The organism is Rhodococcus sp. 66b (genome assembly GCF_002076325.1).
GTDB classification, from domain to species: domain Bacteria; phylum Actinomycetota; class Actinomycetes; order Mycobacteriales; family Mycobacteriaceae; genus Rhodococcus_F; species Rhodococcus_F erythropolis.
Window position 1 is genome coordinate 112,702 of sequence record NZ_MUZB01000009.1, and the last position, 115,343, is coordinate 228,044.

General features: G+C 62.6%; 101 protein-coding genes (2 of these 101 only partly in view). 66 read left to right on the top strand and 35 right to left on the bottom strand.

Features of this window, described 5'->3' with window-relative positions; translation table 11 throughout:
* From B0E55_RS18250 to B0E55_RS18345, 20 genes are all read left to right on the top strand, one after another.
* On the top strand, window positions 1–695 hold the 3' portion of the coding sequence (locus tag B0E55_RS18250) for a glycosyltransferase (protein WP_020968745.1). The gene continues 586 nt to the left of window position 1, outside the view; the window shows 695 of its 1,281 coding nt (coding positions 587–1,281); its start codon lies beyond the left edge, outside the window; it ends in the stop codon at window positions 693–695.
* The gene (locus B0E55_RS18255) at window positions 692–1,231 is read left to right on the top strand and encodes a DapH/DapD/GlmU-related protein (RefSeq protein WP_080910161.1); all 540 of its coding nucleotides are present in this window, start codon (window positions 692–694) and stop codon (window positions 1,229–1,231) included. The genes B0E55_RS18250 and B0E55_RS18255 overlap by 4 nt, the downstream gene beginning before the upstream one ends.
* 70 nt (window positions 1,232–1,301) lie before the next feature.
* Window positions 1,302–2,513 carry a lipopolysaccharide biosynthesis protein gene (locus B0E55_RS18260; RefSeq protein WP_198538429.1) on the top strand — a complete coding sequence of 404 codons (1,212 nt, stop codon included), beginning with the start codon at window positions 1,302–1,304 and terminating at the stop codon, window positions 2,511–2,513.
* Window positions 2,506–3,570 carry a polysaccharide pyruvyl transferase family protein gene (locus B0E55_RS18265; RefSeq protein ID WP_080910163.1) on the top strand — a complete coding sequence of 355 codons (1,065 nt, stop codon included), beginning with the start codon at window positions 2,506–2,508 and terminating at the stop codon, window positions 3,568–3,570. Before B0E55_RS18260 ends, B0E55_RS18265 begins: the two co-directional genes overlap by 8 nt.
* A 100-nt stretch (window positions 3,571–3,670) precedes the next feature.
* Entirely contained in the window at window positions 3,671–4,702 is a 1,032-nt protein-coding gene (gmd, locus tag B0E55_RS18270) for a GDP-mannose 4,6-dehydratase (RefSeq protein ID WP_020968749.1), read from the top strand.
* Entirely contained in the window at window positions 4,699–5,667 is a 969-nt protein-coding gene (locus tag B0E55_RS18275; RefSeq protein WP_019747431.1) for a GDP-L-fucose synthase family protein, read from the top strand. The genes gmd (B0E55_RS18270) and B0E55_RS18275 overlap by 4 nt, the downstream gene beginning before the upstream one ends.
* Before the next feature lie 52 nt (window positions 5,668–5,719).
* Window positions 5,720–7,045 carry a UDP-glucose dehydrogenase family protein gene (locus B0E55_RS18280; RefSeq protein ID WP_019747430.1) on the top strand — a complete coding sequence of 442 codons (1,326 nt, stop codon included), beginning with the start codon at window positions 5,720–5,722 and terminating at the stop codon, window positions 7,043–7,045.
* Between the two features lie 682 nt (window positions 7,046–7,727).
* Window positions 7,728–9,173 carry a polysaccharide biosynthesis tyrosine autokinase gene (locus B0E55_RS18285; RefSeq protein ID WP_019747429.1) on the top strand — a complete coding sequence of 482 codons (1,446 nt, stop codon included), beginning with the start codon at window positions 7,728–7,730 and terminating at the stop codon, window positions 9,171–9,173.
* Window positions 9,174–9,496: 323 nt separating this feature from the next.
* Window positions 9,497–9,901, top strand: a complete 405-nt coding sequence (locus B0E55_RS32220; RefSeq protein WP_241896088.1) for a GNAT family N-acetyltransferase — start codon at window positions 9,497–9,499, stop codon at window positions 9,899–9,901.
* A 909-nt stretch (window positions 9,902–10,810) separates the two neighbouring features.
* Window positions 10,811–12,334: a sugar transferase gene (locus B0E55_RS18295; protein ID WP_029254705.1), complete on the top strand. Its 1,524-nt coding sequence runs from the start codon at window positions 10,811–10,813 to the stop codon at window positions 12,332–12,334.
* Window positions 12,321–13,631 (top strand): O-antigen ligase family protein, encoded by a 1,311-nt coding sequence (locus tag B0E55_RS18300; protein ID WP_080910165.1) that lies wholly within the window; start codon window positions 12,321–12,323, stop codon window positions 13,629–13,631. The genes B0E55_RS18295 and B0E55_RS18300 overlap by 14 nt, the downstream gene beginning before the upstream one ends.
* 1 nt (window position 13,632) lies before the next feature.
* Window positions 13,633–14,844, top strand: coding sequence for a glycosyltransferase family 4 protein (locus B0E55_RS18305; RefSeq protein WP_080910221.1), 1,212 nt, complete (start codon window positions 13,633–13,635; stop codon window positions 14,842–14,844).
* The gene (locus B0E55_RS18310; protein WP_080910166.1) at window positions 14,841–16,052 is read left to right on the top strand and encodes a hypothetical protein; all 1,212 of its coding nucleotides are present in this window, start codon (window positions 14,841–14,843) and stop codon (window positions 16,050–16,052) included. The genes B0E55_RS18305 and B0E55_RS18310 overlap by 4 nt, the downstream gene beginning before the upstream one ends.
* Window positions 16,049–16,945 carry a glycosyltransferase family 2 protein gene (locus B0E55_RS18315; RefSeq protein ID WP_080910167.1) on the top strand — a complete coding sequence of 299 codons (897 nt, stop codon included), beginning with the start codon at window positions 16,049–16,051 and terminating at the stop codon, window positions 16,943–16,945. Before B0E55_RS18310 ends, B0E55_RS18315 begins: the two co-directional genes overlap by 4 nt.
* Window positions 16,942–18,108: a glycosyltransferase family 4 protein gene (locus B0E55_RS18320; protein WP_080910168.1), complete on the top strand. Its 1,167-nt coding sequence runs from the start codon at window positions 16,942–16,944 to the stop codon at window positions 18,106–18,108. The genes B0E55_RS18315 and B0E55_RS18320 overlap by 4 nt, the downstream gene beginning before the upstream one ends.
* A 5-nt stretch (window positions 18,109–18,113) precedes the next feature.
* Window positions 18,114–18,911 carry a WecB/TagA/CpsF family glycosyltransferase gene (locus tag B0E55_RS18325; RefSeq protein ID WP_080910169.1) on the top strand — a complete coding sequence of 266 codons (798 nt, stop codon included), beginning with the start codon at window positions 18,114–18,116 and terminating at the stop codon, window positions 18,909–18,911.
* A 97-nt stretch (window positions 18,912–19,008) separates the two neighbouring features.
* Window positions 19,009–20,040: a GDP-mannose 4,6-dehydratase gene (gmd, locus tag B0E55_RS18330; protein ID WP_080910170.1), complete on the top strand. Its 1,032-nt coding sequence runs from the start codon at window positions 19,009–19,011 to the stop codon at window positions 20,038–20,040.
* Entirely contained in the window at window positions 20,037–21,005 is a 969-nt protein-coding gene (locus tag B0E55_RS18335; protein WP_020968757.1) for a GDP-L-fucose synthase family protein, read from the top strand. Before gmd (B0E55_RS18330) ends, B0E55_RS18335 begins: the two co-directional genes overlap by 4 nt.
* 53 nt (window positions 21,006–21,058) lie before the next feature.
* Window positions 21,059–22,384 (top strand): UDP-glucose dehydrogenase family protein, encoded by a 1,326-nt coding sequence (locus B0E55_RS18340; protein ID WP_020968758.1) that lies wholly within the window; start codon window positions 21,059–21,061, stop codon window positions 22,382–22,384.
* A gap of 130 nt (window positions 22,385–22,514) precedes the next feature.
* On the top strand, window positions 22,515–23,939 hold the full coding sequence (locus tag B0E55_RS18345) for a polysaccharide biosynthesis tyrosine autokinase (RefSeq protein ID WP_080910171.1): 1,425 nt from the start codon (window positions 22,515–22,517) through the stop codon (window positions 23,937–23,939).
* Here B0E55_RS18345 and B0E55_RS18350 read toward each other — a convergent pair.
* Window positions 23,911–24,435: an arsenate reductase/protein-tyrosine-phosphatase family protein gene (locus B0E55_RS18350; protein WP_029254712.1), complete on the bottom strand. Its 525-nt coding sequence runs from the start codon at window positions 24,433–24,435 to the stop codon at window positions 23,911–23,913. The genes B0E55_RS18345 and B0E55_RS18350 overlap by 29 nt on opposite strands.
* A 108-nt stretch (window positions 24,436–24,543) precedes the next feature.
* On the opposite strand from B0E55_RS18350, the gene B0E55_RS18355 reads away from it, so the two are divergent.
* Together B0E55_RS18355 and B0E55_RS18360 are read left to right on the top strand one after the other, a co-directional pair.
* The gene (locus B0E55_RS18355) at window positions 24,544–25,863 is read left to right on the top strand and encodes a UDP-glucose dehydrogenase family protein (protein ID WP_080910172.1); all 1,320 of its coding nucleotides are present in this window, start codon (window positions 24,544–24,546) and stop codon (window positions 25,861–25,863) included.
* 149 nt (window positions 25,864–26,012) lie between these two features.
* A complete protein-coding gene (locus B0E55_RS18360; protein WP_241896089.1) occupies window positions 26,013–27,689 on the top strand; it encodes an Hsp70 family protein in 1,677 nt (558 codons plus the stop codon).
* Window positions 27,690–27,698: 9 nt separating this feature from the next.
* Here B0E55_RS18360 and B0E55_RS18365 read toward each other — a convergent pair whose 3' ends face one another.
* On the bottom strand, window positions 27,699–28,961 hold the full coding sequence (locus B0E55_RS18365) for a YibE/F family protein (RefSeq protein WP_030535944.1): 1,263 nt from the start codon (window positions 28,959–28,961) through the stop codon (window positions 27,699–27,701).
* Window positions 28,962–29,449: 488 nt separating this feature from the next.
* The gene (locus B0E55_RS18370) at window positions 29,450–30,703 is read right to left on the bottom strand and encodes a pyridoxal phosphate-dependent aminotransferase (protein ID WP_019747413.1); all 1,254 of its coding nucleotides are present in this window, start codon (window positions 30,701–30,703) and stop codon (window positions 29,450–29,452) included.
* Between the two features lie 76 nt (window positions 30,704–30,779).
* Here B0E55_RS18370 and B0E55_RS18375 point away from each other — a divergent pair, with 76 nt between their 5' ends.
* Window positions 30,780–32,720, top strand: coding sequence for a S9 family peptidase (locus B0E55_RS18375; RefSeq protein ID WP_080910174.1), 1,941 nt, complete (start codon window positions 30,780–30,782; stop codon window positions 32,718–32,720).
* On the opposite strand, the gene B0E55_RS18380 is transcribed toward B0E55_RS18375, so the two are convergent.
* Window positions 32,710–33,639 (bottom strand): hypothetical protein, encoded by a 930-nt coding sequence (locus B0E55_RS18380; RefSeq protein ID WP_080910175.1) that lies wholly within the window; start codon window positions 33,637–33,639, stop codon window positions 32,710–32,712. The two genes, B0E55_RS18375 and B0E55_RS18380, sit on opposite strands and share 11 nt — an antisense overlap.
* A gap of 245 nt (window positions 33,640–33,884) precedes the next feature.
* Here B0E55_RS18380 and B0E55_RS18385 point away from each other — a divergent pair, with 245 nt between their 5' ends.
* Together B0E55_RS18385 and B0E55_RS18390 are read left to right on the top strand one after the other, a co-directional pair.
* On the top strand, window positions 33,885–35,162 hold the full coding sequence (locus B0E55_RS18385; protein WP_080910176.1) for a DUF6745 domain-containing protein: 1,278 nt from the start codon (window positions 33,885–33,887) through the stop codon (window positions 35,160–35,162).
* A 60-nt stretch (window positions 35,163–35,222) separates the two neighbouring features.
* Window positions 35,223–35,678 carry a hypothetical protein gene (locus B0E55_RS18390; protein WP_080910177.1) on the top strand — a complete coding sequence of 152 codons (456 nt, stop codon included), beginning with the start codon at window positions 35,223–35,225 and terminating at the stop codon, window positions 35,676–35,678.
* A gap of 177 nt (window positions 35,679–35,855) precedes the next feature.
* On the opposite strand, the gene B0E55_RS18395 is transcribed toward B0E55_RS18390, so the two are convergent.
* Window positions 35,856–39,026: a (Fe-S)-binding protein gene (locus B0E55_RS18395; RefSeq protein WP_080910178.1), complete on the bottom strand. Its 3,171-nt coding sequence runs from the start codon at window positions 39,024–39,026 to the stop codon at window positions 35,856–35,858.
* 359 nt (window positions 39,027–39,385) lie between these two features.
* On the opposite strand from B0E55_RS18395, the gene B0E55_RS18400 reads away from it, so the two are divergent.
* The gene (locus B0E55_RS18400) at window positions 39,386–40,036 is read left to right on the top strand and encodes a hypothetical protein (RefSeq protein ID WP_080910179.1); all 651 of its coding nucleotides are present in this window, start codon (window positions 39,386–39,388) and stop codon (window positions 40,034–40,036) included.
* Window positions 40,037–40,131: 95 nt separating this feature from the next.
* Here the strand turns inward: B0E55_RS18400 and B0E55_RS18405 are convergent, their stop codons facing one another.
* From B0E55_RS18405 to B0E55_RS18425, 5 genes are all read right to left on the bottom strand, one after another.
* Window positions 40,132–41,442 carry a S1 family peptidase gene (locus tag B0E55_RS18405; protein ID WP_054187117.1) on the bottom strand — a complete coding sequence of 437 codons (1,311 nt, stop codon included), beginning with the start codon at window positions 41,440–41,442 and terminating at the stop codon, window positions 40,132–40,134.
* A 224-nt stretch (window positions 41,443–41,666) separates the two neighbouring features.
* Window positions 41,667–43,007 carry a S1 family peptidase gene (locus B0E55_RS18410; protein WP_020906592.1) on the bottom strand — a complete coding sequence of 447 codons (1,341 nt, stop codon included), beginning with the start codon at window positions 43,005–43,007 and terminating at the stop codon, window positions 41,667–41,669.
* Between the two features lie 109 nt (window positions 43,008–43,116).
* Window positions 43,117–44,364, bottom strand: a complete 1,248-nt coding sequence (locus B0E55_RS18415; protein WP_080910180.1) for a hypothetical protein — start codon at window positions 44,362–44,364, stop codon at window positions 43,117–43,119.
* Window positions 44,365–44,475: 111 nt separating this feature from the next.
* A complete protein-coding gene (locus B0E55_RS18420) occupies window positions 44,476–46,911 on the bottom strand; it encodes a LuxR C-terminal-related transcriptional regulator (RefSeq protein WP_080910181.1) in 2,436 nt (811 codons plus the stop codon).
* Window positions 46,912–46,925: 14 nt separating this feature from the next.
* Complete coding sequence (locus tag B0E55_RS18425) at window positions 46,926–48,653, bottom strand: Hsp70 family protein (protein WP_080910182.1); 1,728 nt, start codon at window positions 48,651–48,653, stop codon at window positions 46,926–46,928.
* Between the two features lie 335 nt (window positions 48,654–48,988).
* On the opposite strand from B0E55_RS18425, the gene B0E55_RS32470 reads away from it, so the two are divergent.
* From B0E55_RS32470 to B0E55_RS18450, 5 genes are all read left to right on the top strand, one after another.
* Window positions 48,989–51,274: an IniB N-terminal domain-containing protein gene (locus B0E55_RS32470; RefSeq protein ID WP_080910183.1), complete on the top strand. Its 2,286-nt coding sequence runs from the start codon at window positions 48,989–48,991 to the stop codon at window positions 51,272–51,274.
* A 123-nt stretch (window positions 51,275–51,397) separates the two neighbouring features.
* On the top strand, window positions 51,398–53,266 hold the full coding sequence (locus B0E55_RS18435) for a dynamin family protein (protein WP_080910184.1): 1,869 nt from the start codon (window positions 51,398–51,400) through the stop codon (window positions 53,264–53,266).
* The gene (locus B0E55_RS18440) at window positions 53,263–54,747 is read left to right on the top strand and encodes a dynamin family protein (RefSeq protein ID WP_080910185.1); all 1,485 of its coding nucleotides are present in this window, start codon (window positions 53,263–53,265) and stop codon (window positions 54,745–54,747) included. Before B0E55_RS18435 ends, B0E55_RS18440 begins: the two co-directional genes overlap by 4 nt.
* A 104-nt stretch (window positions 54,748–54,851) precedes the next feature.
* Entirely contained in the window at window positions 54,852–56,435 is a 1,584-nt protein-coding gene (locus tag B0E55_RS18445) for an MFS transporter (RefSeq protein WP_020968776.1), read from the top strand.
* Between the two features lie 23 nt (window positions 56,436–56,458).
* Window positions 56,459–57,103, top strand: a complete 645-nt coding sequence (locus B0E55_RS18450) for an FMN-dependent NADH-azoreductase (protein WP_080910186.1) — start codon at window positions 56,459–56,461, stop codon at window positions 57,101–57,103.
* Window positions 57,104–57,122: 19 nt separating this feature from the next.
* Here B0E55_RS18450 and B0E55_RS18455 read toward each other — a convergent pair whose 3' ends face one another.
* Window positions 57,123–58,127, bottom strand: a complete 1,005-nt coding sequence (locus B0E55_RS18455) for a TIGR03617 family F420-dependent LLM class oxidoreductase (RefSeq protein WP_060939117.1) — start codon at window positions 58,125–58,127, stop codon at window positions 57,123–57,125.
* On the bottom strand, window positions 58,124–58,699 hold the full coding sequence (locus tag B0E55_RS18460; protein ID WP_241896090.1) for a hypothetical protein: 576 nt from the start codon (window positions 58,697–58,699) through the stop codon (window positions 58,124–58,126). The genes B0E55_RS18455 and B0E55_RS18460 overlap by 4 nt, the downstream gene beginning before the upstream one ends.
* A 262-nt stretch (window positions 58,700–58,961) precedes the next feature.
* Here B0E55_RS18460 and dnaK point away from each other — a divergent pair, with 262 nt between their 5' ends.
* The 9 genes from dnaK (at window position 58,962) to B0E55_RS18505 (ending at window position 69,292) form a co-directional block, all read left to right on the top strand.
* Entirely contained in the window at window positions 58,962–60,815 is a 1,854-nt protein-coding gene (dnaK, locus tag B0E55_RS18465) for a molecular chaperone DnaK (protein ID WP_019749384.1), read from the top strand.
* Window positions 60,812–61,408 carry a nucleotide exchange factor GrpE gene (gene grpE, locus B0E55_RS18470; protein WP_019749385.1) on the top strand — a complete coding sequence of 199 codons (597 nt, stop codon included), beginning with the start codon at window positions 60,812–60,814 and terminating at the stop codon, window positions 61,406–61,408. Before dnaK ends, grpE begins: the two co-directional genes overlap by 4 nt.
* Before the next feature lie 22 nt (window positions 61,409–61,430).
* Entirely contained in the window at window positions 61,431–62,603 is a 1,173-nt protein-coding gene (gene dnaJ / locus B0E55_RS18475; protein ID WP_019749386.1) for a molecular chaperone DnaJ, read from the top strand.
* Window positions 62,600–63,010, top strand: a complete 411-nt coding sequence (locus B0E55_RS18480) for a heat shock protein transcriptional repressor HspR (RefSeq protein ID WP_003944355.1) — start codon at window positions 62,600–62,602, stop codon at window positions 63,008–63,010. Before dnaJ ends, B0E55_RS18480 begins: the two co-directional genes overlap by 4 nt.
* Before the next feature lie 334 nt (window positions 63,011–63,344).
* Window positions 63,345–64,559 carry an ABC transporter substrate-binding protein gene (locus B0E55_RS18485; protein WP_047890168.1) on the top strand — a complete coding sequence of 405 codons (1,215 nt, stop codon included), beginning with the start codon at window positions 63,345–63,347 and terminating at the stop codon, window positions 64,557–64,559.
* Complete coding sequence (locus tag B0E55_RS18490; RefSeq protein WP_020906602.1) at window positions 64,556–65,413, top strand: branched-chain amino acid ABC transporter permease; 858 nt, start codon at window positions 64,556–64,558, stop codon at window positions 65,411–65,413. Before B0E55_RS18485 ends, B0E55_RS18490 begins: the two co-directional genes overlap by 4 nt.
* A gap of 1 nt (window position 65,414) precedes the next feature.
* Entirely contained in the window at window positions 65,415–67,265 is a 1,851-nt protein-coding gene (locus B0E55_RS18495) for a branched-chain amino acid ABC transporter ATP-binding protein/permease (protein ID WP_019749389.1), read from the top strand.
* Window positions 67,265–67,984 carry an ABC transporter ATP-binding protein gene (locus B0E55_RS18500; RefSeq protein ID WP_041814743.1) on the top strand — a complete coding sequence of 240 codons (720 nt, stop codon included), beginning with the start codon at window positions 67,265–67,267 and terminating at the stop codon, window positions 67,982–67,984. The genes B0E55_RS18495 and B0E55_RS18500 overlap by 1 nt, the downstream gene beginning before the upstream one ends.
* A gap of 132 nt (window positions 67,985–68,116) precedes the next feature.
* Window positions 68,117–69,292, top strand: a complete 1,176-nt coding sequence (locus tag B0E55_RS18505; protein ID WP_024487410.1) for an NADH:flavin oxidoreductase — start codon at window positions 68,117–68,119, stop codon at window positions 69,290–69,292.
* 91 nt (window positions 69,293–69,383) lie between these two features.
* Here the strand turns inward: B0E55_RS18505 and B0E55_RS18510 are convergent, their stop codons facing one another.
* Window positions 69,384–69,845 (bottom strand): hypothetical protein, encoded by a 462-nt coding sequence (locus B0E55_RS18510; protein WP_019749392.1) that lies wholly within the window; start codon window positions 69,843–69,845, stop codon window positions 69,384–69,386.
* A 176-nt stretch (window positions 69,846–70,021) separates the two neighbouring features.
* On the opposite strand from B0E55_RS18510, the gene B0E55_RS18515 reads away from it, so the two are divergent.
* Window positions 70,022–70,681 (top strand): response regulator, encoded by a 660-nt coding sequence (locus B0E55_RS18515; protein ID WP_019749393.1) that lies wholly within the window; start codon window positions 70,022–70,024, stop codon window positions 70,679–70,681.
* A 7-nt stretch (window positions 70,682–70,688) separates the two neighbouring features.
* Here B0E55_RS18515 and B0E55_RS18520 read toward each other — a convergent pair whose 3' ends face one another.
* Window positions 70,689–71,129 (bottom strand): hypothetical protein, encoded by a 441-nt coding sequence (locus tag B0E55_RS18520; RefSeq protein ID WP_019749394.1) that lies wholly within the window; start codon window positions 71,127–71,129, stop codon window positions 70,689–70,691.
* 218 nt (window positions 71,130–71,347) lie between these two features.
* Here B0E55_RS18520 and B0E55_RS18525 point away from each other — a divergent pair, with 218 nt between their 5' ends.
* From B0E55_RS18525 to B0E55_RS18540, 4 genes are all read left to right on the top strand, one after another.
* Entirely contained in the window at window positions 71,348–72,973 is a 1,626-nt protein-coding gene (locus tag B0E55_RS18525) for a flavin-containing monooxygenase (RefSeq protein WP_041815680.1), read from the top strand.
* Window positions 72,970–73,767 carry a mycofactocin-coupled SDR family oxidoreductase gene (locus B0E55_RS18530; protein WP_020906606.1) on the top strand — a complete coding sequence of 266 codons (798 nt, stop codon included), beginning with the start codon at window positions 72,970–72,972 and terminating at the stop codon, window positions 73,765–73,767. Before B0E55_RS18525 ends, B0E55_RS18530 begins: the two co-directional genes overlap by 4 nt.
* Window positions 73,768–73,771: 4 nt before the next feature.
* A complete protein-coding gene (locus B0E55_RS18535; protein ID WP_020906607.1) occupies window positions 73,772–74,602 on the top strand; it encodes a mycofactocin-coupled SDR family oxidoreductase in 831 nt (276 codons plus the stop codon).
* Between the two features lie 82 nt (window positions 74,603–74,684).
* The gene (locus B0E55_RS18540) at window positions 74,685–74,987 is read left to right on the top strand and encodes a hypothetical protein (RefSeq protein ID WP_020906608.1); all 303 of its coding nucleotides are present in this window, start codon (window positions 74,685–74,687) and stop codon (window positions 74,985–74,987) included.
* Between the two features lies 1 nt (window position 74,988).
* On the opposite strand, the gene B0E55_RS18545 is transcribed toward B0E55_RS18540, so the two are convergent.
* The 3 genes from B0E55_RS18545 to B0E55_RS18560 all read right to left on the bottom strand — a co-directional run bounded on the left by B0E55_RS18545 (window position 74,989) and on the right by B0E55_RS18560 (window position 77,878).
* Entirely contained in the window at window positions 74,989–76,431 is a 1,443-nt protein-coding gene (locus B0E55_RS18545; RefSeq protein ID WP_020906609.1) for an FAD-dependent oxidoreductase, read from the bottom strand.
* Window positions 76,432–76,835: 404 nt separating this feature from the next.
* Complete coding sequence (locus tag B0E55_RS18555; protein WP_020906611.1) at window positions 76,836–77,447, bottom strand: AAA family ATPase; 612 nt, start codon at window positions 77,445–77,447, stop codon at window positions 76,836–76,838.
* Window positions 77,444–77,878: a nucleotidyltransferase domain-containing protein gene (locus B0E55_RS18560; RefSeq protein ID WP_041814745.1), complete on the bottom strand. Its 435-nt coding sequence runs from the start codon at window positions 77,876–77,878 to the stop codon at window positions 77,444–77,446. Before B0E55_RS18560 ends, B0E55_RS18555 begins: the two co-directional genes overlap by 4 nt.
* A gap of 92 nt (window positions 77,879–77,970) precedes the next feature.
* Here B0E55_RS18560 and B0E55_RS18565 point away from each other — a divergent pair, with 92 nt between their 5' ends.
* Both B0E55_RS18565 and B0E55_RS18570 read left to right on the top strand, forming a co-directional pair.
* The gene (locus B0E55_RS18565) at window positions 77,971–78,171 is read left to right on the top strand and encodes a hypothetical protein (RefSeq protein WP_041815683.1); all 201 of its coding nucleotides are present in this window, start codon (window positions 77,971–77,973) and stop codon (window positions 78,169–78,171) included.
* Window positions 78,168–78,653, top strand: coding sequence for a flavodoxin family protein (locus tag B0E55_RS18570; protein ID WP_020906614.1), 486 nt, complete (start codon window positions 78,168–78,170; stop codon window positions 78,651–78,653). Before B0E55_RS18565 ends, B0E55_RS18570 begins: the two co-directional genes overlap by 4 nt.
* Here the strand turns inward: B0E55_RS18570 and B0E55_RS18575 are convergent.
* From B0E55_RS18575 to B0E55_RS18585, 3 genes are all read right to left on the bottom strand, one after another.
* Window positions 78,626–78,871 (bottom strand): hypothetical protein, encoded by a 246-nt coding sequence (locus B0E55_RS18575; RefSeq protein WP_020906615.1) that lies wholly within the window; start codon window positions 78,869–78,871, stop codon window positions 78,626–78,628. The two genes, B0E55_RS18570 and B0E55_RS18575, sit on opposite strands and share 28 nt — an antisense overlap.
* Complete coding sequence (locus tag B0E55_RS18580; protein WP_020906616.1) at window positions 78,871–79,257, bottom strand: nuclear transport factor 2 family protein; 387 nt, start codon at window positions 79,255–79,257, stop codon at window positions 78,871–78,873. The genes B0E55_RS18575 and B0E55_RS18580 overlap by 1 nt, the downstream gene beginning before the upstream one ends.
* Window positions 79,258–79,372: 115 nt before the next feature.
* Window positions 79,373–79,873, bottom strand: coding sequence for a flavin reductase family protein (locus B0E55_RS18585; RefSeq protein WP_020906617.1), 501 nt, complete (start codon window positions 79,871–79,873; stop codon window positions 79,373–79,375).
* Between the two features lie 239 nt (window positions 79,874–80,112).
* Here B0E55_RS18585 and B0E55_RS18590 point away from each other — a divergent pair, with 239 nt between their 5' ends.
* A complete protein-coding gene (locus B0E55_RS18590; protein WP_019749414.1) occupies window positions 80,113–80,814 on the top strand; it encodes a PadR family transcriptional regulator in 702 nt (233 codons plus the stop codon).
* 1 nt (window position 80,815) lies between these two features.
* Here B0E55_RS18590 and B0E55_RS18595 read toward each other — a convergent pair whose 3' ends face one another.
* The 5 genes from B0E55_RS18595 to B0E55_RS18615 form a co-directional block, all read right to left on the bottom strand.
* Window positions 80,816–81,598 carry an IclR family transcriptional regulator gene (locus tag B0E55_RS18595; RefSeq protein ID WP_020968790.1) on the bottom strand — a complete coding sequence of 261 codons (783 nt, stop codon included), beginning with the start codon at window positions 81,596–81,598 and terminating at the stop codon, window positions 80,816–80,818.
* A 231-nt stretch (window positions 81,599–81,829) separates the two neighbouring features.
* Window positions 81,830–82,741 carry a biphenyl-2,3-diol 1,2-dioxygenase gene (bphC, locus tag B0E55_RS18600; RefSeq protein WP_029254739.1) on the bottom strand — a complete coding sequence of 304 codons (912 nt, stop codon included), beginning with the start codon at window positions 82,739–82,741 and terminating at the stop codon, window positions 81,830–81,832.
* 39 nt (window positions 82,742–82,780) lie between these two features.
* Window positions 82,781–83,962, bottom strand: coding sequence for an acyl-CoA dehydrogenase family protein (locus B0E55_RS18605; RefSeq protein ID WP_020906620.1), 1,182 nt, complete (start codon window positions 83,960–83,962; stop codon window positions 82,781–82,783).
* 51 nt (window positions 83,963–84,013) lie between these two features.
* Window positions 84,014–85,210: a Rieske 2Fe-2S domain-containing protein gene (locus tag B0E55_RS18610; protein ID WP_020906621.1), complete on the bottom strand. Its 1,197-nt coding sequence runs from the start codon at window positions 85,208–85,210 to the stop codon at window positions 84,014–84,016.
* A gap of 126 nt (window positions 85,211–85,336) precedes the next feature.
* Window positions 85,337–85,882: a hypothetical protein gene (locus B0E55_RS18615; RefSeq protein WP_041814747.1), complete on the bottom strand. Its 546-nt coding sequence runs from the start codon at window positions 85,880–85,882 to the stop codon at window positions 85,337–85,339.
* Between the two features lie 222 nt (window positions 85,883–86,104).
* Between B0E55_RS18615 and B0E55_RS18620 the strand changes: the two genes are divergently transcribed.
* Entirely contained in the window at window positions 86,105–87,679 is a 1,575-nt protein-coding gene (locus B0E55_RS18620; RefSeq protein WP_080910223.1) for an AMP-binding protein, read from the top strand.
* A 24-nt stretch (window positions 87,680–87,703) separates the two neighbouring features.
* Here the strand turns inward: B0E55_RS18620 and B0E55_RS18625 are convergent, their stop codons facing one another.
* Complete coding sequence (locus B0E55_RS18625; RefSeq protein ID WP_020906624.1) at window positions 87,704–88,387, bottom strand: response regulator; 684 nt, start codon at window positions 88,385–88,387, stop codon at window positions 87,704–87,706.
* Entirely contained in the window at window positions 88,384–90,036 is a 1,653-nt protein-coding gene (locus tag B0E55_RS18630) for a sensor histidine kinase (protein WP_230091105.1), read from the bottom strand. Before B0E55_RS18630 ends, B0E55_RS18625 begins: the two co-directional genes overlap by 4 nt.
* A 179-nt stretch (window positions 90,037–90,215) precedes the next feature.
* Here B0E55_RS18630 and B0E55_RS18635 point away from each other — a divergent pair, with 179 nt between their 5' ends.
* Both B0E55_RS18635 and B0E55_RS18640 read left to right on the top strand, forming a co-directional pair.
* Window positions 90,216–91,223: a Bug family tripartite tricarboxylate transporter substrate binding protein gene (locus B0E55_RS18635; protein WP_232816782.1), complete on the top strand. Its 1,008-nt coding sequence runs from the start codon at window positions 90,216–90,218 to the stop codon at window positions 91,221–91,223.
* A 93-nt stretch (window positions 91,224–91,316) separates the two neighbouring features.
* Entirely contained in the window at window positions 91,317–92,702 is a 1,386-nt protein-coding gene (locus tag B0E55_RS18640) for a CitMHS family transporter (protein WP_003944372.1), read from the top strand.
* Between the two features lie 6 nt (window positions 92,703–92,708).
* Here the strand turns inward: B0E55_RS18640 and B0E55_RS18645 are convergent, their stop codons facing one another.
* Window positions 92,709–93,896: a nitric oxide synthase oxygenase gene (locus tag B0E55_RS18645; protein ID WP_020906627.1), complete on the bottom strand. Its 1,188-nt coding sequence runs from the start codon at window positions 93,894–93,896 to the stop codon at window positions 92,709–92,711.
* Between the two features lie 235 nt (window positions 93,897–94,131).
* Here B0E55_RS18645 and B0E55_RS18650 point away from each other — a divergent pair, with 235 nt between their 5' ends.
* Window positions 94,132–95,292, top strand: a complete 1,161-nt coding sequence (locus tag B0E55_RS18650) for a globin domain-containing protein (protein ID WP_029254742.1) — start codon at window positions 94,132–94,134, stop codon at window positions 95,290–95,292.
* Window positions 95,293–95,295: 3 nt separating this feature from the next.
* On the opposite strand, the gene B0E55_RS18655 is transcribed toward B0E55_RS18650, so the two are convergent.
* Together B0E55_RS18655 and B0E55_RS18660 are read right to left on the bottom strand one after the other, a co-directional pair.
* On the bottom strand, window positions 95,296–96,042 hold the full coding sequence (locus tag B0E55_RS18655; protein WP_003944435.1) for an FAD-binding oxidoreductase: 747 nt from the start codon (window positions 96,040–96,042) through the stop codon (window positions 95,296–95,298).
* 16 nt (window positions 96,043–96,058) lie between these two features.
* A complete protein-coding gene (locus tag B0E55_RS18660) occupies window positions 96,059–97,255 on the bottom strand; it encodes an FAD-binding oxidoreductase (protein ID WP_046379818.1) in 1,197 nt (398 codons plus the stop codon).
* Window positions 97,256–97,437: 182 nt separating this feature from the next.
* On the opposite strand from B0E55_RS18660, the gene clpB reads away from it, so the two are divergent.
* From clpB to pyrE, 5 genes are all read left to right on the top strand, one after another.
* A complete protein-coding gene (gene clpB / locus B0E55_RS18665) occupies window positions 97,438–99,990 on the top strand; it encodes an ATP-dependent chaperone ClpB (RefSeq protein ID WP_020906630.1) in 2,553 nt (850 codons plus the stop codon).
* A 158-nt stretch (window positions 99,991–100,148) separates the two neighbouring features.
* The gene (locus tag B0E55_RS18670) at window positions 100,149–101,120 is read left to right on the top strand and encodes a hypothetical protein (RefSeq protein ID WP_080910188.1); all 972 of its coding nucleotides are present in this window, start codon (window positions 100,149–100,151) and stop codon (window positions 101,118–101,120) included.
* Between the two features lie 86 nt (window positions 101,121–101,206).
* Complete coding sequence (locus B0E55_RS18675; RefSeq protein WP_080910224.1) at window positions 101,207–102,079, top strand: hypothetical protein; 873 nt, start codon at window positions 101,207–101,209, stop codon at window positions 102,077–102,079.
* A 46-nt stretch (window positions 102,080–102,125) separates the two neighbouring features.
* Entirely contained in the window at window positions 102,126–102,926 is an 801-nt protein-coding gene (locus tag B0E55_RS18680) for an SDR family NAD(P)-dependent oxidoreductase (protein ID WP_029254745.1), read from the top strand.
* 50 nt (window positions 102,927–102,976) lie between these two features.
* Window positions 102,977–103,510 (top strand): orotate phosphoribosyltransferase, encoded by a 534-nt coding sequence (gene pyrE, locus B0E55_RS18685; protein WP_019749433.1) that lies wholly within the window; start codon window positions 102,977–102,979, stop codon window positions 103,508–103,510.
* A gap of 51 nt (window positions 103,511–103,561) precedes the next feature.
* On the opposite strand, the gene B0E55_RS18690 is transcribed toward pyrE, so the two are convergent.
* The 3 genes from B0E55_RS18690 to B0E55_RS18700 are packed head-to-tail and all read right to left on the bottom strand — an operon-like array spanning window position 103,562 to window position 105,882.
* Window positions 103,562–104,818, bottom strand: coding sequence for an MFS transporter (locus tag B0E55_RS18690; RefSeq protein ID WP_020906634.1), 1,257 nt, complete (start codon window positions 104,816–104,818; stop codon window positions 103,562–103,564).
* Window positions 104,819–104,841: 23 nt separating this feature from the next.
* Window positions 104,842–105,285, bottom strand: a complete 444-nt coding sequence (locus B0E55_RS18695) for a MarR family winged helix-turn-helix transcriptional regulator (RefSeq protein ID WP_020906635.1) — start codon at window positions 105,283–105,285, stop codon at window positions 104,842–104,844.
* Between the two features lie 33 nt (window positions 105,286–105,318).
* A complete protein-coding gene (locus B0E55_RS18700) occupies window positions 105,319–105,882 on the bottom strand; it encodes a TetR/AcrR family transcriptional regulator (RefSeq protein ID WP_019749436.1) in 564 nt (187 codons plus the stop codon).
* Window positions 105,883–105,945: 63 nt separating this feature from the next.
* Here B0E55_RS18700 and B0E55_RS18705 point away from each other — a divergent pair, with 63 nt between their 5' ends.
* Window positions 105,946–106,626, top strand: a complete 681-nt coding sequence (locus tag B0E55_RS18705; RefSeq protein ID WP_019749437.1) for a lysophospholipid acyltransferase family protein — start codon at window positions 105,946–105,948, stop codon at window positions 106,624–106,626.
* A 49-nt stretch (window positions 106,627–106,675) separates the two neighbouring features.
* Entirely contained in the window at window positions 106,676–107,389 is a 714-nt protein-coding gene (locus B0E55_RS18710) for a lysoplasmalogenase (protein ID WP_021343244.1), read from the top strand.
* A 4-nt stretch (window positions 107,390–107,393) separates the two neighbouring features.
* Here the strand turns inward: B0E55_RS18710 and B0E55_RS18715 are convergent, their stop codons facing one another.
* Window positions 107,394–107,837, bottom strand: a complete 444-nt coding sequence (locus tag B0E55_RS18715; RefSeq protein WP_020906637.1) for a hypothetical protein — start codon at window positions 107,835–107,837, stop codon at window positions 107,394–107,396.
* A gap of 34 nt (window positions 107,838–107,871) precedes the next feature.
* On the opposite strand from B0E55_RS18715, the gene B0E55_RS18720 reads away from it, so the two are divergent.
* The 5 genes from B0E55_RS18720 to B0E55_RS18740 all read left to right on the top strand — a co-directional run bounded on the left by B0E55_RS18720 (window position 107,872) and on the right by B0E55_RS18740 (window position 111,911).
* Window positions 107,872–108,654, top strand: coding sequence for an SDR family oxidoreductase (locus B0E55_RS18720; RefSeq protein ID WP_020906638.1), 783 nt, complete (start codon window positions 107,872–107,874; stop codon window positions 108,652–108,654).
* A 67-nt stretch (window positions 108,655–108,721) separates the two neighbouring features.
* Window positions 108,722–109,321, top strand: a complete 600-nt coding sequence (locus tag B0E55_RS18725; protein ID WP_020968805.1) for a DUF6636 domain-containing protein — start codon at window positions 108,722–108,724, stop codon at window positions 109,319–109,321.
* Window positions 109,321–110,013, top strand: coding sequence for a TrmH family RNA methyltransferase (locus B0E55_RS18730; RefSeq protein WP_020906640.1), 693 nt, complete (start codon window positions 109,321–109,323; stop codon window positions 110,011–110,013). The genes B0E55_RS18725 and B0E55_RS18730 overlap by 1 nt, the downstream gene beginning before the upstream one ends.
* 57 nt (window positions 110,014–110,070) lie before the next feature.
* Window positions 110,071–111,192, top strand: coding sequence for a glycoside hydrolase family 76 protein (locus B0E55_RS18735; protein ID WP_019749443.1), 1,122 nt, complete (start codon window positions 110,071–110,073; stop codon window positions 111,190–111,192).
* Window positions 111,193–111,203: 11 nt separating this feature from the next.
* On the top strand, window positions 111,204–111,911 hold the full coding sequence (locus B0E55_RS18740; RefSeq protein ID WP_080910189.1) for an alpha/beta fold hydrolase: 708 nt from the start codon (window positions 111,204–111,206) through the stop codon (window positions 111,909–111,911).
* Here the strand turns inward: B0E55_RS18740 and B0E55_RS18745 are convergent.
* The gene (locus tag B0E55_RS18745; protein ID WP_235867838.1) at window positions 111,874–112,872 is read right to left on the bottom strand and encodes a GNAT family N-acetyltransferase; all 999 of its coding nucleotides are present in this window, start codon (window positions 112,870–112,872) and stop codon (window positions 111,874–111,876) included. The genes B0E55_RS18740 and B0E55_RS18745 overlap by 38 nt on opposite strands.
* 91 nt (window positions 112,873–112,963) lie before the next feature.
* Here B0E55_RS18745 and B0E55_RS18750 point away from each other — a divergent pair, with 91 nt between their 5' ends.
* Window positions 112,964–114,316 (top strand): LLM class flavin-dependent oxidoreductase, encoded by a 1,353-nt coding sequence (locus tag B0E55_RS18750; protein WP_007726771.1) that lies wholly within the window; start codon window positions 112,964–112,966, stop codon window positions 114,314–114,316.
* A gap of 44 nt (window positions 114,317–114,360) precedes the next feature.
* Window positions 114,361–115,343: the 5' portion of a GTP-binding protein gene (locus tag B0E55_RS18755; RefSeq protein WP_080910191.1), read on the top strand. It continues 145 nt past the right edge of the window; the window shows 983 of its 1,128 coding nt (coding positions 1–983); its start codon is at window positions 114,361–114,363; its stop codon lies off the right edge, out of view.

Below are 115,343 nucleotides of genomic sequence, written 5' to 3' on the forward strand. Positions count from 1 at the left end.
CGAGCAGCGTCACAGTCATCAGGAACTGGACCCACCTGGATCTCTCCCAGTCTGCCTGCACCCGAGAAGATTCGCGAAAGCGATTGGGCTGGGGGCCGGAACAGAAGATAGTTCTGCATGCCGGCAATATGGGTGCCAAGCAAGGGCTCGAGAACGTGGTGGACGCCGCGCGTTTACTTGGGCCGCGGCAGTCCGACATCAAATTCGTGCTGATGGGGGATGGGAATCAGCGGGCCCATCTCGAAGAGCTGTCCGAGGGATGCACCGGGATCGAATTCATGGATCCTGTTGGCGGCGAGGACTTCACCGATGTGCTGCGAGCAGCGGACGCATTACTTCTCAACGAGTTGGCCGATCTTCGCAGTATGGCCGTTCCGAGCAAACTCACATCGTATTTCGCTTCAGGGGTACCCGTCGTCGCGGCTACGTCTTCGGACAGTGCCTCCGGCGAGGAGATCGCCCTGTCCGGGGCGGGAGTACGTGTTGACGCCGGAAATCCGGAAGCATTGGTACGTGAAATAGAGATGCTGGTATCCGACCCCGTCCGTGCCGCTCAACTCGCGCGAAGCGGGGGGGAGTACGTGCACGAAACCTTGTCTCCCGGCTCTGCCACCACGGCGTTCGGTGACCTCTTCGACGGACTCATCAATCGAGACAGTTTGCCGACTCGACCGACGCAAGCCCGAGCGCGATGACACACCCGCAGCTCTCCCTCGGTGAATTCACCGGGGCAGGATACGACAAGGGACGTCCGGCATCAGTGCAGGTCGCCTGGCTCGCGGTGGCACCACTGTTCCGGGCCTGGTTCGTGCCGGCACGCATACGAGTTGCCATTCTCAGACTGTTCGGCGCTCAGATCGGTGATGCAGTCCTGATTCGGCACGGCGTGAAGATCCATTGGCCGTGGAAACTGTCGATCGGTGATAACACTTGGGTGGGTGAGGGAGCATGGATCCTCAATCTCGAACCGGTGAGTATCGGGTCGAACAGTTGTGTCTCGCAGGACGTCTTTCTGTGCGCGGGCAGTCACAGCAGAAAGTCACGGACTTTCGAGTTCGACAACGGACCGATCGTCATCGGCGACGGAGTGTGGATTGCGGCCAGGTCCACAATTCTCCGTGGCACGTCGGTCGGTGACCACTCGGTTATCGGCGCAAATTGCCTTGTTACATCTGATGTTCCGGCGAGTTCGATCGTCCGCGCCCCGGCTTCGTCGATCGGACGACCATGAAGGACGCACGACCGCGCTGCGCCGGGGTTCCGCACTCGTTCGAGTGCCCGGGTGGTGGAACATGAAGGTGATGACGAACCCCCTGGTGGTTCAGTTCACGGGAATCGCCGGCGGACGTCTTGTCGGTGCGTTGATTCAGGCACTGAGTATGGTCCTACTCGCGCGTATCTCCGGTCCGTCCGGCTTTGGAATCTTCGCTGCGGCTTATGGTGTCGGACTGGTGCTTCAGACCATTCTGAACTTCGGGTTCACCCCATTTCTGGTTCGGATCCGTGCGTTGGGTGACCAGGACCCCCTCATCGCGTCGACCTTGGAGTTCTCGCGCCGCGCCAACCTGGCCGTTGGTGCATTGCTGGCATTTACCGCGGCGGTAGCCGCGGTCTTCGAGCCGAAGCTTTGGTTCGTAGTGCCGTTGACAGCTTGGGTTGTTCTGGACAATTACGTCGAGACGCTGCTCTCGCTACCACTCGCTGACGGGAATACCTGGCAGAACGCGGTGTCGTTGCTCCTCCGGCGAGCACTTGCTCTCGTTTTTGTTGCGGCGGCTTGGCTCGCAGGAGTCGACGCAGTGTTCTGGTATTCCGTGGGCCTCGCGTTCTCTTCGATGATCGCTGTCTTCGTGGCCATTCGGCTCGGACCGGCGATCACTCGTGTCAGATCGAGACGCTCGTACAAGTCGATCATCGGCAGGTCTTCGCACTTCTGGTTGAATTCCGTTGCTACTCAGACGCGCAACTTCGACGTACTGCTGGTTGGACTTGTCACGTCGCCGGCCGTCTCCGGAATCTACGGCGTGACGAGTCGTATCACCACGCCGTTGCGGCTGATTCCCACATCATTTGCGGCAGTTCTCATGCCGGCGGCGGCGCGCTCGACGACCGGGCGAATCACCCAGGGCATTCTGCGACCCGCGATGTACGTATGCATCGCAAGCGCGGTGATCTTCGGTGTGATCGCAGCTGCCATACCTGTGCTCGTTCCACCGATTTTGGGCGATGCGTACGTAGACGCGGTACCGGTAATGCAGGTCGTCTGCTTCAGTTTGATCTTCGCAGCGATCTCGTCCCAATTGAATGCGATTCTGCAAGGTACGGGCAGAGTTGAAATTGTCTCCTACATAACGGTTGTGAGCACCTTGATCTGCCTCGTCGGAATCGTGCTTGCTGCCCCCCGTTACGGGGCGCTCGGAGCGGGGTGGTCGCTCTCGCTCAGCTATGTACTTCAAACCGCATTGCTGACCTGTGTCGTTGTCGTTGCAATGAGGAGGGATCCCCATGCGTAGGTTCTTCATGAGTATTGCAGCAGCTCAGGGCAATCTGGGTGACATCGAGATACGGCGAACAGCAGTCGACTACATGCGTGAACTGGGGTTCAAACCCGTTGTCTTTTCCGGCAGTATGAGCGCGGAGTACGTCGATGCCTTCGATTGGGAACCAACCGACGAGGTCATGGATTCGGGTATCAGCTTCTGGCGAGCGATTTTGTCCGATACGGTGCGCCGAAAGCGGGCAGTGATCGTGATGGCACCTGGGCCGGCGGTTCTGGGGGCTTCAGCAGCAAGCGTCGTCAAGCACTCGTTGTTGGTGACAGTCTTTGCGGTGCTGCGCATTTTCGGTACACGAGTCCTCGTTTTGGGACGGTCGATCGAGGTGCGAAGCTCGATGGCGGCAGTACCCGAGAAGATCCTCGTCGGCGTAGCCGACGTCTACGCGGCACGTGACAAAAAGACGTGTGAGTACCTGCGAGGCAAGAGTCGGTTCTATCCCGATCTCGCGTTCCGGGCCGGCGTATCCGACGGAGCGAAGTCTGCAGGCCGAGAATCTGCGAGCCGAGAAATAGCCTTGCTTTCACTTCGGCATGACCGACCGGTGAACTACGCGGTTCTTCGGTCGATCCACAGTCAGGTCGAGGCAATCGGCTTGAATCTGGTGGCCTGCTGCCAAGTTGCCGAGGACGACAACCACAATCGTGAAGTTGCTGCAACGCTGGGTATTCAGTACGTGGGATGGGACGATGACGTGACCCATCGGCAACAGGAGTCCGCTGTCCGCGCCCTGTACGAGCGCGCTGCCGTAACCATCAGTGACCGCCTCCATGTTTTGATCCTGAGCGCTCGAGGCGGATCGATACCGGTGATGGCGGGCAGCAGTTCGGTACCGAAGCTGAGGGATTCGCTGGAACCGATCCTCGCGCCGCAGGCCTCCTGGATGGACGATGCGACGGGTGGCAGCTTGAATCTCGGGCACGACGAATCTACCCGTATCTCTCGCGGAATGGATTCCGCTGCCGCGGAACTGGAGGATTTGAGATCGCGGATCAAGGGGGCAGTAATGCCGTGAGGGTTTCTCAGTTCTGGTTGTGGGTTCGTTACTCCCACACAACACAATTCGGCCGATGACTACTCGCAGACAAGTATCTGCTTCGAGGACGGAGTTTCAAGTGAAACGTGCACTGATTACCGGAATTACAGGCCAAGACGGTTCATACCTGGCCGAGCTGTTGTTGAGCAAGGGATACGAGGTCCACGGACTTATTCGTAGGTCGTCCACGTTCAATACAGCTCGAATCGATCACATGTATGTGGATCCCCACACGCCGGATGCAAAACTGTTCCTTCACTACGGAGATCTCAGCGACGGGGCGCGTTTGGTCACTCTTCTCGCACAGATACGCCCGGACGAGGTCTACAACCTCGCAGCGCAGTCCCACGTGCGGGTGAGCTTCGACGAGCCAGAACATACCGGTGACACCACGGGAATCGGGTCGATCAGGTTGCTCGAAGCAGTCCGGATGGCTGGTCTCGAATGCAGGTTCTACCAGGCGTCCAGTTCCGAGATGTTCGGTGCGACACCGCCTCCGCAAGACGAGCAGACTCCCTTCTACCCGCGATCGCCGTACGGTGCGGCGAAGGTGTACTCGTACTGGATCACCAAGAACTACCGCGAGGCGTACGGGATCTTTGCCGTGAACGGAATTCTGTTCAACCACGAATCTCCCCGGCGAGGCGAAACATTCGTCACTCGCAAGATCACGCGAGCGGTGGCGCGGATCAAGGCCGGTCTGGAAAGCCATTTGTACATGGGCAATCTCGATGCAATCCGCGACTGGGGCTATGCGCCGGAGTACGTGGAGGGAATGTGGAGAATGCTTCAGGCCGACGAACCGGACGATTACGTGCTCGCGACAGGCGGTAACTACTCGGTCAAGGATTTCCTGACGGTGGCCTTCGAGCACGCCGGCCTGAACTGGGAAGATCACGTGCGCTTCGACGAGCGCTATCTGCGGCCGACGGAAGTAGATGCGTTGATCGGAGATGCCGGTAAGGCGGAGCAGAAGCTCGGTTGGAAGGCGACTGTGCATACCCCGGAGCTGGCTCGAATCATGGTCGATGCGGACATCGAGGCTCTGACGTGTGAGGGCAAGCCCTGGATCGACCGTCCGAATCTGGTGGATTGGGAGCACGCTCGATGACGGGGGAGTACACGCAGAAGTCCCTCGATCGGAGCGACGCGGTATACGTTGCGGGCCATCGTGGACTCGTTGGTTCAGCGATTTGGCGTCGGTTGGAAGCCGACGGCTTCAATCGCCTTGTCGGTCGCACGTCCGCCGAACTCGATCTTCGCGATCGCGGTGCCGTGTTCGAATTCTTCGCCGCTGAGAGGCCGAAGAACGTGGTCCTCGCGGCGGCCAGAGTGGGCGGGATACTGGCGAACAGCACACTGCCGGTGGACTTCATCTCCGACAACCTTCGCATCCAGGTGAACGTGATGGACGCGGCGGCCGAATTCGACGTAGATCGCCTTCTATTCCTCGGATCATCCTGCATCTACCCGAAATTCGCGCCTCAACCGATTCGCGAAGAGTATCTACTGACCGGTCATCTGGAACCGACGAACGATGCATATGCCATCGCAAAGATCGCGGGAATCCTGCAGGTACAGGCTGTTCGCAAGCAGTTCGGGCGACCGTGGATCTCCGCGATGCCGACGAACCTCTACGGCCCGGGTGACAACTTCTCTGCCAAGGGCTCTCATGTGCTGCCGGCCCTCATCAGGCGCTTCGACGACGCGCGCCGTGATGGAGCTGCGTCAGTCGTGAACTGGGGCAGCGGGACGCCGAGGCGCGAGTTTCTCCACGTCGACGACATGGCGGATGCCTGCCTTCATTTGCTCGACCACTATGACGGAGCAGAACACGTCAATGTTGGTACGGGCGAGGACCAGAGTATCGCGGAGATTTCCGCGATCGTGGCGGACGAGATCGGGTTCGACGGCGAGATCGAATGGGATCACTCGAAACCTGACGGGACGCCGCGGAAGTTGCTTGACATCGGGAAGCTTCGAGATTTGGGGTGGCAGCCCAGGATTGATCTTCGTGCGGGGATCGCATCGACCGTGGAGTGGTATCGACAGAATGTCGATTCGATCAGGACATGAAGTACTACAGCATTATTCGACGTAAACCCGACTTCGACAGGCAGACATCGTTATGACTTCTCGTATTGCGGTATTCGGCACCGGCTACCTCGGGGCGACACATGCAGCTTGCATGGCCGAGTTGGGTCACGAGGTTCTCGGGGTGGATGTTGATCCGAACAAGCTCGCTATGCTCGAAGCTGGGGAGGTTCCCTTCTACGAACCGGGCCTCGAGGAAGTGCTGCGCCGCAACATAGCCGCGGGACGTCTTCGATTCACGGCTTCCTACGAGGAGGCCGCAGAGTTCGCCGACATCCATTTCCTCGGCGTCGGTACGCCGCAGAAGAAGGGGGAGTTCGCGGCCGACATGCGTTTTGTCGATTCGGTGATCGAGACGCTTGCACCCCTCTTGACCAGGCCGACCGTCATTTTCGGGAAATCAACTGTGCCAGTGGGTACAGCAGAGCGATTGGGTTCGCGGGCACGGGAACTGGCCCCTGCCGGACAAGACGTCGAGGTGGCGTGGAACCCGGAATTTCTCCGGGAAGGCTACGCGGTGAAAGACACGCTTCACCCGGACCGGCTTGTGCTCGGGGTCGACCGTAATCGACCCGGACGTGCGGAATCGGTTGCGCGTGAAGTGTACGAGCAGCTCTTGAACGAAGGTATTCCCTTCGTTGTGACCGACCTTGCGACTTCGGAGTTGGTCAAAGCGTCAGCCAATGCATTTCTGGCGACGAAGATCTCGTTCATCAATGCGATCTCGGAGGTGTGCGAGGCGTCGGGCGCGGATGTGACCGTTCTTGCCGATGCCATCGGCCACGACGAGAGAATTGGTAGGCGATTCCTCAACGCCGGAATCGGTTTCGGTGGTGGCTGCCTACCTAAGGACATCCGTGCTTTCATGGCACGTGCGGGTGAGCTGGGAGCAGACCAAGCACTCACTTTCCTACGCGAAGTCGACAATATCAACATGCGTCGTCGTACTCGGATGGTCGAACTGGCTCGAGAAGCGTGTGGTTCTCTACTCGGAGCCAATGTGGCGGTTCTCGGTGCAGCCTTCAAGCCTGACTCCGACGACGTGCGCGACTCACCTGCGCTGAACGTTGCCGGCCAGATTCAGCTCCAAGGCGCTGCCGTCAATGTCTATGACCCGAAGGCCATGGGAAACTCGAAGGCGTTGTTCCCCACCCTCACTTACACTTCGAGTGCACTTGACGCGTGTGCAGGGGCTGATGTCGTCTTGGTTCTGACCGAGTGGACCGAGTTTCGAAAGTTGTTGCCGTCGGATCTCGAAGCGGTCGTCCGCAAGAAGGTCATCATCGACGGACGTAACTGCCTGGAACCGACCACCTGGCGCGACGCAGGGTGGACCTATCGAGGTCTTGGAAGGCCGTAGATCGGTGAAACCATCAGTGAGGGATGGTTATTGCACGGCGTCGAGGGGAGTGCCCGCGTGTCTGGGACGAAGGTCCGTCAGTAGATGAACTGTTCCGGTGTGGAAACTTCGCTCGCCGCCCGTCGATTTCGGGGCGAGTGGTGTTTGCCCTGTTCGATTGGTGTGCACCAGCTTCCGGTGGCGGCGGGCGTTGTTAAATGTTCGCGGACTTTGGTCCTACGGCCGGCTGAGGGTGTGTGATCTTCGCGTGGTCAGCACATTCGGCTGGCGAAATCGAGGGGTTTCGATGCTGCGTTGCGGTGGTGAAAAGAACCACGACACAGTAGAGTTCAGCCTGGCTGCACGTTACGTCCGCTCTCTTCGATGTGCAGTGAACTCCAGGTGGCGGTGTCGGCCGATGAGGCTGACGAAGAGAACTGGACCCGATGTCCGTGTCGCAGGTTCGCCGCTGCGTCAACATGTAGTCGTGCCGTCAAGTGTGGACCACGAACTGAGATGCGTGAGATGCCACGAAGGTTTCTTGTCCCTGCCTGTTTCGGGATCGACCTCTCTGTGACGCAGGGACGCGCGATAAAAAGATTGGCTGCCTCGTTCAGCCTGGATTGAGTGCAGCGGCTCGACAAGCGGCTGTCGATTACTACTCGAATACGTACTACGTGCTCGAGCCGAAGGAGATTCGACGATGGATGTACGGGACTACCTGAAGATCTTGCAGGCACGGTGGAAAATAGTCGTTGTCGTCACCGTGGTTGTGATCTTGGGCGCTTTGGGTGCCTCGTTGATTGCGACACCGGTCTACCAGGCTTCCACGCGCCTGTTCGTGTCGACTTCCACTGGAACGACCGTGAACGAGGCTTACCAAGGCAACCAGCTTTCACAGCAGTTGGTCACCTCCTATGCCAAGCTCCTCACTGGGGAGACGCTCGCGCAGCGAACAATCGATGCAGTGGGGTCAGATCGATTGGGTGGGCTGTCCGCGGCGGAGATCTCGTCGAAGGTGACCGCCACATCGGCGCCGGATACTGTACTTCTCGATTTGAGCGTGCAAGATGCGTCGCCTGAACTGGCACGCGAAATCGCAAATGCGCTGTCGGACGAGTTTGTCGTGATGGTCAAAGATCTGGGTACGCCCGCGAATGGTGGCACAGCGCCGGCGCGCGTCGTTGTCGAGCAGCGAGCACAAACTCCCGCGGAACCGGTGTCGCCGAAGACTTCGCGGAACGTGGCGCTCGGTGCCGCGATCGGGCTTCTGCTGGGGATCGGATTGGCTGTCGTGCGTGATCGCCTGGACAACACCGTCAAAGAGCGCAAGGTGGTCGAAGACATCGCCGGCGCGGCGATGGTGGGAACAATTCCGTTCGACAAGGAACGCGAAGTTCATCAAGCGATCAACTTCCACGAGGGCAACTCCGCAAGTGCCGAGGCGTACCGCGAACTGCGAACCAATCTGCAGTTCCTGGCCGTGGATCGTCCACCGAGTGTCATCGTCGTCACGAGTTCTCTTCCCTCCGAGGGAAAGACCACGACCGCGGTGAACATCGCACTCGTGCTGGCCGAGGCAGGCAAGAAGGTGTGTCTCGTCGAAGGTGACCTCCGTAAGCCTCGCGTTTCGAAGTACCTTGGACTTATCGGAAGCGTCGGTCTGAGTTCGGTCTTGGCTGGGCAAGCAGATCTCGACGACGTACTTCAAGTCACGAGCAACGCTGACCTGACGGTTCTTGCTTCAGGTCCGATTCCCCCGAACCCGAGCGAACTGCTGGGGACTGACACTGCCCATGCAGTCTTTACCGATCTCCGCAGAAGGTTCGACTACGTCATCATCGACGCCTCGCCGTTGCTTCCGGTTACGGATGCTGCAGTGCTTTCAGCGCTGGCGGACGGTGCGCTCGTGATTGCTCGTCACGGCTCGACGAAGAGGGATCAGCTGAGCAGGGCGGTCGGCAATCTCCACAGTGTGGGCGCGACAATTCTCGGCACTGTCATCACGATGACCCCGCTGAACGGTCGTGGTGTCTACGAGTACAAGTACTACTACGATTCCGATCCGGTTGTCGCAGACGTGGCCGTGGGAGGTTCCGTGGACAGCAATCCAGTCGGCGAACGAAGGGTAACGTCGACAGTCAACTGATCTGGTCGTACGTTAAATCCGACGCCTCACAGGGCCCTCGAGCAATGCTCGAGGGCCCTTCTCTATGTGGTGAATCGGACGCAATTCACTAGTCGGGTCCTCTGAGTCTGCGACGCTGCGGTCTGACCTGTCCTACTTGACCGGTGCCGCTGTGGCTTTCATCTGGTTGCGCCTGACGAGCCGTTGTGGGCTTCCTGTTGGAGTCGTGTGACGAGTATGGCGGACCGCAGGCGGACCAGCACGGTTCGGCGATTGGAGTTGCGCAACGTCTAGATCTCGGTTTGGCATCCCGTGCTGGATTCAGGCAGTGGGTGCAGTAGCTGTTGGCGCAGCCAGAGTCGTGGACGGGGCCCGACATTGTCCCGGCAACCAACTGGTGGATCGCTCGCGGCGGCCGGTATCTCGGTGCTATCCAGATGCGGCACAGCATGAACGAGATCTTGGCCGATTTCGGTGGTCATATCGGCTATGGAGTCCGGCCGCCGGAACGCCGGCAAGGTATCGCGTCGACGGCTCTGCAGGAGATGCTCACGTATGCCACACAACCGGTGGGCCTCGGTCGAGTCCTGATTGCCCGCAACGAGATGAACGTGGGTTCACGCAAGGCCATCGAGGTTTGCGGGGGTCTACTCGCGAGCGTGCGCCCAGCTGATCAGTCGACCGCAACCTCGGCTGTTCGAGAGACACGCTCCGCTACTGCGCCAACGAGCATGTCGAGCGTCAGTTGACCTATACGTGGCCGCGCACACTTGCCATGGCCGCGCACACTTGCCATGGCCGCGCACGCTTGCCATGGACATAGCCGTCGGTAGCGGTCGCCCCGCTTTGTAGTCGAACGGCTGCACAATTCCCCCTTCTCGAATTGGATTGTGCTGCAAATCTTTCTGCACCGCATAGACGGTCAGTGGCGGTCCAGGCTCCTCCTTTCGCATGTCTAAATTCTCGGTGTCGCCCGATCGTAGGTTCGCGCATTGCCGGCCAGTCGAAAGTCAAGCGCGCAGAGGCCAAGTGCCGGACAATCGTCCAGGTCTGAGGCGACGCCGAACGCATCAAAGTATGGTTTGCAGAGCGATTACCAACTGCGTGCTGGTTTCCGTCCAAACGTGGAGTCCAATTGATCAAGGCGATGAAAACTATAGGTACGCAATGGTAATGGTGAGGAATGTTCGCACCCTCCTGCTTAGAGGGTGAATAACTGACCTCAATGCTGGCGTTCGGAAGAAGTTCGGAAAGCGCTATTGCCACACTGTCCGGAATGTGGCAAACTCCTCACTGGTACTGACCAGCTAGCCGAAGAATTGCCAAGGCGTGAGTCCTGACAATATCGAGGCTGGCGACGTCAGCGGGCGAGGAGAAATCGCCGATCGTCCTGTGTTTGGGTCGTTAATGGACTCTGCTTCAATCATGGGGTGTGAGCTGCGGCAATGCCGCAATAATCGACAGTTGGGCCGAGGCCTGACAACAGTCGCCGGGTTAACTGCAAGGCGCACGTAATGCGACCATTCGCACTGAACGCAGCAATGCGGAGCAGTTGCTTCGCTGTCGAAGTTTCGGGATTCGGCAAGGCGGTCCGATGGACCTCGGCCGGCGAACAGCTTCAGGCCGAATTTTGTGCATGGGGAAAGGTTTCTGAACACATGACGGTTCTCGAGATGGCCGCGCCCACGAAAGAACGGCCACAACAACACCGACGAGTAGCGCCGGAGAGGGCTGGTGGAGTTTCCGCACGCAGGAAATGGCAATCTGCGTATCTTCGTCGTCTGGCGATCACCGACACGATCATTGTTGCGGCAGTTGTGTTTCTGGCTCAATGGTGGCGATTCGGTAGCGACGCGGACGTCGTCGACGGTGAAGCATTCGGCCATTTCAGCTACACCGCACTGTCTTTCGCCCTGATTATCGGCTGGTTCGCCGTATTGAGAGTATTTCGCACCAGATCTCCTCGCGTGATCGGAAGCGGCCCTGAAGAGTACCGATTGATCGCTGTCGGAACGCTCCGCCTGTTCGGACTGATTGCGATTGCCAGCCTTCTCCTTCACCTGGAGATCGCGCGCCTGTACCTCGCCGTGGCGTTTCCGATGGGATTGACCGCCTTGATCGCGAGTCGTTGGATCTGGCGACGGGTGATTGCTCGTGAGCGAGCCCGAGGTGAATTTCGAACTGCCGTACTTGTGGTCGGTGTGCGAGGGGCGGTTGTCGATCTTGCACGCAACCTCGAGCGCGACGATGCCCATGGATACCGAGTCGTCGGAGTCTGCGTACCTGGCTACGGAGGAGACGTGGGCGAAGTTGTCACAGTGAACGGTCGGGACATTCCGGTGCTCGGAGACGAGCACAGTGTCGCGGACGCAATCGATCAGGTCGGTGCCGACACGGTGGCAGTGACGGCGTCGGAGCGATTCGGACCGGAAAGGCTGCGCACGTTGGCCTGGGATCTCGAGCGCGATCATGTGGACCTTGTTGTTGCACCAGGGATTCTGGATGTGTCCGGACCGAGGTTGTCGATGCGCCCGGTCGCTGGATTTCCGCTGATCCATGTCGAGCGTCCGCGCTATCACGGCGCGCAGAAGTTCACGAAGACGACCTTCGACATCGTCTTCTCGACCGTGGTACTCGCCGTGATCAGTCCGGTGCTTCTGGCGGCTGCGATCGCAGTCAAGCTCACGAGCAAGGGGCCGGTTCTGTACAAGTCCGAGCGGATGGGGTTGGACGGGCAGCCGTTCCCCATGCTCAAGTTCCGCTCGATGGTCCAGAACGCGGATTCTCAAGTCACGGCGCTGATGAAGGAGAACGAAGGCGCCGGAGTGCTTTTCAAGATGCGAGATGATCCGCGTGTGACGACGGTCGGTCGCTTCATGCGTCGGTACTCGATCGACGAGTTGCCCCAGTTCGTCAATGTTCTTCGGCGCGAGATGAGCGTCGTCGGACCGCGGCCACCGCTTCGGCGCGAGGTCGAGATGTACGACGATGCGGTCAGTCGCCGGCTACTGGTCAAGCCCGGTGTCACCGGGCTGTGGCAAGTCAGCGGACGTTCTGATCTGTCGTGGGAAGACACTGTCCGCCTTGATCTTTCCTACGTCGACAACTGGTCGATGATGGGTGACGTCATGATCGTCGCGAAGACGCTCAAGGCGGTGGTGGGAAGTGATGGCGCCTACTGACAAGAATGCGACACCGGCGCCTTGCGAAAATGAGGCACCGAACAATCCGCTGATCTTGCGAACGGCATTGGTGATCGCGGTCATCGGCGCGAGCGGAGCCTTTCAGGCCTACACGCAGAAGACAGCGCTCGGATCGTTGCTCGTACACGGTTCGGCTGTTCTCTCGGCGACACTCGCGTTGGTCTACTTCCTCGACCGGCGATACTCACGCAACGCGTCCTGGCCTGTCTTCACGCTTCTGATCGCGGCCGGCGTTCCGGCAACCAGCTGGTACTGGTCGACGTTGCCCCGGAACTCCGTCGTCGCCGGCATCGTCATCGTGTGCCTGGCGATCACGGGAATCATGGTCGCCCGCGAGTTGACCTTCCCGGTGCGAGTGCGGACTGTGGCCGTCACCTTGCTGGTACTACTCGTGCTGTCGCTGATGGTCGTGGTCCTCGATCCTTCGACCGGCATCGATGTGGACACCCGCACTGTTGCCTATCGCGGAATCTTCACGCACAAGAATACTTTGGGCCGAATGGCTGCGATCGAAGTTGTCCTTGTTGCTGTCATGCTCATGCTTCCCGACGTCAAGCGTATTCCGTGGGTGGCGGCGTTGGCTGTTGCCGGCATCGTGTTGTTCGAAGCCCGGAGCCAGACCAGTCTCGTCGCTGCAGGGATTGCGCTGGCGACAGTGCTTGCTCTGAAGTGCCTTCGACGGACACCTAACGTTCGCCTCGCCTCGACGGTGATCATCGGGCTGTACATCGGGGTGTCCGGCGCGATGAAGGTGCTCGGACCCGATGTCGCAGCGCTACTCTCGCGAGATGTCACGTTGACCGGCCGGCTGCATCTCTGGACGGTGTCCGAGTACTACGCCGAACAGCGGCCCCTGCTCGGTTGGGGCTTCGGCTCGGTCTGGGCACCTGACAGCGTTGTCGGACAAATGATCCGGTCCAAGCTGTCCTTTCCGGCGACCAGCGCGCACAACGGAATGCTCGACATTCGTCTCCAGATCGGTTGGATCGGATTCCTGCTGCTGTTGGCCGGCTACTACCTGCTTCTGAACACGGCGCTCGGGCGAGCTCGCAGCAGAACGGAGTACATCGCCGTCGTCGCGATCATGGTTCTCGTCTTCTCGATGGACTTGACGGAGTCGACGCTCTTCTTCGGCGCCATGTGGCTGATCGCATGGGTCTTCCTGGCGCCGTACGGACCCTCGACGCACCGCTCTCACAGTGCAGGCAACGCCGAATTGTCGATCCGTAGGGGTCGTGCGTACGGGTTCGCTCCGGAGCGAAGAGGAGGTCAGTGAGATGTACAAGTCGTTCGATGTGGCGCGTTCGAAGCCTGAAGTGAACCCGACGTCCGCCGGTGGATCCACGCCGCCGAAAGCCTTGATGTTCCATGCGATCTATCGGAATCCGGGTGGTGAGGAGCAGAGCTTCGCGAACGAATCCAAGCTCCTCGAGTCGATCGGATACGAGACGGTTCAGTGCACCACCGAGAATTCCAAGATCTCCCGGGGACCGTGGGCGGCAGTCACCGCAGTGTTCAGTCCTCGAGTACTCGTCGATGCGTTGCGCATCATTCGTTCGGAGCGACCGGACATCGTCTACGTGAACAATCTCTGGCCGGCGTTCTCGGCTTCGTTGCTCGTGGCCGCACGAGCCGCCGCAATTCCTACGTTGCAGGCGGTTCGGAACTATCGCCTGGCCACACCGTCAGCCAAGTTGCGCGCAGATGGCACGTGCACCGAATGCGGTTCCACCAATTACTTCACGAGTTGTGTCCGCAACGGATGCTACGGAAACAGCCGACTGCAGAGCCTTGTCTGCTACCTGAGCGCTGCGGCGGTCAAGCTGAGCGTCTTGGGGTGGAAGCAGCACAGGTTCGTCGCAACGAGCGCAATGACAGCACGTCTGGTCGAGGGACGACTGATCGATTCTGGTCGCGTCGTGGTTCGTCCGAACTTCGGATTCGAAGAAAATGAACCCGAGTTCCGGAGCACTGATTCGGTTGTGTGCGTCAGCCGACTGACACCGGAGAAGGGCGTCCTGGACTTGGTGCGCAACTGGCCGCAGGGCGCTGGAAGTCCCTCGCTCACAGTTCTCGGTGACGGACCGCAGTACGGCGAGATCTCCAGCATAAGCGCAGCTCTCGACAACGTCACGCTGGCCGGATTCACTTCACACGAAGATGTGATCGAGATACTCCGCGACAGTGCGGCGTCCGTGGTGCCGTCTCAATGGGCAGAACCGTTCGGGCGGGTTGCGATCGAGTCGATGTCGGTTGGCACCCCGGTCATCTACGCAACCAGCGGTGCACTCGCGGACATCGTCGGACCGGGCGGAACGCCTCTCCATACCTTGGAAGAGTCGTCGATACGCGAGGCCCTCGACCGAATCTTCGGAGCGGACGACCGATCGGCGATACGCAGATCCGCTTATCGTCACTACTCGAATCGCTTCACATCGCGCAAAGCGGCGACGTCGATGCGTGAGCTCATCAACGAGGTGAGATCGTGAACGATCGCACTCGGCATGTGACATTCATGGCCGATCAAGGGCTTTCGAGCGTCCTCACTTTTGTCGTTCTCACCTCGGTGGCACGACTCGGTGGTCCGATCGAAGTCGGCCAGGTTGCCGTGATTCAATCGGCGGGTCTGTTGGCACTGGCACTGGGGAGAGCGATCGGCGTCGACGTCTGGCTGTCGCGAGGGGCGGGGTCCGACGAGCGTGGACCGGCGTTGGCACCTACGATCGTGCTGGCGGCGGTATCGGTGACATTGGTGTGGGCACTGTTCGTGATCGCCGGCTCGGACTCGATGAATCTCACGGTATACGCCTTGGCTGCAGCTGGTTTCGTGGTTTTGGACGTGATACGCACGATGCTGATGCACGACGGAGCGAGTTGGATCTCTGCGTCGATACAGATCGTGACACTCTCGTTCGTCCTTATTGCAGCTTTCCTGGTCGAGAATCTGACACTTGCACTCGTGACCTATACGGTCGGTGTCTTCGTCGCGCTCGCGCTCGGTCACGCATCCATGCGTCTGGTACCGCCGGTGCCGTCGGTCAGGTACTCGCGCACTCACCGATATAGATCCGTGCCGTTTGCGATCGAGATATTGATGGGATCAGCTGCGCAGCAGGCGATGTTCTTGATACTCACCGTGGTGGCGTCGATATCGATGATCGGTGAGATCAGAACTGCCCAGACACTGCTCGGTCCACTGTCCTTGATGTTCGCGGGCATCTCGCCGATTCTGATGCGTAAGTTCGGCAGTGGTGTCGAAGCGATGAGCCCGAGCGAGTGCATGGCACTCGGCCGCCGAGTGGGCTTGCAGATCTTCTGGGTTTCGATCATCTGCGTTTCGCTGATCTGTCTCATGCTCGAGATTCGACTCTCGGGAGTGCGATTGATGGATCATCTGGTCGGACCGCACTTTCCGAACTTGATACCGGTCATTCTGCTCTGCGGGTTGGCGGTGGCGTTCAACGGGATTCTGCTGGGAGTCGGCACGTCGATCCGCGTCGTGGACAAGACGGGAAACCTCAACAGATTTCGCGCCTTGCTGTTGCCTCTGCAGTTTCTGATCGTTCTCGGGGCAGGACTGACCGACAGCGCCGTCCACGTCGCAGGAGCATTGGCCGCGTCGGCGTGCGTCAGCGCGAGCGTCGCACTCCTGGTCTCGATGAACCGTGGCGCCCGACCGAAAGTTGACCTCTCATGAAGAATCCCAGCGGCGTCATAGTGGCGATTCTGACCTTCCGTCGCGAATCGGAACTGGCTGTATGCATCGACAGCGTCCGGGAATCGATCCAGGCTTCCGGTGTCTCCGCCCAGGTCGTAGTAGGCGACAATGATCCGGAATCCACCACACCGACGTATGTTGCCGACGGGATCGAACGACTGCATCTCGGATTCGGCGGGGTATCTCCGGCGCGACGTGCGCTGGTCGATCTCGCCCGTGCAGGAGATCGTCGTTACATCGTCTTCGTCGACGACGACGAGTACGTCGATGTCGACTGGCTGTCGAATCTCCTCACCTGCGCCGCAGATTTCGACGCAGGTGCTGTGGCCGGTCCTGTGATTCCGGTGGGTCTGCCTGCCTCAGAACTTCCATTGCACACTCGCGTTCGCCATTCGACCGGCACCCCGGTTGCGTCTGCAGGCGCTGGAAATCTGTTGTTGGACCTGAAGGCTTTGAACGGCTTGAACTTCAGTGACGACTGGGATCTACCTGGCGGCGAGGACACCGAGTTCACGCTCAGGATGAGCGCCGGCGGTGTCCGGTTGTTGTGGTGCGACGAGGCGCTTGCGTACGAACCCGTCGACGAGAATCGGCGTCGGGACTCCTGGCTCTTCGCCCGGTATGTCAACAACGGACGAATCCTCGCGGTCTGTCAGGGACAGCTCGACCTGCCACTGTTGACGGCTCAGAGTGCCAAACGCGCTCTGCTCGTACTCGCGTCGGCGACGTTGATCCCCGTTGCCCTGATCAGTCCACGGATCAAACGCGTGGTTCTCGACCACGGTGCACGCAACATCGGTTGGTTCTCAGAGCGATTCAGCCGCCGCGATTCTCGGAAGCCGCGCGCACAGAGGCTGGTGGTAGCGCGATGACACGGTTGTTGATGACGGCATACGCCTGCGATCCGAATCAGGGGAGTGAATCCGGTGCGGGTTGGGCGCTTCTCTCGGCGGCTTCCGAACTGTGTGAGTCGATCACGGTGGTGACTCGCTCCGGTGAGGCTCCTGCTTTGGAATCGGAGTGTGAAAAGCTCGGTTGCGAAGTTCGTGTCGTGCGAATAGCGACTTTGACCGCGGAAGAAGCCGGATCGTACGGTCGATACCTCCGATGGCTCTGGCACACTTCACTGTTCGTTCGGCGTGAAGCGGCAAACTTCGACGTCCTGCACCATGCAACTTTCGCCTCCGACTGGCTGCCACCACCGGTGCTGTTCGGTGGAGCCGGCGGCGCACGACTCGTATGGGGGCCTGCCGGGGGCAACACCTACCCGCCGATGCCGCTCGCCAAGCGCATCGGTATGCGGTATCTGGCAACCACGGCAGTTCGAACCTGCTCGACGAAAGCCGTTCGGTCACTGACACATGTCTTCATGGCCGGACGAGTCGACACTTTCATCGCGATGAACTCCGACAGCGGGCGTGGCGCACCGCGGGCACGCAACGTCGTCATCCAACCCAATTGTGTTCTGGACTACGACGGAATCGAGAAGCAAGCGGTACCCAGGCCGAAACGAAGGCTCTTGTTCGTAGGAAGACTGTTGCAGTACAAAGGAATCGACCTGATTCTGGACGCGCTCGAGCATTTGGGCGCCGAGTGGTCCATGACCTTTGTCGGGGAGGGACCCGCCCGCGGGCGGATCGAGAAGTCGCTTCCGTATCGGCGCGGTCAGGTCACGCTTCGCGGGTGGCTCGACAGATCGGAAGTGGTGGGCGAGATGGGGGCCTCCTCCGTTCTGCTCTTCCCGAGCATGCACGATTCGGGCGGCTGGGTGGCGGCCGAAGCGGCTGCGGTGGGCCTCCCGGTGGTCTGTTTGGATCTCGGCGGTGTGCCGACACTGGCCGGTAGTAACGCCGTGGCGATCCCGGTTGCTCCGGCCTCGACTCTCGCCTCTCGTATCGCTCGATCGGTTGTCGAGACAGAACTTTCTTTCTTTGAACCGCAGCGTGATTGGACTCGATCTCGGTTGAAATCGGTCTTGTCGCGCAGCTACGGCCAGTGCAATGAACGTCAACAAACGAACTCGAAGAAGTGGTGAGACAGATGAGCAGTCCGTTCGAGGTCATCGAGGTGGGTGGCATTCCGTTTGCCGCGACCAATCTCGAGGGAGCAACCGATTGGGTAGTCAACGACAGGCGAGAGGGAGCGGGAACCGGAGTCTCCGTGAGGTTGTCGAATTCCTACTGCGTGTCGGCGGCGCACAGCGATCGCGACTACTCCGCGGTTTTGAAGGGTCCCGGTGTGAACTTCGCAGACGGAACCCCGGTCAACTGGGTGATGCGCCTGATCGGCGGCACCGCTTCCGATCACGTCGGTGTTCGACCAGTCCGGGGTCCGTCGTTCTTCGAGGCCACCCTGGACAAGGGGCGCCGCTACGGCCTTCGTCACCATTTTGTCGGCACGACAGAAGAGACGTTGAGCCTCTTGACGGATCGAGTCGAGGAGTTATACCCGGGCATCGAGGTGGCTGGCACTTATGCCCCGCCGTTTGCCGCGTTCAGCATGGAGTTCGTCGATGACATCATCACGAAGGTCGGTCCGTCGGCCCCGGACATCATTTGGGTCGGCTTGGGAGCTCCGAAGCAGGATTTTGTCACGAAGGCGATAGCGGATCGAACCGACTACGTGGCCGTCGGTGTCGGCGCGGCCTTCGACTTCTTGGCCGGAACTGTCTCGGAGGCGCCATCTTTCGTCCAGAACTCGGGTTTCGAGTGGCTGTATCGACTTGCATCGGAACCCAAACGTCTGTGGCGGCGCTACCTGTTCGGTAACTCGACATTCGTTCGGTTGGCATCGCGCGACATTCGAAAGTTCCTCGGCCGTTCGGGGGGACGCACATGAGCGAGATCAAGTCTGCCGGGCGATTCGGAGGAATACGGACCACAACCGTGGTTTCGCAACTATCAGGCGGGCTGTCCCGCAACGGAAGGAACGCAGGATGAAACGCGCACTGATTACCGGAATCACGGGACAGGACGGCTCTTACCTCGCCGAGTTGCTGCTCTCCAAAGGCTACGAGGTGCACGGACTGATCCGTCGATCGTCGACGTTCAATACTTCGAGGATCAACCACATCTATGTGGACCCCCACCATGCGGATGCACGGCTTTTCCTTCACTACGGTGACCTCAGTGACGGAGCGCGCCTGGTGACGCTGCTCGCGCAGATCAAACCGGACGAGGTCTACAACCTCGCTGCGCAGTCTCACGTCAGAGTCAGCTTCGACGAACCCGAACACACGGGGAACACGACAGGTGTCGGGTCGATCCGACTACTGGAGGCGGTTCGGATGGCCGGACTCGACTGCCGGTTCTACCAGGCGTCGAGCTCTGAGATGTTCGGTGCCACACCACCGCCGCAGAACGAGGAGACGCCCTTCTATCCACGCTCGCCCTACGGTGCGGCGAAGGTGTACTCGTACTGGATCACCAAGAACTACCGTGAGGCGTACGGAATCTTCGCGGTGAACGGAATTCTGTTCAATCACGAGTCCCCCAGGCGCGGTGAGACGTTCGTGACGCGCAAGATCACGCGGGCGGTCGCACGTATCAAGGCAGGGATCGAGGATCATCTGTACATGGGTAATCTCGATGCGATACGCGATTGGGGGTACGCGCCGGAGTATGTCGAGGGAATGTGGCGCATGCTGCAGGTCGACGAGCCTGAGGATTTTGTGCTGGCCACCGGTGGCAACTACTCGGTGCGCGACTTCCTCACAGTCGCTTTCGAACACGCAGGTCTGAACTGGGAGAACCACGTTCGATTCGACGAACGGTATCTTCGGCCGACCGAGGTGGACGCACTGATCGGTGATCCGAGCTATGCCGAGCGCAAACTCGGTTGGAAGGCCGGCGTGCACACACCCGAACTGGCCCGGATCATGGTCGAGGCAGACATCGAAGCGCTCGAACATGAAGGGCGCCCGTGGATCGACACTCCGGCACTTCCCGACTGGTTGGCGACGCGATGAGTGATTCATTCGCAGCGCGGCCACTCGATCGAGGCGCACCGTTCTACGTGGCTGGACACCGAGGTCTGGTCGGCTCTTCGGTGTGGCGAAAACTGGAATCTGCCGGCTTCTCCCGGTTGCTCGGACAGACCTCCGCCGAACTCGATCTGCGTGACCGGGAAGCTGTTTTCGATTTTTTCGCCCGCGAAAAGCCGACCAACGTGATCCTTGCAGCAGCAAAAGTTGGTGGGATTGCGGCGAACAGCACGTTCCTCGTCGACTTCCTGTCGGAGAATCTCCGTATCCAGGTGAACGTGCTCGACGCTGCCCTTGCGCACGGCGTCGAGCGTCTCCTGTTCCTCGGATCATCGTGCATCTACCCGAAATTGGCGCCGCAGCCGATCAAGGAGGAATACCTGCTCACCGGGCATCTCGAGCCGACCAACGACGCCTATGCAATAGCAAAGATTGCGGGAATACTCCATGTTCAAGCTGCCAGGCGGCAGCATGGTCGATCGTGGATCTCGGCGATGCCCACCAACCTGTACGGTCCGGGAGACAATTTCTCGCCGCGTGGATCGCATGTACTTCCCGCCCTCGTTCGGCGCTACGACGAGGCGCAGTCGTCCGCAGCGCCGTTGGTTGTCAACTGGGGGAGTGGTAATCCTCGCCGTGAATTTCTGCATGTCGACGATCTGGCGTCGGCGTGTCTGCATCTGCTCGACAACTACGACGGTGCATCGCACGTCAACGTGGGAACCGGCGAGGACCACACAATTCGTGAGATCGCTTCGATGGTCGCCGACGAGGTCGGATACACCGGCGAGACGCAGTGGGACACCTCGAAGCCTGACGGAACGATGCAGAAACTTCTGGACGTGAGCATGATTCGTGAACTCGGATGGCGGCCGACAATCGGATTGCGCGAAGGAATCGCGTCGACGGTCTCGTGGTACCGAGACAACATCGGTGCCGTGCGCACCTGAATTACCCATCCCATCAACACTTCACACACTGTCGAGAAAGCAGATCGAGCAACATGAGCACTCGCATAGCAGTTTTCGGCACGGGATACCTGGGCGCGACACACGCGGCGTGTATGGCCGAACTCGGTCACGAGGTCCTCGGAGTGGATGTCGACGCGGCAAAGCTTGAGAAACTGGCAGCAGGGGAAGTTCCTTTCTACGAGCCAGGTTTGGGCGAGGTCCTACGACGAAACATCGATCGAGGAAGGCTGAAGTTCACGTCGTCTTACGAGGAAGCCGCTGAATTTGCGGACGTGTTCTTCCTCGGGGTCGGTACGCCGCAGAAGAAGGGTGAGTTCGCCGCTGACATGGTCTACGTGGATGCCGTGATCGAAACTCTGGCACCGCTGCTCACCAAACCCGCGGTCATCTTCGGGAAGTCCACGGTGCCGGTGGGAACCGCGGAACGGCTCGGTAAGCGCGCGCGGGAACTGGCACCGGTTGGTGACGGCGTCGAAGTCGCATGGAATCCCGAGTTTCTGCGCGAGGGGTTTGCCGTCCAGGACACATTGCATCCAGATCGTCTGGTGCTCGGGGTCGACCGCGGTCGACACGGTCGCGCGGAATCTGCTGCGCGCGAGGTTTATGCAGACCTCCTCGATGAGGGAATTCCCTTTCTCGTCACGGACCTCGCTACGGCCGAGTTGGTCAAAGCGTCAGCGAATGCATTCCTGGCCACGAAAATCTCGTTCATCAACGCGATTTCCGAAGTGTGCGAGGCTGCCGGCGCCGACGTCACAGTGCTCGCCGACGCGATCGGGTACGACGTTCGGATCGGACGTCGATTCCTCAACGCGGGAATTGGTTTCGGCGGCGGTTGCCTACCCAAGGACATCCGTGCCTTCATGGCTCGCGCCGGTGAACTCGGTGCCGACCAAGCACTGACGTTCCTACGCGAAGTCGACAACATCAACATGCGCAGACGGACACGCATGGTCGAACTGGCGCGGGAGGCATGCGGATCGCTTCTCGGTGCGAGAGTCGCAGTTCTGGGTGCCGCGTTCAAACCGGACTCGGACGACGTTCGTGATTCGCCGGCGCTCAACGTCGCGGGTCAGATTCAGCTTCAAGGCGCAGCAGTGAACGTGTACGACCCGAAGGCCATGGACAATTCGCGTGCGCTGTTCCCGACGTTGACCTATTCGGCAAATGCGTTGGAGGCGTGCGAAGGCGCCGATGTCGTCCTGGTGTTGACCGAGTGGCCCGAATTTTTGAAGTTGCAGCCGTCCGATCTCGATGCAGTCGTTCGCAAGAAGGTGATCGTCGACGGGCGCAATTGCCTTTCCCCCGACGAGTGGCGAGGCGCAGGTTGGAACTACCGCGGACTGGGACGCCCGTGAGCACAGGACGTTTCGTCCGTCGCAGCTGATCGATATCGAAATTGAGAAAGCCCGGTTCGCCCTCGCGGTCTGACCGGCAAAGACCGCTCAGACCCGCAGTGGACATGCGTGAGCCGAAGGAGACATCAAGATGGAAATTGTCGACTACCTGAAGATATTGCAAGCCAGATGGCGAATAGTCGCTGCTGTAACCGTGCTCGGAATCCTGGGAGCCCTTTGCGCTTCTCTTCTTTCGACGCCCGCTTACCAGGCCTCGACGAGGCTGTTCGTTTCGACGTCGGCGGGTACCTCGGTCAACGAGGCACTGCAGGGCAGTCAACTTTCACAGCAGCGAGTTCTGTCCTATACAAAACTCCTGACCGGCCGGACACTTGCGCAGCGGACGATCGACGAACTGGGACCGAGGGTGGTCGGCGGGATGTCGGCTGAAGAGTTGGCCTCCAAGGTCACTGCGACGTCGGCGCCCGACACTGTGTTGATCGACCTCGGAGTCAAGGATCCTTCACCGGAGCTCGCGCGAGAGATCGCAAATACTCTGTCGTCCGAATTCGTCGCACTGGCAAAGGAACTGGAGACGCCCGAGAACGGCGGAACGCCGCCTGCACGTGTGGTCGTCGAGCAACAGGCCCAAGAGCCGTCTGTTCCCGTTTCGCCCAAGACTTCGCGCAATCTCGCTCTCGGAGCAGTGGTGGGACTGGTGTCGGGAATCGCGCTTGCGTTGATTCGCGATCGACTCGACAACACGGTGAAGGATCGTCGAACGGTGGAAGAGATTGCGGGTTCGGCGATGGTGGGCACGATCCCGTTCGACAAAGTCGTCGAAGTCAACCATGCGATCACTTTCAGTGACGGAAATTCCGTGAGTGCCGAAGCCTTCCGTGAATTGCGCACCAACCTTCAGTTCCTCGAGGTGGATCATCCACCGCGTGTCATCGTCGTCACGAGTTCGCTTCCCTCCGAGGGTAAGACGACGACCGCCGTGAACATCGCTCTTGTCTTGGCGGAGGCCGGTAAGTCAGTGTGCCTGATGGAAGGCGACCTCCGGAAGCCGCGAGTGTCGAAGTATCTGGGGTTGATCGGAAGCGTCGGCGTCAGTTCGGTGCTCTCCGGTCAAGCGACGCTGGACGATGTGCTTCAGCCGACCGAATTCGACGGGCTGACAGTGCTCGCCTCCGGACCGATCCCGCCGAACCCGAGCGAACTACTCGGCACGGACACGGCCAAACATGTTCTCGATGAACTGCGGGCGCGATACGACTACGTCATCATCGACGCCTCGCCGTTGCTACCCGTCACGGATGCCGCGGTCCTGGCCGCGATGTCGGACGGTGCTCTGGTGATCGCCCGACACGGCTCCACGAAGCGCGATCAACTGGCGCGCGCGGTCGGAAACCTACAGAGTGTGGGTGCACACGTCCTGGGCACTGTCATCACGATGACGCCGTCTCGCGGACGCAATGCGTACGAGTACAGCTACTACTACGAGTCGGACAAGTCGCTACCGCAGTTGACCGCGGTGCCCGCGCTCAGCGCTCACCGAAGCGAAGTCGGCTGAGCAGCGGGCCGAGGAGATCGGCGATCTCAAGTCCGATCTCGTGAAACACGTTCTCTTCCTTACCCATCGGATCCATGACATTCTCGGGTTCGGCGGCACGAAATCGGGGCCTGGCGGCGGCGAGGTCCTCGACAGTTCGTGCATCTGCGAGCGAGCTCAACCGTGCGGCTTCTCGAAGTGTGAACGTGCGCTTGAGCCGCGCCGGAGCCATCGCCAGGACTTTGTCTCGCTGACTTTCGGTCATCGTGAGAATGAGGTCGGCGTCCGAGGCCAGCGCTGTTGTCATGCGTCGGGCTTGAAACTCCGTGGGGTCGCCGCCGAGCCCCGCGAGAACCCTCGCAGCAGTCGGCTCGATCGGGTGTCCGACCATCGCCCGGGTTCCGGCACTCGACGCGGTGAATCCGGAAACTCCGGCTTCGGCGGCATAAGCACGTGCAAGGCGTTCGCCAGTGGGTGATCGGCAGATGTTTCCCGTACAAACGAAGAGAACGTGCATGCCAGAAGCATAGGTTGCACGCGCGACGCACTCGTCGTACGCCCGATGTTGGTTTCGCGCCCACCTGGCGTACGCGTTTCGGAAAGTTCGGACGCATACCAACAACACATGAAGATGACCGTGTTCGGAACGGGATACCTGGGGGCGACCCACGCAGTGTGTATGGCCGAACTTGGTCACGACGTGCTGGGAGTCGACATCGACCAGTCCAAGGTCGACAAGTTGTCTCGTGGGGAGGTCCCGTTCTTCGAGCCGGGTCTGACCGACATGCTCGAGAAGAATCTGGCGTCGGGTCGGCTGCAGTTCACGACTTCCTACGCCGATGCCGCGGATTTTGCCGACATCCATTTTGTCGGTGTGGGGACGCCCCAGAAGAAGGGGGAGTACGCCGCAGATCTCAGTCATGTTCATTCGGTGATCGACATGTTGGCGCCGTTGTTGCGAAAGCCTTCGCTGATAGTCGGGAAGTCGACGGTGCCGGTAGGCACGGCAGCGGCGCTCGGCGAGCGACTCCGAGCGAATTCGCCGGCGGGTGGCTCGGTAGAGGTGGCCTGGAATCCGGAGTTCCTGCGTGAAGGACACGCGATCGCGGATACCTTGAGCCCTGACCGGTTGGTTCTGGGGATCGATCGTGACCGGCCGGGAAACGCCGAAGGCGTTCTTCGCGAGGTGTATGCCGAGATACTGGGCGCGGGGGTGCCGTTCCTCGTGACCGATCTGGCGACGTCCGAGTTGGTCAAGGGATCTGCGAACGCGTTTCTCGCGACCAAGGTGTCCTTCATCAATGCGATTGCGGAGGTGTGCGAGGCGACCGGCGCCGACGTCACGATGTTGGCCGACGCTCTCGGGTACGACGCTCGGATCGGTAGACGGTTCCTCAATGCGGGCTTGGGGTTCGGCGGTGGTTGCCTGCCGAAGGACATTCGGGCGTTCATGGCACGCGCCGGGGAATTGGGTGTCGACCAGGCTCTGTACTTCCTCCGCGAGGTAGACAGCATCAACATGCGACGACGCACAAAAGCTGTGGAACTGGTGACGGCAGCCTGCGATGGCAGTTTGCTGGGAGCTAACGTCTCGGTTCTGGGGGCCGCGTTCAAGCCCGAATCCGACGATGTGCGCGATTCGCCTGCGCTCAACGTTGCCGGAATGATGCAGTTGCACGGGGCAGCGGTCACCGTTTTCGATCCGAAGGCCATGGACAATTCTCGCCGACTGTTTCCCACCCTTCACTATGCAACCTCCACGTCAGAAGCTTGCAGAAATGCTGATGTGGTCTTGATCGCCACGGAATGGGACGAGTTCGCCTCACTCGTGCCCGGCGATTTGGAACCACTCGTTCGGCGGCGGGTGATCGTTGACGCCAGAAATTGCCTCGATCCGGACCTGTGGCGCGGCGCCGGTTGGAACTACCGCGGATTGGGGCGGTAGGTCGACCGTCCAGGTTGCGAAAAAATAGCTGCGAGAAGGCCTTAGGTGAGATGCGCGAACCTCGCAGACCATGCCCAGTGGGTAGACTTCCGGCCGGGGAATGACGGGGTCTGCTGACGGAACCCGTCGCCGGTCGACGAAGGTGGATCATGAACTTGGTTTTGGGTGTGACGGTGGGAGCCAGCGCTGTGCGTTTGGCGCGCCCGGGGACGCCCGACCACAGTGGTCCGGTGTTCCGATCCAGAGCGGTCGATCGCGGTCGTGAGATTCCGGAGGAAGTCGCAGCGGAGGCAACCGGCGTGGCCTTGACCGAGAATGCCGATCTCGGCAGCAATACGGTCGTCGCCTACCGGGATCAAGCGCAGGCCGGAGCACTCCAAACAGCGTTCGAACAGAAAGGCATCGACAACTTCGAGCTGGTTCCCGAAGTAGTCGCGACGCTTCGAATGCTCGAGGAGTCCGGTGCGCTGACCGACCAGAGCACACTCGTCGTCGTCGACATCGGTAGTTCTGGATCGACGATCAGCATTGTGGACAGGCAGATGCGGTCTACCGTCGTCACCGCCCGGTCGACGCGGGTCAGCGGAGATCACTTCGACGAGCTCGTCTACTCGGATCAGACCGTGCGTCGCCGTATAGCTACGCCGGCCGACCCGGGTGGCGATGCCGAACTGCAGGCGCGATGCCAACTCGCGAAGGAACAGCTGTCCTCACGAAGTGCGGTGTGCCTGCCCGGGCCCGGCGGGCTTCTCCTGCTGTCGCGGGAAGTTTTCGATTCGTTGGTCGTCACGTCGGTGGAGGCCTTCGCACGCGAGATACGAGAGGTCATCGCAACGTCCGGCCGTAACCCCGACGCGATTCTCCTGATCGGTGGCGGTGCACGCATTCCGATCGTGCGGGCGACCCTCGCCGCTTGGCTGGAGTGCCCCCTCATCGCGCCCGAGCAGCCGGAACTCGTGACTGCGCAAGGCGCTGCGCTGATCGCGGAGTCGTCGATGACGCCATCGGCGCGCGCGGTATCTGCCCCGGTTCAGGTTCCGGCTGTAGCGCCGATCTTTGCGCCGTATCCGATCCACACCCCGGCGGAGGTACCCGTTCCGGTTCAGGCGTTCAGCCACGGAGGGGTCGCAACGCTCGCGGAATCGGAGCGGCCGAATGCCTTGTCCGAAGCCGCTTCCGGCACGAAGTCCGTTCCGCAGGAACAGGTGCCGAGCCCTTACGCGGCGGAACTGCCTCAGCCGCGACCGAACCGACACGAGCAACGATTCGATCCGGCCGCAGATCTCGCGGTCGCCGACAGTGACCAGGCCACGGACGGATTCGGCACAGAACATGACGCCGACACCGAGGCTGTGATGGTTGACGCCCAGGCGTACTCGGCGATGTACGAAGGCGAGGCACCCGGGGCAGGAACCGCACACCCGTCCTGGCTCGCCGGGACACAACCCGTCGAATCGACATCCAAAGAGCCGAGAAACCCGCTACGGTTCGCGGGCCTCGGCGCCGGTGTGATCGCGGCGATCGTGATCGTGGGGTTGGGATTGGGCTACGGAGGAAAGGTCTTCGATTCCGAGGATGCCGGACCTGTGGCAACCGAGGTGACTACGCCGCCGCCGACGACCACGACTACCCCGCCGCCTACGACCACAACGACCCCGCCCCCGACGACGACGGAGGAAGCCCCTCCGGTCGTCGAGGCTCCGCCAGTCGTGCAGGACACTTACGTGCCGCCCGCGCCCGCTCCCGCGCCGCCACCGCCCGCGATCTACATTCCGGGGCTTCCGCCGATTCTGTTACCGGTTCTCCCACCGATTCCCGGACTCTGAGGCTCGCTTTCAGCGTTTGGAGTGTCGGCCGCCTGACGTGGGGCCGGCCTTGACCGCACTACCGGGTGGGCGAGCCAGAATCACGGCGATAGCAGTAGTGAGCGGAACAGATAGCGCCAGAGCAATCCCGCCGACCGCGGACCGTACGATTTCGATCGCTACAGCGTCACCGACCAGGACGTCCTGAAGAGGGCGACCGCTGACGCTGAAAAGCAGAAGCAGTGGCAACGCCCCGCCGGCGTACGCGAGAACCAAGGTGTAGACCGTGCTGGCGATGTGATCGCGTCCGACCCGCATCGCCCCGCTGAACACCTTTCGGCGGGGTGCGTGCTTGTCGAGTTCGGCCAACTCGAACGCCGAAGATGCCTGGGTGATGGTGACGTCGTTGAGAACACCGAGCGATCCGATGATGAAGCCCGCCAGCAGCAGGCCCGTGATGTCGATGTGCTCGATGTATGTCTGCACATTGGTGTTCTGCTCTTCGGACAGCCCGGTGAGGTGCGTCAGTTCGATACAGAGGTAGGAGAGAACGGCAGCGAGCACCATCGCGGCAAGGGTGCCGAGCAAAGCCGAACTGGTCTTGAGTGAGACACCGTGCGCCAGATAGAGAACCGCGTACAAGATCACCGCGCCGGCGACCAGTGCGACCGGTATCGCAGGCTTACCGTCGAGCAATGCGGGCAGGAGAAACCCGACGACGACGCCGAAGGCGATCACCAGACCGACGAGTGCGCGCAGTCCGCGCCACCGCGCAACGGCGATGATGACGACGGCGAACGCGATGACGATCAGCGCCAGTGGGAGACCACGCGAATAGTCTTCGAAGGAGTACTGCGTGTTTCCGTTCGGGTCGGTCTGACGCACCAGGCGAATGTGGTCACCGACCCGTAGATCCGGTTGTCCGGCACCCGGGATGATCTCGAGGAGTGTCTTCGTTCCGGCATTCGGCCCGGACTCGATATCGACGATACTGCGCTGGCACTGATAGGCGGAGGTGGGTGGCGGTTGCGGTGCACCGACGAATACCCTTCCGGCGGAGGAACTTCCGCAGTCGCCGAGATCCTGCATCGTGACGGTGCCCGCCTCGGTCTCCACCGAACTGCCGTCGGCATTCTGAAAGGGGAGCGGGACGGGAATGGTGTTCTTGTCCGGCCACAGCGCGACAGCTGCCGCGACGACAACCATGCCGATGACGACGAGCAAGCCTATGACGACGCGTGATGCGGTGGGGCCGATCTGAATGGGGCCACCGTGGCCGTGGCCGTGACTCATCGGAAACTGAGTGTCGGACTGGGGATTTGCACCGGTGCAATGTTATCGGCTCCGAAGCGAATGGTCAGCTTCTGCGGATAGTGTCGATCGACGACAGCGTCGGCACAGGTGATTTCCGGGGAAGAGGCGAAACTGGGATTGGTCGAGCTGGGTGGCGGGGAACAGGGGGGGTTGTCCCCGCCACCAACCTGGTATCCACAGGGGGGGGAGGGATACCAGGTGCTCGCGGCACCGAAGTGCTGATAACCAATGTACCCAATTTCAATCGGGTTTGGCGCGTTGTCCAACTACCAATTTCACGACGAATCACGTACCGGTTGGACCGTTTTCGCATCAGGGCAGGTCACTAAATAGTTAAAGTGTCAATCAAACCGCCTGGTATGCGAATGTTGTGACGAAGGTCTCACAAATACCCCGCACTTTTACGTTTACGGGGTATTTGTACAACGAATTGTTTACCTGATTTTGCCCGATTCGACGGGCCGAAATCACTGCTTGTAACTGGTGAGGAAGTTGCCGAATCGCTCGATGGCCACGGCGAGATCCCGGGCCCACGGAAGGGTGACGATCCGAAGGTGATCGTGGTTCGGCCAGTTGAATCCGGTGCCTTGAACCATCAGGATCTTCTCCTGGAGAAGCAGGTCCTGAACCAACTTCTCGTCGTCGTGGATCTCGTAGACGTTCGGATCCAGACGAGGGAACGCGTAGAGCGCACCGCGGGGTTTCACACACGAAACACCCGGAATCATGTTCAATCGCTCCCACGCGACGTCGCGCTGCTCGAGCAGGCGACCGCCGGGCAGGATCAGGTCTTCGATGCTCTGGTGTCCGCCGAGGGCGACCTGAATGGCGTGCTGTCCGGGGACGTTGGGGCACAGGCGGGTCGACGCCAAGAGGTCGAGTCCCTCGAGGAAGCCGGCGGCGTGATCCTTCGGGCCCGTGATCGCCACCCAGCCGGAGCGGTAGCCGGCGACGCGGTAGGCCTTCGAGAGGCCGTTGAACGTCAGGCACAGCAGATCAGGGGCAAGCGTTGCCAGCGAGATGTGCTTTGCGTCGTCGTAGAGGATCTTGTCGTAGATCTCGTCGGCGAGCAGCAGAAGCTGATGCTTGCGTGCCAGATCGACCAACTGCTGCAGAACCTCCATGGAGTACACCGCACCCGTGGGGTTGTTCGGGTTGATGACGAGGAGAGCCTTGGTCTTGTCGGTGATCTTGGATTCGATATCGGCGATATCGGGATTCCAGTCGTTGGCCTCGTCGCAGAGATAGTGGACGGGCGTGCCTCCGGACAGGCTCGTCATCGCAGTCCACAGCGGGTAGTCCGGCGCTGGGATCAGAACCTCGTCCCCGTTGTTGAGGAGGGCCTGCATGGTCATCGTGATCAGCTCGGAAACACCGTTACCGAGGTAGATGTTGTCGACGTCGAGCTCGGGGAAGCCGGGAACCAGCTCGTAACGCGTCACGATTGCGCGCCGCGCCGACAGAATTCCCTTCGACTCCGAATAGCCCTGCGCATAGGGCAGGGCGGCGATCATGTCGCGCATGATCACATCGGGAGCATCGAATCCGAACGGTGCCGGGTTGCCGATGTTGAGCTTGAGGATCCGGTGTCCTTCCGCCTCCAACCGGGCGGCATGCGCGTGCACCGGCCCACGGATTTCGTACAGGACGTTCTGGAGCTTCGACGACTGCTCCAGCTCGCGCTGCGGCTGACGATGGCGGACGGGTTCTGGTGTGCTCACGAGTTACATGATTCCACCACTGTGCAAGTGCATTGTCGGGGACCGTGTCGCGCGACCAGTTGGCTATTGTCGAGCGATGACCCCCATCGAGCAGATCGCAGCCCCGTACGGATCGTGGACTTCTCCGATCGGAGCAGCGGATCTGGCTGCAGGTGGCCACCCTGTCGAGGGTGGACGATACGTCGGTGACGAGATCTGGTGGGCTGAACTTCGTCCGACCGAGGGTGGTCGGACATCGATCCGTCGATCCGGTCTCGACAACCAACCCGTCGACATCCTCCCTGCGCCGTGGAACGCGCGGACCAGGGTTCACGAGTACGGCGGTGGCGCCTGGACCGTCACCGAGTCCGGAAAACTGGTCTTCAGTGAATTCTCCGATCAACGGGTGTACATCCTCGAAGGAGTCACTCCGCGGGCTCTGACGCCTGAACCCGCGTCGCCGGCCGCGTTGCGATACGCAGACCTGCAGATCGTGAACGGTGAGGTGTGGGCGGTTCGGGAAGCGCACGCGGAGGACGGGGCGATCACTCGCGATATCTGCGCGATTCCGCTCGACGGTTCCGGCAAGGTTCGCTCGATCGTCGGCGGCTCGGACTTCCTCTCGTCACCGAGGCTTTCGCCGAGTGGAACCAAAATAGCCTGGATCGCGTGGAACCATCCGCAAATGCCCTGGGACGGTACCGAACTGCGGGTAGCTCCACTCGTCGACGGCGTCGCTCAGAACTACTCCGTGCTGATCGGCGGACTTGAAGAGTCCGTCCTGCAACCGGAGTGGATCACCGACGACGAACTCTACGCAATCAGTGATCGCAGCGGCTGGTGGAACATCTATCGAGTCGGCGGCAAGATCACCCCGATCTGCCCGGTGAATGCGGATTTCGGTGGCCCACAGTGGCGCTTCGGTGCACGCTGGTTCGTCGAACTCGACAACGGGCACCTTCTCACCGCACGCACGGTGGGAACCGACACGCTGGCGGTACTCGATCCGGCGTCGGGGGAACTGCGCGACATCGCGATCCCGGGTGTCACCAGCATCGGCCTCATGCAGGTTCGCGGCGATCGGTTGCTGCTCACCTCGGGAGGCGCGAAACTGGCGGGCGCGCTACGCGAGTTCGACCTCGGTACCGGCGAACTCACCGAAATCCGTTCGTCGGTCGAAGAATTGCCCGAGTCTGCATACCTTCCGGAAGCGAGAGCTGTCGTGGCTCACGGACACGGGCGAGAAGTTCACGCCGTTGCGTATCCGCCGCGCAGTCCGCGATACAAAGGACTCGACGGCGAACTGCCGCCATACGTTGCGTTTGTTCACGGTGGGCCGACGGCGCACGTCGCCCCGGCCCTCAACCTCGTCTACGCCTTCTTCACCAGCCGCGGAATCGGCGTCGTCGATGTGAATTACGGCGGGTCGACCGGTTACGGACGTGAGTACCGCAACCGGCTGCGCGGACAGTGGGGTGTCGTCGACGTGCAGGACGTAGTCACCGCCGTCACCGGGTTGGCCGAGCAAGGGCTTGCCGATCCGGCCCGCCTTGCCATCGAAGGCGGATCTGCCGGTGGATGGACCGTTCTGGCCGCACTGACGACGTCCGACGTGTTCGCTTGTGGTGCTTCCTATTTCGGCGTGGCCGAACTGGACTTGTTCGTGCAGGAAACTCACGATTTCGAATCGCGCTATGTCGACGGTTTGATCGGCCCGCTGCCGGAATCTGCCGACCTGTACGCGGAACGTGCTCCGCTCAACAACGTCGACGGGTTGAACTGCCCGGTGTTGTTGCTCCAGGGTCTCGACGATCCGATCGTGCCACCCTCCCAGGCGGAGCGATTCCGGGATGCTCTGGTGGCCAAGGGCATTCCGCATGCCTACCTGGCCTACGAGGGTGAATCTCACGGATTCCGCAAGCAGTCGACCATCATCAGCTCACGCAACGCCGAGCTGTCCTTCTACGGGCAGGTGCTCGGATTCACCCCACCCGGCATTCCGACGCTCGAGCTGTGGAAGCCTGCGATCAGTAGCTGACGGCCCCGCGGCTGCGCGCGAAGGCCGCGAGGATCCGGCCTACCACCAGTGACGGGGTCGACAGGTCGGCCCACGTCCACCTCGCGACTTCCCACCCCGCGTCACGGAGTCGGTCTTCGCGGAGCTTCTCGTCCCAGAGCACGTCCGCGGCGCTGCGCCCGGCGGGCACCAGTCGGCCGTATTTGATGCGGCCGTCGAACTCTCCGATGGTGCGCTGCTCACGCCACAGGAAGTCGACGCGGCCGGCCAACCCTCGGGCGTCGTGGATTTCGACCTGGGGTTCGGGGAGTGGTAAGTGCTCCTGCAGGAACAATGCGAGGCTCCGTGATTCAGCGACGCTTTCGATGCGCGAGTCCATCGCGGTGAGCGCGTGGAGCGCATGTCGATGGCGCGGATGGTTCGGGCTGAGTGCAAGCGAGGCCGCAACTGCATCTTTGGTCAACGCTGAACGGTGCATTGCTGAATTGCCCACCACGAGAGCCGGTTCGAAAGGGAGCGTCCTCGCGAGATCCGCAACAGTTCGTGCCGGAGTCGTGACGCGCAGGCCGTCGACGTGGGTGACCTCGTCGTCGGTGAACGATACCGAGTGCACGTGTCGTCGAGCGGATTTACGGCCACCGCCTCGTCGGTCCCGAGAGAGGTGCACAACTTCGAGTGGAGTGTTCCAGAGTTCGAAGCCGTGCACCACCGCTGCCGAGATGTGGCTGACCGCTGCATGTGCCGAAGCGGTACCGGCCACAGCCTCGACGCGCAATCGATGTAGCCCGTAGGCGTCGAGGCGAGACAGGTGGTCGCTGGGTACGTAGGCACCGCGATGGATTCTGGACCAGTTTCCACTCGCGCAGGCCTGCCGGATCTCGGAATCGGTACGACCTGTCGACAGTTGCTCTGGCCGACGGATGCGTATTTGTTCCCCCATACCGATCGATCTTGCTGCGCCCGGCGCTGGAAAGGAAGCCGTGAACCCGGGGCTGTGGATAGCCGTGAGTGAACACCACTTGTCCACAGTTCGAACCGGTTTCGCGTCGCTGGAGAGGGTGTTGGGTGTGGGGAAACGGTGGCAGGTTCTCGGTGTCGCACTCTAGGCAACCCTTGCGTCCGGAGCGTTTGCGTGCCAGGCTGTTGAACTATGACTACAGGAAAGGCGGACCCCGCCACCGTCGCGTGAGCGCCGCACCGTTTCGCTCGTCGACGTCACGTCGAGCGACATCGACCGAGAACATCGATATCTTCGATGAAGACAATCAGGCCTTGGAAGCAGTCCGCGACGTATGGCTCGAACGCGGTCTGTGTACACGTCCGGCCGATCGATCCACGGCAGAATCTGCTGTCGCGCAACTATACCGACGATCCGGGCTCCCGAAACCGGAGTTCGTCTGGGTTCAGTCGCCCTCTGCTGGATCGGATCTGATCGCCGCCGAAGGTCTGTCGAACAAGATGTCCTTCGACGGCACTGGACTCGACTGCGCTTGCGGGCACATCGCGAGCATGTTTTCGGCGTCGCGCCGACGTATGAACGCGCGTATCGAACGTCGGAGCATTGACTGGCAGATAGAACGCTGGAAGATGGAACGTCGCGCGTTCGGGGGCGTTGGTGCCAGCGTGTCCGAGGGGTCGGATCAGCGGGGGTCGACTCAGCGGGGTTCGACTCAGCGCCGCGTCAATCCAGCGCGGATCATCAGATCCGCAATCTGGGAATCGTTGCACACCACACTGTTCGACGGCGTCGCAGCTGCGATACGAACGATGTCGACCCCGGTGGCGGGTGGAGTGACCTGGTACGGGCAGCAGGACGCCCATCGAATCGCGTACTACGACACATGCCATCGATACGGTCTTGCGACCTTCCGCTCGGAAGACCGTGAACTTCTCGATGTGCAGACCGCACTGGCTGACTCGACCGGGTGGTGGTGGGCGTTCGACGACGTGTGCATCATGGCGGAACGACCCAGGGTCTTGCACTCGGAGCGGATACCGGGCAGTGCGCGGGGAGAACGCCGACTCCACCACTCTGATTCCCCGGCACTCGAATTCGCAGACGGAACAAAGGCGTTCGTTCTGCACGGAGCGATCGTTCCCGACTGGGTAGTGCTCGACCCGACCGCCGAACGCATCGCACACGAGCGCAATGTAGAGATCCGTCGATGTGCAATCGAGCGGATCGGGTGGGATTCCTACATCGAGCTGGCCGGCCTGACACTGGTCGACCAAGCCGACGATCCCGGTAATGCCGGTTGCCTGCTGCAGCTCTACGCGTCCCCGGAGGGCTGGGGCCGAAGTGGACGCATTCTCCTCGCGGTCAACGGTTCTTTCGAACGCGACGGGCATCGGCGTCGATACGGCCTTCACGTACCCGGATGGTTTACCTCCGCGTTGGATGCCGCCGGTTGGACTTACGGCATCACCGGCGCCGATTACTCCCGTCTCGTTCGTCGAACCTGAATCTCGACCCCTCAAGCCCCAATCCTCAAACCCTCAATCCTCAAACCCTTGGTGATACTTATGAACTCGAACATGACCTTGTCCGCTCTCACCACCCTCACCGGCCTCGATGTCTTCGACTACCTGGACCAGGAAGTGTCCATTCCTGTGATCGACGGACTTCAGGCGCAGGGCGATCTCATCGTGATCCCGTTTTCGCTGCTCGCAAATATCGTGGCGCCTCTGCCGTGGACACGCTCTGTGAGAGTGCCGCTCTCGGGAGTGGAGCTGCTGCGAAGCGCGGCGGGCGGTAACCCCCACAGTCTGGTTGCAGACGAAGGGGAGTGCACGTGGTCGACGCCGGTGAAAGATGCTCGGGGCCTTGCGCTCGGCATGCTCGACACCCGAGTGACCGCATACCTCATCCATCTGGAGCACGGCGCGACCGGAATCGCTCCGGGGCGATACGTCATCGGACGGCAGCAGGAAAGGGGCGTCGGGCGTGCGCGCGGTGCGGTGATGCTTGTCGCAGATTGACAGGGCGACCTCGATTTGGCAGCGGGGGAGTGAGCATCACTTGTCCACGGCGAGCACCACTTTCCGCGTAGAGCAAGGGTTGTTGAGTCGAGGGAAAGGGTGCTCGGTCGGGAGTGGCTCCCCATACAAACACGAATGCCCTCACCGTGACGGTGAGGGCATTCGCGTGTGGAGCGGTTACTTCTTGCGGCCGGGAGCCTTTGCGCCGGCCTTGAATCCGAGCCCACCTGCCTTGGGGGCGGGCGGCGCGGCAGCAGGCGCCGGAGCTTCCGCGGGTGCGGACGCTTCAGCAGGTGCTTCGGCGGCGGGTTCTGCCTTCACAGGTTCGGCGGCGGGTTCTACCTTCACAGGTTCGGCCTCGGGAGCCGGTGCCGCAGCTGGCGCCGGGGCTGCCTTCCGAGCGCCGGGAGCCTTTGCGCCCGACTTGAATCCGAGTCCGCCGGCCTTGGCGACCGGTGGAGCCTTCGGGGCTTCCGCCTCGGCGGCCGGAGCCTCTGCGGGAGCCTCGGCGGGTGCAGCCGGAGCAGCGGCAGGTGCTTCAGCAGCAGGTGCAGCCTTCGCGCCAGGAGCCTTGGCCCCGCCCTTCATCTGCAGTCCCTTGCCGCCGGGAGCCTTGGCGCCGGACGCCAGGCCCAGACCCTTCGGCTTGGCGACGGGTGCAGCAGCTTCGGGTGCAGCAGCCTCAGCTGCCGGTGCTTCCGCTGCCGGTGCGGCAGCGGCCTTTGCTCCGGGTGCCTTGGCGGCGCCCTTCATCTGCAGTCCCTTGCCGCCGGGAGCCTTGGCTCCGCCCGCAAGACCGAGCCCCTTGGGCTTTGCCGCGGGTGCGGCCGGTGCAGCAGCTTCGGCGGCGGGAGCTTCCGCGCTTGCAGCGGGAGCTGCCTTCTTGGCGCCGGGAGCCTTTGCCCCGCCGGCCATTCCGAGGCCCTTGCCTGGTGCCTTGGCTCCGGGAGCTTTTGCACCTGGTGCTTTGGCGAGGCCCTTCATGGCCAGACCCTTGCCTGCCGGTGCAGCCTTGGCTTCCGGAGTCGCGGCGGCTTCCTCGACTTCGGCGACCCGATCCTGCTCGACGGTCTCAGCCTTTGCCTCAGCAGCGACCGGTGCCTTCTCACGCGGGATCACCTTGATGTTCTCGCCGAGCTGGGCGGGATCGAGGCGGGTGACGGAGTTCAGCATCAACTGCGCGACGTCGACGACCTCGACGCCTTCGCCCTGGCCTTGCTCCTGGCGGGCAGTGACGCCGTCGGTGAGCATGACGCGGCAGAACGGGCAACCCGTGGCGATCTTCTTGGGGTTGGTGGAGAGCGCTTCGTCGACGCGGTCGACGTTGATGCGCTTGCCGATGTTCTCTTCCATCCACATGCGAGCACCACCGGCACCACAGCACATGGAACGTTCGCCGTGACGCGGCATTTCGACGAGCTTGGAGCCTGAGGCTTCCATGAGTTCACGGGGAGCGTCGTAAACCTTGTTGTGGCGTCCGAGGAAGCACGGGTCGTGGTAGGTGACGTCCTCGCTCACGGACGCAACCGGGATCAGCTTCTTCTGGCGCACCAGACGGTTGAGCAGCTGAGTGTGGTGCACGACCTCGTAGTCGCCGCCCACCTCCGGGTACTCGTTGCCGAGGGCGTTGAAGCAGTGCGCACAGGTGACGACGATCTTGCGCTTCTTCTGCTCGATACCGTCGAAGACCGAGTTGAGCATCTCGATGTTCTGCATTGCGAGCTGCTGGAACAAGAACTCGTTGCCGGCACGACGTGCGGAGTCGCCGGTGCAGGTTTCGTCGGCGCCGAGGACCATGAACTTCACTCCCGCGGTGGCGAGGAGTTCGGCGACGGCCTTGGTGGTCTTCTTGGCACGGTCTTCGTAGGCGCCGGCGCAGCCGACCCAGAAGAGGTACTCGTAGTCCTCGAAGCTGTCGGCGTCCTTGCCGAAGACGGGGATCTCGAAGTCCATCTCGTTGATCCAGTTGAGGCGATCCTTGGAGTTCTGGCCCCAGGGGTTGCCCTTGTTCTCGAGGTTCTTGAACAGGCCGGCGAGCTCGGAGGGGAACTCCGATTCGATCAGGACCTGGTAGCGACGCATGTCGATGATGTGGTCGACGTGTTCGATGTCGACGGGGCACTGTTCGACGCAGGCGCCGCAGTTGGTGCAGCTCCACAAGGTTTCGGCGTCGATGACCGGGGCCATCTCACCTTCGACGGTTTCACCGACGAGCTTGCGGTCGGCCTCGAGGCGTGCGGCCTCGGGGATGGCTGCGAGTGCGGCTTCCTTGACGTTGCCTTCGCTGTCGACGAGTCCGATCTCGTCGCCGCCCATGTCCTTGCGTCCACCAGCGAGCAGGTACGGGGCCTTGGCGTAGCCGTGGTCACGCAGCGACATGATGAGCAGCTTGGGGGAGAGCGGCTTTCCGGTGTTCCAAGCAGGGCACTGGGACTGGCAACGCCCGCACTCGGTGCAGGTGGTGAAGTCCAGCCAGCCCTTCCAGGAGAAGTCTTCGATGTTTCCGGCGCCGAGAGTGTCGGTGTCGGGGTCGACGTTCTCCATCGTCAGGACTTTGCCCTTGGACATCATGGGCTTTGCCGCGCCGAGCGCGACGGTGCCGTCGTCTTCACGCTTGAAGTAGATGTTGAAGAACGCGGAGAAGCGGTGCCAGGCGACGCCCCAGGTGATGTTGCGGCCCACGATCGCGAGCCAGATCATGCCGGTCATCAGCTTGACGAACGCGAACACCGAGATCATGACGGGGCTGGCGGGAAGCAGTTTGGCGACCTGCATGGTGAAGAAGTCGGTCCACGGGTTGGCGTGACCGTAGGTCGCGATCTTGCCGGCCTTGACCATGATCATGCCCAGGCCCTCGAGCAGGACGATGCCCTCGATGACGTAGGCGGCCTTGAAGTTGGAGCCGCCGAACCGGGACAGGCGTGCAGGCAGACGCGGGTGGTTGAGCTGACGGATCACGATCAGCGTGGTGATACCGATGACGGTGCCGAGGCCCAGGATCTCGTCCCACAGGTGCCACGCCCACGTGTTACCGAAGATGGGCCAGTGGAACTCGGGGTTGAACGTCTGGCCGTAAGCCTCGAACCAGAGCAGGAATCCGCCGAGGAAGCCGACCATGACGAGCCAGTGGGCCCAGCCGACGCTGCGGAACTTGTTCATGCGCGTGTGCGCGATGAACTCGATGATCATCTGCTTGAAGCGAGGGAAGAACGGGCGCCATCGATCGGGTGCCGACTGGCCGATGCGCACGGTGTTGAACATCCTCAGCGCGCCTGAGAGGAAGATGTACCAACACACCAAGCTCAGCAGAGCACCAATCGTGCCCAACGTAATCGTCAGGGCATTCATGTCGCGGCCTTTCGTTTCAGGGCGACGCGTCGGCCACCTCGGGACAGCCCACTGATACTAACCTGCGTTATGTTACCCGCCAGTAACTAGGATTACCAGCCTGTAGATACCGACTGGTAACCGCTCGTGGCCTGGAGAGATCAATCTTCTGCGTCGGACGGGCTTGGTCAAACGCAGACATGTCTGGTCGTCACGTTAGGCGGTGGCCGTCGGGCTCCTTTCTGTCAGGCAGCCCTAACTCGGTTTCCGGGCAGGTGAGGACAACCGACCGGCTGTTATCGTTACGCCCGTCACGCACAGGGGAAACGGGTGGTGTGAGTCATCGACTTGCGCCCGCTCGCTCCCGGGGAGGATCAAAAATGTTCATTCGTAAAGCTGCGGCCATCGCAGCGATGACCATTGCCGCTACGGGCATCGCTGCAGGTACTTCTTACGCAGCTCCGGAGACGTCTCCCGACGTTTCGTACACCGCCGAGGTCGTCGACCAGGCTGTTGTCACCACCATCGATGCCGGGGCATTCCGGGTATCGGGTGACGGCACACACGTCGACTTGCAGAACAGCCAGGGCGCAACTCTCGTGAGCCTGCCGCTCGCGTTCAACCTCGGGGACGTTCAGTTCCCGTTCGACGAGACCGTCAGTGAGAACGGCAAGACCCTCACCCTCAAGCCGAATCTGGACCCGGCCAGCTCCAAGCCGAAGCCGGTCGCTGCCGAGTTCACCCCGGTTGCTTCGCCTGACGAGGATCAGAAGGCAATCGAGAAGTTCCAGTCACAGCTCGGGCTTGCCACGCAGATCGGTAGCCTCACCGGCACGATCGTCGGTGCAGTCATCGGTTGCATCGTGGGTCTGCCCGGCCTGGTTATCGGCTGCCTCCCCGGCATGGTCACCGGTGCCGGTATCGGTGGAGTCGCCGGTACGATCCTCGCCGGCGGCGGAACCGCAATCGTCGCGGGCATGGACCTGATCAAGGTCCTGAACGCTCCGGCCGGAACAACTCTCTTCCAGTAAGCAGCTCTACCGGTTAGACGTCACGAACGCCGAAACGGGCGCCACATCTTCGAAAGGTGTGGCGCCCGTTTTGCTGTCTCGGGGAATGCGTGCGATCAGTAGTCGCGAACCTTCAGGCCTGGATTGGCTGCGAGGATGTCGTTGATCGGCGTCGCGTACTGCGTCGGTGCTTCTTGTCCGAACAACGTCTCGGCCTGTGCGATCTCGCACAGGGGAGAGGTGGCGACGTTGGACGCACTCGTGATGCCCACTGCCAACGTTCCGGAGACGATGGGGCCACCGCTGTCACCCTGCAGGACGCAGATGTTGGTGGTGAAGCCGTTGTCGAGGGTGTGATCCAAGACCTTGGCGACGCGGTTGACGCCGGTGACGACGCCGCAGCTGAAGCCGGTGGTCGATCCCGCCTTGCATACCGGGGCGCCCACAACGGGATCGGCGGTACCGGTGATGTTGACCGAACGGTTGAACGGGACCCGCACGCTGTTGTTCTCGAAGCGGTACTTCGCGTTGTCGTCGATGTTGATGATCGAGTAGTCACGCCCGTCGAAGCTGCTCTTGGCGAAGTATCCGACGCGGGGCCCGGTCTGGTTGTTCACCATCGGGAAGACCTGGCTGGAGTTCGAGGTGCCGGCAGCGGCACGGTTGGGATCGCAGTGACCGGCGCTGATGTTGACCGTGCGTCCTGAACCGTCGGTGCCGTTGAAGCCGAATGAACAACGCAGTCCGGTGTTACCGGAGGTTGCGCCGAAGGCGTCTCCGCCCAGTGCAGCGTCGCCGGTTGCGGATCCGGTTGCGGGAATGAGGTCCGCGACGATCGGGGGAACCAGTAGCGGAGCAGCGGTGTGGACGACGGTCCGCTTCAGGAACTCAGGCAATTCGATGCCGGCGGCAGGATCGGCGGTGAGGGCGACCCCGTTGCCGACCACGTCGACGGCGATGCCACGCACGAGGTCTGCGACCTCGGCAGGCTGCGAATCGAGCCAGGTGTTGAGTGCCGAGAGTTGACCTTGCAGAGCCTGCTCGCTCTGCGCGACGTCCTTGACCTCGAAGCCGGCCTTCTCGGCGGCCTCGCGGGCAGCATCCTTGTCGCGACCGTCAGCGAGAGCGACGATGCCCTTGCCGAGGTCGTCGAGCCACACGCCGGCAAAAGAGTCGGGAAACTGGACGCGCGCGATGGCGGCGAACTCTGCGAGCTTCTGCGCGAGTTCGGAACGCGAGACGAACTGGTCGGGCGTCAGCGCCAAGTCGTGCTGTAGGGCTTCGGCGAGTTCGACGGGCAGATGGGCTGCCTGATCGGATACCCCGGATTCATTCGGTTCTGCGTTCGCGACCGCGGTAATCGGTCCGAGGAGCAGCAGCGCGGCCGAACCGAACACTGCGGCGCGACGTGCGATGGAGCTTCGCATGTGGGCCTTTCCACTTCGTTGACCGCGTACCACCCCCCTGGGAGCACACGGATACGGCTCACGGACTTGTGGTGAGCCGATCACAGTCGACCATGACTATATGGGTTCGAACGCGCTATTCCCACCCGTTACATGAGCAAACAGCGCTGACCCCGACCGACAACAGCACTGTGCCCGCCGATCAGAACAGATCGGCGGGCACAGTGCTGTGAATCAGGCGTTGGTCAACCCGCAGTGCGAACGCGGATTCCGGAACCGATACCGCCACCGGATGCACGATCTGCAGCGTCGAGGATGTCTCCGACCGGGATACCCAGATTCGAGGTTCCACCGGAGGTCGCGAGTACCAGGTTCGCTTCGTTGCAACTGGGTGCGCCGCTGCTGTTGGAACCGCTGGTGATGCCCAGCGCCAGGGTTCCGGAGACGATGGCGCCGCCACTGTCCCCGGCGAGGGTGCACGCGGTACCAGCGAACCCGCGGACGGTTCGTGAATCGCCGTCAGCCATGACCAGTTGTGTTTCGACGCGATCGGCTGCCACGACGCCACAGGTGAAGGACGACGTCTGACCCGACTTGCAGATGGGAGCGCCGATCACGGGACGCGCTGTTCCGGTGATCGCGAGGGTGGTCCCGTTGGCACCGCGGACGGCAGCGCGGTCGAGGCCCGCGTCGATGCCCGACTGGTCGAACTTGATGACCGAGTAATCGAGATCACCGGCGTTGTTGCCGACGGAAGACTGTGAGAAGGCGCCGATCAACTGACTGTCGTCGACGTTCGCGTGATTCGGCAGGTAGACCGGCGACTTCGAGCCCTCGGCCGGATTGCAGTGTCCGGCACTGATATTGAGTGCATTGTTCTGATCGTCGACGGCGTTGAACCCGAACGAGCAGACCGAGATGTTCTCGGTCGGCGTCTCGCGAATGGGTCCCGTCGACGTGATGTAGGTGTCGCCGCCGAGCGCTCCGGGATCAACCGATCCGCCACCGTCCGGGCTGAGAACGATCTTGGTGTTCTCGAGCAGGGTCGGAAGATTGAGTGCCTGCCCGACGGGGCTGTTCGCAACGTCGATGACGACCTGATTGTTCAAGACGTCGATAGTCGCCGAATTGACTGCGCGTGATATTTCCTTGGGCAGCCCGGCGATCCATCCGTTGACGTCGGCCAGCGTCTTCTCGAGGGTGTCGGCGGAGACGGGGGCGACGTGGGTGCGGTATCCGTCGTCGGCCGCGATTCGAGCAGCTTCGGTGGTGGTGACGGCTACGACGGGTTGACCGTCGAGTCCCATCCACGATCCGGCGTAGTCGCCGGGGCGCTCGGACTTGAATTCCTGGGCGTACGCGCCGAGTTCCTGAGCTTTGGCAGCGCGGTCGAGATACTCCTGTGGGGAGATCTTCAGATCGCGTGTGATCGCCTCGACCAGCTCAGCCGGAAGCTGGTCGGCTTCGAGCTGTTCGACATGCGTGTCGGAGGCGGGCTCTGCCGATGCCGTCGTGGTGAATGGAGCTGCGAGCAGTAGTGCCGAGGCGCCGACCACAGCGGTGCGGATCGCCAACGAGTTACGCATGAAATCCCTTCAAGTCCCCGGCACCGAGCCGGTAGGTACCGCACCCACCATAGGGGAAAAGTTTCGACGAGGAATATGCGCCTCCTCTCTGGCCGTTCAATCTTTCTGTCTAACTTGGCATTCCGGGTCTCGGGGCCAATGGCATGACGGGCATGTCGGGATTCGGCACCACCGGATCGGTTGTGTCGGTCGGGTTGGAGGGCTGCGTCGGCGTTGTCTGTGTATCAGTGGGGTCGGTCACGGCGGGAGTGTCCGGGGTAGCCGGATCGACCGGATTCAGCGGTCCGACGACCGGCGGCAGGTTCTCGATCCGAAGGGGGTCGAGCTGGATGGTGATCGGCGATCCCTGTTGCGCGGGGACGTTCGCCGTAGTGGATTTCTCGGTACCGGTGCCCGGACTCGCCGGGATGGGCTGGGATTCGGGTGAGGTCGATTCCGCTTCGGATGACCACGACTGCGCCGTCGGCTGCGTGCCGAGAGCGGGTACTTCCGACGGGAGCGAGGTCGCTGAGTGCGAAACCGTGCCGGACGGACTCGCCGCAGTGGCGGGCGTGGTGCCGGTGGGCAGGGGAGATTGTGCGTCGAGAATCCCGGGCGCTGAAATGGTCGGAGTGTGTCCGATGATGACCGCGGCCGCGCACCCCGACACCGTCAGAAAGACTGCGGCGGCGGCTGCGGCGATGATCGGTCGGCGCTCCGATCGCCACTGACGATTCAGCCAACCGTCGACGCTCGGTGCTTTCGTGCCCGGTACTTCCACGCCGGATTCCGGCTCCGGTTCGATCAGGACGAACGGAGGAAACTCCTCGAGGGTGTCCTCTGGCTCGGCAAGATCGGTTGGCTCGGGTTCGGAACAGGTAGAGGTGATCGAGTAAGGCGCGGCCAACGCTGCGGCTCCGCGGGCTGCACTGTCGTCGGCATCCGGATCCGCGAGCCAGGCCGCGGAGGCTTTCTCTTCCGGAATCAGTTCGACGCCGTCGAGATCCATGCTGTCGAGTGCGCCGCGCAGTGCGTCGACGGAATCGTTCGACCAACCTGCCGGGATCACCGCAGAGATGTTCAGGTTCTGATCAGTGAGTGTTCGGACCTCCTTGACCAGGCAATACATTGCTGTCGCTACGAGTTCCTCTCCTCGCGTCATGTGCTCGGAGAAGTTGTCGGTATCGTCAGTTCCGACCCTGTCGAGGAACCCGCGCAAGCCGGTTGACCCCAACGCGGTTTCACCTAGCTGCACGGTGCCGTCAGGAGCGTGGTGCAGCACCGATTCGCGTTCGAGGATCACTGGTTCCGAGTCGGGTTTCGCGATCGCAGCAATGCTTCGTTTATTGCCGACGGCGAGTTCGACTCCCCACTTCATAGCGATCCCCGTTTCACAGTTACCGAACTTTGCTCGGCATGCATGTCCTGATTCCTGTGAAAACTATCACTTAAACGGATATACGCAACCCTCCGGACAATATGCAGCTAACTATTTTTTCGGCGGTGTCATGCTGCGAAGGATGGTGAGCAGTTCCGAACGAGACTGCGCCCCGACGCGCCGCTTGATGCGTGCGACATGGTGCTCGACGGTTTTAGCGGAGATGTAGAGGCGTTCGCCGATTTCCCGATAGGTCAGGCCGACGACGACGAGTTCGGCAACTTCTTGTTCGCGCTCGGTCAGTACCGACGGTGGTGCCACGCTGTCGGTCGGATCGGTTGCATTAGTCTCGGCCGTCGACGTTGTGCGTAGCGAGCGCGCAACGTGGAGCAATGCGGTGGCCGATTTGGTGTCCGGTGTGCGCAATGCTGCTTCGCCCGCCAAGCGGGCCGCGTCCCAGGGCAGCCCGATGCGGTTGAGTGTTCGCGCTGCAGCTTCTACGTCGTCTGCGTCGACGCTGCCCTGCATGAGTAGGAGCCATTGGCGTCCGGCGGTCGCCAAACCGGCTGCGTAAGTGTGGGTTTTGGCTGATTCCGCGAGTGTATGGGCGTGTGGAAGGAGATCGGCCGGTGACTGCGAGAGGATCGACGCCTGGACGCCGTACCAATGCAGCGGCGAAGACCACAGTGGAGGCTCGCCGAGTGCTCGGAGGAGCGTGCGTGCGTCGTCGACCAGATGCTCGACCTGCTCGGCCTCGTCGAGTCGTACTGCCGCAAGCCACAGTTCGCCGATGGGAAGCAAATTGAAGAGATCCACGCTGCAGGACGATAGGGTGCCGGCTGCGCCCGACCAGGCTCGCCGCAGCTGGGCGAGATCGCCGGAGCGTCGAGCGAGACCCACGATCATGGCATGCAGAAACAGTGCGTCACGCTCACGGAGGGCGCCGCGGACTACCTCCTCCGGTAGATCTTCGACAGCAGTGTCGTGCCCACGGGTCATCGCGATCCACGCGTCGAGAAGGTGAAGCCGCGCCCACGTGTGACTGCTTGCGTCGTCGGCGGCGATCGCGGCCGCGACGACAGCGGCGGCCCGTTCATGGGCGCCGTTGTGCAGGAGTGCAAGAGCTACCAGCGCCGGGGCGGAATCAGGCTGGAATTCAGATGTGCCGGAGCCGCCGGGGAGCGAAAGTGCGCGCGACATCGTGTTGAGCGCACTCGGTGCACTCCCCGTGACCGATTGCATCAGTCCATTGGCCAGTGTGGCAGCGCCGACCGTGGAGCTCGACGGTGATCCAGTATGCCCGGCGAGCGCCGCGTTCGCGTCATCGACGTTGCCGATGCCGAGGAAGGTGATTGCGGCGAAGGGGGATTCGGTTTCGGTGCGCCCTGGCCCGAGCCAGGTGTAGAGATCTGCGGCGGCGCGGAGTTGGCCGCATGCTGCGGACGAAGCTGCGCGGATTCGCACCGCCGCAGCCAGTCTCGCGTTGTCGAGATCGGGTTCGGCGATGACGGAATCGGCCAGGCGGCAGGCAGTGTCGAGGTCACCACTCCGAGCCGAAACCTGGGCGTACAGCAGCGTGTCCGCCACGCCGAGAGGCTCGATCGAATTCACACGACGAAAAAGATCTGCCGCGACCGCCGGCGTGCTCGCGTCGACTGCGTCTCGTAGTACAGCCGTGAGATCGCGGTGGCGGATGCCGGAGTCGAAAAGTCTTCGTGCTGTATCGATATCGAGGGTTCTGGCGTTCGCGCGTGATTCGACGATTCTGATCAGCTCGCTGCGGATACGTCCTGTGCTGGTCGACTCTGCCACAACGCTCGCGACGAGAGGTGATCGCGAACCGAACAGTCCGGTGGCCAGTGCTCGGTCGAATGCCGCTGTGAGACTGAACTTCTCCTGTCCCAGATCGAGCTCGAAAGCGTCGATGTCCGGGACGGCGAATGAAACCTCGAGGATCTCACGCTCGATCGGATGCAGAGCGGTGACCTGATGGAGGATGTGTGTGCGTACGGCTGTCGCCATTTCCGGGCGGCCCGCCGAGGCGGCGGCGAAATACGCTTCGACGGCCCCGAAGGAACCACCGGCCAGATGCTCGAGCGTCAGCACGGCACGATCGTCGAGCGGAACTCTTCGCTCCGCGGCGATCTTGCGAATATCTGACCGGTTCAACGGGTTCAGATGTAGGACGGTACCGAAACTCGAGATGTTCGAGTAGATCGGTGCGAGTGGAGGATCGATCCGATCGGAGGCGATGACAACTCCGAGGTCGTCACGTTGAACCAGCTCGTTCAGAGCACGGATTTCGTCGGAGGTCAGAGCATGCGCGTCCGCGATCACCACAATCGCATCGGCCGGGGCGTCATGCGTGACGACGGTGACCACGGGTCTGTCACCAGATTCGATCCTCTTGCGCACCGCCCTCGTCACTTGGGGCCGAGCGCTGGCATCGGTCCCGGTGACGAACAGGCGCAGTGGCGATGCAGTCAGGTCGATGCCGCGCAAAAGTCCTGCAATGTAAGACGATTCGGTGCCGCTGTCACGGTTCATCGAAAGCCCGCCGGTCAGCGGATCGGCGCGGTGACGCCGCCGACGACACCACCGACCACGTTTCCGACACCACCGACGACGTTACCGAGACCTCCGACCACGCCGCCGACACCGTCCCCGACGCCGTCGACCAAACCGCCGACACCGTTGCCGATGCCGGTCGCAGCATCACCGATACCGGTTCCGACGCCTGCCCCGGGCGCGGGCGCTGGTGCCGGTGCCGGGGCGGGAGCCGGTGCGGGCGCCGGGGCGCCAGGTGCGGCAGGTGCAGGCGCCGACTGGGCGGTCTCACCTGGTGCGGGAGCAGATCCAGCTGGTGCGCCGGCAACCGGAACTGCCCCTGGTACCGTCGTCGAACCGCCTGCGGCAGCAGGAGAGCCGGGCTGATTGTTCTGAGTAACGTTGTTCGCAGTCGTGGATCCGGTGCCTGCTGCTTCGGCTGCCGTGGTGCTGCCGGGGGTAGAGCCCGGCGTGGTCGAAGCGGTGGACGAGGTGGACTCACTGGTGGTGTCCGCCGAACTGGACGGAACGTTGATCTTGTCCATGGCCGTTCCGATTCCGAGTCCGCCTGCGGCGAGCACGATGAACGCTCCTACCACCGCAGCAACGACGCCCACCCTCGACGAGCGTCGAGTCGCCGTGTTCTCTTCCTCTGTCGGCTCGGCAAGCAACGGAGTCGAGAAGGCAGGAACCGGTGCGGGCTTGCGCGACGGCTCGGCGGGAATCACTGCAGTGGCGGCGGCCGGCACTTGCGAGTCTCGGGCGTCGAGGGCGAGTGTCGCGGCGCCGGACGCCGCGCACGACGCGGGATCGGCGTCGGCGATCACCGGAACACGAAGCTCCGCGGACAGTAGTTCGGCGACAAGGGGAATGGACGAGCTTCCGCCGGCCAGAACAACCTGATTGACATCACTGGACTCGACGCCGGCAGATCGCAGGCTTTCGCGCACCAAGGCCACCGATTCGGTGAGGGCGGGCCTGATCAGATCCTCGAGCTCGGAACGAACCAGTCGAATGTCGCTGACGGCGCCGGGAAGCGTCACGCGAGCAACGGTTTCCGTCTCGGTGGAAAGTTCCTCCTTGGCTGCGCGGGCTTGCTCGCGCAGAGTTTCCAGCGCTGCAATCGTCTCGGGAGCAAAGGGATCAAGGGCTGCGAAGTGGTCGGAAACCGCATCGAGCAGGTGCACGGTGACGAGGTGATCGAATTCGTCGCCGCCGATGTCCTCGCTGCGCAGTGGCTTTCCGAAGATCTCGCTTCGTCCGCCGGTCGTGGACATCATCGTGACGTCGAGCGAGCGAGCGCCGAGGTCGTAGACGACGGTCAGACCGTCGTTGGCAGCGTTTCCGGAAGCGGCGAGCCACGCCATGACGGCCGCGGGTTCGGCGACGAGAGTAGCCCCGTGAACCCCGGCGTCGTCCAGCGCGGACTCCATGGTGCGTGCTGTGTGACGATTCCACCCCACCGGGTGAGCCAGGACTACAGTTGGACCTTCTTCGCCGCCAGCCTGGCCGACGAGCGCGCCTACCGCTGTCGCTGCGAGAGCCTCGCCGCGGTACTCGGTACCGTCGGCGGCAAGTATCGGGATCGGGTCTCCGACGCGCTCGACAAATCCGGTGATGACGGATCCGTCGTCCAATTGCAGCGCACTGGGTAAGCGGACCTGTTGCGTTTCACCGGTCGAGCCGTCGGTGACAGCTACGAGAGTGGCCGAACCGATGCTGATGCCGAGCCCTGCCGCCATGAACGAACTCCCCTGGTCGTGGGCGACAGAAGGACTGTCGCGGTTGTCTGCGATGTCGGTTTCAGGACCTGGATCGTTACCGGATCGGAGGCGTCGCGGCGAAGTAGGGGACCGATCCCCTAATCGGAGCAAATCCCCCTATTCCGAGCGGGCGTACCCCGTAGGGGGCTTCCCCGTCTGTCCACGCAGAAGAGGGGGGTGCTCCCCGTTGGCCCCAGTCGCAAAAGTTCTTAGCGTTGATTCCACTCGCTACCTCTGGCAGCGCACCAGTTTCCGGATCACCGGCAACAACCCACCGGCAACAACCCGGTCAACGAACTTCAGGAGAACCCGCCATGGCAACGAACGCCGTACTCGAATTCATCCTCGGGCTACTTCGTGACGACGAGGCAGCTGCCAACTACTGCGCCAACCCGACCGCGGCACTCAATGCTGCCGGTCTGTGCGACGTCAGCCCCGCCGACATCGTCGCCGTCGCTCCGCTGGTTGCCGAGTCCGGACTGTTTGCCGGTGGCGGCGCCGACCTGTCCGCGATCGTCAACGCCGGCGCGTCCGCTGCGGGTGCCATCGGCGGCGGTCTCGGAATCGGTGGTGGTCTCACCGGTGGACTAGGTGGCGGCCTCGGCGGCAGCCTGGGTCTCGGTGCCGGTGCAGGCCTCGGAGTCGGAGGCGCCCTCGGCGGCCAGTTCGACCTGGTCGGCGACTTCGCAGCAGCCCTCAGCGCTGCGCTTGCCATCGGCGGCGAGATCAGTGCCGACCTCGGCGCAGCCTTCGGCGCCGTCATCGAAGCCGGCCTGGGCCTCGGCGGTGCACTCGATCTCGAAGGAGCTCTCGATCTGGGCGCACAGCTCAGCGCGGCTCTGGGCGGCGCCCTCGGAGTGACCGGCGGTCTGACCGCGGAACTGGGCGCAGCCCTCGACGCCGCCATCGGCGCGGTCGGCGGACTCGACCTGACGGCGGGGCTCAGCGGAGCCCTCGCACCCGTCTTTGCCATCGGTGGCGACCTCGGAGCCGACCTCGGACTGGCTCTCGGTGGACTCCTCGGCGGCGCAGCAGACCTCAGCGGTCTCCTCGACATCGGCGGCGAACTGGGCGCGAGCCTGACCGGCGCACTGGAATCCGCCCTTGCACTGGGCGGCGGCCTCGATCTGGCCGGCGCTCTGACGGGCGACCTCAGCGCGGCGTTGTCCGGCGCGCTCTCCGGTGTCCTGGGAGCCGGCGGCACGATCGGCGCCGATCTGGGTGCATCACTCGGCGGCGTCCTCGGAGCGATCACGGATGTCAGCGTTCTCACCGATATCGCGGGCGGCCTCGATCTCGGTACTGCACTGAGCGGCGCACTCGGCGGAGCTCTCGGAGTCGGCGGCGGCTTGGAAACTGCACTCGGCGGCGCACTCGACGCAGCACTGGGCCTCGGCGGAGGACTCGACCTCGACGCCGTACTCGGCGGGGGTGCAGACCTGGGCGCGCAGCTCAGCGCGGCACTCTCCGGCGCCCTCGGTGCCGGCGGAACGGTCGGAGCCGACCTGGGCGGCGCACTCGGTGGACTGCTCGGGGGAGCACTCGACCTCGAAGGCGGTCTCGGCGCAGACCTCGCAGCGGCTCTGGGCGGCGGTGCGAATCTGTCGACGGCTCTCGAAGGTGTCCTCGGTTCGGCACTCGGCGTCGATGCCGGGCTGGCGGGCGGTCTCGGCGGCGCACTCGACGCAGCGCTGGGCGCAGGCGGACTTACCGGAATCGACCTCGGTGGTGCACTCGGGCTGGGCGGCGAAGCAGGCTTGGCAGCCGGTGTGGCTGCGGCTCTCGACACCGCTCTCGCAGGTGCAGGCGGCTTGGGTGCTGTCGGTTCCGTGGGCACGGACCTCACCGGCGCGCTGGATGGTGCGCTGGGCGCCGGCCTCGGGCTGGGGGGCTCTCTCGACAGCGTTCTCGGTGCCGAAGGCGCACTCGGTGGAGCGCTGGACACGGCACTGAACCTCGGCGGAATCGACACCGGTTCGATCGGCGCCGACCTGCCCTCCGTCGACCTCGGCGCAGTGAACCTTGGCCCGATCTCCGCTGAACTGCCTTCCGTCGACCTCGGAAGCATCGCGGCAGACGGCCTGAACCTCGGTGGTGTGACCGGCGACCTCGGAGCAACGGTGGGCGGTGCTCTGGACGCAACAGCAGGTCTCGACGCAACAGCAGGTCTCGACGCCGCCACGAACGCTGCGGCTGGTTTGGGTGGGTCGCTCGGCGGAGCACTGAACGGCGTCACCGATCTCGGTGGATCGCTCGGCGGGGCTGTCGGAGCAGTCACCGACGTGACAGGTTCGATCGGTGCCGACGCAGCCGCGGCTGCCGGTGGCACCGTCGACGGTGGCGGTACCGTTGGCGGCGGCGGAGTCGCTGACCTGGGTGGATCCCTCGGTGGAGCAGTCAGCGGCGTGTCCGACCTGACAAGTTCCTTGACCGGTGCGCTGAACCCGTGGTCGTCGATCGATGCGACCGACGCTTTCGGTGCGGGCTCCGATTCGGGACTGAGCGCCGATACCGGACACTCGCTCTTCGCCGAGGATTCGGTTGCAGCGCCGGTCGATCACATCGACCCGGTTGCGGTTGTCGATCACCTGCATCCCTGATCTGCTGACGCAGGAACTGAAATCGGTCAAAATGACCTGATGTAACAAATCCGGCCCTGCGTGCGCTATGCGTTCGCAGGGCCGGATATTCGAGTCGGGAAGAATTGCGGGTCAACGTAGCTCATGAGTGATTCAGCGAGTCAGGTAAGCAGTCGGAAGGCGCGCGTCGCGTCGTCGACGGCGTCGTTGCTCGAACGAACAGCCGTCGTGGCGAAGGATTTCGGGCGCACGGATCTGGTGCGCCGACTCGAGAATGCTCAGGTCAGAGTCAATGATCCACGTATTCGTATCGTGGTGGTCGGTCCCCTCAAACAGGGCAAGAGCCAGTTCGTCAATTCTCTGCTCGGCATTGACGTGTGTTCGGTCGGTGACGACGAGACCACTGCCGTGGCGACGGTCGTGCAGTACGCGGAGACCGCGGTCGCCGAATTGATTCTCGCCGATCCGGGTGCGGCGCCCATCCGGGTGCCCCTCCCGCTCGAAGAACTGATGGGGATCACCCCGGCCACGCCTCGCGCCGAAGGGCGTGAAGTTCTGCGTGTGGAAGTGGGTGTTCCCAGTCCGCTGTTGGCCGACGGTTTGGTTCTGATCGACACCCCCGGTGTCGGTGGTCATGGAAATCCGCATGCTGCAGGAACATTGGGATTGATCACTGCGGCCGATGCCGTGTTGGTTCTGTCGGACTCCAGTCAGGAGTTCACCGAACCCGAGCTGGGATTCATCCGCCAGGTCGTCAATCTGTGTCCTGCGGTGGCCGGTCTGATCAGCAAGACCGATCTGTACCCGCACTGGCGACAGATCCTCGACGCCGATCGCGGACATCTCCAGCGCGCCGGGTTGGACCTGCCGCTCATTCCGATCTCCTCGGTACTGCGGTCGCACGCACTGAGGCTGGGGGACAAGGAACTCGAGGCGGAATCCGGATTTCTGGACCTCTATCAGTTCCTGCGGGACAACGTGGTTGCGCGTGCCGAGTCGAACACGCGACGCGCAGTTGCGATGGACGTGCGTTCCTCGGCAGCACATCTGACGTTGGAGATGGGCAGTGAGCTTGCGGCGCTGAAGGATCCGTCCACCGCTCAAGCGGCGGTCGCCGGCCTGCAGCGTGCCCGGGCAGCGGCCGAGGAACTGCACAAGAAGACCTCGCTCTGGCAACAGAGCCTCGGCGACGGCATTGCAGACCTCGCCGCCGACATCGATCACGACCTCCGGGACCGGTTGCGCCGAGTCACCCGCCAGGCCGAAGAGACGGTCGACGAAGGCGATCCAGGTAAGGACTGGGACGTAGTGGGGGAGTGGCTCGAACAGGAGATCGCCACCGCTATCGGTGACAACTTCGTGTGGGCTCACGATCGAGCTCAATGGTTGGCAGAATTTGTGGCGCAGCACTTTGCGGAGACCGGCGACGTCGCGCTCCCGCATCTCGACGTCGCCGACACCGACGGTTTCCTGGAACCGGTTGGCGCGTTGTCGGACCTCGAATCCGGCCGTATCGGCATCACTCAGAAGGTCCTGGTCGGCATGCGCGGCTCGTACGGCGGCGTCTTGATGTTCGGCTTGATCACCACGATGATGGGCATGGCACTGGTCAACCCGATCTCCATCGGAGCCGGGGTTCTGCTGGGCACCAAGGCTTATCGCGAAGACAAACAAGCACAGGTGCTCAAGCGTCGGGCCGAGGCGAAAGCGGCTATCCGACGGTTCGCCGACGACGTCAGCTTCCAGGTGGGCAAGGAGTCGAAGGACCGCCTCCGCCTGGTGCAGCGGCTCCTGCGGGATCACTTCACCGACATCGCCGAGCAGGCGCTGCGCTCGATCAACGAATCCCTCCGCGCCACACAAGAAGCTGCGCAGTTGGAGTCGAGCGAACACGCCGCTCGTATCAAGCGTCTGGAGACCGACATGCGCGTCGTCGCAGAGCTTGACGCCGTTGCCGGAACGCTGATCGGCGAAACTCCCGCTCCTGCTTCGGCAAAGGTGAGCAACGCATGAGTGCCACGACCGCCGTGACCGCTGTGGAGTCGGCACATGCTCTGATCGACCAGGCCAGACGGGTCTACGCGGACCAGCCGCAGACGCGAGCCCAGTTGGACGAATGCGCTGCCCGACTCGGCGAGCCACTCCGAGTGGCGCTCGCCGGCTCCCTCAAGGCGGGGAAGTCGACGCTGCTCAATTCGCTTGTCGGACAGGACATAGCGCCTACCGACGCGACGGAGTGCACGCGCGTCGTCACCTGGTATCGGAACGGGACAACGCCCCAGGTGACTGCGACGGCCGAGAACGGTGCCGAGTTCAACGTGCCGGTGACGCGCCGCGACGGCAGGCTCACGTTCGATCTGGGGGAGTACACCGCAGACTCGGTGGACCGCATCGACGTCGACTGGCCGTCTTCGGCATTGGCTCGTACGACGATCATCGACACCCCAGGTACGTCGTCGCTCTCGACCGAGGTTTCGGCCCGAACCTGGGACATGCTGGTTCCCGATGGTGGTGCGCCCGGCGCGGACGCGGTGGTCTACCTGCTGCGCGCCCTGAACGCCAGTGACATGCAGTTCCTCGGGAAGATCGCTGATCATGTCGGCGGAGAATCCGGCCCACTCGGAGTGATCGGTGTCCTCTCGCGTGCCGACGAGGTCGGCGCAGGCAGGCTCGATGCGTTGTCTTCGGCGAAGGACGTCGCGGCACGATTTGCCGAGGAATTGGAGCGAACCGGCCTGTGCCAGTCGGTGGTTCCCGTGGCAGGTCTGCTGGCACTCGCCGCACGGACGATGCGGCAGAGCGAGTTCGCTGCCTTCTCGGCGCTCTCGCAGGTTTCATCCGAGGATCTGAGCCTGGCACTGCTCTCCGCGGATCGTTTTGCCAGGCCGGACAGTCCGCTCCCGGTCGACGCGGCGATGCGGGCGCAATTGGCCGATCGGTTCGGGCTCTTCGGAATTCGCCTCGCCGTGACGTCGATCAAGCTGGGGGCCACTGATTCACCGTCTCTGGCCGCGGTATTGCTGGAGCGAAGCGGACTGGACGAACTTCGTCAGGTGATCGACGTTCAGTTCGGGCAGCGCGCGGATCAACTGAAATCGCACACCGCGCTGGTGACGTTGGGCCGAATCCTCGAAGCTGATCCGAGTGAGGAAGGCGATCTGATCGCGGCGGAGGCACAACGGTTGCTTGCCGATGTTCACGGTTTCCACGAACTTCGCCTGCTCGGGCGACTTCGTTCGGTACACACAGATCTGCCACCCGACGACCTGGCACAACTACAAAGGCTGATCGGTGGCTACGGAATCCGGGCCAGTGACCGGTTGGGCTGCGAACCGGAAGAATCGCCGGAGGTGCAGCGTGCGCGGGCTACCGCGGCTGTCCGGCGATGGCGCGAGTTGTCCAGGCATCCGCTCTTCGACAGGTTCACCTCCCGCGCCTGCCTGGTTGCTGCCCGCAGCGCCGAGGGCGTCTTGGCTGAAATTGTGCCCGAATAGGGACCCGTTCACTGTGCGAGCGCTTGGAGAGGGTTCTATCTTGAGTTCGGGATGACCCGGACATAACTCCCAGGTTCGGGTCCCACCTCGATGGGAGCACGCGCATGGCGAGTGACATCAAGTCCGCTTCACCGGATCGAGCCACCCTCGTCCTGGGGACGCTCATCCTGGTCGCTGCGGTCGCGAATCTCAATCTCTCGGTCGCGAATGTCGCGCTGCCGGACATCGGGCGGGCCTTCGATGCCAGCCAGACGCAACTGAACCTGATCGCGGTCGGGTACTCGTTGGGCCTGGCCGGAACGGTGCTCTACCTTGGGGCGTTGGGAGACCGATACGGCCGCAAGATGCTGCTGGTCACCGGCATGGCGCTGTCTATTCCGGCGTCGATCGTGGCTGGATTCGCCGGGAACTTCGAAGTGCTGTTCCTTGCTCGGATAGTCGGAGGCGTCTCGGCAGGTCTTGCATTCCCGACCACGCTGGCGATCATCACGGCGCTGTGGGCCGGACCGGCACGGACCAAGGCGATTGCCATGTGGTCCGCAATCGGTGGCGCGATTTCAGCACTCGGTCCGATCGTCTCGGGGGCGCTGCTCGAGCAGTTTCACTGGGGTTCGGTCTTCTTCGTCACCCTTCCGTTGGCTCTCGTGGCACTGATCTGTTCGCTGGTGTTGGTGCCCGCGCACGTCAACGAGACGACCGAGCGAGTTGATCACCTCGGCGGCATAGTGTCGATCGTCTTCATCGGGGCGCTGGTGCTGTCCATCAACTTTGCGCCGGTGAAGGGTTCGGGCACGTTGGCTCTGGTGCTCGGGGCGATAGCGGTCGTCGCGGGTATCGGGTTCTTCCTGCAACAGCGACGCGCGGTCAATCCGCTGTTCGATCTTCACGTAGCTGCGCGCCCGACCTTCTGGGTCGCGGCGGTGGGCGGGTTGGTCGTGTTCGGTTCGCTCATGGGCGCGATGTTCATCGGCCAGCAGTTCCTGCAGAACGTCCTCGGCTACTCGACGCTGGCAGCCGGTGCGGCCATCATTCCGGCTGCGCTGGCGATGGTGATCGTTGCGCCGCGCTCGGCGACCATGATCGAAAGGTACGGCGCCCGCGTCACGCTGCTCTCCGGCTACCTGTTCGTGGTTCTCGGGTTGTTTGTCGCGCTTTTCCTGTGGAACGAAAGCACACAGTATTGGCAGGTCGCGCTGGCCTATGCGCTTGTCGGGATCGGGGTCGGCCTGGCAGGCACACCGGCATCGCGTTCGCTGACCGGATCCGTTCCCGTGCACCGCGCTGGTATGGCGTCGGGAACCTCGGACCTGCAACGCGACCTGGGCGGCGCCATCATGCAGTCGATTCTCGGCGGAATACTCACGGCCGGGTACGCAAAATCGTTGGGGAATGCGATATCGTCCTCGCCGAACGCATCCGAGGTGACTCCCGAAACTCAGGCCGCGCTCACCAAATCTTTCTCCAGCGCCGAAGTTCTCGCGGAACGCTACCCGCAATACGCGGACCAAATCATGACCGCCGCCAAAAGCGCCTTCCTGGACGGGGATACAAACGCCTACATCGCGGCGATCATCATCGTGTGTGCCGGTGCCGCGGTGGTGACGTTCTTCTATCCGCGCCGCGAGCGCGAACGTGTCCTGCTGGCGCAGTACGCGGCAGAATCCGATCTCGCCGCGGAGAAGAGTTGAGCGCGCTCTGGTACTGATGAAGGATGCCACAGCTACTTCACATTGATTCGTCTGCCGAACTCCACAACTCGACCTCTCGTGATCTCACCGCCCTGTTCGCTCAGCAGTGGTCGAACAACAGTCCGGATCACACGACGGTGACGGTGGACCTGCACCGGGATCCCTTGCCGCACCTCGCGGACGCGGCTCTGCACTATGCACCACGTTTGCGGGTCGAGGGAGAGATTCCGGATCCCGCCGCGGAAGCACTACAGGCTCGGGTCCTCGAGCAACTTACCGCTGCAGACGTAGTCGTGATCGGCGCGCCGATGTACAACTGGTCGATCCCGTCCACGTTGAAGGCGTGGATAGATTACGTGCACGTCCTGGGGACTACGGTGCCTTTCGACACGCGCACTCAGCCGCTCGCAGGTAAGCCCGTGGTGATCGTGTCCAGCCGTGGGAACACCTATGCGCCGGGCTCGGGGAACGAGGCCAACGATCACACCGTCCCGCCACTCGTTCAGGTGCTCGGGGTGTCGATGGGAATGGATGTCTCCGTAATCACCGCGGAACTGACTTTGGCGCAGCGTATTCCGGCGATGGCACCGCTGATCGAGCAGGGTGACGCGAGCCTGCGTGCTGCCCGGGAGTCGTTGACCGAGCTGGCCCGTACCTTGGGGGCCTGATCAGGAAGTTCGACCAGGTTCAGGTGAGAAGCGAGATCATCGACGCCACGTCAGCCGGCTCTACGTCGTAACCCGGGAAGTAGCAGCACACTTCGTCGGCATGCTCGCCGAACCGGCGCCGAATCTCGGCGGCACACTCTTCGGGGGTGCCGACGACGGCGAGTGTTGTCAGCATCGGATCGGTGATCAGTGATGCCATGTCGGCGTAACCACCTCGCTTCGACAGGGCATTGAGTTCCGGTTGGACCTCGCCCCACCCTTCGACGTCGAGCACCGGACGGTATGCGGGCGTCGAACCGTAGAACGAGAGCAGGGCTCTGACGCCTCGGGCGGCCGCGGCAAGTTGATCGTCGCCGCGGCCGACGCCGACGATGACCTGCGGGATGATCGTGAATTCGTCTCGGGTGCGGCCGGATTCACGGAGGCCGGCATCGACGGCCGGAAGTGTTCGTTCGAGGAAATGGCGTTGCGTGTGGAACGGCATGACCAGGAGTCCGTCGGCCACCTCCGCCGCCGTCCGGGTCATCACCGGTCCGAGCGCACCCATCAGGATGGGCGGCGGTCCATAGGGATTGGGGCCTGGATCGAACGTCGGGGGCATCAGAGTGTGGGTGAAGAACTCGCCGCGGAAGTTCAGCGTCGAGGTGTTCTCCCACGCCGTGAAGATCGCCTTGACCGCTGCGACCGTCTCCTTCATGCGGGCCGCTGGACGCGACCACGTTGCGCTGTAGCGTTTTTCGATGTGCGGTTTGATCTGCGATCCGAGACCGAGGCGAAAGTGGCCGCGACTGAGCAACTGTAGGTCGTTGGCCGAATGCGCCAGATGCATGGGACTGCGGGGGAATGCGATGGCGACGTTGGTCATCAGGTCGAGGTCGACGGCCGATGCCGCTTCGACGAGCGGGAAGAACACGTCGTGTGGTCCCTCGAAGGTGAACAGGCCACCGGCGCCGGTGTCCGCGAGTTCACGGCTGCGAGCAGCGCCCGCGCCCGGCGCGGAGTCGAGTTGTACGTGAACCTTCATCGGCGTACTCGCAGCCAGGTGCTGACACCGGGAGCAAACGGAGCGATCGCCGCCACTGCTACAAGGACGCAGTAGAGAATCGGACCCCATCTCAGAACTCCGGCGCCGATATCCGCGGCGCCGTCGACCAGAGACATGAAGCCGAGTCCGGCCGCGATGCTGAGGGCTCCGACGATCGCCGTCATCACCCGCCCGGCGTTCTTGCGGGCACGGAGGAGTTGAAGGCTCATGAGTGCGAGCAGGATCAGGACGAGAGCGCCGCCGCCACTGCCGGCCAGGACGACCGTCACGGCATCGGAGATGTCGGTGGACGAGTATCCGGGATTGTCGCGCGCAGTCGATTCTTCGAGGGCTGACCGGACGTCGTCGAGGCTGGTGACTAACACTCCGGCGATACCGGCCAGGACGACGAACGAGCCGATCCAGGCAGAGGTGGACAAGGTCACGGCCTTGGGTATCTCGTCGTTCGCTGCAGGTCGGAGCGGCCGAACCGAGACGTCGGGTCGCTCGGGTGCCGGGCGCGCCGGCGCCGGTCGAGCAGGTCGAACGGGAGAATTGTCGGGATCGGTCACCGGTCGATCGTAGCCATTCGGAGAGATTCGGAAGTGATGTGGCGCACTTTTTCGGCTTTTCGGGGAAGGCGGGAACAAATCTACGTGGGCTGTAGTTGACCATTTCGACAAGCTTGAGCGCCCTCGGCTCAACTTCGAGTTGACTCCCGGCCACGGTCGGAGGCAAACTTGAGCGGAGGACGCTCACCAAGCGAAAAACTCGCGGTCATGTTCGAGATCAACCACTCGGGCAGAGAACCGCAGAACGAAAGGTAGGAACACTATGGCTCGTGCAGTCGGTATCGATCTCGGTACGACCAACTCGGTAGTTGCAGTGCTGGAGGGCGGCGAGCCCGTAGTGGTCGCCAACGCCGAAGGCTCACGTACCACCCCCTCGGTGGTCGCATTTGCCAAGAACGGCGAGGTTCTCGTCGGTCAGCCCGCGAAGAACCAGGCAGTCACGAACGTCGACCGCACCCTCCGCTCCGTCAAGCGCCACATCGGCACTGACTGGAACGTGGAAATCGACGGCAAGAAGTACACGCCGCAGGAAATCAGCGCCCGCACGCTCATGAAGCTCAAGCGTGACGCGGAGGCTTACCTCGGCGAAGACATCACCGACGCCGTCATCACCGTCCCCGCATACTTCGAGGACGCACAGCGTCAGGCAACCAAGGAAGCCGGCCAGATCGCCGGCCTCAACGTCCTTCGTATCGTCAACGAGCCCACCGCGGCTGCACTGGCATACGGACTGGACAAGGGTGACACCGAGCAGACCATTCTGGTCTTCGACCTCGGTGGCGGCACCTTCGACGTCTCCCTGCTCGAAATCGGCGACGGCGTCGTCGAGGTTCGCGCAACCTCCGGTGACAACCACCTCGGTGGCGACGACTGGGACGAGCGCGTCGTCGCTTGGCTGGTCGACAAGTTCAAGGCTCAGAACGGCATCGATCTGACCAAGGACAAGATGGCCCTGCAGCGTCTGCGTGAGGCTGCGGAGAAGGCGAAGATCGAGCTCTCCAGCTCGCAGAGCACCTCCATCAACCTCCCGTACATCACGGTCGACGCGGACAAGAACCCGCTCTTCCTGGACGAGCAGCTCTCCCGCAGCGAGTTCCAGAAGATCACCTCGGACCTGCTCGATCGCACCCGTGCGCCGTTCCAGGCAGTGATCAAGGACAGCGGAATCGCTGTCAAGGACATCGACCATGTCGTGCTCGTCGGTGGTTCCACCCGTATGCCGGCAGTCTCCGATCTGGTTCGTGAACTGACAGGTGGCCGTGAGCCCAACAAGGGTGTCAACCCGGACGAGGTCGTCGCAGTCGGCGCCGCACTCCAGGCCGGCGTGCTCAAGGGCGAGGTCAAGGACGTTCTGCTCCTCGACGTCACGCCGCTTTCCCTCGGTATCGAAACCAAGGGTGGCGTGATGACCAAGCTCATCGAGCGCAACACCACCATCCCCACGAAGCGTTCCGAGACCTTCACCACCGCTGACGACAATCAGCCTTCGGTGCAGATCCAGGTCTTCCAGGGTGAGCGCGAAATCGCTTCGCACAACAAGCTGCTCGGCTCCTTCGAGCTCACCGATCTGCCGCCCGCCCCGCGTGGCGTTCCGCAGATCGAGGTCACCTTCGACATCGACGCCAACGGCATCGTGCACGTGACGGCGAAGGACAAGGGCACCGGCAAGGAAAACACGATCAAGATCCAGGACGGCTCCGGTCTGTCCAAGGAAGAGATCGAGCGCATGGTCAAGGACGCCGAGGCTCACGCCGAGGAAGACAAGGCCCGTCGCGAAGAGGCAGAGGTCCGCAACCAGGCCGAGTCGCTGGTCCACCAGACGGAGAAGTTCGTCAAGGAGCAGCGTGAAGGTGAGAACGCGGGCAAGGTCTCCGAGGAGATCCTGACCAAGGTCGAGGCAGCGGTCAAGGACGTCAACGACGCCCTGGCAGGCACCGACATCGCTGCAGTGAAGACCGCAGTGGAGAAGCTGGGCACCGAGTCGCAGGCTCTGGGCCAGGCCATCTACGAGGCTTCCGCTGCAAACGAGGCCGGAAACACCGACGGCGCAGGCAATGACGACGACGTCGTCGACGCCGAGGTTGTCGACGAGCCCACCGACTCGGACAAGAAGTGACCTCGGACAACTCCGAGAACAACCCGGTCGACCCCGAGACCGGTGCACAGGGAGAGGCGGCGGGGGAATCCCTGCCGCCGCTCGACTCGGAAGACACAGGGGTAGTTCAGGAAGCAGAGTCGATCGTGGAGGAAGCATCCGCCACCGATCAGCTCGCCGAACGAACTGCGGATCTGCAGCGACTTCAGGCGGAGTTCACCAACTACCGTCGTCGCGTCGAGCGTGACAAGCAGGTCATCAAGGAAACCGCGCGAGCTTCGGTCATCACCGAACTCATCGGAATCCTCGACGACCTGGATCGCGCTCGGGCACACGGTGACCTCGAATCAGGTCCACTGCGTGCACTCGCGGACAAGCTCAACACGACCCTGACGGGTCTGGGTTTGACCGACTTCGGTAACGAGGGCGACGATTTCGATCCCGCACTCCACGAAGCGGTGCAGCATGAAGGCGAAGGCCACGACCCCGTACTCGGGACGGTCATGCGCAAGGGTTACAAGCTCGGCGACCGGGTCCTTCGGACCGCAATGGTGGCCGTGACGGACCGGGTAGGCGACAAGCCTGCAGACGGTTCAGAACAAGAAGCGAAGTAAGAGTGAGAGGAGGAGACGCCCAGTGAGTCAACGGGAGTGGATCGAGAAGGACTTCTACAAGGAGCTGGGCGTCTCGTCCACCGCGACGGCCGACGAAATCAAGAAGGCGTATCGCAAGCTGGCCCGGGATCTTCATCCCGACGCCAACCCTGACGATGCGAAGGCCGAAGAGCGTTTCAAGTCCGTCAGTGAAGCTCATGCCGTTCTGTCTGATCCGGACAAGCGCAAGGAGTACGACGAGGCCAGGCGTCTCTTTGCCAGCGGAGGCTTCGGTCCCCGTGCGCAAGGTGGCGGTGGATTCAACCCCGGCGCTGGTGGTTTCGACATCAACGACCTGTTCGGCGGCGGTGCCGGCGGGCAGGACTCGGGTCTCGGAGACATCTTCGGCGGATTGTTCAATCGCGGGGGAGCGGGCCAGCGCACCGCTGCGCCCAACCGCCCGCGTCGAGGCAAGGACCTCGAGACCGAGACGACGCTCGCCTTCCGCGAAGCGGCGCTCGGTGTCACCGTCCCACTTCGTCTGACCAGCCCGACGTCGTGCACCACGTGTCACGGCAGCGGCGCAAAGCCGGGCACCAGCCCGCGAGTGTGCCCGCATTGCAACGGAACCGGCGTTGTCAGCCGCAACCAGGGCGCATTCGGATTCAGTGAGCCGTGTGACGACTGCCGGGGAACCGGCTCGATCATCGACTCGCCTTGCGAGGACTGCCACGGTAGCGGCGTCACCAACCGGACACGGACCATCACGGTTCGCGTGCCGGCAGGCGTGAGCGACGGTCAGAAAATCAGACTCAAGGGCAAGGGCGAAGCGGGTCTCCGCGGAGCTCCGGCGGGTGACCTGTTCGTCAACATCCGCGTCAAGCCGGACAATGTCTTCGGCCGTAACGGCGACGATCTGACGCTGACGGTTCCGGTGAGCTACGGCGAACTGGTGCTCGGGACGACGCTGTCCGTGCCGACCCTGGACGGCCGCGTCGGAGTGAAGGTTCCGGCCGGAACGGTGGACGGACGCATTCTGCGAGTTCGCGGACGCGGCATCCCCAAGCGTCCCGAGGGGGCAGGCGACCTTCTGGTCACCGTCAAGGTATCCGTCCCGCAGAAGTTGGACGACCCGGCGATCGAAGCGCTGAAGACCTATCTCGAAGCCGAGAAGGCGAGCGGGTTCGATCCACGGGCCGGGTGGGCCGGTGCATGATGACCGAACGACCGCAGAATCAATGGGATGCGACGGTCGATCCTGACGCCCAGATCTTCGTGATCTCGGTGGCAGCCGAGTTGGCCGGAATGCATGCGCAGACCTTGCGTAACTACGATCGACTCGGTTTGGTCACCCCTCACCGAACCACTGGTGGCGGACGACGCTACTCCCCGCGTGATGTTGCGCTTCTGCGTGAAGTGCAACGGCTTTCGCAGGACGAGGGCGTCAACCTCGCCGGAATCAAACGGATCATCGAACTGACCAACCAGGTCGAGGCTCTGCAGCATCGCGTCCGCGAACTGGCCGAGGAAATCGCGAAAGTCCATGCGGGCTATCGCCGGGACCTCGTTCCGATTCCACGCAACAACGCGTTGGTGGTTTGGAAACCACGAAACCAGCGATAGTTCAGACTTTTACGCAAACGGCTCCACGCCCTGCTCGGATTCACCTCATCGAATCCCGCAGGGCGTGGGGCCGTTTTGGCGTTTCCACCCAGCGGGAATCGGTCTGTCGAGGCCGCCCGAATATGCATAGCGTCCGCTTCCATGTCTCCTCTTTTGTGCGTTTGACGTTATCCAGATCACATTCTATGCTCCAACCCAAGCAACTGCTTGCTAGATCATCAAGCGGGTGCTTGGTTGGCTGGTGCTCGAAATCAGGCGTTCCCACCGGCCGATCCTTCTTTCGTCAGGTATTCGCCTGACGTTCGGTGCATACATGTGTTCTAGGAGTGCAGACATGAATCGTCGGCCCATTCTTGTTGCGGCAGTTGCCGTGACGGCTCTGGCTCTCGCGGGGTGTAGTGGTTCTTCGGAGTCCGAAGGTGGCGCGGATTCGCCGTACCGCGTCCTGCTGACCGGCGGGATCAGTGCGCAGGGTGTTCTCGCGGCGAACTCGCAGACTTCCCTGCTGGCCACGAAGGCCGGCGTTCAGGTCCAGAACGAGGCCGGGGGCATCGGCGGCCGTCAGATCGAGCTCACCACTGTGGACGACGCGGGTGATGCAACCATCGCCGTCACCAAGCTGCGCGAAGCCATCAACTCGGGGAACAAGCCTGACCTCTACCTCAACTCGGGTCCTTCGTCGATCGCGGCTGCGGTTCTCCCGATCCTCAAGCAGAACAACATCCTCTCGCTGAGCATGGCGCCTTCTCCCGATTCCACGGACCCATCGAAGTTCCCGCTGAACTTCGACCTGGCTCCGGGCGCGACCGACACCGCTCGCGGCATCTCCGAGTATGCAAAGACCAAGGGCTACAGCAGCGTCGGAGTCCTGCACGGTAGTACCGCTTACGGTGAACTCTTCGGCGAGGAGATGACCAGTGCGCTCGAGAAGGTCGGTCTGAAGGCTGCCGGCAACGAAGAATACGACGCCGCTGCTCTGGACATGACGGCGCAGTTGCAGTCGCTCAAGAATGCCGGTGCAACGGCAATCGCGTTGGACGCGTACGGCGCCCCGCTCGGATACGTGTTGCAGAGCCTGGAGCGACTCGGCTGGGACGTGCCGTTGATCGGCAACACGTCGGTCTCTGCCACCAACCTCATCGCCAATGATCCGCCCGCCGGCGTGCTCGGCACCCCGCAGGTGAAGAACCTGGTGACGCAGGTGTTCACCAGCACGGTGTTCGATCCGAACAACGCGCTCGTCAACACGATGGTGGACACGATGGCGTCGCTGGGCTCGATCCCGTCGACGCTGATCCTCGCGGACAACTACGACGCATTCCCCCTCGTCGCGGCAGCAGCGGAGAAGGTCGGCAGTTCGACCGATCCGAAGAAGCTCGCCGAAGCACTGGAAACCGCAGAGGTTCAGGAGAATGCCAAGACCGCATTCCTCTCGCGCTACAACTTCAGCTCTGACAACCACGGCCCGAACCCGGATACCAGTGAGCTGAAGTTCATCAGCCCGACGAAGATCCTCAACGGTCAGTTCGGAAACCCGGCTGCGTCATGACCATTCTGTGGTCCGGATTGGCGCTCGGCGCGGTCTACGTGCTGGTTGCCATCGGGTACAACATCGTTTTCGTTTCCTCCAACACGTTCAACTTCGCTCAAGCTCAGCTGATGATGGTGGGCACTTTCGTCGCCTACACGGGTCTCGTGACCCTGAAACTTCCCGTTCTCGTGGTGGCCGTCATGGCAACCGTGACCGTGATGCTCCTCGCCTCGGTCGAGGAGATCGTCGCGATCAGACCGGTGGCCGATCACCAGAACCAGCTGGTCACCACGCTTGGCGTTGCCACTCTGCTCAATGGTGCAACTCAATTGATCTGGGGTAGTGAACCTCTCACGGTTCCGTTCTTCGGATCGAACGAACCGATCACCCTACTCGGCGGCCGTACCTACCCGGTCGAGATCGCTCTGCTTGTTGCGGCGATCGCACTGGTCATCGGGTTGAGTTACGTCTCGAAGAAGACCATGACGGGTCTGGCTCTGATCGGCATCTCCGAGGATCGTGAAGCGGCGATGCTGCGAGGAGTCAATGTACGACGGTTGGCGCTGGGTGCGTTTGCCTTCTCGGGTGCATTGGCCGGTGTCCTCGGACTCCTTGTCGGACCCAAGACGTTTGCAGTTGCGACGTTGGGTGCCGCGCTGGCCCTCAAGGGATTCGTGGCGTTGGCGATCGGCGGGTTCGGCTCTCTGCCAGGCGCTTTGATCGGCGGCCTGACCGTCGGCCTGGTGGAATCGTTCACCGCCCTGTGGGCGGGAAGTCAGTACAGCAATATCGCCGTCTTCACGGTGCTGATCGTCATCTTGATGGTCAAACCTGCCGGCTTGTTCGGCAACGTCCGAGAACGGGTGGTGTGAAATGGTAAGCGCGTGGCGGACTTTCCGTTCCCTTCCGAGCTGGATCATCCCGCTGGTCCTGGCGGTAGTGATCTTGCTGCTGCCCGTGATGGGGCTCGACCTGTCGACATCACGGCAGATTCAATTGGCCTGCATCCTGGCACTTGTGGTCAGCGGCCTGAACCTGAGCCTCGGCTTTGCCGGTGAACTGGCGCTCGGCCAGGCCGCGATGTACGCGGCGGGTGCATACACCGCGGGTCTGATGTCCCAGGCCGGTCACACCGACATCCTGGTCCAGCTCGCTGCGGCCGGTGCCGTGGCATTGGGCGTCGGCATCTTGACCGGCGTTCCCGGTCTGCGACTGGGCAACTGGTCCCTGGCGATGACGTCGTTCTTCCTGGTGCTGCTCGTGCCGGACGTACTGGCGATCTTCGGCGGCAAGACCGGCGGCCGAAACGGCCTCACCGGTATGGAGCCGCCGACGCTCTTCGGCTCCGAACTCGACACCCAGCAGTACTACATGGTGGTTGTCGTGGTCACCGTCCTCTGGTTCGCGGTGATGCGCAACCTGGTGGTCTCGCGCCACGGCATCGCGTTCCGCACGCTCAAGCAGTCGCCGGTGCTGGCGTCGTCGCAGGGTGTGTCGGTGTTCCGGATGAAACTGCTCGGCTATGCGATCGGTGCGTTCCCGGCCGGTCTGGCGGGTGCGTTGTTCGCCAATACCGACCTGTTCATCTCGCCGGAAGCCTTCGGGTTCACCTTTGCGACAGCGGTTCTGGCGGCATCCATTCTGGGCGGTGCGGCAAGTGTGTACGGCGCCGTAGTCGGTGCCGCGATCATGCAGCTCGGTCCCAACCAGTCGACGGCATTTCAGGAATACTCGCTGATCTTCTACGGAGGCTTCCTGATCATCGGCGGTGTGCTGCTCTCCGGTGGGCTGACCAAGGTCGGGCGAGCGATCGTCTCGAAACTCGATCGCAGGGCCGGCCTGGGCGTAGTCACCGCAAAGGAGAACAGCGGCGGAACACCGGAACTGGCGCCGATCAACGGCGCACGGTTGGTGGTCGACGGAGTGTCCAAGGCATTCGGTGGCAACCAGGCTCTCAATGCGGCAACCCTGACCGCAGAGGCCGGTAAGGTCACCGCGTTGATCGGGCCCAACGGTTCGGGTAAGACGACCATGCTCAACATGATCTGCGGGTTCTACACCGCGGACGCCGGCGTGATCACAATCGGTGACACGGTGGTCTCGCAGTCGTCGCCGCACAAGGTGGCGCGCGTGGGTGTGGCGCGGACGTTCCAAACTCCGACGATTCCGGAGAACATCACGGTTCTGGAAGCTGTTGCATCCGGACGGTATTCGGTGCACCGCGCGTCGATGGCGTCGGCTGTGCTTCGCCTGCCCAGCTTCCGCAGGATCGCGAAGGCCGACATCGTCGAGGCCGAGCGTGTTCTCGAGCTCGTGGGGATGTCGCACCTGCGCAACGAGATCGCGACGTCGCTGCCCCTGGGGATGCGTCGCATGCTCGAAGTTGCTCGCGCCGTCATCGCCGAGCCGAGGGTCGTACTCTTCGACGAGGTTGCGTCCGGCCTCGACGAGGACGAACTCGAACGCCTGGCAGATTTGATCCGGGTACTGCGAGATGCCGGGGCCACAGTGGTGTTGGTGGAGCACAACTTCCGCCTCGTGCTCTCGCTGGCCGACGAGATCGTGGTACTGGCGCAGGGGCAGGTGATCGCCACCGGCGATGCGGCAACGATCGAACATCACCCGCGCGTGTTGAGCGAATACCTCGGAGTCAAGTCCGGTGATGAGGATGCGCTGCTCGAAGAAATCGGCGCGGTAGACCATCAGACCAGCGAGGTGAAGTGATGGAACCGATTCTGAAGGTCCGTAACCTGCAGACCGGGTACGGCGATCTGCGCGTCGTCTGGGATGTCTCGTTCGACGTCTATCCCGGTCAGGTGACAGCCCTGCTCGGGCGCAACGGTGCAGGCAAGACGAGCACGCTCCGTGCTCTGTCCGGCCTCAACAAGGTGGCCTCTGGAACCGTCGAAATGGACGGTGCCGACATCACCGGAGTTCCCGCGCACAAGCGGGTGCGGCAGGGTATGGCGTACGTGCAGGAGGGTAAGCGGGTCTTTCACAAGCAGACCGTCGAGCAGAACCTTCTGCTGGGCGGGTACACCCGCAAGGCAAAGCGCGGCGAGCTGATGGAATCCGTCGAGTCCATGTACGAGATGTTCCCGATCCTGGGGGATAAGCGTGCGCTTCCCGCCGGTTCCATGTCGGGCGGTCAGCAGCAGATGCTCGCGATCGGCGCAGCGCTGATGGCGCAGCCGCGGTTGCTCCTTCTCGACGAACCGTCGGGCGGGCTGGCTCCGGTGATCGTCGGTGAGGTGATGGACCGCGTCCAGCAGCTCAAGGAAACCGGCCTGGCTGTTCTGCTGGTGGAGCAGGCAGTGGAGGCCGCGATGAGCGTCGCCGATCACGTGACGGTCCTCGACATCGGCAAGGTGGTCCTCGACGCCGACGCCAAGGACATCGACGACCTGGCAGTGCTCAAGGACGCGTACTTCGGACGCATCTGATCTGCAGCGATGTCACTTCAGCCCGGCCACCTCGGCCGGGCTGAAGTTGTTTTCCCGCTCCGTGGCACGGGGGCTGGCCAGCTCTGGACCATCGATCTACCGTCCAGCAAACAACCCCTGTGAGAGGCAAACTTGATGACTGCTCCCGACGTGCTCGCCCCGGCAAAGCTGGGCCCGGTGACCTTGCGAAATCGAATCATCAAGTCCGCGACATTCGAAGGCAAAACTCCCGACGCCCTGGTCACCGACGAGCTGATCGAGTTCCATCGCCGCCCGGCAGCCGGCGGAGTCGGGATGTCCACCGTCGCGTATTGCGCCGTCGCACCGGAAGGGCGCACCGAATACGGCCAGCTGTGGATGCGGCCCGATGCCCTCCCCGGACTGCGACGACTCACCGATGCCATTCACGCCGAAGGGGCAGCAGCATCGGCGCAGCTCGGGCACGCCGGCCCCGTCGCGAATCAGAAGTCGACCGGACTGCCTGCGCTGGCACCGTCGAGTTCGTTCAATCCGTTGAGCATGAGGATGATTCGCACTGCCACCACAGCGGACATCACCAGAATTGCGGCGGCGCACGGGAGCGCTGCGCGACTTGCCGTCGAGGCAGGATTCGACGCCGTCGAGATCCACTTCGGCCACAACTATTTCGCGAGCTCGTTCCTGAGTCCGAAATTGAACCGTCGTAAGGATTCTTACGGCGGATCGCTCGAGAATCGGGCTCGCGTCGTACTCGAAACTGCGCGCAGTGTGCGCGACGCCGTCGGCGACAAGATCGCGATCTTGGCCAAGCTGAACATGGACGACGGTGTGCCAGGCGGATTCTGGGTGGACGAAGCAATCCAGGTGGCGCAGTGGCTCGAGGCATCCGGAAGTGTCGATGCGCTCGAGTTGACGATGGGTAGCTCACTGCTCAACCCGATGTACCTGTTCAAGGGCGATGCGCCGATCCGCGAGTTTGCCGCCGCGATGCCCCAGCCTGTTCGACTCGGTGTGCAGTTGGTGGGCAAGAGCATGTTGCATGCCTATCCGTACAAGCCGCTGTTCATGCTGGAAGAGGCTCGCCAGATCCGTGCTGCGGTGAAGCTGCCGCTCGTGCTGCTCGGCGGTGTCACGGACAAAGCGGGCATGGATACCGCAATGGCGGAAGGGTTCGAGTTCGTCGCCATGGCACGGGCACTGCTCAGAGAACCGGATCTGATCAATCGGATCGCAGCCGAATCCGATACCCAATCACTGTGCATCCACTGCAACAAGTGCATGCCTACGATCTTCAGTGGTGCCCGCTGCGTGTTGGTCGAACGCGTCTGAGCTGGTCAGCGCACACCACGTCCCGACATCCATGCGGATACCGGGTCGTGGGCCGTAGCGGATCAAGTTCGTGGTTGCTTCAACGCTCGGTTCAGTTCTGCGTGAAGACGTCGTAGGAGGCGTTCATCGTGGGGTAGCCGGTGGCCATGTAGTCGGTGAGGATGACGTGCGTCGGGTCACCGATGATGCGGGTCCCGTCGAGGGTGGGGTTGCCGGCGTAGTTGTTGGCTGCCATGACGGTCTGGACTCCGTCGGCCACGTTGTAGGTGACGTCGACACCGATGCCGCGGGGATCGCTGCTGTAGGCGGTGACGATTTCGGTCGTGTGCGGAGCCAGGTAGGAGCGGGGGCCGTTGATCCACTGTCCGTAGGGGTTGGACGCGCTGTCCAGCAGCATCGGGTTGTCGGTGTTGTTGGTGATGGTCATGGCAACCGTCGGGCCGTCCGTCGGCATGGTGCCGGCGTTGGCGACCGCCGCGGTTCCCAGTGCGGTTCCGCCGAGAGCGAGGGCGATCGCGGTGACTGCTACGAAGCGAGTGGTGTTGGTACGCATGATGTCTGCTCCTGGGCTGGTGTGTGGTTGCCGTTCTCGGCGATGAATCAATCTTGTCGCGAATCAGGGCTGCTGTATGTCCGCCGACGGGGCCGTGGCGGGGTTGAATCGCGTGTCCCCCGATCGGGGGAGGCGCAAGTGCTCGCATTGCTGGTACGGGCGTGAGAAAGTGAGCAATGCGAGAAGGCACGAAGCCGGTGGTCGGCAAGGTTTCCGTGGTGGTCGGCGACGATCACCCGTTGTTTCGTGAGGGCGTGGTTCGGGCCCTGACCGGCAGTGACCGCATCGACGTTCTGGGCGAGGCCGACGACGGCGCAGCTGCGCTCGCAATGATTCGGGAATTACGCCCGAAGGTGGCGCTGATCGATTTCCGGATGCCGCACCTGGACGGGACCCAGGTGGCAGCAGCAGTGGTTCGAGACGAGTTGCCGACCAGGGTGCTCCTGCTCAGTGCTCACGACGAATCGTCCGTCGTGTATCAGGCTCTGCAGGCGGGTGCTGCCGGATTCCTGCCGAAGGAATCCACCCGGGCCGAGATCGTGAGCGCCGTGCTCGACTGCGCCGCGGGCCGAGATGTGTTGCCGCCCAGCATCGCTGCCGGACTGGTGGGGGAGGTGCGTCGCCGTAGCGAGCCGTCCGGCCCGACTCTCAGCGCCCGTGAGCGTGAAGTTCTCGGATTGATCGCACAGGGCGCCAGTATCCCCACCATCGCCTCCCAGCTCTTTCTTGCGCCTTCGACCGTCAAAACCCACGTGCAGCGCCTCTACGAGAAACTCGGAGTCAACGATCGAGGCGCCGCCGTCGCCGCCGCGATGCGGCAGGGTCTGTTGGAGTGAACGGGAGTCACCGCAGTACGTACGTGACGTTCATGGCCGGGTAACCCGAGGTCATCGTCACCGTGACGTCGTGGCCGTCGGGGGCGTACGTTCCGCCGGCATCTGCCCTGGTCTTCGAGTTGGTGGCGCTGAAGACAAACACTCCACCGTCGTCGGAGCGGTACGTCAGCACGACGGGGAAGTCGTTCTGATTCTTGCTCGTGGCGACCACGTTGACGTTCATGTTCGGCAGGATGTAGTCGGCCGGCGGGACGATCCAGTCGCCGTTCGGGTTGGATGCGTCGACCAGATACAGGGCCCCGAAGCCCGAATTGCTGATCATCGCCGTCGTGACGGAAGTGTCGGTTATCGACTTCACAGCGTTCGCCCCGGCGGCGCGGGCGACCAGAGCTGCCATGCTGAGGCCGGAGAAGGAAATTGCTTCGGGTCGAATTGTGTTGGTAGCCATGATGTTTCTCCTCGATTTGTCGGTCTCGGTGACCGTGTGTTTCGGTGATGAGACAACTATGGCCCCGAAATCCCTTCGGGTCTGTCCACCTACGGGTCCGAGTGCTGGATGACATCGGTGTCCCCCGATCGGTGGACACCAACGCTCTCCACTGCCGTAGCCCACCCAGCGGGAGAACCCGTTCCTCTACCAACCAGTCCACTCGTAGCGTGACCACCATGACCGATCCTGACTTCTCCACCGCACCACTCGACGTCGTAGTCATCGGCGCCGGCGTCGCTGGCATGTACGCCATGCACCGACTTCGCGAGCAGGGGCTGCGTGTCCACGGCTTCGAGGCGGGCTCCGGAGTGGGCGGCACGTGGTATTTCAACCGCTACCCCGGCGCACGCTGTGACGTCGAGAGTTTCGACTACTCCTACTCGTTCTCCGAAGAGCTGCAACAGGATTGGGACTGGAGTGAGAAGTACGCCGCGCAACCGGAGATCCTCTCGTACCTCGATCACGTGGCTGATCGCTTCGACCTTCGCACTGGCTTCACCTTCGACACACGCGTTCTGAGCGCACAGTTCGACGAGGGTACTGCGACGTGGCGAGTACAGACCGACGGCGGTCACGACGTCACCTCACGCTTCGTCGTGTGCGCTACCGGTAGCCTCTCGACCGCGAACGTTCCGAACATTGCGGGCCGTGAGACCTTCGGTGGCGAGGTGTTCCACACCGGTTTCTGGCCGCACGAGGGCGTCGACTTCACCGGCAAACGCGTCGGCGTGATCGGCACCGGATCCTCGGGCATCCAGTCCATTCCGCTGATCGCCGAGCAGGCCGATCATCTCTACGTGTTCCAGCGGTCCGCGAATTACAGTGTGCCGGCAGGAAACACGCCTCTCGATGACAAGCGCCGCGCCGAGATCAAGGCCGGCTATGCAGAGCGTCGAGCGCTGTCCAAGCGCAGTGGCGGTGGATCGCCGTTCGTTTCGGATCCTCGCAGCGCCCTCGAGGTCTCGGAGGCCGAGAGAAACGCGGCATACGAGGAGCGGTGGAAGCTCGGCGGTGTCCTGTTCGCCAAGACCTTCGCAGACCAGACGAGCAACATCGAGGCCAACGGGACAGCGGCAGCGTTTGCCGAACGCAAGATCCGCTCGGAGGTCCAGGATCAGGCGATCGCCGACCTGCTCATTCCGAACGACCACCCCATCGGAACCAAGCGGATAGTCACGGACACGAACTACTACCAGAGCTACAACCGTGACAACGTCAGCCTGGTGGATCTCAAGTCCGCACCGATCGAGGCGATCGACGAGACTGGAATCAAGACGGCCGATGCGCACTACGAACTGGATGCGCTGGTGTTCGCCACCGGGTTCGACGCGATGACGGGAGCGCTCGATCGCATCGAGATCCGCGGCCGCAATGGCGAGACGTTGCGCGAGAACTGGCATGCGGGTCCAAGGACGTATCTAGGCCTCGGAGTACACGGGTTCCCCAACCTGTTCATCGTCACCGGGCCGGGTAGCCCGAGTGTGCTGTCCAACATGATTCTCGCTGCCGAGCAGCACGTGGACTGGATCGCGGGCGCAATCAACCACCTCGATTCGGCGGGCATCGACACCATCGAACCGAGTGCCGAAGCCGTGGACAACTGGCTCGACGAATGCTCACGCCGGGCGTCGGCGACGCTGTTTCCATCCGCGAACTCCTGGTATATGGGAGCCAACATTCCGGGAAAGCCGAGGATATTCATGCCATTCATCGGAGGATTCGGTGTCTACTCCGACATCTGTGCAGACGTGGCAGCAGCGGGATACCGAGGCTTCGAACTGAACAGTGCGGTGCACGCATGAGTCGCCTCGAGGGTCTTCGTGTACTCGTGACAGGTGCGGCCGGCGGGATGGGCCGCTCACACTGCGAGCGTCTCGCCGACGAAGGCGCGTCCGTGATCGCGTTGGATGTCGTGCAGGCAAAGTCCGAGCTGGAGGAGACCGCCCAGGCGGTACGCGAGCGTGGAGGCGTGGCGGTCACCGGCGTCGCGGACATTCGTGACTTCGAAGATCTCGCCGCGGTAGTCGCCGATTGTGTCGCCGAAGTCGGCGGGTTGGACGTCGTCGTCGCGAATGCAGGCGTGTACGACACGCCGGGACCGTCGTGGACCGTCGATCCTGCAGTGTGGAACCGCTCGCTCGACGTCAATCTGACCGGGGCGTGGCACACCGTCAAGGCCTGTGTTCCGCACTTCGGTGACGGTGGTTCCGTCGTTCTGGTCAGCTCGACAGCGGGAATCAAAGGTATTGCCGGAGCGAGTCATTACAGCGCCGCCAAGCACGCCGTGGTGGGTCTGGCCAGAACGCTGGCCAACGAGTTGGGCGCGGAGGGCATTCGCGTCAACTCCGTGCATCCAGGTTCCGTACGTACCCCGATGATCATCAACGAGCGAGTGTTCGCGAACCTGTGCCCGGACATCGAGAATCCCACGGAAGCAGACGCCGCTGCAGTACTGAGCGCGCGCAACCTGTTACCTGTTCCCTGGGTCGATCCGGTGGATGTCAGCAATGCCGTCTTGTTTCTCGCATCCGCGGAGTCCCGCTACATGACCGGCTGTCAGTTGGTGGTCGACGCCGGCCTGACCCAGAAAGTGTGAATTGATGACTTCTCGATTGGAAGGCAAGATCGCGCTGATCACGGGTGCGGCTCGAGGAATCGGCCGGGCTCAGGCCGTGCGATTCGCCGAAGAGGGTGCGGACATCATCGCGATCGACGTGTGCGCGTCGGTGGAAACGACAGTCACCCCGCCCGCGTCGGAATCCGATCTCGCCGAGACGGTAGCCCAGATCGAGGCACTGGGGCGAAAGGTCGAATCTGCGGTAGTGGACGTTCGGGATCTCGAGGCGCTACGCAGCGCGGTGGACTCGGGGGTCGAAGCGCTCGGCGGACTCGACATCGTGTGCGCTACAGCCGGTATCACGTCTTCCGACGGGGCTCTGACGATGTCGGAAACGATGTGGCAGACCATGCTGGACGTGAACCTGACCGGGGTGTGGCACACCACGACGGTTGCGGCGCCGCACTTGATCGCGCGAGGTGGGGGATCGATGACACTCACCAGTTCCATCGCCGGACTGCGGGGGCTGGTCGGAGTTGCGCACTACACCGCAGCCAAGCATGGAGTCGTTGGTCTGATGCGTTCGCTGGCAAAGGAATTGGCGCCGCACAACGTGCGGGTCAACACCGTTCATCCCACCAACGTCGACACTCCGATGATTCAGAACCCGTTGGTGCGCGGCAAGTTCCGCCCCGATCTCGAGAACCCGTCGCGGGAGGAATTCGCTGCGGCCGCGATGACGATGAACATGCTTGCCATTCCGTGGATCGAACCGGTGGACGTAGCGAATGCGGCACTGTTCCTGTCCTCCGACGAGGCCCGCTACATCACGTCGGTCGCCCTGCCGGTGGATGCGGGGAGTTCGTCCCGCTGAAGTTTTGAATAGCTGAGGTTTGTCGCGCTGGGTTCCGCCACGGTGTGTAGCGTCGGTTTCACCTAACCGAAAGGCGCACACCGTGGCGGAACGACGCTATCTGGAAGTCACCGTCGGGACCAACATCGTCATGGTCCTCGACCACCGCACGGTGGAGGTCTTCGACCGCACCGCCGCGAGCACGAGCGAAGTGGCTCGCTGGCATGTCGAACACATTGCGGTGAAGGCGAAACCGTCGAAATCGGGATTGAAGCTCACCATTGGAAACCGGCTCGCCGACGACTCCATCGCGGTAGCGGGTCCACGGGCATCGCTCACCGTTCCGCCGGAGAACGAAGCCGCCGTCGTCGCGTTCTTCGACGAGGTCAAGGCCGCTCGTACGTGACTCAGTCGCCCGCTGTCGCGCGCGCGGCAGCATGGGCGCCGGCAACACGACCGAACGCGAAGGCGTCGGCAATATGGAATCCACCGTCCTTCGCCGCGCTGTAGGTGGAACTCACTGCGCCCGCCGCATACAGCCCCGGAATCGGGCTACCGGCGGTGTCGAGGACGCGGGAATGACCGTCGCGGCGCGGCCCACCGCTACTCCATCCCAGCAGCGGTGGCCCGGAGACGGCGTAGAACGGAGCGGTTGCCACCGGAGCCAAAGTTTCCGGATTGCGGCCGAAGGAATGGTCTACGCCGTCCGCGCACGCCTCGTTGTAGCGGTGCACACTTGTTTCCACGACGGCGGGGTCCAAGCCGAGCTTCCCGGCGAGTTCGGCAAGCGTGTCCGCTTTGACGATCCAACCCTTGTCGATCTCGGCTTGATTGTCCGAACTCCACTCGTACCCTTCGTCGAGGACCATGTGTCCGACGGGCAGTGCGTCGCGACCGGGGCTCAGCTGCCCGGCCAACCTCATCGTCTCGTCGAACACAATGTTCATCGGTTGCACCGGAAAGTGTTGGTAGGAACCCTCTCTGAACACATGACCGTGCCGCATTTCGGTTGACTCGTCGGTGAAGCGTCGACCTTCCCGGCTGAGGAACACATAGTTGTGCGCGTTCCACAGTGCGAGGAAGAATCCAGTCGGATTTTCGAGGTCGCCGGGGATTCCCGTAATGGTCATCATGTTGTTCATGTGCCACAGATCTGCGCCCACTGCCTGTGCCATCCGGTGGCCGTCGCCTGTTGCCGAAGGTGAGCCCCAGATCTTCGGATTCTCCAGGCGTAGGTAATCGCGCACCATGGCCGGATTTGCTTCGAAACCTCCGGTGGCAAGGATGACACCTCGGCGCGCATGGATCTGCGAAGTTTGTTCACCCGAACGGATCTCGACTCCGGTCACCGCTCCGGATTCATCCGTCAAGAGTCTGGTGGCCTCGGTGTCGAAAAGGGTTGTGATGTCGCGTTCAGCGAGGGCGGAAACGAGGAAGCGGTAGAGAAGTTCATTGCCCATCTTCCCTTCGATGGTATCCATCCCTGCGTAACAAGAACTTCCGTCGAGTTCGCCGTACTCCGCCGTGGAATGGAAATCGCCGGTCATCGCTACAGTTGCACCCAGACTGCGGAGCCAGTCGGACAGTCCTTGCGTATTCTCTGCCCAGGCGTCGATGACGTCGTCGGCAACGGTGAACGATCCGTTCAACGAACGCAGGAAGGTGCGGGCGGCAGCAGGGTCCTGGTTGACGAACCATCCACTGCCGGACAGTCGAGTGTTGCCACCCGCGGCATCGCGTCCACTCTTCTCCAGAATCACCACCGACGCGCCGTCAGCGTGTGCTTGGAGTGCTGCGGCGGATCCGGCAGCGCCCGATCCGATGACAATGACATCGACGTTGTTGTCCATGTCACAAAGCTATGGTCGGATGGTGGCGCCTCATACGTGCCTTCCCGGTGAGCGAGAGAAGGCCTGTTCCGGACATTCGCCTGAGGATCAGTGGGTGCACATCAGGTACTCAGCTGTTGGGTCTCGACTTGAATAGCTGGACCGCACTGAGTGTTGCGACAATCGGCCAACACACAACGGCGATCCATACACTCGTTGAACGCTCGCCTTGAACGAGATCGTAAATTGCGAGGGCAGTCAGCAGAATCCCGATCCCGAATGCGATCCAGTTCAGAGTTCTGATGCGGGAGGCGGTTGGTGACGTCATTGAGAGACCCTACTCGACTTCTCGCGACCGTTCGGGAGAATTCCCAGGCCGGGAGGGATGGCGGAATACGAGTATCGCTCGCGATCTCGACGCGATATCAGGAGTGGATGCGCGGCATGCCCGGGTCGGAGTTGTCGATGACGCAGTCGGCTCGGATCCAGGGTTTTGCAGCGGCGAAGTAAAGCCGTTGCCCGCCCACATATCTGTTCATCGAAGGATGATCCGGATCCGCGTTCGTTCCGTCGCGAAGGTTCATGCGCCGCGCGGTCTCCTCGAAGGGCGCATCGAGGAAGACCGAATAGTCCCATCGTTCGGCGAGTTCGTCTCGATGCAGGAAGAGTCCTTCGACAAGGACTATCGCTCCATCGGCTGCATGCAGGTACGGGTCGCTGTCCCGCCGTTGTCGGTACCTTCTGCTCCCGCCCGGCCCCAACGGATCGAGAACATGTCGTTCGAGCGCGTCGTAGTCGTAGCTGTCGAGCCAGAAGCCTTCCGGTGATTGCCGACCTCTACGATGACGAATCTCCGGCGGATTCAGAAAGTCATCGACGTGAATCACGATGGCTGTGCGTGCATTCAGCTGCGCTGTAAGGCTTTTCGCGAATGTCGTCTTGCCGCTCCCATCGACACCGTCGATCGCGACGAGAGGCGAGCCGCGCAACGCGGATATTTCGGCGGCTAAGGTTTCGAAGACCGACGCGGTGCTCATCGATCAATTCCTACAGCACTCGCAGCGACACGAAGAGGCCCCGTGTCGTACAGGATTCGGTGTCCGTCTTCGAGAACACGTCGAGTGCCCGCGTCGAGCGGAACGTCCGCCCAGCTCTCGCTCGCGAAATTCAGCTCGACGAGGAGGCCGGACCGTAGGCGGAAGCGTCGTTCTCGAACTGGCCCCCAGTTCGCGGCTCTGATGAATCGCGCGTCGGGGCGGAGCCGCACGAACCAGTCTTCATTTGCGAGCGCGTTCGCGTCGTCGGCCAGGATCATCAGGTCAAGATCACTCGCCATACGCTCCGCGCCGCGCGCGTAGGACCCGACCAGCGCTAGAGCCTTGACTCCGTCGTATTCATCGGCCCATTGTTCGACGTCGACGAGCAAAGCGTTGACCGCGCGCCTACGTCCTTTCAATCGTGCTGACATACCGGCATCATTCCCCACCGTCACCGCTGTCCGTAGCTTCGCTGGTACCTCTATCCTGGAACTGTCAGTGATGAACCAGGGGAGGGATGCGAATGTCCAAGGAAGTATCGGCAGGTCTGGCTGTTGGTGCGATGGTCCTTGTTGCAGGCTTGATCTGGACTGGGTTTCCGCTCGACGCATATTCGGTTGTCGCCGTGATTTTTGCAATCTGCGGTGGATTCATCACCTGGATCTACCTGCGCGAGAACGTAGATGGCGTCCGACACACAGCGACGAAAGAAGGCAGTCGATGAAGGCAATCATCGTGTGTACCTCTGTCTCCCATGGCAATACGAAGCGTATCGCCGACGTCATCGGAGAAGTTCTCGATGCTCGCGTGGTCGAGCCCGGTGACATCGACGCCGCGCAGCTCGCTGACTACGACCTCGTGGGCTTCGGCTCCGGCATCTACCTACGCTCGTACCACGAAGATCTACGCTCGTTCATCGAGGCACTCCCCGAAGAACGGCGATCCAAGGCTTTTGTCTTCGCCACCAGTGGTTTTCCCGACAAGGGGATTCATCGCTTCTCGCGTCCACTGGTTCAGCTGCTCGAGCAGAAGGGCTTCGATGTGGTCGCAGCCTTCTCGTCCCGCGCGTGGGATACGTATTTTCCGTTCAAGCCGTTCGGAGGTATCCGGAAGGGGCGGCCGAACGCCGACGACTTGGAATCGGCGCGCACGTTCGCCGAAGTCCTACGCGGTAGCGTTCAGGACAGCTTGCCCGGCACCGGGTAGCTGCGCAGGCTCATCTCCAGCTCACCGGCGTCGGCAAGGTCGTTGATCGTCTGACGCAGAGCGCCACACGTCCGCTGAGCGTTGGCTCGACCGTTCTCACGCCCCAGTTCCGGGCACACCACTTGCGACTCTTCGAGCCATTGAACGCTGGTGTGCGCTTCGCTGTATTTCTCGACCAGAACGCGGTTTCCGCAGTTCCGACAGCTGACCTGACGCATCAGCGTGCAATCAGATCGGCCGGTGACCAGAACGCGCGCATGCTCGTGATCTTGGCGTCCGCGTCGAAAGTCATGACGTCGATCGGTTCGACCTCGTAGACCTGATCGCCCACCGGTGTGACGACGCGGAAGTGGAAGGCCGCGCTGGATCCGCTCACCCGCAAGGTGAGAAGCTCCGTCTCTTGCGAACCGCCCTCGAGAGCGCCGTAGAACTCGGTGATCGCCGCTTTGCCGACACGGGGTTCGCTGCCGACCGGGTCTTCGAGTGTCGCGTTCTCGGCGTAGAGGGCGGCGATGTCCGCTGACGATCCGCGAGCCACGGCGTCGAGGTAGGTGGTAACCGTCGCCGTGATCGCGGCCGTGGTGTCTGGTTCGAGAGTGGTCATCGAGTTAGTCCGATCAGTCGAGAAGTTCAGGGTCTGACAACTACTTCGGACGCTATCGGTGCCGTCTCGATTCGGCGTCGCAATCTCCCACGCAGCGGGACGGCCCGCAAGAAATTCAGGCGTCGAAGCGTCCGAAGCCGCCGCGGTAGAACAGAAGCGGACCGTCGTGGCGCAGCACGTTCAGATCGGTGATGCGTGCGACGACGATGGTGTGATCACCGGCGTCGTGCTCCTGCTCGACGGTGGCCTCGATGCGAGCGAGTGCGCCGCTGAGCGCCGGAGCGCCGTTGCCGGCCGCGTCCCACTCGACGCCGAGGAACTTGTCGGTCCCGCCGCGAGCGAACGCCGAACACATGTCCTGCTGATCGTGGGCGAGAACATTGATGCAGAGAGTTCCGGATTCGCGAAGCTTCGGCCAACTTGTCGACGTCTTCGCCGGGCAGAACGAGAGCAACGGGGGATCGAGCGATACCGAGACCAGAGACTGGCAGGTGAAGCCGAGGGGTGAGTCTCCATCGTGAGCGGTGATGACGGTGACGCCAGTGCAGAAATTGCTCATCACGTTGCGAAGTGTGCGTCCGTCCAGAACTGGCGGCTCGGCGTTTTCCACGGTCATGTCGTCTCCTTGTTCAAATCTCTGTTCAAAACTCTGCAAACAGCTTCAGAAGCAACGATGTGTGGCGCCGCGGTCGTAATCCAGCGGCAGTCCCACTCAATGGCAGCAATGGCTTCTCGCCACGGGTTCGGACCGACCGAGTGTCAGGTGGAGGGGTCTCGGGCAAATTTGATCCCGCTCAGCGGTCCGTTCGGATTCTACGAAACCAGCAAATCACCAGTGATTGTTAGACTTCGGGCATGTCCGAACCTGATGACGTGTCCCGAGGACTTCCCGCTACCAGCTGGGCAGTGCTCGGGATGCTGACGTTCGGGGAGGAACTGACCGGAAACGATTTGAAGAAGTGGGCCGACTGGAGTGTCGGCTTCTTCTACTGGAGCCCGTCCATCAGCCAGGTCTACGCAGAGCTGAAGAAGCTCGAAAGCATCGGATTCGTGGAGTCCCGGGTCGTCTCCGAGCCCGGGGTGCGGGGCAAGCGCCTCTACTCGATCACCCAATCAGGAACCGACGCCGTCCGGACGTGGTCACGGGAGGCGCCGGTGGAAGTCCCGGTGCTCAAGCACGGCGTCATGTTGCGTCTGTGGATGGGACACCTCAACGAACCCGAGCGACTGAAGGCACTGGTCGAAGCCCATATCGCCAACGTCGAAGAGCAGATTCGACGCGCGAAACTCCACGCAGATCATGCCGAGAACGAGCCGGCCTGGTCGTTCCCGGTCATGACGTTGCGATGGTCGGAACGGTACTTCCGAGCCGAGATCGAACTTGCTCGCGAACTACTCGAAGACATCGATCGTGCGTCCGCCGAGTTCGCGAACGTCGCCGAGCACGACCGACTGGGATCGCCGTTGCCCTCGACGCCTGGCAGATGGAAGAACGTCGAGGAGTACGTGTTGGCGCTCGAGCAAGCCGGTCTCACCGGCAACGGCTCGAATATCTGAGTCAGGCCCCGGCTGCGGTCGGCATGTTGCGCAGCAGGTGACGACGCTGCAACGTCGGAGTGACGCTCAGCGATCCGCCGTCGATGCCACGCCAAATGGCAGCGGCCGCCATCCGAACCGGCGCTGCGCTGACGTGGTCGAGTCGGAGAGCCTTCGACGGCGCGCAGATGGATACCGCGGCAACAGCGCGGCCGATGGGGCCGATCGGTGCCGCAAGACAGCTGAATCCCGGTAGGCCGTTTCCGGTTTCGAATGCAACCCCTGATTCGCGAATCCTGGCGAGGTGGGGCAGTGCGTAGCCCGAGGACTTCGGCGAACCGAATGCAAGCAGTGCCTGACCGATCGCGGTGGTCTCGGCCCGGCGTCGACCACCCACACGCGTCGGCACCGCGGCAGCGAGGCGTCCGCCGATCTTCTCCATGTAGACCACATCGGGCCCGTCGAGGATGCCGAGGTGAACCACGAAGCCGGTGACGCGGTAGAGCTCGTGGAGGAGCGGCATGGCTGCAGCGTGGAGGCGGTCTTGATGAACCGCGAGCGATCCCAGTTCGACGAGGCGCATACCGAGTTCGTAATCGCGGCCGTCGCGGCGCAGCCAACGCATCGAGACGAGACGTTCGAGCATGCGGTGGGCAGACGAGCGTGGCAGGCCCGTGCTCCGAACGACCTGAGCGAGCGTCAACCTGCCGGGACCGTCGAAGGCGTCGAGAACCAGCGAGACGCGATCGAGAATTGCTGTCGGGGCCGAATCGGCGCCTAAAGCATCCACAGCCTGCAGTGTCATCGTGTACCTCACTTCTCTTAGAGCTCCACAACCAGTGAACTGGCTATTTCAATTAGAAATAGTGTCATAGAGTTCTGGATTTGTGAAGTGGATCACCGGTCTGTTTTCGGGCGCGTCACGGTGGAAACGACGAAGGGGCTTGCGCGAATGCTCGCGCAAGCCCCTTCGTCGGTTCACTACCGGCGGGTACTACATCGTCACCGGCAGGTACTACATCGTCGCCGACAGGTACTACATAGCTGCCAGCGGTTCGCTTCCGGACCAGTCGTGGCCCCAGTAGCTGTCAGCGGTGATCTCCTCGGAGGAGTACGAGTCCTGATCCACCTTCGCGCCCTCGGTGCCGAACTCGATGTCCCAGCCGCCGGGTGCGCGGACGTAGAAGGAGATCATCTTGTCGTTGGTGTGGCGACCCAGGGTCGACGACACGGAGAATCCGTCCTTCATCACGCGGTCGAGAGCCTGGCCGACAGCGTCGAGGGTGTCGACCTCGACCATGATGTGAATCAGGCCGGGTGCGCCGCCGTGCGGTGCCGGGCACAGGGCCAAGCTGTGGTGACGCTCGTTGACGCCCATGAAACGGATTCGCAGCGGCCCGAATTCGGGCGGGGCCGGCAGGCGGAAGGCGCCGCGCGGGTAGAAGCCGAGCACCTCGGTGTAGAAGTCGAAGCTCGCAGCACTGTCCATCACCGGGAGCACGACGTGGCCGAGACCCTGTGCGCCGGTGACGAATCGAGCGCCGAAGGGCGTCACCACGGGGCTGTGGTCGAGGATCGCGCCGTGGAAGACCTCGATGGCTGCTCCACCGGGATCGGTGAAGGCGATGACCTCTTCGACCCGTCGAGCATCCGCTTCGGCGAGCGAAAGCTGCTCCACCTCGGTGCCGTTCTTTTCGAGGGCCTCCTGAACGCGGCGCAGTGCGGCGTGATCGGCGACCTCCCAACCGATGTTGACGATCTCGTCGCGCTCACCCTCGACGACGACGATGCGAGCAGCACGCTCGTCGAGCCGTAGGTAGAGAGCGTTCTCGTCCGGCCCACTGCCCTTGGCGAATCCGAGAACATCGAAAGCGAAAGTGCGCCAACGTGCCATGTCGTTGGTCGAGATCTTGACGTAGCCAAGTCCCTTGATGTCAGTGTGTGTCATCGTGTTCTGTTCCTGTCGATTTCTTGTGTCGAAGTCTGATCAGATCATCGCCCGCAGCGGACCCTGCGGATCTGCGCCGAGACGGCTCAGCGAGGCGGCGTGGAATACGGTGCCCGGCACGTGAATTGCGTGGTGCTGTCCCGCGTGAGCGTCGCGCCAGAATCGCTGAAGCGGCTTGTCCATCCGCAGTGCGTTGCCGCCGCAGCGCGGGTAGACCTGATCGATTGCATTGATTGCGCGCCAGGCGGCCTGCACCTGAGTCTGACGTCCCTCGGCCCGCTGCTCGAAGGTCACTTCCTTGCCGGCATCCACTCGATCCCACATGCGGTCGACGTTGGCCAGCAGGGTGTCGCGGGCTGCCCGGATGTCGGCAGTTGCCTGACCGATGGCGAACAAGGTGTACGGGTCGTCCTTGACTGCCGTGCCCTGTGCGTTGATGCGATCGGCCTGGTACTCGTTGGCGTGGAAGAGCATTCCCTCGCAGATGCCGATGGTGGCGGCGGTGATACCGAGGGGGAACATGTTCGACCACGGCATCAGGTACAGCGTCTCGGTGCGCCCGTACTTGCGCACCGCCGTTCCGTCGATGACCTCGTCGCAGTCCATGACGCGGTATTCGGGGACGTACGCATCCTTGACCACGAGGTCCTTGGAGCCGGTGCCGCGAAGTCCCATGACATCCCACGAGTCTTCGATGATTTCGTAGTCGGTGCGCGGAATGATCACATGGAGCATGCGCGGCGGCATCTCCATGTTGCCGTCCTTGTCGCACGCCATCGCACCGAGGAAAGCCCAGTCGCAATGGTCGGTGCCGGAAGAGAACTGCCAGCGGCCGGAGAACTTGTAGCCGCCGTCGGTGGGGATACACATTCCGCCGGGCATGTACGGCGATGCCATCCAGGTGTCGGGATCCGATCCCCAGATCTCCTGCTGCACCTTGGGATCCGCGAACGCGAGCTGCCACGGGTGAACTCCGACGATCCCGTGTACCCAGCCGGCCGAGGGATTGAGCGAAGCCATGCGCATCACGGTCTCGGCGAACTCGCGAGGATGCGCCTCCATTCCGCCGTGTTCCTTGGGTTGGAGCATGCGGATGGAACCGATTGCCTTCATCTTCTTGGCGGTGTCGTCGGCCACCCGGCCGATCCGCTCGGCCTCGATGCCTTCGGCGAAGATGTCGTCGGCCATCGCGTTGATCTGTTCGAGCACTTCGTACGTCATGTTGTTCCTTGCGTTCAGTCAGGTTGTCTCAGCAGTGTTTTCGACTGCGAATCAGGAGGTTGTCTCGAGCGCCTGGGCGTCACGTGCGGCAACGTTTTCGGCGACTTCCCGCTTCCAGCTCTCCACTGCGCGGGTAGTGTCGATCTCGAATTCGAAGCGCTTCGTCATGTCTTCCGTGACGTTCTCGACATCGGTGTAGAACTGGTTGTACCAGCGCCGCAACTGGTAAACCGGGCCGTCCTCCTCCGAGAGCAGCGGGTTGTCGATCGGGGCCTTGTTCTTCCAGATCTCCACGTCCTGAAGGAATCCCATCTCGACGCCCTCGGTGAACTGCGCGGCCATCGCGGCAGTGGACTCGTCGTCCATACCGGGAAGCTTCTTGACCATCGCGCCGTACTGCAACACGAAGGCATTGTTCGAGATGGGGTAGTGGCAGTTGATCAATACAGTTTCGATGATCTGCCCGTTGGCTTCGCTCTTGATCCAGTCGATCATGTACGACGGCCCGAAATACGAAGCATCCGAACGAAGAACAGCGTTGGGATCGCCGTAGTTGGTGCCGCTGATGATGTCCTCGCGTCCCACCGATTCCATGTACTGGCTCGCGACGTGACCTTCGAAGATGTTCTTGAAGTACTTGGGGAACGAGTAGTGAACGTAGAAGAAGTGGGCCATGTCCACGACGTTGTCCACGATCTCGCGGCAATGAGAGCCTTCGATGGTGAGCGTGTTCCAGCTCCAGTCGCTCCACTCATCGCTTCCGAAGCCCTCGATGTCGGGAATCGTGACCTCGGCGGGCGGGGGATTTCCCTGGGGATCGTGCCAGACGAACAGCTGACCGTTCTTCTCGAGTGTGGTCCACGCCCGCGTCTTGGCCAGCGGCGGAACGCGTCGTGCGTAGGGGATCGCCGTACATTTTCCGTTACCGCCCCAACGCCAGTCGTGGAACGGGCAGGCGATCGAATCGCCCTTGACGGTTCCGTGAGCGAGGTTGCCACCCATGTGGCGGCAGTAGGCGTCGAGAATCTTGATGTCGCCCTTGCTGTCGGCGAAGACGACAAGGCTGGTGCCGAATGCCTCGATCTGGTGGGGCTGACCGTCGCGATAGGTATTGCTCAGTCCGAGGCAGTGCCATCCACGCGCGAACCGCGCCGGGGGCGCTGCCGCTTCGATTTCTCGAATTTCCTCGCCGGCGCCCGACTGCGTCGAGGCGTCCGTAGTGGTGAGTGGGCCGGTTCCGAGTGCCATGTCTTCCTCCGAGCCGCGTCTTGCGACGCTCCAGTGATGTGATCCGTCTCATACAACGACGAAGCGTCCTCTGGAGATACGGCAGTTCCCGCTGGATGGAACACCCGCTCGGTGACCTGCAGAGATTCAGCTCGCGAGTGTCGCCACATCGTCGATCGCGTAAGTCGCCCAGGCCCGAGCGGTGACGACCCCGGTGGGATCGGTGGCGACCAGAGCTACGTCGGCGACGCTCTCGTGGTCCTTCTCGTACGTAGCGAGCACCGTCACGGAGCAGTTCAGATCTGCTCCCGCGGAAGTTGCGGTGCAACGTCCGCGGAACCGTCGTAGCGACGCCGAACCGTAACGACGAGCGGCGAAATCGGCAAGGGCAGCAACGGAATCGGTTCCGGTGGCCGCTGTCGGGGCTTCCCGGACGAAGACCTCGGCAACCAGATGCCCGGTCTGGTCGTGGTATTCGGTGATTCGCTCGAGAGTCGAGCCCAGCGGCCTCACGGATCCGGTGAGCAGCGCGCCCGGATCAGGGCGCCCGAAGAACACGACGTCCTGTTCGACGACGGACCCGTCGGGTGCCGAGCGCACGGTGCCGTACAGCGAGTCGAAATCCGAGAGGAGCGTGGTGGACGTACGGGGAGCAGATGCCGTGAAGTGGGCGGTACCGAGGTTGGTAGTCATGACACTCTCCGTTGGACGCGACCGAGACGCTGTCGTCTCGGTGGGTACATCGACGCTAACCACCGCTCTCGCGGGTGACGACGGGCTTCCCGCTGATCGGGAGCATTCTCGGATTCGTTCGAAGAGGTGGAACCTGTTCCAGTTTTGTGCAATTCTGGATATCGTATCCGTGACCGGGAGCACATCTCGATGACTGCACGCGCCGAGCAGAAGGAAGACCAGATGACAGACGAGTTCGCTGACCTGCACCGACCGGTATACGGTCCGGACCTGCTCATCACCGCTCTGGAACGCAATCACGACAAGCCTGCGCTGTACCTCGGAGACGTGATCCTCACCGGAGGGCAGATGCGCGATCAGATCAGCTGCTTCGCCCAGGCTCTCGCGTCGCTGGGAATCACTCAGGGCACCAGCACCGCGATGCTGTCGAAGAACCGCCCCGAGGTGCTGATCAGCATGGGCGCGACCATGATCACCGGCTGCCGGGCGAGTGCCCTGAACCCGATGGGATCGCTCGACGACCACAAGTACATCGTCGACGACGCCGAGATCGAGACCCTCATCTTCGATCCCAATGCCTTCGAAGAGCGTGCCGCCGAGTTGAAGGCGTCGTCGCCTTCGCTGACCAACGTGCTCTCGATGGGCCCGTCCGAAGTGGGGATCGACATCCTTGCTCTGGCCGCGACATTCGAGCCTGCGCCGCTGAAGGCAGCGCACGTCGATGCCGAAGACGCCAGCAGCATGGTCTACACCGGTGGAACGACCGGTAAGCCCAAAGGTGTTGTGGGATCGTTCCGTTCGGGTGCAGCGCTCAATCAGATCCAGATGTCGGAGTGGCAGTGGCCCGAGGACAACCGCTTTCTCATCTGCACGCCACTCTCACATGCAGGCGCGGCGTTCTTCATCCCGACTTTGCTGCGCGGCGGCGCTCTGATCGTCCTGCCCGCCTTCGAACCGGGGGCCGTGCTCGAGGCGATCGAGAAGCACAAGATCACGGCAACCATGTTGGTGCCCACCATGATCTACATGCTCATGGACCACCCCGATCTGCCCAAGCGTGACGTATCGAGTTTGCAGACGCTGTTCTACGGAGCGTCCGCGATGTCCCCGGCCAGATTGCAAGAGGGCATCAAGAAGTTCGGGCAGATCTTCTTCCAGTTCTACGGTCAGACCGAGTGCGGCATGACAATCTCGGTGCTGCGCAAGGAAGAACACGTCGCCGACGATCCGGCCCGCCTCGCTACCTGTGGGCGGCCCGTGCCATGGCTCGACGTCCGGTTGCTCGACGACGACCTCAATGAGGTGCCGCAGGGAGAGCTCGGTGAGATCTGCGTGCGCGGCCCGCTGATCATGAAGGGCTACTGGAAGAAGCCGGCCGAAACCGCCGAGGCGTTCCGCGGGGGTTGGCTGCACACCGGCGACATCGCACGTAAGGACAAGGACGGGTTCATGTCCATCGTCGATCGCAAGAAGGACATGATCGTGACCGGTGGTTTCAACGTGTTCCCGCGCGAGATCGAAGACGTGATCTCGGCGCACCCGTCCGTCGCATCGGTGGCGGTAGTCGGTGTACCGGACGACAAGTGGGGCGAAGCCGTCAAGGCCTGCGTGGTGCTTCGTGCCGGACTGACCGTGGACACCGAGGAACTGGTCGACAAGGTGAAGGCAGCCAAGGGTTCGGTTCACGCTCCCAAGAGCATCGACTTCGTGGATTCACTCCCGTTGACACCGCTGGGCAAGCTGGACAAGAAGGCACTGCGCGCGCGGTACTGGGAGACCAGCGCCCGCGCAGTCTAGGAACCAGCGTCGTGTAGCGAAGGGTCAGCGTTTCCAGACGTAACGACGCTCCGGGCGGCCCACCACTCCGTATTTCAGCGAGGTGGTGGACCGCCCGGACTCGTAGAGGTACTCGAGGTAGCGCCTCGCGCTCGCGCGCGAGATACCGACTCTCTCGGAAATGTCTGTTGCCGAGGCGGGTTCGGTGTCGTCTCGCAGAGCTGTCTCGACCAACAGAAGAGTCTCGGGACTGAGTCCCTTGGGCAAACCTTTGTGGGACGACGCCCCGGGCGCGCCACCTGCCACACCGAAGGCCTCGTCCACTGCTGTCTGTTCTGCTTCGCCGGAGCTGTCGAGATTCGCGTATGTCGATCGGTAACGCTCGAGACGCTCACGGAGAACCTCGAACGTGAATGGCTTCATCAGGTAATGCACGACGCCGCTGCGCAGCGCCTTCTTGACCGAGCCGGCCTCGCGCTCACTCGTGATGACAAGAACATCCAGCTCCGGTGCCAGCTCGCGAAACGGGGCGATCAGATCGAGTCCGGTGGTGCCCGGCAGGTGGACGTCGAGAAGCACCAGGTCGGGTTGGAACTCACCGACTGCGGCCAGCGCGGCCTCGGCCGAATGGGCGACGCCACACACTTCGAAACCGTCTATCCGCGAGACGAATCCGCTGTGCACCTTCGCCACCATGAAGTCGTCGTCGACCACCAGTACCCGGATCATGCGCCCTCTCCGTCGTGTAGGACTGCGGTGAAGACAGTCCATTCGATGCCCTCTGTCGAACGACTGCTCACGGTGACGTCGCCACCGCGTCGACGACACGTCAGGCGTACCAGTGCCAAGCCGAAACCGTGTCCGTCGCTCGATTGTCCCTTGGTGCTCCAGCCCTGGCCGAAAACCCTGTCGCGATTCTCCGGCGCGATACCGGGGCCGGCGTCCTCGACCCGTACTTCGACGGCGGTGCCACGGCCCCGAATCGACAATCGAACCTTGCGGCGCGACGCTTCCGGCATCTCACCGACAGCGTCGACGGCATTGTCGACGAGGTTTCCGACCACCGTCACGAGGTCTCGGCCGAGTCGGCGATCAACCGAGTCCAGGTGCGTGTCCGAGGTCAGTTCCACGGTGACCAATCCCTGTGCAGCGGCACCTATCTTGGCGATCACGAGTGCGGCAGTGCCGACGTCGGCGATCTTGTCGGTCACGGCCGCACTGACCTGTGCGCGCTCCATGGTCAGGCCCTCGACGTAGCCGACCACCTCGTCGTACTCGCCGAGCTGGATGAGGCCGGAAATGGTGTGCAACTGATTGTCGAACTCGTGGATGTGGGCGCGTAGCGCGTCCGTGCTGGTTTTGGTCACGTCGAGTTCTTCTTCCACGGAGCGCAATTCGGTGCGGTCGCGGAAGGTGGTGACCGACCCGATGGTGCGGCCTTTCGATTCGATCAAGACGGTGTTGAGGACGAGTAGTCGATCTCCGACAAGAACCAACTGATCGGATTCGGTTGTGCCGGAGGTCAGTACACTCTGGAGTCGGTCGTCGAGACCGAGGTCCCGCACAGATCTACCGGCACTCCCGCGTGGGATGTCGAGGAGTTGGTGGGCACTGTCGCTCATCAGCACCACCTTTCCCTGCGCGTCGAATGCGATGACACCTTCCTTGAGGCCACGCAGCATCGCCTCACGTTGGCGAACCAGGTCCAGGATCTCGCGGGCCTCCATGCCGAGGGTCTGCCGTTTGACCCTGCGGGCCAACAGGATCGAACCGACGCCCCCGAGAAGCGAGGCCACCGCGAGGTATACCAGGAGGTTCGGTGCAGATTGCAGCAGTCGCGTCCAGATCGAGGGGTACTCGATGCCGACGATCGCGGTTCCGGTGATCCCTCCTTCACTGCCGAGAATCGGAACGTGCGCTTCCACTGCCTTGCCGGAGGACGTGTCGACCAAACCCGTCCATGACCGATCCTGTGTCTGACGTGCGTCGACGCCGACATCGCCGGGACGCGTCGAAATGACGACACTGCCGTCGGCGTCGGCAAGCGAGACGTAGGTGACGCCCGAGATGGCGCGTACCGAGTCGACCGAACCTTGTAGTCCGGAGCGGAGACGAGTCTGTGCCTGGGGGAGTAGTTCACGTACCGCTGGATTGGCTGCTAGTGATTCCGCTGCCGAGAGTGCGCGACGTCCCTCCTCGCGTTGGAAACTCGCAGACGACTGAGCGAGAGAGAGGGCGGTGACACACACGAGAACTGCGACGACGATCAGAAGTTGCAGTTCGAGAAGTTGGGTCGCCAGAGTGTGCCGGCGCCGAAACAGGCGCTCACGCAGAGGCGACTTGCGCTCTCGCTCGGCCTGCTCGTTTCCTGAGGACACCAGCCAGACCCTAGCCTTCGGTTCGATGCCGGGAAAGCAGTTGTTCGTGAGCACAATGAGCACAAATCAATTTGCTTTCCCAATGGTGACCCCAGTCACAAAGTGCGTCAGTATGAAACCTGTTCACACAGCGGTACCAGCAGACAGCCAGTAGACAGCCAGCAGACAAGGACAAGGCCATGAGGACATCGAAGCGACTGAGCAGGCATATCGCCCTGCTCGGTGCTTGCGCGATGGCTCTCGTGCTCTCGACCGGATGCACTCCGGTCGAGTCCTTCTTCGCCGGTGGTCGAGCGGGTGAGACTTCCGAAGAACTGCGTGTACTGGTGCCCTCGGTGGCCGGTGGTGGTTACGACCTGACCGCCCGGACCATGGTGCAGGCACTGGCCGACGAAGGGACCGTCGACGCCGACGTCGTAGTTCTGCCCGGATCGGGTGGCATCGTCGGACTCAACCGGTTGGCTCTCGAACGCGGAAATCCCGATCTACTCATGGTCATGGGACTCGGCGTTCTCGGTTCGCTCGAGATACTGCCGTCCGAGCACACCCTTTCCGACGTGACACCGATCGCGAGACTGGTCGAAGAACCGGAAGCTGTACTGGTGCCGGCAGATTCGCCGTACAAAACTCTGGCAGATCTGACGCAGGCCTGGGTGGCGGATCCGTCGTCGATCTCGATCGGTGGTGGTTCGAGTGAAGGCGGACCGGACGGGCTGTTCCGCCTTCTGTTCGCACGGGCGGTCGGCGTCGATCCGTCGCTGTCCCCTTACCGAATCTACGACGGCGGCGGAGAACTACTTCCGGCGCTGCTGACCAGGCAGGTCGACGTCGCCGCCACCGGTATCGGGGAGTACCTGGATCAGATTGCGGCAGGCACGGTTCGGGTCCTTGCGGTCAGTTCGCCGGAGCGCACTCCGGCGGTGGATGCACCGACCATGGCGGAGTCGGGCGTCGACGTCACGTTCACCAACTGGCGGGGTCTCATGGCGCCCCCCGGATTGACGGACGACCAGCGTCAGCATTTACAGAATTTAGTGCGGAATCTTGCGGCAAGTCCACGGTGGAACGAGCTGTCCGACCGAAATGGTTGGAACAGCGCAGTTCTCACCGAACCCGAGTTCTCTGCCTTCCTCGCCGAACAATCCCGGTTCGTCGACGCGACACTCGATCCGCCCGGAACCAACTGAGCACAACCGAAGTTTCGTTTCACCTCCACGAAGGTCACCGGCTCGATTTGCCGTGCCGTTTTTCTCGGCAACTCAGCACAAAAGGAGTTCATCATGCTCGTCACACTCGGCTTCCTCATGGTTGCGGTGTTCATGTTCCTGATCCTCACCAAACGCGCGACCCCGGTGGTGGGACTGACCCTGGTGCCGGTGGCCTTCGGACTACTCGCCGGAGCGGGCCTCGGCATCGGCGACATGATCACCGACGGCATCAAGTCGCTCGCACCCACCGCGGCGCTGTTGTTCTTCGCGATCATCTTCTTCGGAATCATGATCGACGTCGGCCTCTTCGATCCGCTGGTCAAACTCATCTTGCGGATGGTGCGAGACGATCCGATGCGGCTCGTGGTCGGCACCGCGGTGCTCGCGATGGTGGTTTCGCTGGACGGAGACGGTTCGACGACCTTCATCATCGTGACCTCCGCGCTGCTGCCGCTCTACCTCAAACTCGGTGTCAGTCCCGTTGTACTGACGGTGATCGCCGGCTTGTCCAACGCGACGATGAACATCATTCCGTGGGGTGGCCCGACCGTGCGGGCGGCTAGCGCGCTGGGACTCTCGCCCTCCGACGTGTTCGTCCCGATGGTGCCGTCGTTGATCGTCGGCCTGATCATGGTGCTCGGATTCGCGATTCACCTCGGGATCATGGAGCGTCGCAGGATCGGGACTTTGGTCCTGACTTCTGAGCGCATCCTCGAAAAGGTCGGAAACGGTGGAAGTTCCAGCACCGGTAGCGCCGGCACCGGCGGCTCGAACGACTCCGAAGACGACGGCGGCGACACCGGACGATTCATCGACGGCCTCGACCCCAAGCGGGACACCTTGCGACCGAAGCTGCTCTGGTTCAACGCCGCGCTGACGACGATCCTTCTCGTCGTGCTCGTGATGGACATCCTGCCCATCCCGGTGCTGTTCATGATTGCGTCGTCGATCGCTCTCGCGGTCAACTTCCCGGCGGTCAAGGATCAGGGCGAAGCAATCGCACGCCATTCGTCGAGCATCGTCTCCGTTGTCGCGATGGTGCTGGCAGCAGCGGTGCTGACCGGCGTTTTCCAGGGAACCGGCATGGTCGAGGCGATGGCAGAGTGGCTGCTCCAGGTCATTCCCGACGCGATGGGCCCGCATCTGGCCGTCATCACGGGCGTCCTGAGTATCCCGCTCACATTCTTCATGACCAACGACGCGTTCTACTTCGGTGTGCTGCCGGTGCTGTCCGAGACGGCAGCCCAGTACGGCATCGAGCCGGTGGAGATGGCGCGCGCTTCGATCACCGGGCAGGCCGTGCACATGCAGAGTCCGCTGGTCCCGGCGATCCTGCTGCTGGTCACGCTCGCCGGTGTTTCTCTGGCGGATCACCACAAGAAGGTCCTGTGGCGAGCAGGCCTGATCTCGATCACGATGCTCGTGGTCGGTGTCGGATTGGGGCAGATCCCCTTCTGAGTGCGATCAGTTGTGGAAGGGGCACCGGCCTTGGTCGGTGCCCTTCTTCTTCTTAGTCACGAAGTTGGGCCGGATGTCGAGATCGGGCTCGTCGTACAGGCGGTGGAACGTCGGCGTGAGCGAGCTGGACATGGGCGGGTTCACCCATGACCAGTCGGTCGGGCACTTGCGCCCGGCCTTGTCCTCACGCGCGATGTGATCGATGAATTGCTTTGCGACAGTGTGATGGTCGACCATGATGACGCCGGCCTTGCGGTAGCTGTGGATAACTGCACGGTTCAGTTCGACCAGTGCACGGTCCTTCCAGAGCGTGCGGTCGTGGCTCATGTCGAGCTCCATCATCGCCCCGATGGTCGGCAACATGTTGTAGCGATCGGTGTCGCTGAAGTTGCGTGCACCGACCTCGGTGCTGACGTACCAACCGCTGAACGGTGTGCAGGGATAAACGATTCCGCCGATGTCGAGGTTCATGTCCGAGACCGCGGGAACGGCATGCCATTTAAGCCCCAGATCAGCGAACCAGCTGTATTCGGGATGCTCGATCTCGACCTCGAGAACGAGGTCGGTCGGGACGTCGAAGTACTGCAGGGGTTCGTCGGGAACCGAAATCAGCACGGGGAGAACGTCGAACGCCGTGCCGGCGCCCTTCCATCCCATCGCGGTGACCTGAGCGGTGAGATCGACGTGCCACGGGTCGCCCAGGATGGTGCCGTCCGGTTGCCGGTAGCCGGCGTAGCGGATCAGTTGCGGGCTGAGGATGCGGTACTCCTGGCCGTCCTCGCGGGGAAGCGGCCCGACCGTCACGACGGACTGCAGAGCGCCGCCGTTGGTCGACAGTCGCAGGTGCTCCCAGCACGCTTCTGCGAGAGCGGAAGCCGTGACGGCGTCGCGCGCGTCGATGAGTTTGAGGGTCCGCCAATGCGCGCGACCGACGCACCTGGCGTGGTTTCGCCAGGCGAGTTTGGCGCCGACGAGCAATTCCTCCGCTGTGTGCGTGTAGGTACCGGTCCGGTGGAGCTCACGCAAGGCCTCGCGCCGCCGAGACGTCGGGAGGTGGCCCAGTTCCGGAGAGTCGAAAAATTCGACGCACTCGAGTTCCCGACGTTGAAGCTCGGTCAGCGTCGGGGTGGTGGAGGCGATCTGGGACGTAAGCCCGCTATCGGTGGGCAATTCGTCCTGTCGAACAAAATCCACGGCACGACTCCTGTTTGGCTGGTTGAGATTTCGCTGAACGTTAGCTCGGCGATTGAGAGTGTCGAAGCTCTTGTTTATCTTGCACGCAAGAATAAGAAAGGGACGGTCACACCGCGAAATGGGGTCGCATTGTGACACTTGTCCAGAATGATTTACGAGTCAGACATTTGTGACATAAGCTGCAGACGAAATTCCGCGGCGGGTCTTGCCGCGTCTAGTCGGGACGAGGATGAGCGTGGATTCGCAAGCAATCTCTCTGGTCCGGTCGAGCTTCAAATCCGTCGCTGCGGTAGAAGATGGTCCGGAACGGCTCGCCCGTACCTTCTATTCGATCCTGTTCGCTCGATCGCCCGAAACCCGGGAGTTCTTTCCGGCAGCGATGGATGTGCAGCGGGACCGGCTTGTCGGCGCTATCGCTCACGTCGTCGAACGCCTCGACGAGTCCGACGCGATACTCGAGTACCTCGCGCAGCTCGGCCGCGATCACCGCAAGTACGGCGTCACCGACGAGCACTACACGGCAGTCGGCAATGCCCTGATCGAAGCACTCGAGACTTTCGGTGGCGCCGAAATGTGGACCGACGAGGTCGACAGCGCATGGCGCAACGCGCTCGCGATCATCTCGGCAGCGATGATGGACGCCGCCAACGCGGAGGACGGCCCGCCCGCCTGGAGTGCCACCGTCATCGAATGCCGCCCGGTCATCAAGGGCGTCGCCGTCGTCAGGCTGCAACTCGACCAGACTATGCAATACCGCGCCGGTCAGTACGTCAGCGTGCAGGTCGCCGCGAGGCCGCGGATGTGGCGCTACCTCTCACCGGCCACGCCGTACGACGGGACTGGAGTCCTCGAGTTCCACGTTCGTCAGGTCACCGGCGGGTGGGTCAGCCCGGTCATGGTGAACCAAACCGCTGTCGGTGACACCTGGGTGGTCGGTTCGCCCATCGGCGCCCTGGGGATTCCGGAGAACTCCAAGGACCTTTTGATGATCGCGTCGGGAACAGGTGTCGCGCCTCTTCGCGCTCAGATCCTCGAACTGATCCGACGCGGCAACACTCGCAAGGTCCAACTGTTCTACTCCGGACAGCATCCGTGCGATCTCTACGACCTTCCGCATCTGTGGAAGCTGGCCGAGAAGCACCCGTGGCTCACGATCATCCCGGTCTCGGAAGAAGACGAGAATCCGTGGTGGCACACCGAGCCGGAACCGCTGCCGCCGATCGGCATGGCAAGGCGCATCGTCGGCAAGGTCGGTAAGGTCGTGACCTCGTTCGGGGACTGGGCGGGCTACGACATCCAGGTCGTCGGCAGTGAATCCATGGTCAACAGCACCAAATTCAGGCTTCGCGCGGTGGGCATCGACGTCGACACCGTTCGCAATGATCCGACGTACTGACCGTCAGTACGGATCGAACTGAATGACCTCGGCCGGCGTTCCGGCCTCGATCAATCGATCACGCGTCGATCGAACCATGGCCGCTGATCCGCACACCAAGACCTGATGTTCGGTGAACGCACCGTACGACGCGACGACGTCGGCGAGCGTGCCTTCGATGAGATGATCGTCGCCGAATCCGATGTCGACGTTCAAACGGTCGAACCATCCGTCGGGCGGGCCGCCGTCGGAGAGATCTTCGACGACGGGAATGGGCTGCAACCACGGAAACTGATCGGCGAGTAGCCACAACATGTCCGCCGCATAGAGATCGCGAAGCGTTCGGCCGCCGAAGAAGAGGTACACCTGCGGCGGGTTCGGGGTCTGAGCCAGATCGAGAATGATCGACCGGAGTGGGGCCAAGCCGGTTCCGCCCGCGACCATGATGACGGTGGGGCCGTTCTCGTCGACGGACAGGTTGCCGCGCGGGTCGAGGATCTGCCAGACGTCACCGGGTTGGGTGTCCTTGACTATCGAACCGCTGACCCAACCGCCGGGAACCGTCTTGACGTGAAACTCCAACTTCCCGTCGTGTGAGGGAGGCAGGGCGGGGGAGAGTCGGCGGAGCAACCGCGAATTCTGCGGGACGCTGACATCGACGTACTGGCCGGGGCGGAAGGGGACGACATCGCCGACCAAGCGGACAACCGCCAGATCCTCACGGAGACGGTGATGTTCGACGACTGTGCTCGACCAGGTTCGCTGGGCCATGAAAGTTCTCCTGTAGTCAGTAGAGCGGGTCGTGCCGGATCTGGTCGAGCGGAGTTCCGCCGGCACGCAAGGCGTAGACGGTGGTCTTGATCATCGACGGTGACCCCGAGATCTGCACCTGACGGTCGGCCCACGAGCCGAACTGCGAGACCACTTTTCCGATCGGTCCGATCAGTCGGCTGTGCATTCCGAAGGGTGGCTCCAACACCGGTCCGTTGTGCCACCAAGGGTTTTCGGGTTCTTCGGACACCGGTACGACGGTCAACCACGGATTACTGAGCGAGATGTGCCAGAGCGTTTCGAGGTCGTAGAGGTCGCACGGATACCGGCCGCCGACGAACAGGTGCACGCGCGGATTGTGCGCACGTTGGGACATTTCCATCACCTGTGCCCGCAGTGGGGCGATGCCGGTGCCGGATCCGATCATGAGAACGTCACGGTCGCTGGTGAAGTCGACCTCGAGACCGCCGAGGGGAGTGGACATGACCCAGCGGTCACCGACGTTGGTCTCGCTGACGATCGCGGGGCTGACCCATCCTCCCGACACCTTGCGGATGTGGAACTCGAGCTGACCGAAAGGGTTGGTCGGAATCGCCGGTGAGTAGTACCGCCACATTTTCGGGCGCTGGGGAATCTGAACGCCGACGTACTGTCCCGCCCCGTACGGAATGGGGGGGTCGGCTTCGAGGCGCACTATCGCCAGATCGTCGAGGACTCGTTCGTGGCTGACCACGGTTGCGCCCCAGAGCGCCGGGGTCGTATCGGATTCGGCGCCGTCGGCCATCGTGCTCACGACGAGGTCGGTGAACTGAGACCAGGCGTCCTCCAGTTCCGGCGTCCACTTGTAGCGACTGTGCGCGCTGGTTCCGTACATCGACCGAACCGCGCGCTCGAGTGCAACACCGGCAGCCTCGTAGTGCTCACGCTCGACGCCGTAGCGGCGATGATCGCGGCCGAGTTGGGTGAGGAACTTGCGGATCCGACGATGCTGGGGAAGGTTCTTGACGACGAACTCGATCGCTCTGAAGAAACGGTGCCCCTGCGATTCCATCCCGGCCGGGAACAATGAGCGGTACAGAGGATGTTCCGCGAAGAGGCCGGTGTAGAACACTGCCGAGAAGTGCGCACGGCTCTCTTCGTCGTCGGTCAGAGAATCGAGGCTGGATTGCAGACGGGCGATCACTGTCGGATCCAATCCATCCCCCTTTCGCACCAGCTGCAACTCTCGCCACAATTCTAGTACGGCTGAAAATGTGACCTACGAAACCAACTCGGCCTGGCGAAAACAAACTTGAGCGGAATAGACTCAAGTTTGTCCGCGTTGAGCATATTGACACAGTCGCAATACCAACCGGTCGCGGCTCTTCCCGTTCGACTTCGCCAGAAAGGTGACAAGTGGACTCGTTCACACCAACAACCAAGACCCAGGCTGCGATGACGGCTGCACTGCAGTCGGCGTCGTCGGCGGGTAATCCCGATATCCGGCCTGCCCATCTGCTGGTCGCATTGCTCGACCAGACCGACGGCATCGCTGCCCCACTACTCAAAGCTGTAGGCGTCGACCCCACGGTCGTACACCGTGAAGCACAGGCAATCGTCGATCGCCTGCCCAAGACAACCGGCGCAAGCTCCACCCCGCAACTCGGGCGTGAGGCACTCGCGGCACTCACTGCTGCTCAGCACCTCGCCACCGAGATGGACGACGAATACGTCTCCACCGAGCACGTCCTCTACGGACTGGCCGGCGGCGACTCCGACGTCGCGCAGTTGCTCGTACGTCATGGCGCTACCCAGGACGCATTGCGTGAAGCCTTCACCACCGTCCGCGGCAGCGCTCGCGTCACCAGCCCGGAGCCCGAAGGCACCTACCAAGCGCTGGAAAAGTACTCCACCGACCTCACCGAAGCTGCACGTAGCGGCAAGCTCGACCCGGTGATCGGTCGCGACACCGAGATTCGCCGTGTCGTGCAGGTGCTCTCGCGTCGTACCAAGAACAACCCGGTACTCATCGGTGAGCCCGGCGTCGGCAAGACCGCGATCGTGGAGGGCCTTGCCCAACGCATCGTCGCGGGTGACGTCCCGGAATCGCTTCGAGGCAAGACCGTCGTGTCCCTGGACCTCGGGTCCATGGTCGCCGGTGCCAAGTTCCGCGGTGAATTCGAGGAACGCCTCAAGGCAGTTCTCGACGACATCAAGAACAGTGCCGGACAGGTCATCACCTTCATCGACGAGTTGCACACCATCGTCGGCGCCGGCGCCACCGGTGAATCCGCGATGGACGCAGGCAACATGATCAAGCCGATGCTCGCCCGCGGTGAGCTGCGGCTGGTCGGTGCCACCACGCTCGAGGAGTACCGCAAGTACATCGAGAAGGACGCAGCACTCGAGCGTCGTTTCCAGCAGGTGCTGGTCGGTGAGCCCTCGGTCGAGGACACCATCGGCATCCTGCGCGGTCTCAAGGAGCGCTACGAGGTGCACCACGGCGTACGCATCACCGACTCCGCGTTGGTGGCTGCTGCCGCGCTGTCGGACCGGTACATCACCTCGCGGTTCCTGCCGGACAAGGCCATCGACCTCGTGGACGAAGCCGCATCGCGACTTCGTATGGAGATCGACTCGCGACCCGTCGAGATCGACGAGGTGGAACGCACTGTTCGCCGACTCGAAATCGAAGAAGTGGCACTCGAGAAGGAGACAGACGACGCGTCCAAGGCTCGGCTCGAGAAGCTGCGTCAGGAACTCGCAGACGATCGCGAAAAGCTCAATCAGCTCAGCACCCGCTGGCAGAACGAAAAGCAGGCCATCGACTCGGTGCGCGTGCTGAAGGAACAGCTCGAAACCCTGCGAGGAGAGTCCGAACGCGCTGAGCGTGACGGCGATCTGGGCAAGGCAGCCGAGTTGCGCTACGGCCGCATCCCGGCGCTGGAGAAGGAACTGGAAGAGGCAGCAGTCGCTTCCGGAGCCGCCTCCGACGGTGACGTGATGCTCAAGGAAGAGGTCGGGCCGGACGACGTCGCAGACGTGGTCGCAGCCTGGACCGGCATTCCGGCCGGCCGGATGATGGAAGGCGAGACCGAGAAGCTGCTCCGCATGGAGTCCGAACTCGGCAAGCGCGTCGTCGGCCAGACCGACGCCGTCGTCGCTGTCTCGGATGCGGTTCGCCGCGCCCGAGCAGGTGTCGCCGACCCCAATCGGCCCACCGGTTCCTTCCTGTTCCTCGGCCCGACCGGCGTCGGTAAGACGGAACTCGCCAAAGCCTTGGCGGACTTCCTCTTCGACGACGAGCGCGCGATGATCCGTATCGACATGAGCGAATACGGTGAGAAGCACTCGGTGGCCCGACTCGTCGGTGCCCCTCCGGGATACGTCGGTTACGAAGCCGGCGGCCAGCTCACCGAAGCAGTTCGGCGACGCCCGTACTCGGTGGTCCTCTTCGACGAGGTCGAGAAGGCACACCCCGACGTGTTCGACGTCCTGCTCGCAGTGCTCGACGAAGGCCGACTCACCGACGGTCAAGGCCGCACGGTGGACTTCCGCAACACCATCCTGATCCTGACCTCCAACCTGGGATCCGGTGGCACGCGGGAGCAGGTCATGGACGCGGTACGCCACGCGTTCAAACCGGAGTTCATCAACCGTCTCGACGACGTGGTCGTCTTCGACTCGCTCTCCGAAGAGCAGTTGGAGCACATCGTGGACATCCAGCTCGAGCAGCTGCAGAAGCGTCTGGCTGCGCGTCGTCTCACTCTCGAGGTGAACGGTGCGGCCCGGATGTGGCTCGCGGTGCGCGGCTACGACCCGCTGTACGGCGCTCGGCCATTGCGTCGACTCGTTCAGCAGTCGATCGGCGACCAGCTCGCCAAGCTGCTCCTGGCCGGCAAGGTCCAGGACGGCGACACCGTGCACGTCGGTGTCAGTGAGGACGCGGATCAGTTGGTTCTGTCCTGATTCGGTAAGTGGAATGCCCCGTCGATCCAAGTGGATCGGCGGGGCATTCGCATTTTGTTCTACCCTGGATGGCTGGATGCTCGAACTGGGGATGTCTGCACCCGCGCCTCTCCGAACGACTTCGACGCTCTTTCGTCCCAACCGAAGGTGAGCCAGGCATGACCGATCAGAACGATCCGCGTAACTCGGGTGGGCCGCGCCGTGAGGATCCCGAGGCCACCGAGGTGTGGGGGCGTACGCCCGACCAGCCGACAGAGCAGTACGGGACGGTGTCCGGCCAGAATCCGAACCAGCCGACGGAGTACTTCGGTCAGCAGCCGGGGGCAGGGCAGTTTCCGGGAGCGCAGCAGTATCCCTACGGTGGCCCGGATCAGAACACGGAGTACTTGGGGCAGCAGGGGCAGCAGCCGAATCCCACGCAGGCCTTCCCCGCCTACAACCCGCAGTTCGATCCGCAGGCCCCGCCGCCAGGTGCGACGCAGGCCTATCCGCCGTACACGGCCCAGCAGTACGGGAACCCGGATCAGTACGGGAATACACAGCAGTACGGAAATACACAGCAATATCCGGTTGCAGGTGGTGGCGGGGGAGTTCCGCCGGAACAGCCGTTCGTCGAAGACGGGTCGTCGGGCGGCGGCAAGAAGCGCAAGCTCGCGACGTGGGTGGCTGCCGGTGTGGTCGGGATCCTGGTCGCCGTGATCGCGATCGTCGCGTTCTCGGCGTTCGGTTCGAACGACAAGGGAACCCAGACCGCTTTCGTTCCGCCGACCACTACGACGCAGGCGCCGACCACCACACCGCCGAAGGCGAGCACCACGGCACCGACTCCGACGACGGATTCCCCGCTCAGCCAGCTCCCGGGCGGGCTCGGCGAAATCATCGGCGACGCCGGGGGAGCCGTCGGCACCGTCAAGTCGAACGACGGCGGCACGTTGGTCATCGATTCGATCGGTGGATCGCAGGTGACGGTTCTGACCACAGCCGACACCACCCTCATCGCGCTCAATCGCGCCACGATCGCCGATCTGCAACCGGGAGACAACATCGTCGTCGACGGAACTCCGGTGGAGAACGGCACGATGACCGCCAACACGATTCTGAGTACGTCGTTGCCGAAGTTCGGCAACTGAGTCGTTCACGACACATCAGGCGAGTCCACCAGGGTGTCGCGGGAGGTTGAGGCCGCGAGTCGCTACCCTGGAGGGTGATGACTGGAATGTGGTTCGGACTGGCAGCAATTGCACTCGCAGGCGCGGGTGCGCTCCTGTACGTCGACAGGACGAGGCGAGATCAATCCGGGCGAGTGCGTCAGATCTGGGCCAAGGCGCAGGGATACACGTACACGGCCACTGACGATCAGCTCGCAGGCGAATGGCATCGCGCGGTCATGGCGAAGCAGGACTACCTCACTGCCACCGACGTCGTCCGCGGCCGTCGTCGCGGAGAGCAGTTCGTGCTGTTCGACCTGGAAGAGACCGCAACCATCGTCGCCGTTCGCCGCGAGATCGGGTCGGACGTCGACATCGATCTTCGGTTGAAATCGACGGCTCCGCCCAAGGACGGCGACCTGAACCTGCTGGGTGCGATCGGTTCACGAGTAGTCTTCGCGACCGATCTCGAGATCGCACGTCGTGTCTGTGATCAGCGCATGGTGGCGTTCACCGAATCGGTTCCGCCGTCGATCAGCATGCTGTGGAGCGAAGGGCAGTGGACGCTCGGTTCGCTTCCGGTGACCAGTAACGGCCGGGATTGGGACGCTGCAATCGAGTCGGTTGCGCGCCTGTCCGGCATTCTGCATGTCCTGCCTCCCGTCACCGATCCCAACGAACTCGAGGTCGATCACGATCCGAGCCGCCCGCAGCCGGGCGCCGAGAAGTCTCGCCCAACTCCGGATCCGGTAGAACAGCCCCGTTCGCGTCAAGAGCCGCCGCCCCGTGAAGCTCCGCCGCGTGAATTTGCCCCGCGTGAGTCCGCACCGCGGGAATCTGCGCCACGTCCGGATCAATCGCTGCGCAAGCCCGAGGCGGCTGACAAGCCGGCTCAGCGTCCGGCGTCGCAGCGCTCGGGCACAATTCGCCCGGTCGACTGACCTTTAAGGTTCCCGTCCAGCCGCGATAACCACTAGCGTGGCCGGTATGTCGACTTCCCACTCGGATCGCCCTGTGCGTCCCGTTGCCCTGGTGACCGGACCTACCTCTGGTCTCGGCGCCGGTTTCGCCAAGAAATACGCCTCCCTCGGATACGACCTGGTTCTCGTCGCACGTGACGAGGTCAGATTGCACGACCTCGCGTCCGAGTTGAAGACGATGTTCGGCACCGAGTCGGAGATTCTGGTTGCCGATCTCGCATCGGAGGCTGGACGCGACACCGTCGCGCTTCGTCTGGAGAAGGGCGTCGAGGTGTTGGTGAACAACGCCGGATTCGGTACCTCCGGCGAGTTCTGGACTGCAGATCCGGCGCTTCTTCAATCTCAACTCGACGTCAACGTCACCGCCGTGATGCGGCTGACCCGCGCGGCGCTGCCCAGCATGATCGCGTCGGCGCACGGAACGATTGTCAATGTGGCGAGCGTCGCGGGCCTGCTGTCCGGGCGGGGTTCGACGTATTCGGCAAGCAAGGCCTATGTCATCTCGTTCACCGAAGGGCTTTCCGGCGGGTTGGCCGGGACGGGAGTGCGCGTTCAGGCGCTGTGCCCGGGCTTCATCCGCACCGAGTTCCACGAGCGTGCTGGCATCGAGATGTCCACGATCCCCAAGCCGATGTGGCTGAGCGTCGACCAGGTGGTTGCGGCGTCGATGAAGGATCTCGGTGACGACAAGGTCATCAGCATTCCGGGAATTCAGTACAAGGTCCTCACGACGGCTGGGCGTCTGGTTCCCAAGGGGCTGGTTCGCCGGTTGACCAACATCGTTGGACGAGGCCGCGGGCGAACGTAGCCCAGAGGCAGAAGCCGAGCATAAGCCGGTGGTCGGTAGGCTGAGCACTCATGAGCGATCGTGAGGATTTGGCTGCGCTGGTGCGCGAATTGGCTGTTGTACACGGAAAGGTGACGTTGTCCTCGGGCAAGGAAGCCGACTACTACGTCGACCTTCGCCGCGCGACACTTCACCACAAGGCGGCGCCGCTGATCGGCTCGCTGCTGCGTGAACTGGTCGCGGACTGGGATTTCGACGCCGTCGGAGGTTTGACGATGGGCGCCGATCCGGTTGCGATGGCGGTGATGCACGCTCCCGGACGCCCGATCGACGCGTTTGTCGTTCGCAAGGCTGCGAAGGCTCATGGGATGCAGCGTCAGATCGAGGGCCCGGACATCGTGGGCAAGCGTGTCCTGGTTGTCGAGGACACGACCACGACGGGCAATTCTCCGTTGACAGCAGTGAAGGCTCTGCGCGAGGCAGGGGCCACAGTGGTCGGAGTCGCTACCGTCGTCGATCGCGCGACGGGTGCGGACGCGATTATCGGTGCCGAGGGCGTCGAGTACCGATCGCTGCTGGGCCTGGAAGATCTGAACCTGAGCTGACGCCCCGTGAGTGGTTAAGGAGTCCCTGCACTCCTCAACCACTCACAGGGGTCAGTCGCCGACGGTGACGGCGAGTGCTTCGTCGACGCTGTGCGGCGCGGGATCGTGGTCGTCGACGTGTGCGAGGACCTTGCGTCCGCTCGACAGGACGAACACGGCGGCGAGGGTGAGCACCGCGCCGACCCAGAACGGCATGTGGACGTTGGACTCACCGAGCTTGCCGGCTACCCACGGAGCTGCGGCGCCGCCGACGAATCGAACGAAGCTGTAAGCAGCCGAGGCGGTCGACCGTTCCACGGGAGCCGAGATCATGACGGTTTCGGTGATGAGTGTGTTGTTCACGCCGAGGAACAAGCCGGCGAGGACGACACCCACGATCAAGACGATCTTGTTCTCGGTGAAGAGCGCCATCATGCCGAGGTCGAGTGCGAACAGTGTCAGCGCCAGCATCATCATCGGTAGTGTGCCGAAGCGTCGTTGCAGGCGAGGGGCGAGGAAGACCGACGAGATCGCCAGCATCAGGCCCCATCCGAAGAAGATGAATCCGATCGGGTACGCCCCCATGTCGAGGGGGAACGGTGTGTACGCGAGCAGTGTGAAGAATCCGTAGTTGTAGAGCAGCGCGGTGATGGCAACGGTGAGTAGCCCGCGGTGTCGCAGCGCCTGGAACGGTGCAGCGATGGACGTGTGGTGTTCGGGCTTGGGTGCGCTCGGAAGCATCACGACGATGAGAATGAAAGCAACCGCCATCAGGGCTGCGACGCCGAAGAACGGTGCGCGCCAGCTGATGTCACCGAGAACGCCGCCGACCAGCGGTCCGACCGCGATACCGATGCCCAGTGCAGCCTCGTAGAGGATGATTGCCCGTGCGACGCCGCCGCTGGCCGCGCCGACGATGGCCGCCAATGCCGTTGCGATGAAGAGTGCATTGCCCAGTCCCCAGCCGGCACGGAATCCGACGATCTGGCCGATGGTGCTGGAAGCGCCTGCCAGAGAGGCGAACACGATGATGATGGCAAGGCCTACAAGAAGCGTTTTCTTGGCGCCGATGCGGCTGGACACCACACCGGTGATGAGCATGGCCACGCCGGTGACGAGCATGTAGCTGGTGAACAGGAGCGAAACCTGCGACGGTGTGGCGTCGAGTTGTTCGCCGATCGGCTTGAGGATCGGATCGACCAATCCGATGCCCATGAAGGCGATGACGCTGGCAAAGGCTACCGCCCACACCGCTTTCGGTTGTTTCAGGAGGCTCGGCGGAGCCTCGTTCTGGTGCGTTGATGTCGCGGTCGTGTTGCTCACGGCCACCTCCTTTTTCAGTGGTGGGTATTTCAGCTGGGGTCGGAAGTCTTGATGATGGACCGCAATTCGGCCAATCCGTCGGCCAGTTTCTTGATCTGCTCGGGCCCGAGTTCGACGAAGTGGGGGACTAGAGCGTCGGCGATCTCGTTTCGGCCGTCGTTCAGGATCTTTCGACCCTTCTCGGTCATAGCGACGCGCACTGCGCGGGCGTCCTCCGGGTCGGCGCGGCGTTCGACGTAACCGTTCTCGCCGAGTTTGCGCAGTAGGGCAGTGGCAGAGGGCTGCGAGCTTCTGTCGAGTCGAGCGAAATCGCTGATCCGCATTTCGCCGTATTCCTCGAGGAGTGAGAGCGCGCGCAGCCAGGCGCGTGGGTACTGATCGGACGCGAAAGAACCTGCCAGCTTCGCGAAGCGGTGCGTGTTGCTCACGAGGTCGACGAGTAGTTCGTGCAGTTGCTGCTCTTCATCTGTCACGAAAAATATTATTGCATAGGGTAACTATGTAAATCAACGAGTCCGTAAAAGGTGGTCCGTCACACTTGTGGTGACCAGTGCCGCGATGTCGAGGCCGGGTGCAACGAGCGCGAGGCTTCGATTTGCCGCCAGCACTGCGATGCCGTGGGTTCCGGTCCAGATGTTCACCGCAGAAGTGGTGGGATCGGACGCGTCGGCCTCTTCGGTCAAGGCTTGCAGGGCGGCGAAGAGCGGGAGTGACGACTCTCGGAGGTTGCTGCCGGCGGCTTCGAGGAGGTCGTGGCGAAATATCAACTCGAACATCGCCGGCCGCTCCTGGGCGAATGACACGTATTCGATTGCTGCCGAGATCAATCGGCTACGAGCGGGTTGTTTGCCGACAAGTGCCGGTTGGAGTCTTTCGGTGAGATCGCGCAGGCCGTGTGAGGCAATTGCGGCAAGCAGGCTGTTGTGGGTCGGAAAGTATCTCCGCGGGGCGCCGTGCGACACGCCCGCCCGACGCGCGATCTCCCGTAGCGTCAGTTCTGTGGCGCCGTCGGCATCGAGAATCTCGACGCCGGTGGCGACGAGTGTTTCGCGAAGGCTGCTGACAGTCATGGAAGACAGTGTCTATTATTCTGGACGTAGACACTGTCTACTAGACGGAAAAGGTGATGCCCTGTGCTCTATTGGCTGTTCAAATACGTTCTGATCGGCCCGGTCCTCTGGCTGTTCGGGCGGCCGACGATCGAGGGGCAGCACCACATCCCCAAGAAAGGGCCGGTGATTCTCGCCGGAAACCATCGGGCAGTCGTCGACTCGTTCTTCCTGGTCCTCATGGTGCGCCGGCGCATCACCTTCGTCGCGAAGAGTGAATATTTCACGGGGACCGGTGTGAAGGGCGCGATGCAGCGCTGGTTCTTCGGTGGGGCGGGTCAGGTGCCGATCGACCGTAGTGGCGCCGATGCCTCCCGTGCGGCATTGGACACGGCCATCGGAATTCTCGACAAAGGCGGCGTCTGGGGGATCTATCCCGAGGGAACGCGATCGCCCGACGGATGCCTGTACAAGGGAAAGACCGGAGCGATTCGTGTCGCCTTGGAAACCGGGGCGCCGGTCATTCCCGTCGTCGTGCACGGCGGCGACGCAGTCAACCCGCCGGGTACGCGGATGTGGCGCTTCAGCAAGGTCCGGATCACGGTAGGGGAGCCGATCGACTTCTCTCGGTACCGCGAACTTCGTGGCTACCAGGCCGTCGTGCGCGCGGCGACGGACGAATTGATGTCAGTGCTCTGTGACCAGTCGGGGCAGGAATACGTCGATGTCTACGGCGCGGACGTCAAATCCGGCGATGCTGCCTGAGTGACCCAGTACGGTCGCTGTTGGACGTGTAACCAACAGGAGGATTGTGATGGCGGGCAAGTGGGGCATCGAGCACGCAGTTTTTGCGGCGGCGACGGCAGCGACGGTGGTCGGGGCAGTGGTCGGTAACGAGCGGGTTCAGCAGATCGCGAAGCCGCTGATTGCACCTGCCTTGGCGGCCCGAGTGCTGCGCAAGCGCTCGGAGACGGAAACAGCCGATACCGCACTGCTTCTCGCCGGCCTCGCCGCTGCGACCGTCGGCGACGTGTTCATGATCGACCCGGACAACGATGCTCGTCTGATCAAGGGCGCGTCGTCGTTCGCGGTGATGCAGGCCAGTTACTCGGCTCTTCTCCTGCGCCGCGGGGCACGGCCGACCCGTGCTGCCCTCAAACCCCGCATCAGCGGTTGGTCGACGGCGTCCGGTCTGCTCCGTGCCAAGGCACCGAGCGTGTCGACGCCGCTCACCGGATACGGATTGATGTTGGGAACCACCTCGACGTTGTCGGCAGACCCCGCTCTGGCACCGCAATCGAAGGCCGTGCTCGACGTTGTCGTCCCGAACAAGGATCGACGCTCCTGGCTCGGATTGGGCGGAGTGCTCTTCACCGCGTCCGACGGGCTGATCGTGGTGCGTCGACTGTTCATTCGAGGGACCGCCGGCCGCGCCGCTGCCGAGGGTGTGATCCTGGCGTCGTACGCGGGAGCGCAACTGATGCTGGTGGAGGGCATGTTGGCGCTGGGACGCAAGAAGAGCGTCTAGTTTTTCACGGGCACAGCATGATTCGGTCTCGGTTCTTCGGGTCCACCATGACGGTGACCGTGGATCCGGGAGTGATCTTGTCTTTGAACTCGGGTCGGATCTCGTACTCGATCCGGCCCGAGTACGAATCGGAACCTGGAACCGTGAGGCGGAGTGCGAGCTTGGCCAACTCGCCGTCGACGGTTCGGCGCAGGGGTGTGACCTTGTCGATTCGTGCCCACCCTTCGAGGCCGTGCTTTTCGAGCTTGCGCTCGGCGCGGGTCGGTCGATTGGCCCAGGCCATTCCGAATCCGAGTACCGAGCCGAAAGCGGCGAGTAGCCCGCCGATCTGATAGGGCAGAGTGCCAGGTGGGGTGTGCTCGACCAGCCATCCGAGCCACACCGCGAGCACGATCAGATATCCCACCGCGATGAAACACACGGTGTGTACGACGCGACGGTGATTCATCAGATTTCCTCCACATCCAGGATAGCCTGACCGGATGAGCGAACCGAACGTCTTCATCACCGGTGCCGCGGCTGGAATCGGGCGGGAGACGTCGCTGTTGTTCGCGCGCAACGGATACCGCGTCGGCGCGTTCGACATCGACGACGCCGGCCTTGCCTCCTTGAAGGCCGAGATCGACGGTTTCGGTGGGAGCGTCGTGACGGGTGTCCTGGACGTCACCGATCCGGTGGGATGGGCGCAGTGTCTGGCCGATTTTGCCGGGGAGTCCGGGCGTCTGGACATCCTGATCAACAATGCGGGCGTGCTCTCCTCGGGACGGTTCGAGGATATTTCTCTTGCGGCGCATCGCCGAATGGTCGACATCAACATCACCGGCACCCTCAACGGCACGCACACGGCTTTCCCGTACCTCCGCGATACCGTCGGCGCTCAGGTGGTCAATCTGTGCTCCGCTTCGGCGATCTACGGCCAGCCCGAACTGGCGACGTACGGTGCAACCAAGTTCGCGATCCGCGGCCTGACCGAGGCGCTCGATCTGGAATGGGCACAGCACGACATCCGTGTTCTCGCGCTCTGGCCGTTGTTCGTCCAGACCGCGATGGTCACTGGAATGGACACCGGAGCCACCAGATCGTTGGGTATCAAGCTGACTGCCACCGACGTCGCGAAGGAACTGTGGGCGGCCACACGCGGCGCCGGACGCGTACACAAGGTTCACTACCCGGTCGGAACGCAGGCGAAGCTCTTTCTCAGTGCGTCGCGGTTCTCGCCCGCGTGGCTCTCACGGCTGATGAACAAGCGCGTCACCAGCACTTAGTCGACCACACGATAGAGTGCACTGTCGGCTGTTGCTGGGCCAAGATGACGTGTGTGGAGGTAGTCGGGTGGTTCGTGTTCGGGTGGGGTTCGTCTTGTTGGGCGTCGGGTCGGCGCTCGTGCTCGCAGGGTGCGGCGGGGAGGCGGATTCAGCGCCGACCGTAGCGGCGCAGCCAAGTTCGACCACCACTACCGCAGTGCCGACGACAACCACCACCGTCGCGCCCGTCGTCCCCACGACCACCGAACCACCGACCACGACGCTGCCACCGACGACGACGCTCACGGACGTGCAGTTCGAGCGCAACGAGTCGTACTACTTCACCACTCCCGACGGGAACTTCCAGTGCGGCATCATCAAGTTGCCCACCAGAATCGAAGCCGGGTGCGAGGGAACGACCACTCCGGTTCCGCCGCGGCCGGAGAGCTGCATGGTCAACTGGGGCAACGGTATTCGCGTCACCGACGAGGGTGAGGGTGCTTTCATGTGTTCGGGCGGAGAGGTGTACACCTCGGGCGGTCCCGACGCCGATCCGGTGTTGGCGGCCGGTCAACCGCTGAGCAAACTGGGTTTCACCTGTACGACCACCGCGACAGACGTCTCGTGTGTCAACGATCAGACCACGCACGGCTTCACGGTGGCTGCAGATTCCAACGAGGTGTACTGATGACCGAAGTCGCAGCTGACGACGTCTCCGGTGGGGCCGGTGAACCGGGACCCACCGAGTGGGGCGAGAACCCCAACGGCGTCGGGCCGTGGGCCGAGGGGCACGACACGGAACCGCCGACAGACGAGCGCTACGACCCCGTACTCCTCGCCGAGGGTGATCGTCGAAACGTCTTGGACGAGTACCGGTACTGGACGCGGGAAGCGATAGTCGAGGACATCGACTCGCGCCGTCACACGATGCATGTCGCCATCGAGAACTTCGCGCACGACGCCAATATCGGCACGGTGGTCCGCACGGCAAACGCGTTTGCTGCGGCCGCGGTCCACATCGTGGGGCGTCGGCGCTGGAATCGGCGGGGCGCCATGGTGACCGATCGATACCAACACATCGTTCACCACGCCGATATCAGCGAGCTCGTCGAGTACGCCCGTGAGAATTCACTCACGATCGTTGCCGTCGACAACACCCCGGGGTCGGTGCCGCTGGAAACGGCAAGCCTGCCGCGAGAGTGCATCCTGCTGTTCGGTCAAGAAGGGCCCGGAGTGACCGAACATGCGAAAGAGGTTGCGTCCATGACGGTCTCGATCGCGCAATTCGGGTCGACTCGCAGCATCAACGCCGGCGTCGCGGCCGGCATTGCGATGCACGCGTGGGTACGTGAGCATGCCGATCTCGCCGATTCCCGCTGATCTCGCTCGCGAATTCCGGCTAGCGCGTAGCGCCTCGACCAGACAGGATAGGTAGTTATGCAGGAAGTGTGGGCAGAGCGAGCCGATGCGGCTGAGGGCGCGATAGTCAGTCGTCACCTTCGGCGCCTGTGGGGACTGCCCCGGACAGCACTCGGCGTGGTTGCCTGGCCTGCTGTTCGGCGCGAGCGGATGTTCAAGCCGTGGCACTACTGGTGGCAAGCACACCTGCTCGACACTGCAATCGACGCGCTCGAACGTGACCCGACGCCCAAGCGTCGTCGCCGGGTGGCGAAGGTTGCCCGCAGTGTGCGGGTCCGCAACGTCTCGGCGTGGACCAACAACTATTACGACGACATGGCGTGGCTGGGCCTCTCGCTCGAACGTGCTCAACGTATGTTCTCGGTCGATCACCGGACCGCGGTCCAGGCGCTCGAATCGCAACTCTTCGATTCGTGGTCCCCGGCCGACGGCGGCGGTATTCCGTGGTGCAAAGGTTCCGATTTCTACAACACACCGGCAAACGGACCCGCCGGAATCATGCTGGCGCGCACCGGAAAACTCTGGCGCGCGCAGGCAACGGCCGACTGGATCGACGAGACGCTGCGGGATCCGGACTCCGGACTGATCTTCGACGGTATCCGCCGCGACGGCACCCTCGAGCGCGCGATTTATTCGTACTGCCAGGGCGTCACGCTGGGGTTGGAAACCGAGTTGTCGACGCGATTGGGCGAACCGCGCCACCGCGAGCGAGTCCACAAACTCGTCGACGCGGTGTACGACGGAATGACCGAGTACGGAGTCATCACGGGCGGTGGCGGAGGCGACGGCGGACTGTTCAACGCAATCCTGGCTCGCTACCTCGCGTTCGTGGTGGTGAACTTGTCCTGGGAGACTCACGAGGACCTGCGAGCGCGCGAACTCGCAGCGCAGATCGTTCTGTCCTCCGCGGAAGCGGCCTGGAACAACAGACTGCAGATCGAAGGTCTGCCGCTGTTCGGGCATGACTGGACCAAGGATGCTCAGTTGCCGAGTCTGTCCGGCGACATCGCCACCTTCGCCGCCGGAACGGTGCGCTCGTCGAGCGTGCCCGAGCGAGACCTCTCGGTGCAGGTGGGTGGGTGGATGCTCATGGAGGCGGCATTTGTCGTCTCGGCGGCTGGATACCCGCGTAAGCGTTAGGCTTTTCCCTCATGGAATCCCGGCACGTGGTCGACGCGGACGGCGTACGTCTTCACATCGATGTCGGTGGGGCAGGGGCGGACGTTCTGGTTCTCTCCGGCGGCCCGGGATGCGTTCACTATCTTGCTCACGACGAGCTGGTTCCGGAAGGAATGCGCGCGTGGTGCCCTGGGCCACGCGGAGTCGGCCGGTCCGGTGGCGGCGCTCATACTATGGCGCAGGCGGTTGCGGACCTCGAACTGGTCCGACGCACGTTCGAGATCGACAGCTGGGTCGTGCTGGGGCACTCGTGGGGATCCGACTTGGCGGTGCGGTACGCACTCGACTGTCCGGAATCGGTGTCCGGCGTCGTCGGCATCGCGGGGCACGGCCTCCACAAGGACCGGACCTGGTCGAAGCAGTACGAAGCGGGAATCGAGCCGGACCCGCAGATACCTTGGGAACCTGTTGTCTGGCAATCGCTTCAAGAATCGTTCATCGAATGGATCCATGAACCACAGCTGTTTCGGCAGTTGGCCGACTCACCCGTGCCCATGACATTTCTCGCGGCGGCCGACGATATTCGCCCGTCGTGGCCGTTGCAGCAACTGGCCGAGCTCGTGCCTAACGGTAGTTTCGAGGTCGTCGACGGTGTCGCGCACAACTTCTGGCAGTCTCACCCGCTCCTGTGGAGGAAGATCGTCACCGAGGCTTGTGCAACGCACTCTCGACTCTCCTGATCTCCACCAGGATCCGCTCCGCAACGGTCTGGTATCCCAGGCTCCGATTGACGGTCAGCATCGGGTGGTTTTCCGCGTTCACCGTTGTGTAAATTCTTCGCAGCGAGGGAAATTCAGCTGCCAACACAGACGCTTGTTGCTCCTTGACCCACCGAGCGAGACCGTGTCCGCGGTGCTGGGGAAGTACCACGGTGTCATGCTGCGATGCGTGGGTGCTGTCATGTTCGTCCACCGTCACCACTGTCGCTGCGGCTACTTCGCCGACGCTGTCGTCGACCGCGCAGCACACCAGGAGTACCTGAGAGCCACCCGTCATCTTCTGTTCCCACGATCTGACCTCGTCGGCTCCCCAATTACGTTCGGGCATCTGCAGTTCGGCGCCCGGCGCGTCGAGGAGTCGGTTCAATGCCTCCGAGAAGGAGTGGACCAGCTCGTCCGGGGTTCGGTTGCGCCAACTGACGATTCGATAGCCGGGGCGGGCGCTGTGTGCGGTGGGAGGGCTGAGGTGCTGAACCTGGTTGGCCAACCGAAGCAGCACGCGGTGGCCGTCGAACGATCCCAGGAAATGCTCGGCTGAGCTTCCGACGAGCGCCGTCACTCTGATTCTTCGCACGCCGAACCCGGCGATGTCGACTTCGGCGAGTTCGGCAAGCGCTCGTCCTACCCCTCGTCGCTGCGCGTGGGGTGTCACGTACATCCGAAACTCTGCGAGATCAGGTTCCGCCGAGTTGCGTCGCGCCTGGGCGATGCCGAGGACTTCGTCCGTTCCGCCGTCGCGTGCGATCCAACGCCACACATCGACTGAACCGTCCTCGGCCTCGATCATTTCCATCAGGGCCGTCGCTGTCGGCGCAGTTCCGGACAGGTGACGCTGGCCTTCGGCGAAGACCTCACACCACTGGTGAAGAACCGATGCTGTCGATCCGGACGGTACGAACTCGGCTACGACTACGCGGCTCACCCATGTGACGATACCGAGCTGCCAACCCCGAGTTGGAATCACGCGAACCCTAACCCTGTCGGACTGCGGCGGCAGTTGCCAGCATTCAGGCATGTCTGATTCTCCGCGCCAACTGAGCCTCAACGCGTTCATCCACCCCGCCGGTCATCACGAAGCGGCGTGGCGTCATCCGTGGACAACACCGGAACGTCTGTTCGACGTCACGTATTTCCAGGAGATCGCTCGCACTGCTGAGGCGGCGAAGTTCGACGGAATCTTCTTCGCCGACGGTCCCGCGTTGCGCAGCGACGTCGAGCACGGTCCCGCAGGAACGTTGGAGCCGATCACCTTGTTGACGGCCATTGCAGTGGCAACCGAGCGGATCGGATTGATCGCGACGGCGTCGACCACGTACTACGAGCCGTACAACCTGGCTCGGCTGTTCGCCTCGCTCGACCACATCTCGAACGGACGTGCTGGGTGGAACATCGTCACCACGGGTACGGATCTGGCTGCCGCCAACTTCGGGCTGGCCAAGCATCCGGACCACGGCGACCGGTATTCGCGTGCAAGGGAATTCGTCGACGCGGTGGTGCGGTTGTGGGACAGCTGGGAGGACGACGCGATCAGTCTGGACCGGGAGAACGGAATCTACGCGGACAGAAACAAGATTCACGAGATCAACTACGTCGGCCGGCATCTTCGGGTGCGGGGACCGTTCAACGCACCGCGAACGCCGCAGGGATACCCGGTGCTGGTGCAGGCCGGGGCGTCCAACGACGGTCGCGCGTTTGCCGGTCAGTATGCGGAGGCGATTTTCACAGCGCACCAGAGACTTTCCGATGCGCAGGCGTTCTACACCGACATCAAGTCGAGGGCTGCTCAGTTCGGGCGCAACCCCGATCATGTCAAGATTCTGCCCGGAATCAGCCCGTTCATCGGTGACACCGAGGAACAAGCCAAGGCGCTCGAGCGAGAATTTAACGAGTTGACCTCGCCGGAGTACGGGCTCGCGCAGCTCGGTGCACTCACCGGGACCGATGTTCGGAATCTGGAACTGGATGCACCGGTTCCTGTCGAATTGTTCGCGGCGGCAGGTGATGTCACCGACAACAAGCAAAGCAGATTGCAGGTGATCGCCGGCATAGTCGAGCGTGAGCGTCCGACGGTTCGGGGCCTGCTTCATCGTTTGGCGGGTGCGCGCGGACACCGGGTGTTCGCCGGAACCGCCGAGCAGGTGGCTGACACGATCGAGGAATGGTTCACCAGCGGTGCTGCTGACGGATTCAACGTCATGCCGCCGTACTACCCGGGTGGACTCGAAATCTTCACCGAGCGTGTGGTCCCGATCCTGCAGGATCGCGGTCTGTTCCGCACCGAATACACGGGTACGACGCTTCGTGATCATTTCGGGTTGCCGAGGCCCGAGAGCCAGTTCTCGGGTAGTGCGTCTGCAGTGCAGTAGGCCCGCCTCCCGTTGTCGATAATGACAATGGTTACCATTAAGGAATGAAGCAGCTACCGGTAACCGTGCTGTCCGGATTTCTGGGCGCAGGCAAGACCACACTCCTCAACCACATCCTCGCCAATCGAGACGGCCGTCGGGTCGCCATCATCGTCAACGACATGAGCGAGATCAACATCGACGCGGCGCTCGTCGCGGGCCAGGGCCACCTCGATCGCACGGAGGAGAAGTTGGTCGAGCTCACCAACGGATGCATCTGCTGCACGCTGCGTGAGGATCTGATCGACGCCGTCGGCGCGCTGGCCCGAGAGGGGCGATTCGATCAGTTGGTGATCGAATCCACCGGCATCTCCGAACCGATGCCGGTGGCGGCCACCTTCGACTGGGAATTCGAGGACGGCTTCAGCCTCGGCTCGCTCGCGAAGCTCGACACGATGGTGACCGTGGTGGACGCGTCGACCTTCCTCGGCGAGCTGGCAAAAGGCGAGCGACTGGACGAGCGCAACCTCGAAGCCGGGGAGGGGGACGGACGCAGCATCTCCGATCTCCTGGTTGATCAGGTGGAGTTCGCCGACGTCATCTTGCTGAACAAAACCGACTTGGTGAGTCCGCGGGCGGCGGGAACCGTCGAGGCGACGCTTCGAAGGCTCAACCCCACTGCTCAGCTGATTCGGACCGACCACGGAAAAGTCACCCTCGATCGCGTCCTCGAAACCGGTCTCTACAACCCGGAACTGGCTGCGCAAGTACCCGGTTGGGACGAGGAGCTGGCCGGCGGGCACACCCCGGAAACCGAGGAGTACGGAATACGCAGCGTCACGTATCGAGCCTCGCGCCCCTTTCATCCGGCGCGACTCGAGGCTGCGCTCGGTCAGTTCGCGGGACTCTTGCGAAGCAAAGGCTTCTGCTGGATCGCCAGTAGGCCCGAGTTCGCCGCTATCTGGTCGCAGGCAGGCCCCAACCTCGTCATCGAACCGGCGCAACTGTGGGCGTCGGCAGCGGAGGTGCCAGGGCAGGAGATCGTGTT

Coding starts and splice junctions, on each gene's coding strand:
- B0E55_RS18455 (WP_060939117.1), bottom strand. CDS start 58,127: ATGAAGGTTCACGTACAACTCGACTCCGCGCCGGGCGCGGGCGCTGCT.
- B0E55_RS18610 (WP_020906621.1), bottom strand. CDS start 85,210: ATGGCACTCGGAACCGGCCCACTCACCACTACGGACGCCTCGACGCAG.
- B0E55_RS18340 (WP_020968758.1), top strand. CDS start 21,059: ATGAGCACTCGCATAGCAGTTTTCGGCACGGGATACCTGGGCGCGACA.
- B0E55_RS18360 (WP_241896089.1), top strand. CDS start 26,013: ATGAACTTGGTTTTGGGTGTGACGGTGGGAGCCAGCGCTGTGCGTTTG.
- B0E55_RS18525 (WP_041815680.1), top strand. CDS start 71,348: ATGACCGATCCTGACTTCTCCACCGCACCACTCGACGTCGTAGTCATC.
- B0E55_RS18510 (WP_019749392.1), bottom strand. CDS start 69,845: ATGCGTACCAACACCACTCGCTTCGTAGCAGTCACCGCGATCGCCCTC.
- B0E55_RS18515 (WP_019749393.1), top strand. CDS start 70,022: ATGCGAGAAGGCACGAAGCCGGTGGTCGGCAAGGTTTCCGTGGTGGTC.
- B0E55_RS32470 (WP_080910183.1), top strand. CDS start 48,989: ATGGCAACGAACGCCGTACTCGAATTCATCCTCGGGCTACTTCGTGAC.
- B0E55_RS18750 (WP_007726771.1), top strand. CDS start 112,964: ATGTCTGATTCTCCGCGCCAACTGAGCCTCAACGCGTTCATCCACCCC.
- bphC (WP_029254739.1), bottom strand. CDS start 82,741: ATGACACACACTGACATCAAGGGACTTGGCTACGTCAAGATCTCGACC.
- B0E55_RS18715 (WP_020906637.1), bottom strand. CDS start 107,837: ATGAATCACCGTCGCGTCGTACACACCGTGTGTTTCATCGCGGTGGGA.
- B0E55_RS18450 (WP_080910186.1), top strand. CDS start 56,459: ATGCCACAGCTACTTCACATTGATTCGTCTGCCGAACTCCACAACTCG.
- B0E55_RS18675 (WP_080910224.1), top strand. CDS start 101,207: ATGTGGTTCGGACTGGCAGCAATTGCACTCGCAGGCGCGGGTGCGCTC.
- B0E55_RS18640 (WP_003944372.1), top strand. CDS start 91,317: ATGCTCGTCACACTCGGCTTCCTCATGGTTGCGGTGTTCATGTTCCTG.
- B0E55_RS18365 (WP_030535944.1), bottom strand. CDS start 28,961: ATGAGTCACGGCCACGGCCACGGTGGCCCCATTCAGATCGGCCCCACC.
- B0E55_RS18490 (WP_020906602.1), top strand. CDS start 64,556: ATGACCATTCTGTGGTCCGGATTGGCGCTCGGCGCGGTCTACGTGCTG.
- B0E55_RS18480 (WP_003944355.1), top strand. CDS start 62,600: ATGATGACCGAACGACCGCAGAATCAATGGGATGCGACGGTCGATCCT.
- B0E55_RS18730 (WP_020906640.1), top strand. CDS start 109,321: ATGACCGAAGTCGCAGCTGACGACGTCTCCGGTGGGGCCGGTGAACCG.
- B0E55_RS18735 (WP_019749443.1), top strand. CDS start 110,071: ATGCAGGAAGTGTGGGCAGAGCGAGCCGATGCGGCTGAGGGCGCGATA.
- B0E55_RS18520 (WP_019749394.1), bottom strand. CDS start 71,129: ATGGCTACCAACACAATTCGACCCGAAGCAATTTCCTTCTCCGGCCTC.
- B0E55_RS18315 (WP_080910167.1), top strand. CDS start 16,049: ATGAAGAATCCCAGCGGCGTCATAGTGGCGATTCTGACCTTCCGTCGC.
- B0E55_RS18300 (WP_080910165.1), top strand. CDS start 12,321: ATGGCGCCTACTGACAAGAATGCGACACCGGCGCCTTGCGAAAATGAG.
- B0E55_RS18535 (WP_020906607.1), top strand. CDS start 73,772: ATGACTTCTCGATTGGAAGGCAAGATCGCGCTGATCACGGGTGCGGCT.
- B0E55_RS18335 (WP_020968757.1), top strand. CDS start 20,037: ATGAGTGATTCATTCGCAGCGCGGCCACTCGATCGAGGCGCACCGTTC.
- B0E55_RS18585 (WP_020906617.1), bottom strand. CDS start 79,873: ATGACCGTGGAAAACGCCGAGCCGCCAGTTCTGGACGGACGCACACTT.
- B0E55_RS18350 (WP_029254712.1), bottom strand. CDS start 24,435: ATGCACGTTCTCTTCGTTTGTACGGGAAACATCTGCCGATCACCCACT.
- B0E55_RS18680 (WP_029254745.1), top strand. CDS start 102,126: ATGTCGACTTCCCACTCGGATCGCCCTGTGCGTCCCGTTGCCCTGGTG.
- B0E55_RS18620 (WP_080910223.1), top strand. CDS start 86,105: ATGACAGACGAGTTCGCTGACCTGCACCGACCGGTATACGGTCCGGAC.
- B0E55_RS18275 (WP_019747431.1), top strand. CDS start 4,699: ATGACGGGGGAGTACACGCAGAAGTCCCTCGATCGGAGCGACGCGGTA.
- B0E55_RS18565 (WP_041815683.1), top strand. CDS start 77,971: ATGTCCAAGGAAGTATCGGCAGGTCTGGCTGTTGGTGCGATGGTCCTT.
- B0E55_RS18595 (WP_020968790.1), bottom strand. CDS start 81,598: ATGACACTGCAGGCTGTGGATGCTTTAGGCGCCGATTCGGCCCCGACA.
- B0E55_RS18390 (WP_080910177.1), top strand. CDS start 35,223: ATGAACTCGAACATGACCTTGTCCGCTCTCACCACCCTCACCGGCCTC.
- B0E55_RS18720 (WP_020906638.1), top strand. CDS start 107,872: ATGAGCGAACCGAACGTCTTCATCACCGGTGCCGCGGCTGGAATCGGG.
- B0E55_RS18280 (WP_019747430.1), top strand. CDS start 5,720: ATGACTTCTCGTATTGCGGTATTCGGCACCGGCTACCTCGGGGCGACA.
- B0E55_RS18440 (WP_080910185.1), top strand. CDS start 53,263: ATGAGTGCCACGACCGCCGTGACCGCTGTGGAGTCGGCACATGCTCTG.
- B0E55_RS18615 (WP_041814747.1), bottom strand. CDS start 85,882: ATGACTACCAACCTCGGTACCGCCCACTTCACGGCATCTGCTCCCCGT.
- B0E55_RS18560 (WP_041814745.1), bottom strand. CDS start 77,878: ATGTCAGCACGATTGAAAGGACGTAGGCGCGCGGTCAACGCTTTGCTC.
- B0E55_RS18545 (WP_020906609.1), bottom strand. CDS start 76,431: ATGGACAACAACGTCGATGTCATTGTCATCGGATCGGGCGCTGCCGGA.
- B0E55_RS18255 (WP_080910161.1), top strand. CDS start 692: ATGACACACCCGCAGCTCTCCCTCGGTGAATTCACCGGGGCAGGATAC.
- B0E55_RS18570 (WP_020906614.1), top strand. CDS start 78,168: ATGAAGGCAATCATCGTGTGTACCTCTGTCTCCCATGGCAATACGAAG.
- B0E55_RS18435 (WP_080910184.1), top strand. CDS start 51,398: ATGAGTGATTCAGCGAGTCAGGTAAGCAGTCGGAAGGCGCGCGTCGCG.
- B0E55_RS18590 (WP_019749414.1), top strand. CDS start 80,113: ATGTCCGAACCTGATGACGTGTCCCGAGGACTTCCCGCTACCAGCTGG.
- B0E55_RS18260 (WP_198538429.1), top strand. CDS start 1,302: ATGACGAACCCCCTGGTGGTTCAGTTCACGGGAATCGCCGGCGGACGT.
- B0E55_RS18265 (WP_080910163.1), top strand. CDS start 2,506: ATGCGTAGGTTCTTCATGAGTATTGCAGCAGCTCAGGGCAATCTGGGT.
- B0E55_RS18575 (WP_020906615.1), bottom strand. CDS start 78,871: ATGCGTCAGGTCAGCTGTCGGAACTGCGGAAACCGCGTTCTGGTCGAG.
- B0E55_RS18700 (WP_019749436.1), bottom strand. CDS start 105,882: ATGACTGTCAGCAGCCTTCGCGAAACACTCGTCGCCACCGGCGTCGAG.
- B0E55_RS18495 (WP_019749389.1), top strand. CDS start 65,415: ATGGTAAGCGCGTGGCGGACTTTCCGTTCCCTTCCGAGCTGGATCATC.
- B0E55_RS18625 (WP_020906624.1), bottom strand. CDS start 88,387: ATGATCCGGGTACTGGTGGTCGACGACGACTTCATGGTGGCGAAGGTG.
- B0E55_RS18670 (WP_080910188.1), top strand. CDS start 100,149: ATGACCGATCAGAACGATCCGCGTAACTCGGGTGGGCCGCGCCGTGAG.
- B0E55_RS18415 (WP_080910180.1), bottom strand. CDS start 44,364: ATGAAGTGGGGAGTCGAACTCGCCGTCGGCAATAAACGAAGCATTGCT.
- B0E55_RS18740 (WP_080910189.1), top strand. CDS start 111,204: ATGGAATCCCGGCACGTGGTCGACGCGGACGGCGTACGTCTTCACATC.
- dnaK (WP_019749384.1), top strand. CDS start 58,962: ATGGCTCGTGCAGTCGGTATCGATCTCGGTACGACCAACTCGGTAGTT.
- B0E55_RS18605 (WP_020906620.1), bottom strand. CDS start 83,962: ATGACGTACGAAGTGCTCGAACAGATCAACGCGATGGCCGACGACATC.
- B0E55_RS18405 (WP_054187117.1), bottom strand. CDS start 41,442: ATGCGAAGCTCCATCGCACGTCGCGCCGCAGTGTTCGGTTCGGCCGCG.
- B0E55_RS18380 (WP_080910175.1), bottom strand. CDS start 33,639: ATGGGGGAACAAATACGCATCCGTCGGCCAGAGCAACTGTCGACAGGT.
- B0E55_RS18345 (WP_080910171.1), top strand. CDS start 22,515: ATGGAAATTGTCGACTACCTGAAGATATTGCAAGCCAGATGGCGAATA.
- B0E55_RS18400 (WP_080910179.1), top strand. CDS start 39,386: ATGTTCATTCGTAAAGCTGCGGCCATCGCAGCGATGACCATTGCCGCT.
- B0E55_RS18410 (WP_020906592.1), bottom strand. CDS start 43,007: ATGCGTAACTCGTTGGCGATCCGCACCGCTGTGGTCGGCGCCTCGGCA.
- B0E55_RS18355 (WP_080910172.1), top strand. CDS start 24,544: ATGAAGATGACCGTGTTCGGAACGGGATACCTGGGGGCGACCCACGCA.
- pyrE (WP_019749433.1), top strand. CDS start 102,977: ATGAGCGATCGTGAGGATTTGGCTGCGCTGGTGCGCGAATTGGCTGTT.
- gmd (WP_080910170.1), top strand. CDS start 19,009: ATGAAACGCGCACTGATTACCGGAATCACGGGACAGGACGGCTCTTAC.
- B0E55_RS18420 (WP_080910181.1), bottom strand. CDS start 46,911: ATGAACCGTGACAGCGGCACCGAATCGTCTTACATTGCAGGACTTTTG.
- B0E55_RS18485 (WP_047890168.1), top strand. CDS start 63,345: ATGAATCGTCGGCCCATTCTTGTTGCGGCAGTTGCCGTGACGGCTCTG.
- B0E55_RS18445 (WP_020968776.1), top strand. CDS start 54,852: ATGGCGAGTGACATCAAGTCCGCTTCACCGGATCGAGCCACCCTCGTC.
- B0E55_RS18710 (WP_021343244.1), top strand. CDS start 106,676: ATGGCGGGCAAGTGGGGCATCGAGCACGCAGTTTTTGCGGCGGCGACG.
- B0E55_RS18285 (WP_019747429.1), top strand. CDS start 7,728: ATGGATGTACGGGACTACCTGAAGATCTTGCAGGCACGGTGGAAAATA.
- B0E55_RS18635 (WP_232816782.1), top strand. CDS start 90,216: ATGAGGACATCGAAGCGACTGAGCAGGCATATCGCCCTGCTCGGTGCT.
- B0E55_RS18395 (WP_080910178.1), bottom strand. CDS start 39,026: ATGAATGCCCTGACGATTACGTTGGGCACGATTGGTGCTCTGCTGAGC.
- B0E55_RS18305 (WP_080910221.1), top strand. CDS start 13,633: ATGTACAAGTCGTTCGATGTGGCGCGTTCGAAGCCTGAAGTGAACCCG.
- B0E55_RS18655 (WP_003944435.1), bottom strand. CDS start 96,042: ATGGCCCAGCGAACCTGGTCGAGCACAGTCGTCGAACATCACCGTCTC.
- B0E55_RS18500 (WP_041814743.1), top strand. CDS start 67,265: ATGGAACCGATTCTGAAGGTCCGTAACCTGCAGACCGGGTACGGCGAT.
- B0E55_RS18295 (WP_029254705.1), top strand. CDS start 10,811: ATGACGGTTCTCGAGATGGCCGCGCCCACGAAAGAACGGCCACAACAA.
- B0E55_RS18530 (WP_020906606.1), top strand. CDS start 72,970: ATGAGTCGCCTCGAGGGTCTTCGTGTACTCGTGACAGGTGCGGCCGGC.
- B0E55_RS18375 (WP_080910174.1), top strand. CDS start 30,780: ATGACCCCCATCGAGCAGATCGCAGCCCCGTACGGATCGTGGACTTCT.
- B0E55_RS18325 (WP_080910169.1), top strand. CDS start 18,114: ATGAGCAGTCCGTTCGAGGTCATCGAGGTGGGTGGCATTCCGTTTGCC.
- B0E55_RS18425 (WP_080910182.1), bottom strand. CDS start 48,653: ATGGCGGCAGGGCTCGGCATCAGCATCGGTTCGGCCACTCTCGTAGCT.
- B0E55_RS18555 (WP_020906611.1), bottom strand. CDS start 77,447: ATGAGCACCGCGTCGGTCTTCGAAACCTTAGCCGCCGAAATATCCGCG.
- B0E55_RS18320 (WP_080910168.1), top strand. CDS start 16,942: ATGACACGGTTGTTGATGACGGCATACGCCTGCGATCCGAATCAGGGG.
- B0E55_RS18580 (WP_020906616.1), bottom strand. CDS start 79,257: ATGACCACTCTCGAACCAGACACCACGGCCGCGATCACGGCGACGGTT.